Source organism: Onishia taeanensis (genome assembly GCF_013349955.1).
Classification (GTDB): domain Bacteria; phylum Pseudomonadota; class Gammaproteobacteria; order Pseudomonadales; family Halomonadaceae; genus Onishia; species Onishia taeanensis_B.
Genome location: NZ_JABVXC010000004.1, coordinates 59,036 through 172,497, shown reverse-complemented (window position 1 = coordinate 172,497; position 113,462 = coordinate 59,036). Strand labels below are relative to the sequence as shown.

General features: G+C 59.9%; 117 protein-coding genes and 1 pseudogene (1 of these 118 cut by a window edge). 62 read left to right on the top strand and 56 right to left on the bottom strand.

Annotation, left to right across the window (positions count from 1 at the left end):
- Nucleotides 1–289 carry the 3' portion of a phosphoribosyl-AMP cyclohydrolase gene (gene hisI, locus HUS66_RS07235; protein ID WP_175070242.1) on the top strand. The gene continues 152 nt to the left of window position 1, outside the view, so 289 of the gene's 441 nt are visible here — the last part of the coding sequence; the start codon falls outside the window, past its left edge; the stop codon is at nt 287–289.
- Nucleotides 290–294: 5 nt separating this feature from the next.
- Nucleotides 295–672: a membrane protein insertion efficiency factor YidD gene (gene yidD / locus HUS66_RS07230; protein WP_175070241.1), complete on the top strand. Its 378-nt coding sequence runs from the start codon at nt 295–297 to the stop codon at nt 670–672.
- Nucleotides 673–687: 15 nt separating this feature from the next.
- On the opposite strand, the gene HUS66_RS07225 is transcribed toward yidD, so the two are convergent.
- Nucleotides 688–1,110, bottom strand: a complete 423-nt coding sequence (locus HUS66_RS07225; protein ID WP_175070240.1) for a SufE family protein — start codon at nt 1,108–1,110, stop codon at nt 688–690.
- A 192-nt stretch (nt 1,111–1,302) separates the two neighbouring features.
- Nucleotides 1,303–2,502 carry a tyrosine-type recombinase/integrase gene (locus HUS66_RS07220; RefSeq protein ID WP_425340077.1) on the bottom strand — a complete coding sequence of 400 codons (1,200 nt, stop codon included), beginning with the start codon at nt 2,500–2,502 and terminating at the stop codon, nt 1,303–1,305.
- Nucleotides 2,503–2,883: 381 nt separating this feature from the next.
- On the opposite strand from HUS66_RS07220, the gene HUS66_RS07215 reads away from it, so the two are divergent.
- Nucleotides 2,884–3,849: a DNA-binding protein gene (locus HUS66_RS07215; RefSeq protein ID WP_175070239.1), complete on the top strand. Its 966-nt coding sequence runs from the start codon at nt 2,884–2,886 to the stop codon at nt 3,847–3,849.
- 189 nt (nt 3,850–4,038) lie between these two features.
- Here the strand turns inward: HUS66_RS07215 and nfuA are convergent, their stop codons facing one another.
- A complete protein-coding gene (nfuA, locus tag HUS66_RS07210) occupies nt 4,039–4,629 on the bottom strand; it encodes a Fe-S biogenesis protein NfuA (protein ID WP_175070238.1) in 591 nt (196 codons plus the stop codon).
- Nucleotides 4,630–4,847: 218 nt separating this feature from the next.
- Here nfuA and metH point away from each other — a divergent pair, with 218 nt between their 5' ends.
- The 4 genes from metH to HUS66_RS07190 all read left to right on the top strand — a co-directional run bounded on the left by metH (nt 4,848) and on the right by HUS66_RS07190 (nt 12,350).
- A complete protein-coding gene (metH, locus tag HUS66_RS07205) occupies nt 4,848–8,567 on the top strand; it encodes a methionine synthase (RefSeq protein WP_175070237.1) in 3,720 nt (1,239 codons plus the stop codon).
- Nucleotides 8,568–8,696: 129 nt separating this feature from the next.
- On the top strand, nt 8,697–10,016 hold the full coding sequence (locus tag HUS66_RS07200) for an MATE family efflux transporter (RefSeq protein WP_175070236.1): 1,320 nt from the start codon (nt 8,697–8,699) through the stop codon (nt 10,014–10,016).
- A 170-nt stretch (nt 10,017–10,186) separates the two neighbouring features.
- Nucleotides 10,187–11,839 carry a nitrite/sulfite reductase gene (locus HUS66_RS07195; protein ID WP_175070235.1) on the top strand — a complete coding sequence of 551 codons (1,653 nt, stop codon included), beginning with the start codon at nt 10,187–10,189 and terminating at the stop codon, nt 11,837–11,839.
- On the top strand, nt 11,832–12,350 hold the full coding sequence (locus HUS66_RS07190) for a DUF934 domain-containing protein (protein WP_175070234.1): 519 nt from the start codon (nt 11,832–11,834) through the stop codon (nt 12,348–12,350). Before HUS66_RS07195 ends, HUS66_RS07190 begins: the two co-directional genes overlap by 8 nt.
- A 112-nt stretch (nt 12,351–12,462) precedes the next feature.
- Here the strand turns inward: HUS66_RS07190 and smrA are convergent, their stop codons facing one another.
- The gene (gene smrA / locus HUS66_RS07185; protein ID WP_175070233.1) at nt 12,463–13,047 is read right to left on the bottom strand and encodes a DNA endonuclease SmrA; all 585 of its coding nucleotides are present in this window, start codon (nt 13,045–13,047) and stop codon (nt 12,463–12,465) included.
- A gap of 80 nt (nt 13,048–13,127) precedes the next feature.
- Between smrA and HUS66_RS07180 the strand changes: the two genes are divergently transcribed.
- From HUS66_RS07180 to pdxH, 7 genes are all read left to right on the top strand, one after another.
- The gene (locus tag HUS66_RS07180; RefSeq protein WP_254628732.1) at nt 13,128–13,574 is read left to right on the top strand and encodes a gamma-glutamylcyclotransferase family protein; all 447 of its coding nucleotides are present in this window, start codon (nt 13,128–13,130) and stop codon (nt 13,572–13,574) included.
- Nucleotides 13,575–13,739: 165 nt separating this feature from the next.
- Nucleotides 13,740–14,087, top strand: coding sequence for an arsenate reductase family protein (locus HUS66_RS07175; RefSeq protein ID WP_175070232.1), 348 nt, complete (start codon nt 13,740–13,742; stop codon nt 14,085–14,087).
- A 34-nt stretch (nt 14,088–14,121) separates the two neighbouring features.
- Entirely contained in the window at nt 14,122–14,742 is a 621-nt protein-coding gene (gene wrbA, locus HUS66_RS07170; RefSeq protein WP_175070231.1) for an NAD(P)H:quinone oxidoreductase, read from the top strand.
- A gap of 20 nt (nt 14,743–14,762) precedes the next feature.
- Complete coding sequence (locus tag HUS66_RS07165) at nt 14,763–15,161, top strand: DUF2069 domain-containing protein (RefSeq protein WP_340162748.1); 399 nt, start codon at nt 14,763–14,765, stop codon at nt 15,159–15,161.
- On the top strand, nt 15,158–15,934 hold the full coding sequence (locus HUS66_RS07160; RefSeq protein WP_175070229.1) for an AzlC family ABC transporter permease: 777 nt from the start codon (nt 15,158–15,160) through the stop codon (nt 15,932–15,934). The genes HUS66_RS07165 and HUS66_RS07160 overlap by 4 nt, the downstream gene beginning before the upstream one ends.
- Nucleotides 15,931–16,278: a branched-chain amino acid transporter permease gene (locus HUS66_RS07155; RefSeq protein WP_282848403.1), complete on the top strand. Its 348-nt coding sequence runs from the start codon at nt 15,931–15,933 to the stop codon at nt 16,276–16,278. Before HUS66_RS07160 ends, HUS66_RS07155 begins: the two co-directional genes overlap by 4 nt.
- A 91-nt stretch (nt 16,279–16,369) precedes the next feature.
- Nucleotides 16,370–17,011 carry a pyridoxamine 5'-phosphate oxidase gene (gene pdxH, locus HUS66_RS07150; protein ID WP_175070227.1) on the top strand — a complete coding sequence of 214 codons (642 nt, stop codon included), beginning with the start codon at nt 16,370–16,372 and terminating at the stop codon, nt 17,009–17,011.
- 123 nt (nt 17,012–17,134) lie between these two features.
- On the opposite strand, the gene HUS66_RS07145 is transcribed toward pdxH, so the two are convergent.
- The 4 genes from HUS66_RS07145 to HUS66_RS07130 form a co-directional block, all read right to left on the bottom strand.
- Nucleotides 17,135–18,013: a glycine betaine ABC transporter substrate-binding protein gene (locus HUS66_RS07145; protein ID WP_175070226.1), complete on the bottom strand. Its 879-nt coding sequence runs from the start codon at nt 18,011–18,013 to the stop codon at nt 17,135–17,137.
- A gap of 167 nt (nt 18,014–18,180) precedes the next feature.
- A complete protein-coding gene (locus tag HUS66_RS07140) occupies nt 18,181–19,020 on the bottom strand; it encodes an ABC transporter permease (RefSeq protein ID WP_175070225.1) in 840 nt (279 codons plus the stop codon).
- Between the two features lies 1 nt (nt 19,021).
- The gene (locus HUS66_RS07135) at nt 19,022–20,224 is read right to left on the bottom strand and encodes a quaternary amine ABC transporter ATP-binding protein (protein WP_175070224.1); all 1,203 of its coding nucleotides are present in this window, start codon (nt 20,222–20,224) and stop codon (nt 19,022–19,024) included.
- Between the two features lie 241 nt (nt 20,225–20,465).
- Nucleotides 20,466–23,231, bottom strand: coding sequence for a bifunctional acetate--CoA ligase family protein/GNAT family N-acetyltransferase (locus HUS66_RS07130; RefSeq protein ID WP_175070223.1), 2,766 nt, complete (start codon nt 23,229–23,231; stop codon nt 20,466–20,468).
- 106 nt (nt 23,232–23,337) lie between these two features.
- Here HUS66_RS07130 and HUS66_RS07125 point away from each other — a divergent pair, with 106 nt between their 5' ends.
- Both HUS66_RS07125 and HUS66_RS07120 read left to right on the top strand, forming a co-directional pair.
- Nucleotides 23,338–24,273 carry a histone deacetylase family protein gene (locus tag HUS66_RS07125; protein WP_175070222.1) on the top strand — a complete coding sequence of 312 codons (936 nt, stop codon included), beginning with the start codon at nt 23,338–23,340 and terminating at the stop codon, nt 24,271–24,273.
- A gap of 193 nt (nt 24,274–24,466) precedes the next feature.
- Nucleotides 24,467–25,099: a helix-turn-helix domain-containing protein gene (locus tag HUS66_RS07120; RefSeq protein WP_175070221.1), complete on the top strand. Its 633-nt coding sequence runs from the start codon at nt 24,467–24,469 to the stop codon at nt 25,097–25,099.
- 179 nt (nt 25,100–25,278) lie between these two features.
- On the opposite strand, the gene HUS66_RS07115 is transcribed toward HUS66_RS07120, so the two are convergent.
- Nucleotides 25,279–26,133: a formate dehydrogenase accessory sulfurtransferase FdhD gene (locus tag HUS66_RS07115; protein WP_175070220.1), complete on the bottom strand. Its 855-nt coding sequence runs from the start codon at nt 26,131–26,133 to the stop codon at nt 25,279–25,281.
- 231 nt (nt 26,134–26,364) lie between these two features.
- Here HUS66_RS07115 and HUS66_RS07110 point away from each other — a divergent pair, with 231 nt between their 5' ends.
- From HUS66_RS07110 to glp, 11 genes are all read left to right on the top strand, one after another.
- Complete coding sequence (locus tag HUS66_RS07110; protein ID WP_175070219.1) at nt 26,365–26,811, top strand: DUF3305 domain-containing protein; 447 nt, start codon at nt 26,365–26,367, stop codon at nt 26,809–26,811.
- The gene (locus tag HUS66_RS07105; RefSeq protein WP_175070218.1) at nt 26,808–27,485 is read left to right on the top strand and encodes a DUF3306 domain-containing protein; all 678 of its coding nucleotides are present in this window, start codon (nt 26,808–26,810) and stop codon (nt 27,483–27,485) included. The genes HUS66_RS07110 and HUS66_RS07105 overlap by 4 nt, the downstream gene beginning before the upstream one ends.
- A gap of 137 nt (nt 27,486–27,622) precedes the next feature.
- On the top strand, nt 27,623–29,428 hold the full coding sequence (locus HUS66_RS07100; protein ID WP_175070217.1) for a 4Fe-4S binding protein: 1,806 nt from the start codon (nt 27,623–27,625) through the stop codon (nt 29,426–29,428).
- A gap of 96 nt (nt 29,429–29,524) precedes the next feature.
- Nucleotides 29,525–30,241, top strand: coding sequence for a TorD/DmsD family molecular chaperone (locus HUS66_RS07095; RefSeq protein ID WP_175070216.1), 717 nt, complete (start codon nt 29,525–29,527; stop codon nt 30,239–30,241).
- Nucleotides 30,242–30,303: 62 nt separating this feature from the next.
- Nucleotides 30,304–30,504 carry a twin-arginine translocation signal domain-containing protein gene (locus HUS66_RS07090; RefSeq protein ID WP_175070215.1) on the top strand — a complete coding sequence of 67 codons (201 nt, stop codon included), beginning with the start codon at nt 30,304–30,306 and terminating at the stop codon, nt 30,502–30,504.
- 35 nt (nt 30,505–30,539) lie between these two features.
- Complete coding sequence (locus tag HUS66_RS07085; RefSeq protein ID WP_175070214.1) at nt 30,540–33,398, top strand: formate dehydrogenase subunit alpha; 2,859 nt, start codon at nt 30,540–30,542, stop codon at nt 33,396–33,398.
- 58 nt (nt 33,399–33,456) lie between these two features.
- On the top strand, nt 33,457–34,083 hold the full coding sequence (fdh3B, locus tag HUS66_RS07080) for a formate dehydrogenase FDH3 subunit beta (RefSeq protein ID WP_175070213.1): 627 nt from the start codon (nt 33,457–33,459) through the stop codon (nt 34,081–34,083).
- A gap of 9 nt (nt 34,084–34,092) precedes the next feature.
- Entirely contained in the window at nt 34,093–35,145 is a 1,053-nt protein-coding gene (locus tag HUS66_RS07075; protein ID WP_175070212.1) for a formate dehydrogenase subunit gamma, read from the top strand.
- A 117-nt stretch (nt 35,146–35,262) separates the two neighbouring features.
- On the top strand, nt 35,263–35,580 hold the full coding sequence (locus HUS66_RS07070; RefSeq protein WP_175070211.1) for a DUF1244 domain-containing protein: 318 nt from the start codon (nt 35,263–35,265) through the stop codon (nt 35,578–35,580).
- A complete protein-coding gene (gene moaB / locus HUS66_RS07065; RefSeq protein WP_175070210.1) occupies nt 35,577–36,107 on the top strand; it encodes a molybdenum cofactor biosynthesis protein B in 531 nt (176 codons plus the stop codon). The genes HUS66_RS07070 and moaB overlap by 4 nt, the downstream gene beginning before the upstream one ends.
- Before the next feature lie 238 nt (nt 36,108–36,345).
- Nucleotides 36,346–37,563, top strand: coding sequence for a gephyrin-like molybdotransferase Glp (gene glp, locus HUS66_RS07060; protein ID WP_175070209.1), 1,218 nt, complete (start codon nt 36,346–36,348; stop codon nt 37,561–37,563).
- On the opposite strand, the gene HUS66_RS07055 is transcribed toward glp, so the two are convergent.
- The 6 genes from HUS66_RS07055 to HUS66_RS07030 form a co-directional block, all read right to left on the bottom strand.
- A complete protein-coding gene (locus tag HUS66_RS07055) occupies nt 37,550–38,128 on the bottom strand; it encodes an ACP phosphodiesterase (protein ID WP_175070208.1) in 579 nt (192 codons plus the stop codon). The two genes, glp and HUS66_RS07055, sit on opposite strands and share 14 nt — an antisense overlap.
- Nucleotides 38,129–38,207: 79 nt before the next feature.
- Nucleotides 38,208–38,561, bottom strand: a complete 354-nt coding sequence (locus tag HUS66_RS07050; protein ID WP_175070207.1) for a TusE/DsrC/DsvC family sulfur relay protein — start codon at nt 38,559–38,561, stop codon at nt 38,208–38,210.
- A complete protein-coding gene (tusB, locus tag HUS66_RS07045; RefSeq protein WP_175070206.1) occupies nt 38,561–38,851 on the bottom strand; it encodes a sulfurtransferase complex subunit TusB in 291 nt (96 codons plus the stop codon). Before tusB ends, HUS66_RS07050 begins: the two co-directional genes overlap by 1 nt.
- Before the next feature lie 110 nt (nt 38,852–38,961).
- Nucleotides 38,962–39,357, bottom strand: coding sequence for a sulfurtransferase complex subunit TusC (gene tusC / locus HUS66_RS07040; protein WP_175070205.1), 396 nt, complete (start codon nt 39,355–39,357; stop codon nt 38,962–38,964).
- A gap of 68 nt (nt 39,358–39,425) precedes the next feature.
- A complete protein-coding gene (gene tusD, locus HUS66_RS07035) occupies nt 39,426–39,818 on the bottom strand; it encodes a sulfurtransferase complex subunit TusD (RefSeq protein ID WP_175070204.1) in 393 nt (130 codons plus the stop codon).
- A 224-nt stretch (nt 39,819–40,042) separates the two neighbouring features.
- The gene (locus tag HUS66_RS07030) at nt 40,043–40,711 is read right to left on the bottom strand and encodes a Bax inhibitor-1/YccA family protein (protein WP_112055362.1); all 669 of its coding nucleotides are present in this window, start codon (nt 40,709–40,711) and stop codon (nt 40,043–40,045) included.
- A gap of 299 nt (nt 40,712–41,010) precedes the next feature.
- Between HUS66_RS07030 and HUS66_RS07025 the strand changes: the two genes are divergently transcribed.
- Nucleotides 41,011–41,520 carry a carboxypeptidase-like regulatory domain-containing protein gene (locus HUS66_RS07025; RefSeq protein WP_254628731.1) on the top strand — a complete coding sequence of 170 codons (510 nt, stop codon included), beginning with the start codon at nt 41,011–41,013 and terminating at the stop codon, nt 41,518–41,520.
- A 114-nt stretch (nt 41,521–41,634) separates the two neighbouring features.
- Here the strand turns inward: HUS66_RS07025 and HUS66_RS07020 are convergent, their stop codons facing one another.
- From HUS66_RS07020 to HUS66_RS07000, 5 genes are all read right to left on the bottom strand, one after another.
- Nucleotides 41,635–42,618, bottom strand: a complete 984-nt coding sequence (locus tag HUS66_RS07020) for an MDR family oxidoreductase (protein WP_175070202.1) — start codon at nt 42,616–42,618, stop codon at nt 41,635–41,637.
- 75 nt (nt 42,619–42,693) lie between these two features.
- Nucleotides 42,694–43,335, bottom strand: a complete 642-nt coding sequence (locus HUS66_RS07015; protein WP_175070201.1) for a TetR/AcrR family transcriptional regulator — start codon at nt 43,333–43,335, stop codon at nt 42,694–42,696.
- A gap of 64 nt (nt 43,336–43,399) precedes the next feature.
- Nucleotides 43,400–46,546: an efflux RND transporter permease subunit gene (locus tag HUS66_RS07010; protein ID WP_175070200.1), complete on the bottom strand. Its 3,147-nt coding sequence runs from the start codon at nt 46,544–46,546 to the stop codon at nt 43,400–43,402.
- Nucleotides 46,543–47,928 (bottom strand): efflux RND transporter periplasmic adaptor subunit, encoded by a 1,386-nt coding sequence (locus HUS66_RS07005; RefSeq protein WP_175070199.1) that lies wholly within the window; start codon nt 47,926–47,928, stop codon nt 46,543–46,545. Before HUS66_RS07005 ends, HUS66_RS07010 begins: the two co-directional genes overlap by 4 nt.
- Nucleotides 47,929–48,083: 155 nt before the next feature.
- Nucleotides 48,084–48,884, bottom strand: a complete 801-nt coding sequence (locus HUS66_RS07000; protein WP_175070198.1) for a ZinT family metal-binding protein — start codon at nt 48,882–48,884, stop codon at nt 48,084–48,086.
- Nucleotides 48,885–49,124: 240 nt separating this feature from the next.
- Between HUS66_RS07000 and HUS66_RS06995 the strand changes: the two genes are divergently transcribed.
- A complete protein-coding gene (locus HUS66_RS06995) occupies nt 49,125–50,156 on the top strand; it encodes a zinc-dependent alcohol dehydrogenase family protein (RefSeq protein WP_175070197.1) in 1,032 nt (343 codons plus the stop codon).
- Between the two features lie 83 nt (nt 50,157–50,239).
- On the opposite strand, the gene HUS66_RS06990 is transcribed toward HUS66_RS06995, so the two are convergent.
- The 14 genes from HUS66_RS06990 to HUS66_RS06925 all read right to left on the bottom strand — a co-directional run bounded on the left by HUS66_RS06990 (nt 50,240) and on the right by HUS66_RS06925 (nt 64,411).
- Complete coding sequence (locus tag HUS66_RS06990) at nt 50,240–50,929, bottom strand: M15 family metallopeptidase (RefSeq protein ID WP_340162747.1); 690 nt, start codon at nt 50,927–50,929, stop codon at nt 50,240–50,242.
- Between the two features lie 84 nt (nt 50,930–51,013).
- The gene (locus tag HUS66_RS06985) at nt 51,014–52,291 is read right to left on the bottom strand and encodes a TRAP transporter large permease (protein WP_175070195.1); all 1,278 of its coding nucleotides are present in this window, start codon (nt 52,289–52,291) and stop codon (nt 51,014–51,016) included.
- Nucleotides 52,288–52,749, bottom strand: a complete 462-nt coding sequence (locus tag HUS66_RS06980; RefSeq protein WP_282848396.1) for a TRAP transporter small permease — start codon at nt 52,747–52,749, stop codon at nt 52,288–52,290. The genes HUS66_RS06985 and HUS66_RS06980 overlap by 4 nt, the downstream gene beginning before the upstream one ends.
- Before the next feature lie 121 nt (nt 52,750–52,870).
- Nucleotides 52,871–53,902, bottom strand: a complete 1,032-nt coding sequence (gene dctP / locus HUS66_RS06975) for a TRAP transporter substrate-binding protein DctP (protein WP_175070193.1) — start codon at nt 53,900–53,902, stop codon at nt 52,871–52,873.
- A 114-nt stretch (nt 53,903–54,016) separates the two neighbouring features.
- A complete protein-coding gene (locus tag HUS66_RS06970; RefSeq protein ID WP_175070192.1) occupies nt 54,017–54,943 on the bottom strand; it encodes a LysR family transcriptional regulator in 927 nt (308 codons plus the stop codon).
- A 379-nt stretch (nt 54,944–55,322) separates the two neighbouring features.
- The gene (locus HUS66_RS06965) at nt 55,323–56,519 is read right to left on the bottom strand and encodes a benzoate/H(+) symporter BenE family transporter (protein WP_175070191.1); all 1,197 of its coding nucleotides are present in this window, start codon (nt 56,517–56,519) and stop codon (nt 55,323–55,325) included.
- A 123-nt stretch (nt 56,520–56,642) separates the two neighbouring features.
- Nucleotides 56,643–57,902, bottom strand: a complete 1,260-nt coding sequence (locus HUS66_RS06960) for a benzoate/H(+) symporter BenE family transporter (protein ID WP_175070190.1) — start codon at nt 57,900–57,902, stop codon at nt 56,643–56,645.
- A 76-nt stretch (nt 57,903–57,978) separates the two neighbouring features.
- Nucleotides 57,979–58,809, bottom strand: coding sequence for a benzoate diol dehydrogenase BenD (gene benD, locus HUS66_RS06955; RefSeq protein WP_175070189.1), 831 nt, complete (start codon nt 58,807–58,809; stop codon nt 57,979–57,981).
- Complete coding sequence (gene benC / locus HUS66_RS06950) at nt 58,806–59,849, bottom strand: benzoate 1,2-dioxygenase electron transfer component BenC (protein WP_175070188.1); 1,044 nt, start codon at nt 59,847–59,849, stop codon at nt 58,806–58,808. Before benC ends, benD begins: the two co-directional genes overlap by 4 nt.
- A gap of 38 nt (nt 59,850–59,887) precedes the next feature.
- Nucleotides 59,888–60,376 carry a benzoate 1,2-dioxygenase small subunit gene (gene benB / locus HUS66_RS06945; protein ID WP_175070187.1) on the bottom strand — a complete coding sequence of 163 codons (489 nt, stop codon included), beginning with the start codon at nt 60,374–60,376 and terminating at the stop codon, nt 59,888–59,890.
- Between the two features lie 32 nt (nt 60,377–60,408).
- Nucleotides 60,409–61,788, bottom strand: a complete 1,380-nt coding sequence (locus HUS66_RS06940; RefSeq protein ID WP_175070186.1) for a Rieske 2Fe-2S domain-containing protein — start codon at nt 61,786–61,788, stop codon at nt 60,409–60,411.
- Nucleotides 61,789–61,916: 128 nt separating this feature from the next.
- Nucleotides 61,917–62,891 (bottom strand): catechol 1,2-dioxygenase, encoded by a 975-nt coding sequence (gene catA, locus HUS66_RS06935; RefSeq protein WP_175070185.1) that lies wholly within the window; start codon nt 62,889–62,891, stop codon nt 61,917–61,919.
- Nucleotides 62,892–62,959: 68 nt separating this feature from the next.
- Nucleotides 62,960–63,250, bottom strand: a complete 291-nt coding sequence (gene catC / locus HUS66_RS06930; protein WP_175070184.1) for a muconolactone Delta-isomerase — start codon at nt 63,248–63,250, stop codon at nt 62,960–62,962.
- 42 nt (nt 63,251–63,292) lie between these two features.
- The gene (locus HUS66_RS06925) at nt 63,293–64,411 is read right to left on the bottom strand and encodes a muconate/chloromuconate family cycloisomerase (protein WP_175070183.1); all 1,119 of its coding nucleotides are present in this window, start codon (nt 64,409–64,411) and stop codon (nt 63,293–63,295) included.
- A 104-nt stretch (nt 64,412–64,515) separates the two neighbouring features.
- Here HUS66_RS06925 and HUS66_RS06920 point away from each other — a divergent pair, with 104 nt between their 5' ends.
- Nucleotides 64,516–65,418, top strand: a complete 903-nt coding sequence (locus HUS66_RS06920) for a LysR family transcriptional regulator (protein ID WP_175070182.1) — start codon at nt 64,516–64,518, stop codon at nt 65,416–65,418.
- A gap of 384 nt (nt 65,419–65,802) precedes the next feature.
- Complete coding sequence (locus HUS66_RS17800; RefSeq protein ID WP_175070181.1) at nt 65,803–66,546, top strand: abortive infection family protein; 744 nt, start codon at nt 65,803–65,805, stop codon at nt 66,544–66,546.
- Here HUS66_RS17800 and HUS66_RS06910 read toward each other — a convergent pair.
- On the bottom strand, nt 66,518–67,414 hold the full coding sequence (locus HUS66_RS06910) for an FRG domain-containing protein (protein WP_175070180.1): 897 nt from the start codon (nt 67,412–67,414) through the stop codon (nt 66,518–66,520). The genes HUS66_RS17800 and HUS66_RS06910 overlap by 29 nt on opposite strands.
- A 320-nt stretch (nt 67,415–67,734) precedes the next feature.
- Between HUS66_RS06910 and HUS66_RS06905 the strand changes: the two genes are divergently transcribed.
- From HUS66_RS06905 to HUS66_RS06895, 3 genes are all read left to right on the top strand, one after another.
- Nucleotides 67,735–68,364, top strand: a complete 630-nt coding sequence (locus HUS66_RS06905; protein WP_175070179.1) for a recombinase family protein — start codon at nt 67,735–67,737, stop codon at nt 68,362–68,364.
- A 278-nt stretch (nt 68,365–68,642) separates the two neighbouring features.
- The gene (locus tag HUS66_RS06900) at nt 68,643–68,804 is read left to right on the top strand and encodes a hypothetical protein (RefSeq protein WP_175070178.1); all 162 of its coding nucleotides are present in this window, start codon (nt 68,643–68,645) and stop codon (nt 68,802–68,804) included.
- A gap of 398 nt (nt 68,805–69,202) precedes the next feature.
- Complete coding sequence (locus HUS66_RS06895; protein WP_217487943.1) at nt 69,203–69,556, top strand: Rha family transcriptional regulator; 354 nt, start codon at nt 69,203–69,205, stop codon at nt 69,554–69,556.
- Nucleotides 69,557–69,878: 322 nt separating this feature from the next.
- On the opposite strand, the gene HUS66_RS06890 is transcribed toward HUS66_RS06895, so the two are convergent.
- The 4 genes from HUS66_RS06890 to HUS66_RS06875 form a co-directional block, all read right to left on the bottom strand.
- A complete protein-coding gene (locus tag HUS66_RS06890; RefSeq protein ID WP_175070177.1) occupies nt 69,879–70,646 on the bottom strand; it encodes a hypothetical protein in 768 nt (255 codons plus the stop codon).
- A 507-nt stretch (nt 70,647–71,153) separates the two neighbouring features.
- Nucleotides 71,154–71,504, bottom strand: coding sequence for a hypothetical protein (locus HUS66_RS06885; protein ID WP_175070176.1), 351 nt, complete (start codon nt 71,502–71,504; stop codon nt 71,154–71,156).
- A 54-nt stretch (nt 71,505–71,558) separates the two neighbouring features.
- Nucleotides 71,559–71,846, bottom strand: coding sequence for a hypothetical protein (locus HUS66_RS06880; protein WP_175070175.1), 288 nt, complete (start codon nt 71,844–71,846; stop codon nt 71,559–71,561).
- Between the two features lie 74 nt (nt 71,847–71,920).
- Nucleotides 71,921–73,696, bottom strand: coding sequence for a site-specific integrase (locus tag HUS66_RS06875; RefSeq protein ID WP_175070174.1), 1,776 nt, complete (start codon nt 73,694–73,696; stop codon nt 71,921–71,923).
- Between the two features lie 287 nt (nt 73,697–73,983).
- Here HUS66_RS06875 and HUS66_RS06870 point away from each other — a divergent pair, with 287 nt between their 5' ends.
- From HUS66_RS06870 to merA, 7 genes are all read left to right on the top strand, one after another.
- On the top strand, nt 73,984–75,183 hold the full coding sequence (locus HUS66_RS06870) for a tyrosine-type recombinase/integrase (RefSeq protein ID WP_136254625.1): 1,200 nt from the start codon (nt 73,984–73,986) through the stop codon (nt 75,181–75,183).
- Nucleotides 75,184–75,451: 268 nt separating this feature from the next.
- Complete coding sequence (locus tag HUS66_RS17650) at nt 75,452–75,586, top strand: viroplasmin family protein (protein ID WP_181463086.1); 135 nt, start codon at nt 75,452–75,454, stop codon at nt 75,584–75,586.
- Nucleotides 75,546–76,094, top strand: a complete 549-nt coding sequence (locus tag HUS66_RS06865; RefSeq protein WP_205742481.1) for an RNase H family protein — start codon at nt 75,546–75,548, stop codon at nt 76,092–76,094. The genes HUS66_RS17650 and HUS66_RS06865 overlap by 41 nt, the downstream gene beginning before the upstream one ends.
- A gap of 19 nt (nt 76,095–76,113) precedes the next feature.
- The gene (locus HUS66_RS06860; RefSeq protein WP_205742482.1) at nt 76,114–76,215 is read left to right on the top strand and encodes a mercuric transporter MerT family protein; all 102 of its coding nucleotides are present in this window, start codon (nt 76,114–76,116) and stop codon (nt 76,213–76,215) included.
- Between the two features lie 12 nt (nt 76,216–76,227).
- Nucleotides 76,228–76,524, top strand: coding sequence for a mercury resistance system periplasmic binding protein MerP (gene merP, locus HUS66_RS06855; RefSeq protein WP_112055405.1), 297 nt, complete (start codon nt 76,228–76,230; stop codon nt 76,522–76,524).
- A gap of 132 nt (nt 76,525–76,656) precedes the next feature.
- Entirely contained in the window at nt 76,657–76,782 is a 126-nt protein-coding gene (locus tag HUS66_RS17790; protein ID WP_240724520.1) for a mercury resistance system transport protein MerF, read from the top strand.
- Nucleotides 76,783–76,867: 85 nt separating this feature from the next.
- Nucleotides 76,868–78,181 carry a mercury(II) reductase gene (gene merA, locus HUS66_RS06845; RefSeq protein ID WP_425340076.1) on the top strand — a complete coding sequence of 438 codons (1,314 nt, stop codon included), beginning with the start codon at nt 76,868–76,870 and terminating at the stop codon, nt 78,179–78,181.
- 200 nt (nt 78,182–78,381) lie between these two features.
- Here the strand turns inward: merA and HUS66_RS06840 are convergent, their stop codons facing one another.
- The 4 genes from HUS66_RS06840 to HUS66_RS06825 form a co-directional block, all read right to left on the bottom strand.
- A complete protein-coding gene (locus tag HUS66_RS06840; protein WP_240724521.1) occupies nt 78,382–79,398 on the bottom strand; it encodes a L,D-transpeptidase family protein in 1,017 nt (338 codons plus the stop codon).
- 74 nt (nt 79,399–79,472) lie between these two features.
- The gene (gene lnt, locus HUS66_RS06835) at nt 79,473–80,975 is read right to left on the bottom strand and encodes an apolipoprotein N-acyltransferase (RefSeq protein ID WP_240724522.1); all 1,503 of its coding nucleotides are present in this window, start codon (nt 80,973–80,975) and stop codon (nt 79,473–79,475) included.
- Nucleotides 80,976–80,979: 4 nt separating this feature from the next.
- Nucleotides 80,980–81,462 (bottom strand): signal peptidase II, encoded by a 483-nt coding sequence (gene lspA, locus HUS66_RS06830; RefSeq protein ID WP_240724858.1) that lies wholly within the window; start codon nt 81,460–81,462, stop codon nt 80,980–80,982.
- 17 nt (nt 81,463–81,479) lie between these two features.
- Complete coding sequence (locus HUS66_RS06825; protein WP_112056444.1) at nt 81,480–83,675, bottom strand: heavy metal translocating P-type ATPase; 2,196 nt, start codon at nt 83,673–83,675, stop codon at nt 81,480–81,482.
- An 89-nt stretch (nt 83,676–83,764) separates the two neighbouring features.
- On the opposite strand from HUS66_RS06825, the gene HUS66_RS06820 reads away from it, so the two are divergent.
- The gene (locus HUS66_RS06820) at nt 83,765–84,223 is read left to right on the top strand and encodes a MerR family transcriptional regulator (protein WP_112056442.1); all 459 of its coding nucleotides are present in this window, start codon (nt 83,765–83,767) and stop codon (nt 84,221–84,223) included.
- Between the two features lie 310 nt (nt 84,224–84,533).
- On the opposite strand, the gene HUS66_RS06815 is transcribed toward HUS66_RS06820, so the two are convergent.
- The 3 genes from HUS66_RS06815 to HUS66_RS06805 all read right to left on the bottom strand — a co-directional run bounded on the left by HUS66_RS06815 (nt 84,534) and on the right by HUS66_RS06805 (nt 87,459).
- Entirely contained in the window at nt 84,534–85,769 is a 1,236-nt protein-coding gene (locus HUS66_RS06815) for a M23 family metallopeptidase (RefSeq protein ID WP_136246711.1), read from the bottom strand.
- Nucleotides 85,766–86,404: a DsbA family protein gene (locus tag HUS66_RS06810; protein ID WP_240724523.1), complete on the bottom strand. Its 639-nt coding sequence runs from the start codon at nt 86,402–86,404 to the stop codon at nt 85,766–85,768. Before HUS66_RS06810 ends, HUS66_RS06815 begins: the two co-directional genes overlap by 4 nt.
- Nucleotides 86,405–86,544: 140 nt before the next feature.
- Nucleotides 86,545–87,459 (bottom strand): cation diffusion facilitator family transporter, encoded by a 915-nt coding sequence (locus HUS66_RS06805; RefSeq protein WP_136246712.1) that lies wholly within the window; start codon nt 87,457–87,459, stop codon nt 86,545–86,547.
- 598 nt (nt 87,460–88,057) lie between these two features.
- Between HUS66_RS06805 and HUS66_RS06800 the strand changes: the two genes are divergently transcribed.
- The 3 genes and pseudogenes from HUS66_RS06800 (at nt 88,058) to HUS66_RS06790 (ending at nt 91,085) form a co-directional block, all read left to right on the top strand.
- On the top strand, nt 88,058–88,345 hold the full coding sequence (locus tag HUS66_RS06800) for a metal-sensing transcriptional repressor (RefSeq protein WP_112056432.1): 288 nt from the start codon (nt 88,058–88,060) through the stop codon (nt 88,343–88,345).
- 34 nt (nt 88,346–88,379) lie between these two features.
- Nucleotides 88,380–89,753 (top strand): MFS transporter, encoded by a 1,374-nt coding sequence (locus HUS66_RS06795; protein WP_136255832.1) that lies wholly within the window; start codon nt 88,380–88,382, stop codon nt 89,751–89,753.
- A 29-nt stretch (nt 89,754–89,782) separates the two neighbouring features.
- Nucleotides 89,783–91,085, top strand: a pseudogene (locus HUS66_RS06790) (ISL3 family transposase).
- Between the two features lie 573 nt (nt 91,086–91,658).
- On the opposite strand, the gene HUS66_RS06785 reads toward HUS66_RS06790, so the two are convergent.
- On the bottom strand, nt 91,659–92,885 hold the full coding sequence (locus HUS66_RS06785) for an inovirus-type Gp2 protein (RefSeq protein ID WP_168709077.1): 1,227 nt from the start codon (nt 92,883–92,885) through the stop codon (nt 91,659–91,661).
- A gap of 356 nt (nt 92,886–93,241) precedes the next feature.
- Here HUS66_RS06785 and HUS66_RS06780 point away from each other — a divergent pair, with 356 nt between their 5' ends.
- Complete coding sequence (locus HUS66_RS06780; RefSeq protein WP_175070173.1) at nt 93,242–94,042, top strand: hypothetical protein; 801 nt, start codon at nt 93,242–93,244, stop codon at nt 94,040–94,042.
- Here HUS66_RS06780 and HUS66_RS06775 read toward each other — a convergent pair.
- The 5 genes from HUS66_RS06775 to HUS66_RS18080 all read right to left on the bottom strand — a co-directional run bounded on the left by HUS66_RS06775 (nt 94,039) and on the right by HUS66_RS18080 (nt 95,971).
- Nucleotides 94,039–94,272 (bottom strand): helix-turn-helix transcriptional regulator, encoded by a 234-nt coding sequence (locus HUS66_RS06775; protein WP_175070172.1) that lies wholly within the window; start codon nt 94,270–94,272, stop codon nt 94,039–94,041. The two genes, HUS66_RS06780 and HUS66_RS06775, sit on opposite strands and share 4 nt — an antisense overlap.
- Before the next feature lie 358 nt (nt 94,273–94,630).
- On the bottom strand, nt 94,631–95,092 hold the full coding sequence (locus tag HUS66_RS18085; protein WP_425340074.1) for a Mu transposase domain-containing protein: 462 nt from the start codon (nt 95,090–95,092) through the stop codon (nt 94,631–94,633).
- A 161-nt stretch (nt 95,093–95,253) separates the two neighbouring features.
- Nucleotides 95,254–95,382 carry a hypothetical protein gene (locus HUS66_RS17945; RefSeq protein WP_302675511.1) on the bottom strand — a complete coding sequence of 43 codons (129 nt, stop codon included), beginning with the start codon at nt 95,380–95,382 and terminating at the stop codon, nt 95,254–95,256.
- A 126-nt stretch (nt 95,383–95,508) separates the two neighbouring features.
- Nucleotides 95,509–95,673, bottom strand: coding sequence for a hypothetical protein (locus HUS66_RS06770; RefSeq protein WP_175070171.1), 165 nt, complete (start codon nt 95,671–95,673; stop codon nt 95,509–95,511).
- A gap of 214 nt (nt 95,674–95,887) precedes the next feature.
- On the bottom strand, nt 95,888–95,971 hold the full coding sequence (locus tag HUS66_RS18080) for a helix-turn-helix domain-containing protein (protein WP_425340075.1): 84 nt from the start codon (nt 95,969–95,971) through the stop codon (nt 95,888–95,890).
- Nucleotides 95,972–96,585: 614 nt separating this feature from the next.
- On the opposite strand from HUS66_RS18080, the gene HUS66_RS06760 reads away from it, so the two are divergent.
- The 6 genes from HUS66_RS06760 (at nt 96,586) to radC (ending at nt 102,885) form a co-directional block, all read left to right on the top strand.
- Complete coding sequence (locus tag HUS66_RS06760) at nt 96,586–98,223, top strand: hypothetical protein (RefSeq protein WP_175070170.1); 1,638 nt, start codon at nt 96,586–96,588, stop codon at nt 98,221–98,223.
- 1,481 nt (nt 98,224–99,704) lie between these two features.
- A complete protein-coding gene (locus HUS66_RS06755) occupies nt 99,705–100,673 on the top strand; it encodes a DUF932 domain-containing protein (protein WP_136255829.1) in 969 nt (322 codons plus the stop codon).
- Nucleotides 100,674–100,769: 96 nt separating this feature from the next.
- Nucleotides 100,770–100,955 carry a hypothetical protein gene (locus HUS66_RS06750; RefSeq protein ID WP_175070169.1) on the top strand — a complete coding sequence of 62 codons (186 nt, stop codon included), beginning with the start codon at nt 100,770–100,772 and terminating at the stop codon, nt 100,953–100,955.
- A gap of 11 nt (nt 100,956–100,966) precedes the next feature.
- On the top strand, nt 100,967–101,704 hold the full coding sequence (locus tag HUS66_RS06745) for an ERF family protein (RefSeq protein WP_112056413.1): 738 nt from the start codon (nt 100,967–100,969) through the stop codon (nt 101,702–101,704).
- 60 nt (nt 101,705–101,764) lie between these two features.
- A complete protein-coding gene (locus tag HUS66_RS06740; RefSeq protein ID WP_175070168.1) occupies nt 101,765–102,376 on the top strand; it encodes a lambda exonuclease family protein in 612 nt (203 codons plus the stop codon).
- Between the two features lie 11 nt (nt 102,377–102,387).
- The gene (gene radC / locus HUS66_RS06735; protein WP_175070167.1) at nt 102,388–102,885 is read left to right on the top strand and encodes a RadC family protein; all 498 of its coding nucleotides are present in this window, start codon (nt 102,388–102,390) and stop codon (nt 102,883–102,885) included.
- A 217-nt stretch (nt 102,886–103,102) separates the two neighbouring features.
- On the opposite strand, the gene HUS66_RS06730 is transcribed toward radC, so the two are convergent.
- The 4 genes from HUS66_RS06730 to HUS66_RS06720 form a co-directional block, all read right to left on the bottom strand.
- Nucleotides 103,103–103,543 (bottom strand): DUF411 domain-containing protein, encoded by a 441-nt coding sequence (locus HUS66_RS06730; protein ID WP_112056407.1) that lies wholly within the window; start codon nt 103,541–103,543, stop codon nt 103,103–103,105.
- Nucleotides 103,540–103,686: a hypothetical protein gene (locus HUS66_RS17780; protein WP_168709075.1), complete on the bottom strand. Its 147-nt coding sequence runs from the start codon at nt 103,684–103,686 to the stop codon at nt 103,540–103,542. Before HUS66_RS17780 ends, HUS66_RS06730 begins: the two co-directional genes overlap by 4 nt.
- A 67-nt stretch (nt 103,687–103,753) precedes the next feature.
- Nucleotides 103,754–103,954, bottom strand: a complete 201-nt coding sequence (locus tag HUS66_RS06725) for a hypothetical protein (RefSeq protein ID WP_217487942.1) — start codon at nt 103,952–103,954, stop codon at nt 103,754–103,756.
- Nucleotides 103,955–104,217: 263 nt separating this feature from the next.
- Nucleotides 104,218–104,811, bottom strand: a complete 594-nt coding sequence (locus HUS66_RS06720) for a Spy/CpxP family protein refolding chaperone (protein WP_254628729.1) — start codon at nt 104,809–104,811, stop codon at nt 104,218–104,220.
- A gap of 255 nt (nt 104,812–105,066) precedes the next feature.
- Between HUS66_RS06720 and HUS66_RS06715 the strand changes: the two genes are divergently transcribed.
- From HUS66_RS06715 to HUS66_RS06670, 10 genes are all read left to right on the top strand, one after another.
- Nucleotides 105,067–105,282: a multicopper oxidase domain-containing protein gene (locus HUS66_RS06715; RefSeq protein WP_258396695.1), complete on the top strand. Its 216-nt coding sequence runs from the start codon at nt 105,067–105,069 to the stop codon at nt 105,280–105,282.
- A gap of 9 nt (nt 105,283–105,291) precedes the next feature.
- Nucleotides 105,292–105,525: a hypothetical protein gene (locus tag HUS66_RS06710; RefSeq protein ID WP_175070164.1), complete on the top strand. Its 234-nt coding sequence runs from the start codon at nt 105,292–105,294 to the stop codon at nt 105,523–105,525.
- 106 nt (nt 105,526–105,631) lie between these two features.
- Complete coding sequence (locus HUS66_RS06705; RefSeq protein WP_112056401.1) at nt 105,632–106,045, top strand: hypothetical protein; 414 nt, start codon at nt 105,632–105,634, stop codon at nt 106,043–106,045.
- A gap of 573 nt (nt 106,046–106,618) precedes the next feature.
- Nucleotides 106,619–107,005: an HAD-IC family P-type ATPase gene (locus HUS66_RS06700; protein ID WP_425340073.1), complete on the top strand. Its 387-nt coding sequence runs from the start codon at nt 106,619–106,621 to the stop codon at nt 107,003–107,005.
- A gap of 403 nt (nt 107,006–107,408) precedes the next feature.
- Nucleotides 107,409–108,128 carry a c-type cytochrome gene (locus HUS66_RS06695; protein ID WP_254628728.1) on the top strand — a complete coding sequence of 240 codons (720 nt, stop codon included), beginning with the start codon at nt 107,409–107,411 and terminating at the stop codon, nt 108,126–108,128.
- 104 nt (nt 108,129–108,232) lie between these two features.
- The gene (locus HUS66_RS06690; RefSeq protein ID WP_240724526.1) at nt 108,233–108,673 is read left to right on the top strand and encodes a DUF411 domain-containing protein; all 441 of its coding nucleotides are present in this window, start codon (nt 108,233–108,235) and stop codon (nt 108,671–108,673) included.
- A 249-nt stretch (nt 108,674–108,922) separates the two neighbouring features.
- The gene (locus tag HUS66_RS06685; RefSeq protein WP_136246719.1) at nt 108,923–109,393 is read left to right on the top strand and encodes a cupredoxin domain-containing protein; all 471 of its coding nucleotides are present in this window, start codon (nt 108,923–108,925) and stop codon (nt 109,391–109,393) included.
- Nucleotides 109,394–109,397: 4 nt separating this feature from the next.
- The gene (locus tag HUS66_RS06680; RefSeq protein ID WP_136246720.1) at nt 109,398–110,063 is read left to right on the top strand and encodes a response regulator transcription factor; all 666 of its coding nucleotides are present in this window, start codon (nt 109,398–109,400) and stop codon (nt 110,061–110,063) included.
- A complete protein-coding gene (locus HUS66_RS06675; RefSeq protein WP_112056394.1) occupies nt 110,044–111,402 on the top strand; it encodes an ATP-binding protein in 1,359 nt (452 codons plus the stop codon). The genes HUS66_RS06680 and HUS66_RS06675 overlap by 20 nt, the downstream gene beginning before the upstream one ends.
- Before the next feature lie 56 nt (nt 111,403–111,458).
- Nucleotides 111,459–113,291, top strand: a complete 1,833-nt coding sequence (locus tag HUS66_RS06670; RefSeq protein WP_175070163.1) for a copper resistance system multicopper oxidase — start codon at nt 111,459–111,461, stop codon at nt 113,289–113,291.
- Nucleotides 113,292–113,462 lie beyond the last annotated feature (171 nt).

The following is a 113,462-nucleotide window of genomic DNA, read 5'->3' as shown; positions in this document are numbered from 1 at the left end:
GATGAACCGCCAATCACTGCAAGAGACCCTCACCACCGGCTGGGTCTGCTATTGGTCGCGCTCCCGCGGCAAGCTGTGGCGCAAGGGCGAGTCGTCGGGCCAGATGCAGATACTCAAGGCCGCGCACCTGGACTGCGATGGTGACACCCTGTTGCTCTCCGTCGATCAGACAGGGCCCGCCTGCCACACCGGCCGGCGCAGCTGCTTCTATGTTGCCCTCGATGATGATGGCGCACAGATCGAGGGCGACACCCTGATCGACCCCGACCAACTCTACGCTCGTTCCTGATAATCATGGCCAGTCGCTCAAACGGCTCGAACCCGCGCAATTCTTCCAGCTGCACTTCCAGCAAGCTGACGCGACTGACCAGCTTCCCCTTGATCGGTCTGATCAAGGTCTATCAATACGGCATCAGCCCCTTGATAGGCCCTCGCTGTCGCTTCTGGCCAAGCTGCTCACACTATGCGCTGGAGGCAATTCGTGAGCATGGCCCTGCTAAAGGGGGCTGGCTTGCCTTGAAGCGATTGAGCAAGTGCCACCCCTGGCATCCCGGCGGTATCGACTTGGTGCCTGAGGCCAAACCCGAACAGCCCCCATGCAAGCATGCGGGCTGTTCGGATAAGCCAGGGGCTGATGGTCACCGCGACGAAAGGACCTCCCCCCGCGACTAGCACGAGACTGACCTGTCAGGCGCCGGCTTCCGCCTTGGCCACCTGGTAGATGCGCTCGAGCATCGCATGCAGCCCATTGCTACGGGTCGGTGACAGATGCTTGTCCAGGCCAAGGTCTTCGAGAAAGCTTGGCGGCGTGGCAACAATCTCGGCAGGCGGACGATCGTTGAAGATCCGCATGAGCACGGCGATCAGGCCAGAGACGATGGCCGCATCGGAGGTGGCATCGAAGTGCAGCCGGTCGCCATCTCGCTGTGAACGCATCCAGACATTGGACTGACAGCCCTGAATCTTGAGCTCATCGGTCTTCCACTCGTCGGGAAAGGCCGGCAGTTGCTTGCCCATGTCGATGATGTATTGATAGCGATCCATCCAGTTATCGAACATCTCGAACTCTTCGATCAGTTCGGCCTGGCTTTCCTGAGCGGTGTCGGACATGGTCTCTCCATAAGATGCGTGGCTGCGGGAACGGCTGACGCCTCACCCCGTGAATACTGGGTGCCAGTATAACGGCTCGTCGCCCGGGGCGTCGTCCCCTGCCCGCCGCCTCTTCTGCCCCCAGCCACCCTTTCGGCCCCCGGCTGTCATGCCCTCACCGGCTCACTGCCCCCTTGCTCCTACTCGTCGAGGTCAATCGAGCCCATGGCCGCTCATCTGCTGCTGCCATTCCTCGGCTTCGGCGTGCAGGTAGCGGGCGGTGGTATCCAGCCGGGAGTGACGGGCGCTGCGGGCTAGGTAACGAAGCTCTACTCCGCCCTGGGCCTGATGCGTAATAGCGGTATGGCGAAGCCAGTGGGGCGTTGCCGCGCGCAGGGTACGCGCCAGAACCGCATTGCCAACATCTGGCTGATCGCCCGACGGCACGGCGTGCTGCTCGGCCGACGCACTCTGATCGCCCGCATCGCGACTATCTCCGTCCTCAAGCCTGACCGCCGCGGTATCGAACGCCTTCTTGATCAGTCGATAGAGCTGGTTATCCCCCAGGCCACGCTTTCCATCCAGCCCACGGAGTACCGGCGAGTCGTCATCGGACTCAGGAAACCTGTCCAGACCCAGCTGCTCACGCCAGTCACCGAGCAGGGCCATCATGTCCGGCGGCACTGGAATCGTCGCCAGCTTGCTACCCTTGCCAACCACTCGCCACCACCAGCGCCCTTCCCGACGCTGGAAATCTCCCATCCTGGCGGCGGCCATCTCGCCGATGCGCGGAGCCAAGAGATAGGCAAAGCCGAAGATCATCCGCCGTCGCTGCCATTCAAAACGCTCACGCGGGCTGGCTGTCTGAGCCAGCGGCTGATTGAGCCAACCCCAGAACCAATCCCATAAGGGGCGCTCCAGATAGCGCTCGATGCCCTCCTGGCGATTATCGAGACGCCGGCGCTTGCCCCGCATCAGGCGAAAGGGGTTATGGTCCACCCACCCCGCTTCAACCAGCCAGCTATAGAGCCCCTGCAGAATCACCAGGCTCTGGCGACGACTGGCCGCCGACAGCGGGCGACGGAAGGGGCGCCAGTCGTCGGCATGGCGGGGCCTGGGCGGCCCTATCCAGTGCGCGGCGGGCCTTGGGTCAGCAAGGAAAGCCTCGAAGTCGTCGAGACCGTCCCGTCGAAGCGATCCAAGCGTCAGGCCCTGACTGTCCAGCCATAACAGCAGTCGTTCCGCTTCCTTGCGATAGGCACGAAAGGTTTGGACGCTATCCCGATACTCCTCCAGCCAGGCGGCCACGGCTTCGACATCGCTATGAGCGCTGATCCGTACGCCATCGGCAAGCACCGCTGCCCTGCCCTCCAGGGAAACCGGCACCTCGCGCTGCAGCGCCACCTCTCCCACCTGCTGCGGCCATCGACTCTCTGTCACCTCGCGCTCCCTGTAATGGTTCCTGCACTGCCGCTGTGTCGCCCGATCAGTCGGTCATGTTGTAAAGATGCCGCCGAATCATGGCCTTCATGTCCGTCTCCAGCACCTAGATTGCTATTGTCGCCGTTACGCGGGCATATAATCAAGATAAGGCGCGTAATCATGAATTTATATCTCTAATGATAAATAATTTTACGTAATACGTATTACGTAAAATGCTTTATCCAATGCCTGGTTGCCGATAATATGGCTAAGATAGAAAAGGCCTTGGCCCGCCACCTCTCACAGAGCAATGGACACCCGGCGCCAGGCATACCGGCGATAAATCGATGTGTTGAACAGGAGAAAAGCGTCATGGCGCGAAGCGGCGTGCAGTACGAGGATGTGCAGCGGGCGATTCATACCCTGCTGAGCCGCGGAGACGCGCCTAGCGTGCAGCGCATCCGCGAGGTGCTGGGAACGGGCAGTTTCACCACTCTCAGCGAGCACCTGCGGCAATGGCGGGTCGAGCGCGAAGAGAACCGCGACCAACCGCCCGCCCAGGAATTACCCGAGGCCTTGCAGACTTTGACGCAAGAGCTGTGGCGCCAGGCGCAGGACACCGCCAGCGAGAGCCTGGCACTCTATCGTCAGGAGTCCGATCAGCGCGTTACTGATGCCCTTGAGGCCGCTCGTGAGAGTGAGCGGCGGGCAGAAGATGCCGGCCAGCGTGAGGCAGCGGTTGCCGATCACTTGGCCAACGCCCAGACCCGGCTTGAGGAACAGAGCGCCACCCTGGCGAGCTGCCAGGCCCAGCGCGACAGCCTTGCCGAGCGTGAAGCGAAAGCCCTGCAGCGGGTTCAGCAACTCGAGCAGGAGCTCACGCGACTCCAGGAGCGCAATGAGGCGCTGGCCGCTCAGCACCATGAAGAGTTGGCGGCGCGCGATGCCGAGCACCAGGCTCGGCTGCATCAGGAAGAGCAACGCAACGAAGCCGCCGAAGCACGACTGATGAGCCTGCTGGATGACGCCCGCCAGGAGCGCCATGCCGCCGATAAGCAGCATGGCGTTCGCCAGGCACAACTGGAGGCACGCAACGAAAATCTCGACAAGCAGCTGCAGGAGCAGCGCACACAGCTAGCCGATTCCCAGCAGCAGCATCGCGAGGCGCACTGGGAGCTTGAACAGCGCAAGGAACAGGACCGAGACAGGAAGCGGCAACAGGAACGTCTCGAGCATCGCCTGGAAGAAAAGGATGCGGAAATTGCAGCGCTAAAGAAGCGCCTGTTGGAGACCGAAGCGCGGCTGGCCAAGACGCCACTGCCGCCCTTCGTCTACTAAAGCGTTAAGGGCAAGTTGCCACAGGTAGGTTGAGAGAGACAGAAGGGCTGAAAGGTAACCAGGTAGGAAAGCAGCCGGATAGACAAGTCGCGCCCTAACGCAAAACGGGCGCTCTGGGGCGCCCGTTCTTTGCTGAAGCTTAATCACTCGGCGACGCTCAAGCACCGCCTTGCCACCCGCTTTGGCCAATTAGCGGTAGTAGGCCTGGCTGGTATCGGTGTGGTCGGTGATATCGCGGATACCGGTAAGCTCCGGGATGCGCTCGAGCAGGGTCTTCTCGACGCCATCCTTGAGTGTCAGGTCGACGGCCGAGCAACCCTGACAGCCGCCACCGAAGGCCAACACGGCCACGCTGTCCTCGGTCATCTGCATCAGCTTGATTTCACCGCCATGGGCGGCCAGCCCCGGATTGATCTCGCTGTAGAGCACGTAGTTGACGCGATCCTCGAGGGGGCTATCGGCGTTGACCTTGGGCATCTTGGCGTTGGGCGCTTTGATGGTCAGCTGCCCGCCCATGCGATCGGCGTTGAAGTCGACTACTGCCTCGTCAAGGAACGGCAGGCTGTTCTTGTCCAAGAAGACGGTGATCTTATCGAGCGCAAGTTTCTCGTCTGTCGGCTCTTCCTCGCCCGGGCGGCAGTAGGCCAGGCACGTCTCAGCGTAGGGCGTACCCGGCTGGGTGATGAAGATACGCACTGCGATACCTTCGACGTTCTGCTTCTCGAGCAGCTCGGCGAGATAATCCTGGGCACTGTCGGTAATCTGGATGCTCTGGCTCATGGGGAGATGGTCCTGATTCGAGAGGTCGAATTTGCTTATCATGTTAAGCAAAAGTGCGCGGCGAAACAATCCCGAGTGAATTACTCAGGCTTATGATACCCACCCGGCTTGGCGCTGCCCGTCGCCACCGCCTTTCTGATAAGCTATCGCGCAAAACCGAGACTCGACCCGCTCGACACAGTAGAAGAAGCGACTCACGCTGGAGACCGCCCCGAATCATGGCCGCTACCCCGACCCCCGTCACTGCCACCCTCGCCGAACGCCTTGCTTCCCGCATTCTGATCCTCGATGGCGGCATGGGCACCATGCTGCAGAATGCTGGACTCGATGAAGCCGACTTTCGCGGCGAGCGGTTCGCCGACTGGCCGTCGGACCTGAAAGGCAACAACGACATGCTGGCGCTGACCTGCCCGGACCTGGTGACGCGCATTCACCGCGACTATCTGGAAGCGGGCGCCGAAATCATCGAGTCCAACACCTTCAACAGCACTCGACTGTCTCAGGCCGACTACGGTATGGAAGCGCTGGTGCCTGAGCTCAACCGTGAATCGGCACGCCTCGCCCGCGAGGTCTGTGATGCGGTTGGCGCCGAGACCGCTATCCCACGCTATGTGGCCGGCGTCCTCGGCCCCACCTCGCGCACGGCTTCGTTATCACCGGACGTCAACGACCCGGCCAAGCGCAATGTCACCTTCGATGAGCTGCGCGAGAACTACTACGAGGCCGCCGAGGCGCTGATCCAGGGCGGCGCCGACCTGATCCTGATCGAGACCATCTTCGACACCCTCAATGCCAAGGCGGCGATCTACGCCCTCGAGGAGCTATTCGAGTCACTTGGCACACGCCTGCCGGTGATGATTTCCGGCACCATTACCGATGCTTCGGGTCGCACCCTGTCCGGCCAAACCACCGAAGCATTCTGGAACTCGGTGCGTCATGCCCAGCCGTTCTCCGTGGGCCTCAACTGCGCGCTGGGGGCCGAGGAGCTGCGCCCTTATCTGGAAGAGCTCTCGAACAAGGCCGACACCTTGGTCTCGGCACACCCCAACGCCGGCCTGCCCAATGAATTCGGCGAGTACGACCAGACCCCCGAAGAGATGGCGGCCATCGTCGCCGAGTTCGCGAGCAGCGGTTTGGTCAACATCATTGGCGGCTGCTGCGGCAGCACCCCCGAGCATATCAAGGCCATCGCCGATGCCGTAAAGGACATGGCGCCGCGCCAGGTGCCGGATCGACCGATCGCTTGCCGGCTGTCGGGCCTCGAGCCTTTCAACATCAGCGCCGACTCGCTGTTCGTCAATGTCGGCGAGCGGACCAACGTCACCGGCTCGGCGCGCTTCAAGCGTCTGATCAAGGAAGAGGACTACACCACCGCCCTCGAGGTCGCCCTGGAACAGGTCGAGAACGGCGCCCAGATCATCGACATCAACATGGACGAGGGCATGCTCGAGTCCGAGGAAGCCATGGTGCGCTTTCTCAACCTGATCGCTGGCGAGCCCGACATCTCGCGCGTACCGATCATGATCGACTCCTCGAAATGGGAGATCATCGAGGCCGGCCTCAAGTGTGTGCAGGGCAAGGCGGTGGTCAACTCCATCTCCATGAAAGAAGGCGAGGACGCCTTCCGGGAGCAGGCGACCCGCTGCATGCGCTACGGCGCCGCGGTGGTGGTGATGGCCTTCGACGAGCAGGGCCAGGCGGATACTTTCGCTCGCAAGACCGAGATCTGCGAGCGCGCCTATCGCTTGCTGGTCGACGAGATCGGCTTCCCGCCGGAAGACATCATCTTCGACCCCAACATCTTCGCCATCGCCACCGGCATCGAAGAGCACAACAACTACGGCGTGGACTTTATCCAGGCCACTCAGTGGATCCGCGAGCATCTGCCCCACGCGCTGGTCTCCGGCGGCGTGTCCAACGTTTCCTTCTCGTTTCGTGGCAATAACCCGGTGCGCGAGGCCATCCACTCGGTGTTCCTCTATCACGCCATTCGCGCCGGCCTCAGCATGGGCATCGTCAACGCCGGTCAGCTGGCGGTCTACGACGACCTGCCGGCAGAGCTTCGCGAGGCGGTCGAGGACGTGGTCAACAACCGCCGTGACGATTCCACCGAGCGTCTGCTCGATATCGCCGATAAGTTCAAAGGCGACGGCAGCGGTGCCGCCAAGAAGGAAGATCTCGAGTGGCGCAGCTGGGAGGTTGAAAAGCGCATCGAGCATGCGCTGGTCAAGGGCATCACCGCCTATATCGAGGACGACACCGAACTGGCCCGCCAGCGCGCCACCCGCCCCATCGAGGTCATCGAAGGCCCGCTGATGGACGGCATGAACGTGGTCGGCGACCTGTTCGGCGCCGGCAAGATGTTTCTGCCCCAGGTGGTCAAGTCGGCCCGGGTGATGAAGCAGGCGGTCGCCTACCTGATTCCCTATATCGAAGCCGAGAAGAGCGGCGAGACCCAGGCCAAGGGCAAGATCGTCATGGCCACGGTCAAGGGCGATGTCCACGACATCGGCAAGAACATCGTCGGCGTGGTCCTGCAGTGCAACAACTACGAGGTCATCGATCTGGGCGTGATGGTGCCGGCCGAGAAAATCCTGCAGACCGCCCGCGACGAGAACGCCGACATCATCGGCCTGTCCGGACTGATCACACCCTCGCTCGACGAAATGGTCCACGTGGCCAAGGAAATGCAGCGCCAGGGCTTCGATATTCCGTTGTTGATTGGCGGTGCCACCACCTCCAAGGCCCATACCGCGGTCAAGATCGAGCCACAGTACGAGCATCCGGTGGTCTACGTCACCGATGCCTCCCGAGCGGTCGGCGTGGCATCTAGGCTGCTGTCGCCGGAGCTCAAGCCGGCCTACACGGCCGAGTTGCGCGCCGAGTACCAGACCGTGCGGGAACGTAACGCCAAGCGCCGCCCCAAGGCCGCCGACCTGAGCTACGAGCAGGCCCGCAAGCGCCGCTTCAAGACCGACTGGGCCGCCCAGCCGCCTGCGGCGCCGAACTTCACCGGGCTCAAGGTGTTCGACGACTACGACCTCGAAGAACTGGTCGAGCGCATCGACTGGACGCCCTTCTTCATGAGTTGGCAGCTGGCCGGCAAGTATCCGAAGATCCTCGATGACAAGGTGGTTGGCGAGGCCGCCCGCAGCCTGTTCAAGGATGCCAAGGAGATGCTCGCCAAGCTACTCGACGAGGGCCATATCACCGCCCGTGGCGTCATCGGCATCTGGCCGGCCAACAGCGTCGAGGATGACGTGATCGAGGTCTACGCCGACGAGTCGCGTAGCGCGGTCATCGAGCGCCTACACCACATCCGCCAGCAGACCACCAAGAACCGCGATGGCATCTGCTATAGCCTGGCCGATTTCATTGCGCCTCGCTATGACGCCAAGGGTGAGGAAAGTGGCATTCCCGACTGGATCGGCGGTTTCGCGGTGACCACCGGGCATGGCGTTGACGAGCTGAGCAAACGCTACGAGGCGGCCGGCGACGACTACAACGCCATCATGGTGCAGGCCCTGACCGACCGTCTCGCCGAAGCTTTCGCCGAGCGCATGCATGAGCGTGTCCGCAAGGAATTCTGGGGCTATGTGCCCGAAGAGTCGCTCGATAACGAGTCACTGATTGCCGAGAAATATCAGGGCATTCGCCCGGCGCCCGGCTATCCGGCCTGTCCCGATCACACCGAGAAGACGACTCTGTTCAGGTTGCTCGACGCCGAGCAAAACAGCGGCCTGGCGCTGACCGAAAACTTCGCCATGTGGCCGGCCGCAGCGGTCTCCGGCTGGTACTTCGCCCATCCGCAGTCGAAGTATTTCTCCACCGGCAAGATCACCCGCGACCAGGTCGAGTCGCTGGCCCGCCGCAAGAACATGCCGCTTGGAGAGATGGAGCGCTGGCTGTCCCCGGTGCTTTCCTACGACCCGAGCTGATATCGGTGTTGAAGCTGCCCTGAGCCACCGAGCCCTTAGCTAGCTAGGATTCAGATGCTATCGACGCTTCTACGCTGCACGTCGGAGTCTGCCCTCAGGGCGGGCTCCATCACTTGACTGGAAGGCGGCATGCTGCCCGAATCCTCACGACGAAATACCATTCTCAAGCTTGCCCTGCCGATCATTGCCGGCATGCTATCGCAAAGTCTGCTCAACCTGATCGATGCCGCCCTGGTCGGTTCGCTGGGCGAAACGGCGCTGGCAGGCGTCGGCATCGGCGGCTATGCGATGTTCATGATCACCGCCCTGGTATTCGGGTTGTCCTCGGGCGTTCAGGCACAGACCGCCAGGCGCCACGGTGAGCAGGACTGGCATAAACGCACCGATGCCCTGCATGCCGGCCTGGCCATTGCCCTGTCGCTGGCCTTGCCGCTGACGGCGCTATGTCTGTGGCAGGCGCCGACATTGATCGGCCTGATCAATCCTGACACCGGCGTTCACGCCCAGGCCGTCGAGTACTTCCGCTGGCGAGTGGTCTCACTGGTTCCGATCGCTATGATCTTCTGCTTCAGGGGCTACTGGAATGGCGTTCAGCAGACCGGCATCTATCTGCGCATCATCCTGATCATGCATGTTGTGAATGTGCTGACGAGCATTGGGCTGATTTTTGGCTATGCAGGCCTGCCAACACTAGGTGCCGCCGGTGCCGGTGCGGGTACCAGCCTATCCTTGCTGTTCGGGCTGATCCTGTGGGCGGCATATACCTGTCGTCACGCCGGCCCCATCGGCGGCAGGTTCAATATCACTACCCTGCTGACGACGCTGCGACTGGCTGCACCGCACTCCTTTCAACAACTGTGGTTCGCCGCCGGCTACGCCGTGTTGTTCTGGATCCTTGGCCAGTTGAACACCGCAAGCGTAGCGGTGGGGCATGTGCTGGTGAATCTGTCACTGCTGCTGATTCTGCCAGGTGTCGGCCTCGGGGTGGCGGCGATGAGCCTGGTCGGACAGGCAATGGGCCAGCAATCGAACCAGGAGGCGCACCGCTGGGGCTGGGACGTGGTTCGCATCGCCTGGGTTGGCCTGACTCTACTGGCTTTGCCGATGCTGATATTCCCCGATATCGTGCTTGGTATCTTCCTGCATGACCCTGCTCTGGTAGCCCTCGGGCACCTGCCTTTACAGCTGACCGCGCTGATGATGGTCCTGGATGTCTGCGCGCTGGTGCTGGGCCAAGCCTTGCTCGGTGCGGGCGCCAATCGCACCGTGATGGCCATGACCCTGGCGACCCAATGGCTGATCTTCCTGCCTCTGGCCTGGTGGGTCGGGGTAGCGCTGGGGCATGGCCTGCTGGGCATCTGGTGGGTGCAGCTCGGCTACCGTTGCTTGAATTCGCTGGGCTTTGCCGTCATTTGGCAGCGAGGCCACTGGCAACGACTGGCCATCTAGGCTTTCTCCGATCACACTCGACCTCCTGACGTCGAGATGGATCGGCCCTAATAACTCTTTGATTAAAATCTATGAACATTTATTCTTTCATAGAATATAAGGTTAGGAGTATCGTCGCTCATAAACGGCATCACTCCTTCATCACGCCCTGACCAGCAGGACACGACTGAATGTATCGGTACGACAACTACGACCAGACCCTCGTCGATGAGCGGGTCACCCAGTTCCGTGACCAGATGAACCGCTACCTTGATGGCCGCCTGGGCGAAGAAGAATTCCGCCCACTGCGCCTGCAGAACGGTCTCTATATCCAGAAATACGCGCCGATGCTGCGTATTGCGATCCCCTACGGCATGCTGTCGAGCGATCAACTACGCCGTCTGGCCTCGATTGCCCGGCGTTACGATCGGGGATACGGTCACTTCAGTACCCGTCAGAACCTGCAGCTCAACTGGCCGGCCATCGAGACGGTGCCGGATATCCTTGGCGAATTGGCCGAGGTGCAGATGCATGCCATCCAGACCAGCGGCAACTGCATTCGTAACACCACCAGCGATCAGTTCGCCGGCATCGCCGCCGATGAAGTCGAGGACCCGCGCCCCTGGTGTGAGCTGATTCGCCAGTGGTCAACACTACACCCCGAATTCGCCTTCCTGCCGCGCAAGTTCAAGATCGCGGTGACCGGCGCCGCCGCCGATCGTGCAGCCATCCAGGTCCACGACATCGGGCTGCGCCTGTGGCGCGACGCCGAGGGCGAAGTGCGCGTCCGGGTGCTGGCCGGTGGCGGCCTGGGCCGAACGCCGATGATCGGCGACGTGGTACGCGACGACTTGCCCTGGAAGCACCTGCTTACCTACCTCGAAGCCTGCGTGCGCGTGTATAACCAGTTCGGGCGCCGCGACAACAAGTTCAAGGCCCGCATCAAGATTCTGGTCAAGGCGCTGGGCATCGAGGAATTCCGCCGGCGGGTCGACGCCGAGTGGGAACATCTCAAGGATGGCCCCCAGACTCTGACACCCGCTGCCGTGGAAGCCGCCAAAACCCACTTCCCGGAACCCGAGCGCCGTCCGGTCAGCGAAGCAGCCATCGCCGCCTATGAGCAAAAGCGTCAGGACGACCGCGCGCTTGCCCGCTTCGTGACCAATAACGTCACCGATCACAAGGTGGCCGGCTACAAGGCCGTCACCCTGTCACTCAAGCGTCGCGAGCTGGCCCCAGGCGACGTCACCTCGGATCAGATGGAGGCTGTGGCCGACCTTGCCGAGCGCTTCAGCTTCGGCGAGGTTCGCGTGACCCATGAGCAGAACCTGGTGCTTTCCGACGTCCCCGTGGATCAGTTGGAAGCCCTCTGGCAAGCTCTCGACGACTTGGGCATGGCCAACCCCACCGTGGGCACCCTCAACGATATCATCTGCTGCCCAGGTGGCGACTTCTGCGGCCTGGCCAATGCCGTATCGATCCCCATCGCTCAGGCCCTGCAAGAGCGTTTCGAGGACCTGGATTTCCTCTATGACCTGGGGCCGCTGGATCTCAACATCTCCGGGTGCATGAACGCCTGCGGCCACCACCATGTGGGCCACATCGGCATTCTGGGCGTCGACAAGAAAGGCGAGGAATACTACCAGGTCTCACTGGGCGGCAACTCGACCGATGACGCCTCCCTGGGCAAGATCCTCGGTCCGTCGTTCTATCGCGAAGACGTCCCCGATGTGATCGACAAGGTGCTCAAGGTCTACGTCGAGTCGCGCCACGATGACGAACGCTTCCTCGACACCTATCGCCGCATCGGGATCAAACCTTTCAAGGAGCGGGTCTATGCCTGATCAACAGCCGACAGTGGCCCGTACGCTGCTCAAAAAGGGTCAACCGGAAACCGACACCTGGGCGCTTTCTCGCGATACCGAAGCCCTGCCCGAGCAAAGGCCGGCCATCGTGCCACTGGCACTATGGCTCGATGCCAAAGAAGACAATGGCCTGGCGCCTTGGCTGCCTAGCGATACTGCGCTCGATAACGAACTCGCCAAGGAGCTTGCCGCTGCACCGCGCATTGCCATCGACTTCCCGGCCTTCACCGACGGCCGTGGTTACACTCTCGCGCGGATGTTGCGCGAACGCTTCGACTACCAAGGTGAGATTCGCGCCATTGGCGATGTACTGGTCGATCAGCTCTATTACATGAGCCGCTGTGGTTTCGATGCCCTGGCGCTGCGCGATGACCAGCTTCTTGAAGATGCTCAGCGTGCGCTGGGTGCCTTCAGCGTCAGCTATCAGCCTGGCGTCGATACCCAGGAGGCCCTCTTCGAGCGTCGTCTGCGGGAAGGCAATCACTCCTGAGCCGCCTCTGATCGACGGCTATGAACCACCAAGGGCCCGGCATAGCCGGGCCCTTGGCGTTTGTCGTTTCTCACTGCGTTTCAGCCACACAATACTACGGGCGCGCGCATCCTCAGCCGCGACGCTTTTGCTGACGTTCGCGATTGTTAGCCCGTGCTCGTTCGGACTTTTTCAGCATGATCAAGGTTGCGCCTAGCCCACCCTGCGATGCCGGGGCCGAGGCATAGGCCTGCACTTCCTCGAACTGAGCCAACCACTTGGCCAGATACGAGCGCAACACGTTGGCGGGGCTGTCATCCTCTCGCCCCCGACCATGCACTATCATCAGCGATCGCAGCCCATGGGCATGGGCGTCTCGGATAAAGCCGAACAGTTCGCGGCGACACTCGGTAAGCGGCCGGCGTTGCAGATGCAGGTGGGCCTCGGGCGGATAGCCTCCATGACGCAGGCGCTCGACCACCCCGAGCTGGATGCCGTCACGACGATATTCGAGGGGATCATGGGAGCCGACCACTTCCACAAAATCATCCGATAGGAAGTTGCCCTGGTCCTCTGCCTGCTGTGCCGCCAGACGTCGCGCCTGCTGTGCCTCGTTAGGTCCCTTGGGCCTCCGACTCACATCGGCTCGATCCTTGCCCTTGGCAAGCGGGAGCACATCTCCCATCTGACGGCGAAATTCGCGATCCATCATATTCATGGTGATAGCCTCCCGGCGCGACGGTGTGCTGACTGGCGTTCCAGAAGCATGCCATGCCAGGATGAGCGCGCGAACCCCCAATGACCTCAAAATCCACTACCAAGGCCACTTTCATGCGCATCCTTAGATACGCCATCGGCGCCTCGCTTGGCACCATGCTGGTCGTCGCCGCCTATCTATGGTGGGTGCTGTTGAGCCCATTCGGCTATGATCGTCCCGCCGACCTTCCCGCGATACCCAGCGGCGAATATCAGGTGTTCGTCTACGGCACCTTGACCTACGCTCCCGTTCGCTGGCTAGTTTACGGGCGCACGGGCAGCCCCGAGGCGGCCAGTCTGTCCGGCTTTCACCAGCGAGAACTGGATCTGGTAGAAGCCCCAGACCAGCGGGTCGATGGCATGGTACTGCATGTAGATGCTGATGAGTTGGCCGACCTGGATCGTTATGAACGCCTGGGCTATCGCTATAAGCGGGTGCGCGTTCAACTTGATAACGGGGTCAGCGCCTGGGTGTATCGACGCCTCTAGTTTTTCCCACTGAGCCCGACACTGCAATTTTATTCTAATCGAGTAAAGATAACGGTATAAAATAAAGAGTGGAAGACCACACAAGCTGCACGGTTGTGGGTGCCTTGGGGGCCGCCTACAATATCTGCCATCACTTGCGCACCCCCGTACAAGGACCCTGACGACGTGATCACCCTCTACCATAATCCCCGTTGCTCCAAATCCCGTCAGGCGCTGGCGCTGCTCGAGGAAACCGGTATCGAGCTGCATGTGCATCGCTATCTGGATGTGCCACTGGATGCCGAGCAGCTCGCTGCGCTGCTCGACCGCCTCGAGGGTAACCTCAAGGATCTCGTCAGGACCAACGAAGCTGAGTGGAAGGCTCAGGATATCGATATCGACGACCGCCAGGCCGTCATTGCCGCCATCGTAGCCTCACCGAAGCTGATGCAGCGCCCGATTGCCGACCGGGGCGACCACGCCATCATCGGTCGGCCGCCGGAAGCGGTACTGTCGCTGATCGACGCCGCATGATTCGCTCTTCCAATCATTGATACCTGGAGCCTAGATGAGCATCACCACGCCTTATGTGCTGATTCTGTTCTATTCCCGACAAGGCGCCACCAAAGCCATGGCTGAAGCCATGGCCGCCGGTGTCGAGTCGGAATCTGGCATCGCCGCTAGGCTACGCACCGTGCCGCCGGTTTCTGCGACCTGCGAGGCGGTGGACCCTGACATTCCCGCCGAAGGTGCCGTCTATGCCAGCCTCGATGACCTGAGACACTGTGCGGGCCTGGCCATCGGGAGCCCGACGCGCTTCGGCAATATGGCGGCTCCGCTCAAGCACTTCCTGGATGGCAGCAGCGAGCTATGGATGAATGGCGCTTTGATCGACAAGCCGGCCAGCGCTTTTACCTCTACCGCCAGCCTGCACGGAGGCCAGGAAACCACGCTGATGACCATGCTGGTGCCCCTGTTGCATCACGGCATGGTGCTCTCGGGCTTGCCCTACAGCGAGACCGAGCTTTTCACCACCACCACTGGCGGCACCCCCTACGGGGCCAGCCATCTGGCCGGACAGCGCAGCAATCGCTCTCTCGATGAGCACGAGCGAAATCTTTGCATGGCACAAGGGAAGCGTCTCGCCCGCCTGGCTCTGGCGCTTGCCCCCATGCGTGAGAGCACCTGATGAGACAACGGTTGGAACGCATGGAAGATCAACAAGGGCTCGACACCATGGTCGACAAGAGTCGCCGACTGGTCATCACCAGCTATCTGGCTCTGCTCGTCTTGCTCAGCTACGGTGGGCTGATCATGCATGATGTACAAACCGATGGCTGGGGCCCCTGGCTGGTGAGAGTGATACCGCTGTTGCTGTTCCTGCCGTCGATCCTGGTCAAGCGCGCCCGTGGCCACGCCTGGCTGTGCTTCGTCAGCCTGCTGTATTTCATGCAGGGCGTAATGTTCGCCACCCTGCCCGGCCAGACGGCGTTTGGCCTGCTGGTTGCGATGGCGTCGCTGGCACTATTCGTTGCCAGCCTGGGCTATGCACGCTTTCGTAGCCGCCAACTGCGCCATCAATCATCTGGCCACCCACAGCAGAAATGACGCCATTATCCAAGGCTGACACCACCAGCCACCTCGCCAACTGGCGCGCGGCGGCAGTGGCCACGCTACCGGTCATGTTCGGTTATCTACCGCTGGGAGCGGCCTTCGGCATCCTGGCAGTCGACGTCGGCATCCCCTGGTGGGCAGCGATGGCCATGTCGATCCTCATCTATGCCGGCGCCGGCCAATTCCTTGCGGTGGCGCTGCTCGCCAATCAGGCTGGCCTGATGGAAGTGGCAGTCGCCACCCTGATGCTCAACTCTCGCCACCTCTTCTATGGGCTGTCGCTGTTGCGCGCCTTCGCCGGCGCCGGATGGCGCAAACCCTACCTGGTCTTCTCGCTCACCGACGAAACCTATTCGCTGCTGACCTCGCAGGAAGGCCATGCCGGGCAGGACCACGCCCAGGCCTTCCGGCTCAGTGCGCTGAATCAGCTATGGTGGGTGCTAGGTAGCCTCGCGGGGGTGCTGATTGGCAGCCAACTGGCTTTCGACACCACCGGAATCGAGTTCGTACTGACCGCCTTGTTCATCGTACTGACCATCGAACAGGCGCGAAGACTGCGCCGGTGGCTACCTTTCATCGTCGCCACCTTTACCGCGCTGGGCGCCCTGGCATTGCTGCCCGAGCGTCATATGCTGCTGGGCGCCATCGGTGCCGCCAGCCTGATCCTATTACTTCAGTACCGGCTCGGATCAGCAAAGCAACGCACGGCAAAACGATGCATGGCAAAACGATGCATCGCAAAACAACAGCAGCGAGAGACATCGTGACCCAGAATTCCTTGCCTTTGCTCGGCTTTATCGCCGTATGCGCCCTAGCGACTTTCTTGACCCGGGCCCTGCCCTTCATCGCCTTCTCTCGTCAGGCAGAGCATCCGCTGGTCATCCACCTGGGGCGCTACCTGCCGCCAGCGGTGATGCTGATTCTGGTCATTTACGCAATGCGTGACTGGCGTCCCCTGTCGGCGGGAACCGCCAACCTATCCGCTAATGGCTGGCCGATGATACTGGCCGGGCTGATCGTGGCTGGCATGCAGCTTTGGCGTCGAAATGCCCTGCTATCGATTCTAGCCGGCACAGGAACCTACATGAGTCTGGTTCAGTGGGTGGGCTGACGATCATGCGTTGGTGAGGCGTGCACAAACAACGGTTGAGCCTTCGCCTTGCAACAGCGAAGATAAAGAAAATGCAGAGGGAAAGATTGCCATGACAAGGAACATTGCCGATATCCGGCGCGACTACGAGGGCGGCAGTCTCAATGAAGAGAATACGCCCGAGACACCTGAGCCACTCTTCGATGAATGGCTGACCCTGGCACTCGATAGCGAGGGAGACGACGGCAACGCCATGTCGCTTGCCACCGTCGATAGCCTGGGACGCCCCCATGCGCGTATCGTCCTGCTCAAGGGTTATGACGCGCGTGGCATGGTTTTCTATACCAATTACCAGAGCCACAAGGGCAGCGAGCTTGCTACCGTCCCCCATGCGGCACTGGTTTTTTGGTGGCCGTCGCTCAGCCGGCAGATTCGCGTCGAAGGCCGGGTAGAGCAGGTCTCGGAGTCTGAATCCGATCAGTACTTCGCCAGCCGACCGCGTGAGAGCCAACTCGGGGCTTGGGTGGCGACTCAAAGCGTGGAAATTCCCGATCGCCAGTGGATCGAGGATCGCCAGGCGCGGTTCGAACAGGCTTACGACGGCCAGGATATCCATCGCCCCGCACACTGGGGGGGGTATCGCCTTGTGCCAGAGATGATCGAATTCTGGCAGGGCCAGCCCAGCCGGTTGCATGATCGCATCCGCTACCAAGCGCGCGAAGGAGAATGGTTCAAGGTGCGCCTGGCGCCCTGAGACCGCCGGCCTTAGACTTCCGTTCGCCCTTCAACCACCCGCAGAGCAAATATCGGTCAGAAATGACAGCGCCCGGCCAAACTGGCCGGGCGCTGTGCTATCAGTGCTGCAAGCTCGCCAAGGTTACTCGGCGTCAGGCAGCCACTGCTGAACCACATCCTGGTTGTCGTCGACCCACTGCTTGGCATTCTCGTAGGGATCGCTACCTTCTTCCTGGTTCATGAGCATGACTTCGCCCATCTGCTCAGGGGTCCACTGGAAATTATCGAGGACAGCATAGGCCTCCGGCATATCGTCTTTCAGGCCCTTACGAGCGATGGTGTGAATCTGCTCGGCACCGCCGTAAACACCCTTCGGATCCTCGAGATACTTGAGATCCCAGCGAGCGAACATCCAGTGCGGCGTCCAGCTGGTGACGACGATCTCTTCCTTGTTCTGGATGGCGCTAGCCAATGCCGCCGTCATGGTCGCGCCACTACCGCTGCGCAGATCGGCATCGAGATCGTACTCGTCGATCACGTCTTCGGTCAGACTCATCAGGCCAGCACCCGGATCGATACCGACGATCTGGCCATCAATGGCGTCTGAGTTCTTATCAATATCAGTGATGGTGTCCATGTCGCTATAGGCCGGTACCACTAGCCCAAGCTTGGTGCCATCCAGGTTGGTACCCAGGTCTTCGACGTTGTCTTTGACGCGATCGAAATAGTCTGCATGAGTCGTGGGCAGCCAAGCCGCAACGATCGCATCCGCGTCACCATAGGACAGGGCCTGCCACATGGCAGCCGCTGAGAGCGATGACATTTCAACGTCATAGCCTTGGTCTTCCAACACGGCACGCACCACGTTGGTGGAAGCGACTTCGGAGGCCCACTCGACGTAGGCGAGGGTTACGGTACCCTTCTCTTGGGCCTGCACCTGACCAGCTGCGACGGCCGTGCCAGCCGCCATCATCATGGCGCCAAGGCGCACACCGCGTGACAGAGTCTTGATATCGAACATCCTTCACCTCTCTATTGCTTATTGGTGTTGAGCAGGACACCAGGATCACACCCCGATAGTCAACAAAGACCTGAGCTGAGCCTGAACGTCCTCATGATGCATATGACTTCGCATCATGCAGCCCATCACACCTCAATACCGACAGGTGTGATGGATCACGCAATACGTCACGACTTGCGTGTTTTACGGAAAGACTGGGTCAAACGATCCAGCAGCATGGCGAGAATCACGACCGCGATCCCCGCTTCAAAGCCATCGCCGGGACGCAGGCGCTGGATGGCACGCCATACCTCGTTACCCAAGCCATCGGCACCGATCATGGCCGCGATCACCACCATCGACAGCGCCAGCATGATGGTCTGGTTGATACCGGCCATCACGGTCGGCAAGGACAGCGGCAACTGAACCTTGAAGAGCTTTTGCGACGGCGTGGAGCCGAAGGCATCAGCCGCTTCAATCAAATCCTTAGGAACCTGACGGATACCCAGGGTGGTGAAGCGAATCGCCGGCGGCATCGAGAAAATCACTGTGGCAAAGATCGCCGACACAGAGCCGATGCCGAAGAACGGAATCGCCGGAATCAGATACACGAAGGCCGGCATGGTCTGCATGAAATCCAGCACTGGCATGATCACGCGGTAGAGACGCTCAGAAAGAGCGGCGGCAATACCCACGGGAATCGCGATCACCACTGCTACCAAGGTAGCAATAACCACCAGAGTTAGCGACTCGATCATCGGGTCCCACAGATCCAGATTCCAAATCAGGGCAAGACCCAAGATGGCGCCGATACCCAGACGGATACCCGCTGCGCGCCAGCACAGCAGCGCGATCAACCCCATCAGGCCCCACTCGGGGATCCACATCAACAGGTCGTTGAGACCGTTGATGCCTGTCTGGGTGACCGCGGAAATGCCGCGGGTAACGCCAGAATAGTTAGTTGTCAGGTAATTTAGACCGGATTCGATCCAGTCACCCAATTCGATACGGGGAATCTCAATCGCCATCTCAGTTGTCTCCTGCTTCTGCCAGTTCGGCCAGCACCGCACCCTTGACCACTACGCCGAGTAGGCGACGTTCCTCATCAACCACCGCGATGGGGAAGCTCTTGTCACTGAACATGGCAAAGAGGTTATGCAGTGGCTCGTCTGGGGCAACGCTACGGAAGTTCTGATGGATCAGGCTTTGGATGCTCTGCTGGCCTTCCTTGACGGCCTTGTCGGCACTGTCGGCATCGATGAGACCCACAAGCTTGCGATCACGACTGGTGACGTAGATGGAGTCCAGACCGTTCTCACTCATCTTGCGCAGGGCGGTACGCGGACCGTCATCTTCACGGGCGGTAGCGCGTACCGGGCGCATGGCATGGCGAGCGGTGAGGATGCGTGACATATCCACGCCCTCGATGAAGCGCTCGACGTATTCATCGGCTGGCGCAGTCAGAATCTGTTCCGGCGTGCCAATCTGCACGATCTCACCGTCCTTGAGCAGGATGATGCGATCACCGATGTTAAGGGCTTCATCGAGGTCGTGGGTAATGAAGACCGTGGTCTTCTTCATGCGGTGCTGAAGCTCAAGCAGCTCCTGCTGCATGTCCTTGCGGATCAGCGGATCGAGAGCGGAAAACGCCTCATCCATGAGCAATACGCTTGAATCGTTAGCCAGTGCACGCGCCAGACCAACACGCTGCTGCATGCCGCCGGACAATTGGCTAGGCAGCGCATCTTCCCAACCGTCTAGCCCAACCTGCTTCAATGCATTACGGGCGGTTTCAGTGCGCTCGGCCTTGTCGACGCCGCGAATTTCCAGGCCATATTCAGCGTTCTGCTGCACCGTGCGGTGGGGAAACAGCGCGAAATTCTGGAAAACCATGGAAAAGTGACGACGACGGCATTCCAGCAGCTCTTTGGTGCTGAGCGTCGGAATGTTCTCACCATCGATGATGATCTCGCCTTCGGTGGTATCTATCAGGCGATTGAGGCAGCGGATCAGGGTCGATTTACCCGAGCCAGAAAGCCCCATGATCACCAGGAGCTCACCTTCGTAGACATCGAAATCGATGTTGGACAAGCCCAGCGTCTGGCCAGTCTGCTCCAGGATTTCCGGGCGCTTTTGCCCTTGGTCACGCAGCTCGAGGGCCTTCTTAGGCTGGTTGCCAAAGACCTTACTGAGGCCGCGCACCTGTATCTTTACGGGTCGTGTTTCGCTCATCGGCTCTGCCTGTTGTTATGTCATGCCGGCACGCCCTGGCAGGCCACCTCTAGGGGCCCTTGTGACTATGCACGGTCCATGACTGTCGTGATTGAACTCGCAGGATCATACATACTTATAAATATCCCCTCAAATCAGAACAGCTGATGATTAATCAACGATGACATGGCACAACTTCGTTTCAGAACGCTCTCGAAGAAGGCTGACTAGCAGCCTGCTTGGCGCCTTTCTCAGGCACGGCTCAATCCGGTGGCGATGCCAGTCGGTGGCGCTGCCAGTCGGATTCGGGCTCGTTCAGCCTGAGGAGCGCATCGACCACTTGCTCTTCCATGTTGAAGCGCAGACGGAAGCCCAGTTGCTTCATCAGCGAGCGCATGGGCTGGTTGTCGATCATGATCTTGCCGAACATCTCGAGGGTTCCCAGCCCCTGGCAATAGCGGATCATCTTGGTCATCAGCAAGCGCCCGAGCCCATGGCCATGCAGGTCATCGCGAATGATCACCGAGAACTCGGTACGGATGTTGTCTGGGTCATTCCATACCCGCACCACCCCCAGCATTTCTGACTGCCCTTCTGCATCCAGCCGCACCGCAATAAACGCCATCTGGCGGTCATAATTGATATCGGCAAGCGTCGCCAGGTCGCGCTTGGTCAGGTCCGCTTTATGATGAAAGTAGCGAAACCGGATGCTCTCCTCGGACAGGTGCTTGTGGAAGCCGGTGATCAAAGGAGCATCTTCGGCCCGGATCGGGCGCACCTCCACGTCCATTCCATCCAGCTCGACCCGTTCACGAAGTTCTTCAGGATACGGCATGATGGCATGCCGAGCGGGTGTTCCTAGATCCAACGCAAAATCCACGGCAAGCAGGCCATCATGGTTGAGCAGCAGCGGATTGATTTCCATTCCCCTCAGCCGCGGCAGATCAGACGCCATCTGGGACAACTTCACCAGCAACTCGCAAATCGTCTCGACATCCTGCTCAGGCTGCCGGGAGTGCTCATCAATCAACTTGGCGGCGTGGGTGCGGCTCACCAGGTCGGCGGCGAGCGTCATGTTAAGAGGCGGAAAAGCCACATGACGATCAGCCAGCACATTGACCTTGTAGCCGCCGACACCAAAGACCACCAAGGGCCCGAACTCAGGGTCTCGGGTAATGCCCGCACACAGCTGCAGGGAATGCTTACCGCGTTGCATTGGCTGCAGGCAGTACTCGTGGACCAGCGAGTCGGGAAACTTCTCGCGGACCTTCTGCTCGAGCCGCATCATGCCGTTACTTACCTGCTCGGGTGTGGCGAGGTCCTGAAGCAGGCCCGCCGAGAGCTTGTGCGGGTGGCTGCGATAGCGATACGGCACGATGTTGTTATCGTGCACGATTTTCAGGGCCAGGGTGTCTCCTGAGTCGTGCTCGGCCTCAAGCAGATCACGCGCGACAGCGGCGCCTTCCTCCGGCGTGACGATATAACGACTCCTGGGAGTCTCAATGCCGTAGGCCGCCAGCACCTGAGCCGTTTCTGCATGGGTCAGGCAGTGACGCTGTTGCTCGAGAGCCTGATCGATCAGTTCGTGACAGTGCTGGCGAATGGCCGCACTGGTCGCAAAGGGAAGCGAGGGCGGCGTCTCCTGGAGCAGAGCCTGCACGCGACGATAGTTAACCATATGCATGAAGGCACCGACGGCCTTCTCTGGCGACATGTAGGTCGGGATACCGGCCAGGTTGCTCTCATGTCGTGCCGACAACGCCTGCTCTAGCCCCATCCAACTGGTCAGCAGGTTACGCTTGAAACGGCGCCGATTGGCGACCACCGCCTCGGCCGTGACCTTCGAGGGTGCTAGACGGGTTGGTGCATGCACCAACAGGACCGCATCCACGCCGGGGTCAGCGGCCACGACCTCCAGCACCTCGACGATCTGATCCGGCGAGGCACCCCCACCCAAATCCACCGGGTTGCGTCCCGGCAGCGTCATGTCCACATCGTCTCTTGCCAGCGCCGCGCGGGTGGTATCGCTGAAATCGGCCAGACGCCCGCCCTGGCTGATCAGGCGATCGATGGCCAGCATCGCCGGCCCCAATCCGTTAGAGACGATCGCCAGTCGGTCACCTCGTAATGGCCGCATGCGCGACAGCGTTTCCAAGGCATCGAAGAGCTCATCGGAGTTGTCGACGCGCACCACCCCTGCCCGCGCCAGGGCCGCATCGAAAATCACGTCACGATTGGCGACCCCCGGCGTCGGCGGCAGATTCGACAGCAGTGACTGCGGCGTGCGACCGCTCTTGATCGCCAGTACCAGCCTGTGCCGAGATGCCTCACGCAGGGCCGTCATCAGGTGCTGCGCATCCTGGGTGCGCTCCAGATGCAGCAGAATAGACTGGGCTGCCGTATGTTGATTGATATAGTCGAGCAGGTCCGGCAACAGCACGTCGACACTGTCACCCAGGGTCACCAGGTGCGAGAGACCGATACCCCGCCCTGCCGCCCAGTCGATGATGGCATTGCCGAGCATGCCCGACTGGCCAAGATAGGCGACGCGCCCGGCCTTGACCGGCTGGCCGGAATAGGAGGCATTGAGCCGCCGCCCGGGCACCAGGATGCCCATACACTCCGGGCCCAGCACGCGGATGCCCGAAGGCCTGGCGGCACTCAGCATTTGTTCACGGATGGAACCGCCATCATGACTGCGATCATCCAAATAGGAGCCGCCGGACAGCACCATCGCGGCGCGGACACCGGTTGTGCCAAGCTCGGCGATCAGATCAGGCACCGTGTCCACGGGCGCGCAGATCACCGCCAGTTCGGGCACCTCGGGCAGATCGGCAACGTGACTGAAACAGGGGACACCATGAACATTCTCGTATCCCTTGGTATTGACCGCCCACAGCTTGCCGGGAAAGTCGCCCTCCAGGAGGTTCTGAATCACCAGACCGCCCATTGAATAGGGCTTTTCCGAGGCGCCAATGATCACAAGACTCTGCGGCTCGAAGAAGTGACGAAGAAATCGCGTACCCAAGACCTGTCCTCCCGAGTGGGTGTAGCCTCCTTGTGTACGACTTATTGACACTGTCATGCAAGGAAGCAAGGCGATTAAGGTCGCATCAATAACCGCGGAGCCGTCGATGATCACCTCATATATCACCCATCCCCGATGCCATGATCACTTTATGGGGCCCGATCATCCCGAGAGCCCGCTGCGCCTCGATGCCATTCGCGCCCGGCTTGCCTTGAGCGGCGTGCTACAACAGACCATGCAATCGGAAGCGAAACCCGCTACCCCAGAACAGCTCGGGCGCGTCCATCCTCACCGTCACCTGTCCTCGCTCGAGCGTTGTGTACCCGAAGACGGCATCACCCTGCTCGATGGCGATACCTTGATGAATCCCGCGACCATGGACGCCGCTCGAGTGGCGGCCGGGGCCGTGGTACGAGGCGTGGATCAGGTCTACCGCAGCCAGGCCGACAATGTCTTCTGCGCCGTGCGCCCACCCGGCCACCATGCTGAAGCCACCGATGCGATGGGGTTCTGCTTTATCAACAACATCGCAGTGGGCGCCGCCCATGCCATCGCCAGGTATGGGGCCGAGCGGGTCGCTATCCTCGACTTCGACGTACACCAGTGCAACGGCACCGTGGACATCTTCAAGGACCACCCTAACGTGCTGGTCTGTTCAAGCTTTCAGTACCCTTTCTATCCGTGGCGCTATCTACGTAGTCAGTGGCACAACATCATCGACACGCCGCTGCCGCCAGGGACAGACGGCCCGGCCTTCAGGCGTGCCGTGGAAGACGACTGGCTGCCTGCCCTGCATGCCTTCAAGCCGGACATGGTGCTGGTGTCCGCTGGCTTTGATGCCCACCGAAGCGATCCCATGGCCGACCTATGCCTCGAGGCCGCCGATTTCCATTGGGTGACGCACTTGGCCATGGAGATCGCCGCCCTCTATGCCGACAACCGCCTGGTTTCTGTGCTTGAAGGCGGCTATGACATGGAGGCCCTTGGTCGCTGCGCCGAAGCTCACGTTAGCGCCCTGCTGGGCCTACCCTTCAAGGAGTGAGCGATAGGCATCCATGCCACTTTGTGTTTCCGCCCTTGGGGAAATATCGCCCCGTGCATGCAGCCGGCCGGGTGTATCGCCCGACACCGCCGAATGGTCGCCTACAGGCAATGATTCGGCGTAAAAACAGCCATCTGACCCAAGCGTGTTGTGTTAGCCTGATGGAAACTAAGTTTCCGATAGTGAAAAATCCATGAGCGCCAATAACGACCAGACCGCCGCCTTGCAGATTGCCTCAGGCCGCAAGGCCTTCGTCGAGCCACTACAGCTCGGGGAACGCCTCAAGGAAATCCGGCTATCCAACCACTGGACTCTGGAAGACGTCAGCAAGCGCACTGGCTTGGCACGTTCGACGCTGTCCAAGATTGAAAACGATCATATCTCTCCGACCTTCACCGCCGTGCAGAAACTGATCAACGGCCTCGATATCGACCTGCCCCAGTTACTAAAGCAGCCCAAGCCTCAGAGCCGCACCCTGGGGCGGCGCGACCTGACCCGCGCCGGCGAAGGCCAACAACACCCGACCCCCACCTACGAACATGAGCTACTGTCCTGGCAACTGGCGCAGAAGCACATGATTCCCTTCAAGACCATCGTGCGGGCCCGGACATTCAGTGAGTTCAGCGAATGGGTACGCCATGACGGCGAAGAATTTCTGATCGTGCTGGAAGGAACCATCCTGCTCTACACCGAGTTCTACGAGCCACTACGCCTGGAGCGCGGTGACAGCATCTATTTCGACAGCGACATGGGGCATGCCCTGGTGTCCATCAGCGACGATGACGCGGTTGTTCTCTCTGTATGCACCCGCGGCCAGACCAGCTGAGCCATCTGCATTCCGCGACATGCCCCCGGCACCTTTGCAGTTCACATCGAGTGCCATACGCCAGAAGACACGACACTCGCACAAGCAAACGCCCCGGCGCCTGATGCGCCGAGGCGTTGTACTGAGTACCCGAGTTCAGGGTGCCAGGCACGAGGCAATCACTTCATATCGATAATGGCTTACCTTTTTGATGTCTTGCGGTCCCCCGCTCGACGCAGCGGAATCGCGTCGTAGACCAGACGCTGCTCCGAGTGAACAGCCTGAAAATGCCGCCCCTTAGCACGCGCGATCAACATCACCCCGAAACGCTCGGCGAGTTCAACACCCTTTTGGGTCACCCCGGAGCGCGACACCAGAATGCCGATCCGCATCTGAGCAACCTTGAGAACCATCTCTGAGGTGAGTCGCCCCGTGGTATAGAAAATGTCGGCGGACATGGCGGCGCTGTCCTCGTCGAGCCATTGCCGGCCGGCCAAGGTATCAACGGCATTGTGACGCCCCACGTCTTCAACGAAATCCAGCACTTCGTCCTGACGGCAAAGCGCACAGCCATGCACCGCGCCGGCACTCTTGTAGGTTTCGTTGTAAGCGCCGAGATTCTCGAGCAATGCATAGAGTGTGGATTGAGCAAGCGTTGTGCTCGGCACAGGCGCCACGCCGGCAGCATCGAGCAGACGGCCGAAGACAGTGCCTTGGCCGCAGCCGGTCGTTACGGTGCGCTGGCCCAGGCGTTCTTCCAGATCGTCAGGCGCCCGACGACTGACCACGGCCGCTGCCTCGACGTCCCAGTCAACATGAACCGCTTCCAGGTCGCTGCGCGCCGGCACCAACCCCTGATTGCGAAGATATCCCACCACCAATGCCTCCGGGTCGGCGCCCAGCGTCATCAGGGTGACGATTTCTCGTTTGTTCAGATAGACGGTCAGTGCGCGCTCGGCAGAGATGGCCTGCCGACGCACGTCACCAAACTCGTCATGGATATCTATTTCTAGCGTCGCCGGAAGGCGGGCGTGACTAAGACGTATCGCACACATGCATCGCTCCTTGGCGACAAGCGCGGCAAGCCGCTAGGGCAGCACCGCGCAAATAACGAATCAGTTCAGCGTTAACTGCACCATATTGACCATCATTGCATTCGAGGCGCCTACTGTCTGTATCTGACCGCCGCCTTTGGCGACCTGAGATAAGGCGCCCCTGCATAGGCACAGCGTCTTCATAATTTCCAACATACGTTTTCAAGAAGTCCTGAAGTGAGTCGCCTCGCCATGAGCTCCCCTGACACGACCGCCCCCATCAGTCGCAAGCACCTAAGCTTTAGCCTCGTTCCCGAACAAAAGCGCATCAAAGGGTTCACCGCGACCCAGTGGCGTATTCATGACCTCGCACCGGGCAATACCGGCCCCCAGGTGCTGGCGTTGCAACTCTACATGACCGAACGTGCGGCCTACCGGTTCAACCTCGGCTCGCCTAGCCCGCGACTATTCGTGCGTGCCGGGTTCTCGGGACAAACTCCCGATCCCACCGCCTTGACGGCCAGTCAGGAAGTGGCGGCAGGCTGGATGGATGGCGAGCAGCAGGTACTCGAGGTAGCCATGCCGGTCGCCATCCAGCTGTGGCTGGAGGCCTATCTCGCCCATCATGGCGAAGCGCCTGTCGAAGGCCGCAAGAAAAAGCGCAAGGGCGCCGGGCGCGCTCAGGAGAACCAGGCATGACGCGTTTTTCTCGCTGGTCACAGCGCAAGCGTGGTCTTGAACCAACTGACGGGCAGACGTCAGAACGAGCCTTCACACCAGACAAGGAAGGGGCGGTTCACGATGGCGCAATCCACAAGGATAGCGTCAGCGACCATGAGTCGGCTGAGGACAGCCAGGCAACGCCGTCCCAGGAGGCCATCGAAGAGCTACCCGATCCGGCCACCCTACCCCCAGGCAGCGATCTCACCGCCTACCTGGCCCATGGCGTCAGCCGCGAGGTCCGCCGTCGTGCGCTGAAACGCATGTTTGCCGCAGACCACTATCACCATCGCGACGGACTCAACGACTACGATGACGATTATCGCCAGCTCAAGAGCCTCTCGCAGGAAGTCGCCGACCGGCTGCGGGAGTGGACGCGTCAACCCTCTGACAAGGTGGAAGATACCCAGCGTGAGCCGGAGCAAGCAGAGCACGACATCAGTGAGCCGGCTGAAACGACAGAGGCCAAGCGCGAAGACACGCCCGAGGCCGGTGACGGCTCACTGTCCGACGACCAGGCTCAAGCGGCCGATGAAGTGACAAGCGAGTCCACTCCCCGCCACGCCGAACAAGGGTCGCAAGAAGAGGCCCACGCCAAAGGCCACGGGACGAATGAGGCCAAGCCACCGTTGCCAGAGAAAGGCCGAACCTGACAGAGCGTCAAAAGAATAGCTGAATGCTATCGGATCGATAGCTATATTAGCGCTAAGTTTAGACCAATGAGGATTGGCGCTGACTGGGTTAACCGACGAAAATTAAGTAAAAATTTGCTCCTGACCGTTGAGGCTACATGAATCAGTGCATCGACCTGACCCCGCTGGATGCCGATCAGAACCTGGCAGCACGGGATACTGCGCACTCCCGTATCTCCTGGCCTGCCAACCTCACGCCTGAGAGCGTCACCTATTCAAGCGATGGTCACTTGATAATCATTGCCGACGAACTGACAGGTCGCCGAGCGGCCCGTGAGTTGAAGGGTCGTGGCCTTGCCTCGATCACGCTGCTGGTAACCGCACATGCGACCGACGCCAGCACCGCAGACCTCGAAGAGACACATGCACCGGCTGAGAACCTCGGAGAGGATGGTGAAGATAACGCCCAGCTTGAGAGGCTTCTAGAAGACACCGCATTTCTGTCGGTGCATCAGGCCCACCGCTGGCACCTCACCGGCTATCTCGGCAAGTTCACCCTCACTCTGCCCCACGATGACGGAGAGATCGACCTTGCCAAGGCGAGCCTTGGTCGCGCGCATTTCGATCTGGTGCTTGATCTGGGCACGCCTCCCACGCTCGCGCTGGAACTCCCCCCCCCCGGTTACAGCGCCACTCTCTGGGGCACAGAGGAGTGCCGGCAGGTCATCAATGACCTTCCTGAACAGGTCGGCGAATTCGCCAAGCCGCGTTATTTCCACATCGATCATGACATCTGTGCCCATGATAGTAGTGGCAAGACCGGCTGTACCCGCTGCCTTGAGGTCTGCCCCGCAGACGCCCTGTCACGCCAGTCGGGACGTATCGAGTCCTGGATCGAAATCGATCCGATGCGCTGCCATGGCGCCGGCAGTTGCACCAGCGCCTGCCCGACCGGGGCCATCCAGTATCGGCTGCCGCCTCCTGTTGACCAGCAAGCCTATGTCGAGCGTCTGCTCGACGCGTATCGCCTTGCGGGGGGACAGGCACCGGTGGTGCGCTTCGCCGAGGCCAGCTTCCTTTCGACTGAATCGCCGGCCCCGGCGGGCCATGTGCTGGATGTGCCTCTCGAGGAGCTTGGCGCAGCGGGACAGGATCATTGGCTGGCAGCCCTCGCCGCCGGAGCCGCCGAGGTCCGCATTCAACTGACCGACAGCCTGCCGCCAAGCCTGAGAACCCTGATCGACGATCAGTATCGTCAGGCCACCACCCTGCTCGAAGCGCTCGGCCATGACACTCGCCGCTTGTGCTTGATAGAACCTGGCGACAGCGAAAGCCGAGATGCCCTGCCCTCATTGGCAGCGCTCTCCCTACCCGATCGCACTGTGACGCCCGACCACGATACGCCCGGACAGGATGCGCCAAAGGCCGAGGCCAGTGAGCACGGCAAGCGCGCGCGTCTCAATGCCACTCTGGCCCACCTCGCCGCAGCAGGACAGCCCAGCGGGGAGCGCCATGCCATGCCGCAGGGCGCGCCCTTCGGTGATGTGGTCGTAGACAACGATGCCTGCACACTCTGCCTGGGTTGTGTCGCGGTATGCCCAACACCGGCTCTCGCCGGCGGGCGCACCTCCCCCGAGCTGAGTTTCCGTGAGGCAGACTGCGTGCAGTGCGGCCTCTGCGAAGAGACCTGCCCGGAAGATGCCATTCGCCTGATGCCGGGTTTCCTGGCAGCCCCAGAGCGTGAAGCACGCCAGATTCGCAAGCAGGAAGACGCATTCCCCTGCATTCGTTGCGGTAAGCCCTTCGCCAGTGCCAGCGCTATCGCCGCCATCAAGTCCAAGCTTGCCGATCATCCCTACTTTGCAGGTGACGCCATGGCTCGCCTGGAAATGTGTGAAGACTGTCGGGTCAAGGACGTCTGGCAGGGCCTGGCCAATGACCCCGAATCACAGCTGAAGATCTAGTTGAAGCACGATGTGGCGCCACTCTTGAAGATGACAATCTCAGTAACGCTCCAGAAGACGGTTTTGATGCGACGGTTTTGAAAACAAGGTAACGCCATGAACGATACCTCAGCGACGACCCGGCCTGATACGCAGGAAGGCGCGCATGAAGGCACTAAAGAAGACACAGACGCCCTGCGTGCCGACATCTATCGGCTATTGGCGAGACTGCTGCGTGAACCGCCTTCGGCGGAGCTTCTGACGTGGCTTTCAGCGCTCGACGCCGATGCCGATGGCAGCACCCTGGCTAAGCGCTGGACAGCATTGATCCAGTCTGCGGGAACACCAGGAATGCCTCAGGAAGCGCTCGTCAAGAAGCTCTCGGCGGCGCATTTTCGCCACCTAGTGGGCGTCGTCCAGGGAGAGATCACCCCTTATGCCTCCTGGTATCGGCAAGGCAACCTGATGGATGAGGCGTTGCTGGCACTGCGCCGAGATCTGCGCCGCCTCGGCATCAGCCGAGCGGAAGAGTGCCACGATCCCGAGGACCACCTCGCCGCCGTATGCGAGACCATGGCCATGCTCCTGGATGACGGCCAACAAGACGAAGCCGCCCCCTTCTTCATGGCTCACCTCGCTCCTTGGGCGTCGCGCTGCTTCGATGACCTAGCGGCGGTAGACACCCCTTTCTACGCGCATCTGGGAGCGTTAGGCAGCGCCTTCATGAGTGAGGAGCATCGTCATCAGACAGACGAGGTCGCTCGACAGCCAGTGAGAGTCATTACCCCGGATACATGTTCCGCTAATCCCACACCTGACATGACCGATAACTAAACAAGCAGAACTGCTTAATAACGATGCCGGGCAAAAAGATCCGGATCGCAGAGGAGTGAACCATGGCACAACATCACAACCCACAGCGTCGCCTCTTCCTGAAAACGGTCGGCACGGGCACCGCAGCGGCCGGCGCCATTTTCGCGATCGGACAACCCCCCCTGGTTCAGGCAAAGGCCACACCGTCGACTGCCCCTGACGCGCCTCGCGGCTATCGAGAGACCGACCACATCCGCCGTTATTACGCCACCTTGCGCGACTAACCCGGACTGCACTTTCGGCCAAGAGGATCGACACCATGCGATTGACGCGTACTTCCAACACCGCCAAGGCCGGCAATGGCCTGGGCATTTCCCGCCGGCAGTTTATGCAGCGCAGCGCCCTCGCCACGGGTGGCATCGCCAGCGCGGGCTTCATGGGCCATTCGATGGTCCGCTCGGCGGATGCCGCCGACAAGACACCGGTCCTTGATTCACCGGTGGAAACCAAACGCACCATCTGCTCACACTGCTCGGTCGGCTGTGGCGTCTATGCCGAGGTTCAGGAAGGCATCTGGACGCACCAGGAGCCGGCCTTCGATCACCCCATCAACCGCGGCGCCCACTGCGCCAAGGGCGCCTCGCTGCGTGAGCACGGCCATTCCACCCGTCGCCTCAAGTATCCAATGAAGCTGGTCGGTGGCGAATGGCAGCGACTCTCCTGGGACGACGCCATCGAAGAAATCGGCAACAAGGTCCTCGAGCTCAGCGAAGCCTACAGCCCAGATAGCATCTATTGGCTGGGCTCGGCCAAATTCAACAACGAACAAGCCTACTTGATGCGCAAGTTCGCCGCCCTGGCCGGCACCAACAATACCGACCACCAAGCGCGCATCTGTCACTCGACCACCGTTGCCGGGGTTGCCAACACCTGGGGCTACGGAGCGATGACCAACTCGCTGAACGACCTCCAGAACAGCAAGTCGATCCTGTTCATCGGCTCGAACCCAAGCGAAGCCCACCCGGTCGCCATGCAGCATATCCTGCTGGCCAAGGAGCGTAGCAAAGCACAGATCATCGTCGTCGACCCGCGCTTCACACGCACCGCCGCCAAGGCGAACAAATATGTGCGCCTGCGTCCCGGTTCCGATGTCGCCTTCATCTGGGGCCTTTTGTGGCACATCTTCGAGAACGGCTGGGAAGATAGCGAATACATCAACCAGCGCGTCTATGCCATGGAAGAAGTCCGCGCCGAAGTCGCGGCCTATTCACCTGACGTGGTCGAGAACATCACCGGTGTGCCCGAGGCGGCCATGTATGACACCGCCAAAACCATCGCCGATAACCGCCCCGGCTGCGTGGTCTGGTGCATGGGTGGCACCCAGCACACCACCGGCAATAACAATACGCGTGCCTACTGCATCCTCGAACTGGCACTCGGCAACATCGGCAAATCCGGTGGTGGGGCCAACATCTTCCGTGGCCACGACAACGTTCAGGGCGCCACCGACCTGGGCCTGATGTCACACTCGCTGCCGGGCTACTACGGCCTCGCTGAGGGCGCCTGGAAGCATTGGGCCGATGTCTGGGGCCTGGACTACGAGTGGCTCAAGAGTCGCTTCGATCAGTCCGACTACGCCGACGGCAAGCCGATGTACTCCAGCGGCATCACCGTCTCTCGCTGGATCGACGGCGTGCTCGAACAAGAAGACCAGATCTCCCAGCGCGCCAAGCTCAAGGCGATGTTCTACTGGGGCCATGCGGTCAACTCACAGACCCGCGGGCCGGAAATGCAGAAGGCCATGCAACAGCTCGAGATGATGGTCATCGTCGATCCCTACCCGACCGTGGCGGCCGTTATGAACGGACGCACCGACGGTGTCTACTTGCTGCCGGCCAGCACACAGTTCGAGACCTACGGAAGCGTGACCGCCACCAATCGCTCCATTCAGTGGCGCGATCGAGTCATCGAGCCGAGCTTCGAATCCAAGCCAGACCACGAGATCATGTACCTCTTGGCTCGCAAGCTGGGCTTTGCCGACGAGCTGTTCAAGAACATCGAAGTCAACGGCACCGAACCGCTGATCGAAGACATTACCCGCGAGTTCAACCGCGGCATGTGGACGGTGGGTTATACCGGCCAGAGCCCGGAGCGCCTCAAGCAGCATCAACAGAACTGGCATACCTTCAGCTTCAATGACCTGAAGGCCGAGGGTGGCCCCGCCGACGGCGACTACTACGGCATGCCCTGGCCCTGCTGGGGCACTGCCGAGATGCGCCATCCCGGTACGCCGATTCTCTACGACACCTCAAAGCCGGTCTCGCAGGGCGGTTTGACGTTCCGTGCGCGTTTCGGCATCGAGCGCGAAGGGGTCTCGCTGCTGGCCGACAACTCCTTCAGCCAGGATTCCGATCTCGATGATGGCTACCCGGAGTTCACCGCCGACATGCTCAAGGACCTGGGCTGGTGGGATGATCTGACACCTGCAGAGAAGCAAGCCGCCGAGGGCCAGAACTGGAAAACCGACCTGTCCGGTGGCATCCAGCGTGTGGCCATTGCCCATGAATGTGCGCCCTTCGGCAATGCCAAGGCACGCTGTAACGTCTGGACCTTCCCTGACCCCATTCCCAAACATCGCGAACCGCTCTATACCAGCCGGCGCGACCTGGTCACCGACTACCCGACCTGGGACGACGTCGCCTCTCACTACCGACTGCCGACGCTCTACAAGAGCATTCAGCAGAAAGATGTCACCGGCCGCTACCCGATCATTCTGACCTCGGGCCGCTTGGTGGAGTACGAGGGCGGTGGCGAAGAGACTCGCTCGATGTCCTGGCTGGCCGAGCTGCAGCAGGAGATGTTCGTCGAGATCAATCCGGCATTGGCCAATGATCTCGCGGTCAAGGACGGCGAGATGGTCTGGGTCGAAGGGGCCGAGGGCGGACGCGTCAAGGTCAAGGCCATGGTCACCCCGCGCGTCGCTCGAGAAGTGGTGTTTATGCCCTTCCACTTCGGCGGCATGTTCCAGGGCGAGAACCTGCATGACCGCTACCCGGAAGGCTCGGCACCCTATGTACTGGGTGAGGCCGCCAATACCGCGACGACCTATGGCTACGACAGCGTGACGCAGATGCAGGAAACCAAGTGCACCCTGTGCCGCATCGAGCGGGCCAGTTGAGTCCAGAATACCTATAAGAGATCCCCCCGGGACCGGACCCGGGGGTGAGGAGATAACCATGGCGACGATGAAATTCATGTGTGACGCAGAACGCTGCATCGAATGCAACGGCTGCGTGACCGCCTGCAAGAACGCCAACGAAGTGGAATGGGGTATCCAGCGTCGGCGTGTGGTGACGCTGAACGATGGCGAGCCCACCGAAGTCTCGATCTCGGTAGCCTGCATGCACTGCGACGATGCGCCCTGCATTGCGGTCTGCCCGACCGAAACCCTATTCAAACGCGACGATGGTATCGTGCTGCATGACAAGGATCTGTGCATCGGCTGCGGCTACTGCCTATACGCCTGTCCCTTCGGCGCTCCGCAGTTCCCAGGCACCGAGGCCTTCGGTGAGCGCGGCAAGATGGACAAGTGCACCTTCTGCGCCGGCGGCCCAGCCGATTCCAAGGAGGAGGAGTACGAGAAGTACGGTGCCAACCGCATTGATGAAGGCAAACTGCCGCTATGCGCCGAGATGTGCTCCACCAAGGCGCTGATCGCCGGTGATGCCCAGACAGTCGCAGACATCTTCCGTCAGCGGGTGGTTCAGCGTGGACACGAAGATGGTGCTTGGTCATCAACCCAGCGAGTCGGCCCGCAAACTTCGATGGATCACCTCGCCTTTGATGCGACCCGTCAGGAGTAAGGAGGCCCTATGCACACCCACAACGCATGCCTGGCCCTTGGCCGGCGGCTGACCCTGCTCCTGCTGCTGGTAACAAGCCTGTTGCTTGCCGGCCAGGCGTTGGCTCAGGGCGCCGATACCGAGGGCGAACTGGCCACCGCCGTGCCACCGGTCGATGCCGAGATTTGGCGACAGGTGAAGAGCGGCGAAAACTTCATCGACACGCGCCACGACTCCACCTACAACCTGGTCAACCCGAGCGGCGAGACCTGGCGGCAGATTCGCAACCGTTGGGTATCGCCCTTCGGCCTGATCGCCGTGGGCGGCATGGCCGCGCTGATCCTGGTGTTCTACTTGATCGTCGGTCGCAAGGATCTTCAGGAACCGCGCAGCGGTCGCAAGTTGCTACGTTGGTCGACCCTGGAGCGCGCCTTGCACTGGACAGTCGCGACACTGTTCGTCGTTCTGGCGCTGACCGGACTCAACCTGCTGTATGGCAAATTCGTGTTCAACCCCCTGTTTGGTGACGCCGTCTGGGCCGCCATGATGTCTGGTACCAAATTGCTGCATAACTACCTGGGACCGATATTCGGCATCCTTTTGATCGTCATCCTGGCCAAGTTCCTGAAAATGAACATTCCCAACAAGACTGACTGGGAGTGGTTCAAGAAGGGCGGTGGCATGATCGGCAAGGAGCACGTCGACGCCCACTTCGCCAACGGCGGTGAGAAAGCCTGGTTCTGGCTGCTGGCCACTGCCGGCGTTCTGGTGATCGCCAGTGGCCTGGTCATGGACTTCCCGAACTATGGGCAAAGCCGGGATACCATGCAGTGGGCCAACGTCATCCATTCCCTGGGCGCCCTGGCGCTGACGGCCGTTTCCCTTGGGCATATCTACATCGGCACCATCGGCACCGAAGGCGCCCTGGAAGGCATGACCACCGGCTACGTCGACGAAACCTGGGCCAAGGAGCACCACAACCTGTGGTACGAAGAGGTCAAGGATCAAGCGGTCACCCCCGACTCTTCGCCAGAAGCCAACCAGAACGGCCAAGCCACTCAGCCGCCCGGCACCCCCGGCTAGACAGGCCGACAGTGCCAGTCCCGCCACCAACGGACACCGCCCACCGGCGGTGTCTTTTGTTATGCTTGAGATATCACCGATCTAGCGCCCCGCGGCGCCCCAGCAGGAGTCATGACCATGCAACACCTCGACGACGCGACCCGCACCGAACTCGAAGCGGCCGCCTTTCGCCGCCTGCTCAAGCATCTGGATGACAACAAGGACGTGCAGAACATCGACCTGATGATTCTTGCCGATTTCTGCCGCAACTGCCTGTCCAAATGGCTGGTGACCGCCGCCAGCGAACAGGGTACCGAACTCGATTACGAAGCGGCCCGCGAGTATGTCTACGGCATGCCTTACAGCGAATGGAAAGCGCACTATCAGGCACCGGCCAGCCCCGAGCAACTGGCCGCTCTGGAAGCCCGCAACCAGGAAAAGAAGGACAAGGCATGAGCGAGCGTCGCCCCGGTTTCGAACCACTGCGTATCGCCGTACTGACCGTTTCCGATACCCGCAGCGAAGACAACGACCGCAGCGGCCAAGCATTGGTCGAGCGTCTGAGGGCGGCTGGCCATGAGCTGGTCGAAAAGCGCATCCTGCCGGACGACGTCTACGTGATTCGCGCCCAGGTCGCCGCTTGGATTGCCGCCCCCGACGTTCAGGTGGTGCTGACCACTGGTGGCACAGGCTTTACCGGCCGCGATTCGACGCCGGAGGCGGTCGGCGTGCTGTTGGATAAGCGCATCGAAGGGTTCGGTGAGCTATTCCGCCACCTGTCCTGGCAGGAAATCGGCAGCTCGACCATCCAGAGTCGCTGTCTCGGCGGGCTCGCCAATGCCACTGTAGTGTTCTGCCTGCCCGGCTCCACTGGCGCCTGTCGCACCGCCTGGGATGGCATTCTCAAGGAGCAGCTGGATGGCAGTCATAAGCCATGTAATTACGCCAACCTCGTGATTCCAGAACGGGGCACCCATGGTTAAAACACATATCCGACATAAGCCATGCAGCTATCTATCACCCCAGGCCAACCTCGTGATTCCAGAACGGGGCACCTATGGCTAAAACACATATCCGACATAAGCCATGCAGCTATCTATCACCCCAGGCCAACCTCGTGATTCCGGAACGGGGCACCTATGGCTAAAACACATATCCGACATAAGCCATGCAGCTATTTATCACCCCAGGCCAACCTAATGATTCCGGAGCGGGGCACCCATGGCTGACCCGACAAGTGAGTTACAGAGCGTCGAAGACGCGCTGGCCGCACTGCTCGAGGGCGTCGTGCCAGTGGCCAGTGAGCCACTGGCCTGCACGACAGCCGCCGGACGCGTGCTGGCGGATGACGTTGCGGCGCGCTTGGACGTACCGGCCTTCGATAACAGCGCCATGGATGGCTACGCCCTGCGCGCCATCGACGCAGGCCGTTGGCTGAAAGTCAGCCAACGGATTGCCGCCGGCTCCCAGGCCGCACCGCTGGAAGCGGGTACCTGCGCGCGCATTTTCACCGGCGGCGAACTGCCACCGGGAGCAGACTGTGTGGTGATGCAGGAGCGTGTTGAACGCGACGGCGACCAGGCCAAGATGCCAGGCGACATTCCGGCTGGCGATAACGTTCGCCGTCGCGGACGCGACGTCAGTACTGGCGCAATGCTGCTTGCCGCCGGTACGCGGCTCGAGGCCGCGGCTCTTGGCCAGCTGGCAGGTCAAGGTATTACCGAAGTCAGCGTGCGTCGCCGGCCGAGAATCGCCCTGCTGTCGACCGGTGACGAGATCATTGATCCGGGTGAGCCTCTGGCCCCCGGCCAGATCTACAACTCCAACCGCCCCATGCTGAAGCGGCTGATTGAGCGCTTCGGCGGCGAGGTGGTCATGGCCATGCGCGTCGCCGATGATTTCGCCACCACCTGCCAACTGCTAGGCAAAGCCGCCGAACAAGCCGATGTGGTAATCACCACCGGCGGTGTCAGCGTTGGGGAAGAAGACCACGTCAAAGCGGCCTTAGAAAGGTTGGGACAGCTCGATCTTTGGCGGCTAGCCATGCGCCCTGGGAAACCGCTGGCGCTAGGACGCCTGCCGAGTGTCAACGGCGAGGCCCGGCTGGTGGGCCTGCCCGGCAACCCGGTATCGAGCTTCGTGGGCGCCTGGATCTACCTGCGTCCGCTGCTTGGCGCCCTGCTGGGCTGTCCGGCCTTATCGGAGCTGCCCAGGCTCAGGGTGAAAGCCGACTTCACTACCCACACCAAAGCACGCCGACATTACATGCGCGTCGACCTGCGCTTCCTGCCCGAAGGAATCGTTGCCAGCGCCTTTGCCGATCAGAATTCGGCAGTGCTGTCTTCCTGCGTGACGGCCAAGGCGCTGGCCGTGATACCCGACCATTCGAGCGTGGTGCCGGGTGATGTCATTGATTGTTTGTGGCTCACGGAAGCCTGACGCCAGGCGCCTGAAGCGCGCTTGCCATGTCCGGCCAGAGTGAACGGAAGTCGGCCTCCAACTGCACATAATCGGCTTCCAGCCAGGGGCGCAATTCGGCCAGGCGATTGGGACCGCTCAGGCGCTGGCCGATCCCGGCGATGGCGCGACAGGTGAAGTCGAAATCCGCATAGCGAGTCAGCCAGTCCTGCTCGACCAGCGGCGGTACCATCGACGCCAGGCGCTCCGGGGCCGACTGGACCTTGAGCAGCCGGTAGCAGCGCTGAATCAGCGCCTGCTGGGCAGGGTCGCCGGCCAGCAGGCGTGCCAGGAAATGGTCCCAGACCAAGTCAAGCGCGATACCCGCGTATCGGCTACGCCCTTCGGGTGCCCTGCCCCGCGCGGCTCGCGTGCGGGGGTGGCCATCAACCAGACGATCGGTGCGGCGATGATGGCGAATGCCGTCGGCCACCGGCGCCGGCCAGGCGCTAAGGTCACTTCCCTTGACGCCATCGGCGATCAGATTGCCATACAAGAAGTCATCGCTACCGTGGTGGGAAAGCCAAGCATGGGCGAGAAAGTTCATGGCGGCGACCTCTTAACGCCCACGCGTGCCTGGGCTACCCCTTTGGCACCAGCCCGAAAGCGATGTATTACCGAAACCTTCACAGGCAGTTGGCTGGCTTGGGCAGCCCGGCAAGCCTCGCCCCGACCTTGGCGGGGCTATCCGGAAACAATCGCATCAGATGCAGTGACTTGCCCTTTTCAGCGCCTAGTGCCAGCCCGACGGCCTTGACCAGCGGGCGCATGGCCGGCGCCACCTCGTAGCGCTCATAGAAGTCACGCAGCACCTGGATCACCTCCCAGTGCTCAGCGGTGAGGATGCGCCCCTCCTCTGCCGCCAGCGCCTCGGCCACCGCTGGCGACCAGTCCGCCATATCGACAAGGAACCCTTCAGGATCCAAGGCAACCTCTTGGTCGAGCACTGGAAGATAACGGTATATTTCACTAGAGGCCATCAGAACCAGCTCACTGTCTTGTCGGCTTCTTCTGTCAGAGTCACGAAGCCTTCAACATCGACGATGTTCGCCTGCTCCGCGCAACGTTCGAGCAGACCACGGGCGGCAAGATCTTCTCGCAAGGCAAAGAGCCGCCCTGCCAAGCCGGTGAAAAGCGATGCCTGGGCAGGCAGAGCACCCAATACGCCATCTTCGATGAGCAACAGCCGATCATCGGGGCCCATCGCCGCCAGGGCGTCATCGACGGTTCCGGCAGTCGCAGGCGAGCGATTGAGAAGGTGCAAGATCATGCGAAAGGCGCTCCTTGTAGCGTTGCCCAGTGGTGGCTGTTTCGTACTGGAGGGGCAGTGGCTGGATCCAAATCCCACGGATATACCACCATACAGGCATGGCGTTGTAGTCAGAAATTCAGAACCAAGCGGTGTTGATCGAGCAGCTTGGGCAAGGCTGCGCCCTCCACTACCGATACCGGCAGCAGCAGGTCCTCGGTACTCAAGCCCCGGCTGATCAGGGCATGCGCATCGACCAGCAGGGTCTCAATATCGTACATGGCCAGCATGTCGATCACGCCATGGGTGCCCTTCTGCCCAAGCGCCCCTGCCTGCTGGCCGTCCAACAGCGCCAGCACGCCGTCACCTGAAAACAGTAGCGACACCCGCTGTCCGAAGGCGGCGGCCACCAGGGCTGTATCTAGGCCTTCCCGGAGCCAGCTGGAGCCGTGGGGCGAATGGCGCAGGATGACCAGCAGGTCACCCTCGGTAACGCGCTCACCTGTCGCAATCTCTGTCTCGTTCATGTCATCCCCATTCACCGCTTGCTGTTTCGTCAGCCATTATCTCAGGCTGGCTCATCGCTTGGCCTGATTCATGGTGAGAAGGTAATCAAGCGATCATGGCTAAGGCCCGCTTCCACTAGTTGGCCGAGCCCCGTCAACTCGAAGGGAGGTTCCAGGCTATGCCCAGCCTTGCCATGTCGTGCCGCTTCTCGTTCGTCGAGCAGGCCACGGCGCAGGCCGGCCGCAATGCAGACCAACAGCTCGGTGCCGTGCTCGTCATGCAGCATACGCCAGGCATCACCCAGATGAGGTTCATCTTGCGGCGGCGCCGCCAAGCGTGCGGCATTGTAGACGCCGTCGTGATAGAAGAACACCGTATCCAGGCGATGGCCTCTCTCGACCACTGCCCGGGCAAAGCGCAGCGCCGAATGAGATGCCTGTGAACTGTAGGGTCCCCCCTGAACCAGCAATGCGTAGCGCATGGTTTCCTCGCAGCACGGGGCACTTTAAAGGGTGAATATATAAAAATGTTCTAAACGGTCGATCTTGCTGACCAGATTATCAGGAATGCCTTACGCAAAACGACACGACTTGAGACACACCATGTCGGGAAACTTCGCTAAAAAGGCGCCTCCAGAAACGTCTCATCCAAAAACGACTTGGCCCCGCCGATCCGGCGGGGCCAAGATAACATTACCTGCCGAACTCAGTCGTTGCTCATGATGCCGAGAATCGACAGCAGACTGATGAACAGGTTGTAGATAGAGACGTACAGGGTAATGGTCGCGAGAATGTAGTTGGTCTCGCCACCGCGATGCACAATCTCACTGGTCTGGAACAGGATGGCCGCCGAGGAGAACAGCACGAAACCGGCAGACACCGCCAGCGACAGCGCGGGAATCTGGAAGAAGATACCGGCCACCATGGCCAGAATCAGCACGATTGCACCGGCCGTCAGGAAGTTGGCAAGGAAGCCGAAGTCCTTCTTGGTGATTAGCGCCACTGCCGACAGGCCCACGAAGGTCGCGCCCGTCATGGCAAGCGCGTTCATGATCAGGGCCGCACCATTGGGCAACGTCAGGTAGGCACTGAGAATCGGCCCCAGAGTGAAGCCCATGAAGCCGGTGAAGGCGAAGGTCGCCAGCAGGCCCATGGCCGAATTAGCGGTCTTGTGCACCAGGAACATCAGCCCGTAAGCGCCGATGAAAAAGACCAAGATGTTCATCTGCTGAACGCCCATGGCCACGGCAGCGCCAGCGGTCAGGGCAGAGAACAGCAGCGTCATGGCCAACAGCGCATAAGTGTTACGCAGCACCTTGTTGGCGCTGACGGCACTCTCCTGGCGTTGTGTTACATGAGTGTCTTGATAGGCCATCTGTCGATGCTCCCTTTGTTGATAATCATACCTTCGACCAAGGATGCCGCGTCAGAGTTCGCGACGCAAGAACTTAAGGTTGATTGGCGGCCCGGCATTCAACGCCCCCTGGCAAATCGCCAAGCGGTTATTTTTCAAGCCCCTTCGGTGCACGAACAACAGGCCCGCAGACGTCAAGCGCCCTGGCAGCCGGCCACTGACGCCATTCGACGACACCTCGTGACACCCGATATCGGTGGATATACTGGCGCCACAGAAACTCGGGAGAAAAGAACATGATGCGCTGGAGCTTGGTGATAATGCTTGCCCTGATGCTTGCGGGCTGCCAGATCGTCCCACAATGGCCTACAACGCCCAGTGGAGAACCCAGTATCGAGGAACTGCCCGCACCTGACGAATCTCGAAGGGATGGCCGCGTTCCCCGACAGGTACGTTTCCCCGAAGGGGAATATGCCGCCCTAGAAAAAACCGGCACTGCCAGCATTCGCGGTCGGCTCTATCAACGCGATGCGCGCGGAAACCTGGTCCCTGGGGCCGGCGAAACGGTTTCCATCGCGCCGGTTACCACCTATTCGGCAGAAGCCGCCGAGGTCGTGCTCTCTGGACGCGCCATCGCGCCGGCCGATCCGCGCGCACGGGAATACACGCACTATGCGCGCACCGATGGTGACGGCAATTTCGTGGCCAATGGTCTGCCGGCAGGGGAATATTACGTCGCCGGTCGGGTCAGCGCCCTGGACGGACGCCCCATCATCCACCAAGTCAGCGCACGAAACGGCCAGACGGCATCGGTCACACTCGAACGATAAAGCGAGGATGACCGATGCCGGGCTGAACGGCGCGGCACCTGCCGCGCACTGTAGCTGACGAGTTTGCTGGCAGGACTCGTCTCAGGGTTTTCAGCCCAGTTTCTCGAACCCGCCTTAGCGGTTCACATTCACCACGACACGACCGCGCACCTTACCTTCGATCAACTGCCCCGCCGTTTCGATGGCCTCGCCGAGACCGATCTGGTGGGCTATTTCATCAAGAATCGCCGTGTCCAGGGTCTCGGCCAACCGGGTCCAGGCGGCCAGACGATCCTCGCGGGGACGCATAACGCTGTCGATACCGGCAAGGGTCACGCCGCGAAGGATGAAAGGCGCGACGGTCGACGGAAAGTCCATGCCCTGCGCCAGGCCACAGGCCGCTACCACGCCGCCATAGCGAGTACCGGCACATACATTGGCAAGGGTATGACTGCCCGCCGAATCGATCGCGCCGGCCCAGCGCTCCTTGGCCAGGGGCTTGCCCTTCTCGGTCAGTTCGGCCCGATCGATGATCTGCGAGGCACCCAAGCGCTTGAGGTAGTCCGCTTCTTCCGGCCGGCCGGTGGAGGCCATGACCTCATAACCCAGCGCTGCCAACAGGGCGATCGAAAAGCTGCCCACACCACCATTGGCGCCAGTGACCAGTACCGGCCCAGATGCAGGCGTCAGCCCGTGGCGCTCGAGCGCCATCACCGAGAGCATGGCCGTATAGCCTGCCGTGCCAATCGCCATGGCCTGCTGGGTCGAAAAGGCTTCGGGCAATGGGATCAGCCAATCATCCTTGAGGCGCGTCTTCTGGGCGAGCCCGCCCCAGTGGCCCTCGCCAACGCCCCAGCCGTTGAGCAGCACACGATCACCCGGCGCGAAGCTTGCTGAATCGCTTGCTTCGACGGTCCCCGCCAGGTCGATTCCAGGCACCATGGGAAAGCGGCGCACCACTGGCCCCTTGCCGGTAATGGCCAGGGCATCCTTGTAGTTCAGGGTGCTGTATTCCACCCGCACGGTCACTTCACCTTCGGGTAACTGGGCGTCATCCAGCTCCGTTAGCTCGGCGCGGTAGCCGGCATCGTCCTTCTCGATCAGGATGGCCTTGAACATCGTTCCTCCTTTTAGACTGGTCGTCTAATCATGGATAAAAAACTCGACCCATGGATCGAGGTCCAGCGTCCGGCGTCAGTCGCGTCGGCGAGGTAATCCCGCCATGAAGGCGGCCAGAAACGTATCCAGCGGCGCCGCCGATTCCTTCAATTTGGCGCGCATCACGGCCCCTTCCCAGCCGATCCAGAAATAGTCCGCCAGGGCACCGCAATCGGCGCCGGGGGCCAGCTCACCGCTTGCGCGCGCCTCATCGAGACACTCTGCCAGTCGTTCCTGCCAGTCGCCGAGCACCTGCTCGAGGGCCGCTCGATAGCTGTCTGGCAATAGGCCGATCTCCTGGCCTAGGTTGCCTACCAGGCAGCCGCGCCGGAAGCCATGTCGGGCCATGCCCTGCTTGGCATCCTCGGCAAACGCCTCGATACGTGACAGCGGCGGCAAGGAGGCGTCACACAAGTGGCGATCGAGCTTGCGCGCAAAAAAGGCCGCATACTGCTCAAGCACGGCTCGCCCGAAGACCTCCTTGCTGGAGAAGTAATGATAGAAGGAGCCCTTGGGCACGCCGACTCGCTTGAGGATGCCGTCGATGCCGGCAGCCCTGAAGCCCTGCTCGGTGAGCACTTCCAGGCCGCTGCGAATCAACGCCTCCCGGGTGTCCGGGTTGTCTCGCCGCACCCTGGGCGGCCTGCCACGGCGGCGAATGGCGGTAGTGTCAGTCATAGCGGTTAATTTAGACCAGCCGTCTAGTTGCATCAAGCCCTTCACCAAGCCCGCAACAGGTGTCTCACTCGTTGGATGTTGACGAAGGCAGGCCGGAAGATGGCGGCGTTGCAGTAGCTCGCGAGGCGCGCCACTGCTCCAAATAGGAGAGCAGCGCCGGAATCACGGCCAGCACCAGCAGCGTCGAAAAGCCCAGGCCGAAGGCGATGGAGACCGCCATGGGAATCAAGAACTGCGCCTGGAGCGAGGTCTCGAAGAGCAGTGGCATCAAGCCGCCAATGGTGGTCAGCGACGTCAACAGCACCGCCCTGACCCGCTGCACTGCGGCTTCAACCAGCGCCGTATCGATATCCAGGCCCTTCTCCCGCTGCTGGCGGTAGAAACTCACCAGGATGATGGCGTTATTGACCACGATGCCGGATAGCCCAAAGAGCCCGAACAGCGAGAGGATCGTCAGCTTGATGCCCAGCGCCCAGTGGCCCAGCAGCGCCCCCACCAGCGCAAACGGGATGATCGCCATCACGATCAGCGGCAGGCTCCAGGAGGCAAAGACCCAGGCCAGCACCACGAACATCAGCGCCAGCCCCATGATCAAGCCGGTGCGCATATCGCCAAGGGTGTCGCGCTGATCCGCCGAGCGACCCTCGAAGCTGTAACGCAGGCGGTGCTCCTGAGCCAGCTGCGGCAGAACCCGGGCCTCTAGACTAGTTAGCACCTGGTCACTGGAAGTGACGGCCTGATTGAGGACAGCGGTCACCTCGACCGCCAACTGACCATCCGCATGCCGCAGTGCCTCGAATCCCTGTCGATAAGAGAGCTCCATCACCTGATCAAGCGGCACGAAGCGTCCATCCTCGAGACGAATCGGCAGACGCGACAAGGTGCTTAGCCGCTCGCGCTGTTCTCTGGGCAGCAGGACTATCACCTCAATTTCATCGGCCCCATGCTGATACTTCTGAACCAGGCGGCCGTCGAAGGCCGCACGCAATTGCCTGCCCAGCGATTCCGTGGTCAGCCCCAGCGCCTCGCCTTGGGGGCTCAAGGAGTAAACCAGCTGCTCTCGCCCCCAGGGCATGTCGTCATTGGTATTCAGCACTCCCGGAAGGTTGGAAAGTGCGGCGGCAAGCGTCGTCGCCGCCTGCTTGAGCACCATCGGGTCATCACCGCTCAGTCGGATATTGACGTCCTCTCCCGGTGGCCCCGCGCGCCGCTCGCTGATACTCAGGTTGTCGAGTCCCGGCGGTAGGTGAATACGCTTGCGCCAGGCGGTAATGAACTCGGCATTGCGAACCTCACGGGCATCCGGGGATACCAGTTCCAAGCGCATCGCACCGACCTGATCGCCGCTGCGACTGCCGCCGTCGTCATCGAGACTACTGCCATGCAGTGTCACGGCATGTACCACCAGCGGCACACCGAAGGCCTGCTCGGTCTCGTCCAGGGTGTCTTCCAGGTGGCCAAGGAAACGATCCACCCGTTCACGGTCGGTGCCAGAGACGAAGCTGGCATTGGCGTAGAGGATGCTGGATTCAGGCGTCGGGAAAAACTCGAAGCTGATCCGCCCACCCACCAACAGACCAATGGTGACAAGCATCACGGCAACGCCAGAGGCAATAGTGGCGGCGCGATGGCGCAGCGTGAAGATAGAAAAGGCTCGGAAAGGCCCCTCGCGGAAGCGCTCGAATCCCTTATCGAAGCGCTCGCGCAGCCGCGTGACCGGATGCGGACGACGGCCAACCGGCGCCGGCTGGAAGGCATGACGCAGATGCGCCGGCAACACGATGAAGCACTCGAGCAAGGACGCCACCAACACGCAGATCATCACCAAGGGGATATCGACGAGGATATTACCGATCACCCCGCCGACCACCAGCAGCGGCATAAAGGCCGCCACGGTGGTCAACGACGAGGCCAGCACCGGCCACACCATGCGTTTGGCCGCGCCTTCCGAAGCAAGATGCGAGGCTTCGCCGAGGCGGTAGTGGGCATCGGCATCCTCACCGACCACGATGGCATCATCGACGATCACCCCCAGCGCCATGATCAGTGCAAACAGCGAGATCATGTTGATCGACCCACCGATGCCCCACAGCACCGCCAGCGCCGCCAAAAAGGCGGTGGGAATCCCTACCGCCACCCAGAAGGCGACCCTTCCCGGCAAGAACAGATATAGCAGCACCATGACCAGCAACAGCCCGCCCAGGCCATTGCCGACCAGCAGCGAGATACGATCATCAATCAGCTGCCAACTCTCGTCATAGGCTTCGATGGTCACCGACGGCGGCAGCGTCGGGCGAGTATCGGCCAACCACTCCTCGAGCACCTGGGCGGCATCGAGGGAGTTACCGTCTTCGGCCCGCTGTAACAACAGCTCAACCGCCGGGGCCCCGGAGCGCGACAGCGTGGTCTGGCCGTCCTGAGGCTCCTGTCGCAGGGTGGCAATGTCGCCCAGGCGAAGCTGCGCCCGCTGATCGGCCACCACGGGCAGCTCGGCAAAGGCCTGGGGATCGCGGCGCTGTTCTATCGAGCGTAGCTCGCGGGTGCTGTCCTGTTGCCCCATCAGCCCCGCCGGCAGATCCCGCGATAGGCCCTGCACCCGGTCAGCGATCTGATCGAGGCTGAGCTGAAGCGTCATCAGCCGCTCGGCCGGCACCTCGATGCTGATCTGCTGTTCGGGCAGGCCGCTGATTTCCACTCGGTCTATACCGGCCTGCAACAGCTCATTTTCGAAGCGATGCGCTAGCCGGCGCAGTTCTGCGGGGGCCAGGTCCCCATGTATCAATAGCCTGGCAACCGGGTCGTAGCGGGCGACGCGAATCACCTGAGGTCGCTCGGCATCGGCGGGCAGATTAGTGAACTCATCGACCTGCTGGCGCACGTCATCCAGTGCGATGATGGAATCGGTGCCTTCGTTGAACTCCAGCGTCAGGCTCGACACACCCTGAGCGGAGGTGGAGGTCATGCGCTTGAGTCCCTCCACGCTTTTCAGGCGCTGCTCGAGTGGCACGGTAATGCCTTCTTCGACGTCTTCCGCCGAGGCACCGCTCCAGACTACCTGCACGCTGACCACATCCAGCGCAAAGGTCGGGAAAAACTGGATGTTCATGCGCAGTACTGCCAGAGACCCGCCCAGCAGCATCATCAGCATGATCAGATTGGCCGCCACCTTGTGGTGAACGAAGAAACCGATGATGCCGCGGCGACGACTCAAGGCGTCGACTCCTCGTCGCTGACCGCCGCCGACTTGCCGTCGTCAACCAGCAAACCGTCCACGGCGTTGGGCAGATGCGTCGTCACCACACGCTGTCCAGAGGCCAGCGCATCACTTTTCACTAGCAGCCAGCGCTCTCTCGAGCGCATCGCCGAGTCATCTTTTACCGTTTCATTCTTTGCAGCGTCATTCTGTTCGACTGCATCTGGGATCGTTTCACCCAGCACGGTCACGTTCAGCCGCTCGAGTCGGTCGTCATCATTCACCAGGTAGAGCGTATCGTTGCCGTAGAGGGTGCTGTATGGCACGGCCAGGCTGTTGGGCACCGGAGGCAATTCGAGGAGCACGGAAAGCATGTTGCCAGGTCGCACCAGACCGCCTTCGGCTGTGGTGGCGAGGGGTGTGGTTGTGCGGGTTGTGGTTACCAGAGTAGGTGAGAGAGTAGGTGCGAAAACAGGTGCGATGGACAGTATCGCCTCGGTGCCGGCCGGATCGCCCTCCCCGGCCAGCCGCTGCAAACGTAGCTCGATATCACGCTCGGGCACCCTGGCCCAAAGCGGCTGCCCCTCGCGCAGCGCGGTAAGAATGTCGTCCTGATAGCGGTTGGGGACTCGAGCCCGCAACTCGAGTCCGCTCAGCGGATAAAGGCTCAGCAAGGCCGCACCGCTGGCGACACGATCGCCGGGAGCGGCTTCAATGCGGGTAATCACGCCATCGAAGGGGGCCATAACACGGCTGCGCGCAGCATCTCGCTCGGCGACTTCGAGGCCTGCACGAGCACGCTCGAGCTGGGCCTGAAGTCGTTTGAGTCGGGTAGGATGCTCGTCGAGCAGGCGCTGACGATTGGCCACGGTCAGCCGCGCCTGGTCCTCACCGTCATGGGCATCATCGAGCTCAGACTGGGCAAGGAGGTTGCGCGAAGCCAGTGACTGGGCCCGCTCGAGACGACGCAGCGCGTTATCGAGTATCGCCTGCTCACGACGCAGGGCCTGCTGGTCGTTGGCATAGCCGATCTGTTCGCTCTCTATCTGCGCTTCGAGATCAGCGACCTCGGCCCGCGCCTGGGTGAGCGGTGGCTGCACATCCGCCTCGTCAAGCGCGACCAAGAGCTCGCCCTCGGCTACGCGCTGGCCATCATGTACCGGCCGCATCGACACGCGTGCTGCCAGAGGTGCGGTCACGGTAATCAAATCAGGCGCCACCACGCTGCCATACAACGGTACCACCGGCCGATGTGACGCCAATTCGACAGGCATCGACGTCACGCGCCAGCTCCGCTCCGCGGCGGTCACCTCAGTTGGAGCCGGCGCCGTCATCTTGAGATAGATGAATACCAGCCCACCCAAGGCCAGGATCAGCAAGGGAATGAGTCGCTTGAGCACAGGGCCCCCATCGAGCCGGCAATATCATCTGGTGATGATACAACCTATTGTGCCTTCCCGCGCTGGGACAAAAGTGCGCACCGGACAGGTGGTCGACCGGGCTCGATAGGCGCTGCAGCTGTCACAAGAACCTGGCGCAAAAGACAGGGGCCGTTTCAGTGCGACATCATTTCCTCAGCAACCTGCTGCCCACTCATGTCTGTCGGGTAGTAGGTCGGCCAGTTCATGACCTCGTCGAGCAAGGCCTGGCGGTCATCTCCCCAGTACAGGTGGAAGTGTCCGGCTTGGGTGGGAAAGATGCTGTGATCACTGAACTGGATAAAGTCGGGAAGCCCGGGATTGGCATTTGCCGCGTCATCTTCAAGCGCGAAGATATATCTCACCCCCCGATTGCCTGCCTTATAGGTCAAGATTTCAAAGCCATCATAGCCATAGGTGCCGGTTACCACGTCGTCGCCGTGATAGAAGCTCACCGCATCTCCTTGAATGACGATACGGTCGACCTCTGTTTGATAGCCCATCTCGTAGTATTTTTTATACGCCTGCGCTGTTTTCTCTTCTGCTCGCTCTGCCTTGTAAGCAAAGACCCGGTCAAGTGCCCCGCTTTGCAGGAAGGGGTAGACGGATTGCCAGTCCCCTTGCCAATCCGCAAGCGATCGATCTTTTATCTGGCTGTCCTGAAAATACCCGGCATAGATATCTGCGTCCTGGTCATGGCGGTGGCCATGTGCATGGCTATTTTCCTGCTCATGATCGTGGTCGTAGTCGTAGTCGTAGTCGTAGTCGTGGTCGTGGTCGTGGTCGTGGTGAGGCTGATGGCTGTGATCATGATGATCGTCGTGATGGTGTTCATGCCCGTCGTGGTCGTGCTGAGATGCTTGTGCACTCTGAAGCACTGCCAGCGTCAGCACACCGAAAGTGAAGGCACGGCTTGTGATTGCAGCTGGGAAACGCATCGTGGAACTCGCTGTGTCTGTTGAGTAGGAAAACGAATCGCCAACATTATGTTATAACGTAACATAAATCAATTACTATCCATCCGCTCCGGGCCATACCTGCCGTGGCAGCCTGGTACCGTCCTCAGGGACTTGCCTTGATGTGCGTCAAGGCGGCCATGAACGCCTCATACCATCCTAAGTAAGTGGTCGTTGGCGGCCGCTCATCGGCTGTTTCTTTTCATTTAAGGAGGATGCGTCATGAAGGCTCTGGTATTCCATGGTCCCGGCAAGCGTCGCTGGGAAGACAAGCCGCGCCCGACGCTAATCAATCCGACGGACGCTGTGGTACGCATCACCCATACCACTATCTGCGGCACCGATTTGCATATCTTGAAGGGCGATGTCCCTGCGGTCACGGAAGGTCGCATCTTGGGGCATGAAGGCGTAGGGGTGGTCGAAGAGGTCGGTGAAGGGGTGAGCAATATCCAGGTTGGCGACGAAGTGCTGATCTCCTGCATCACCTCCTGCGGGCGCTGCGACTATTGCAAGCGCGGTGTCTATTCCCACTGCCGCGACGGCGGCTGGATACTCGGCCACTTGATTGATGGCACCCAGGCTGAGTACGTGCGTATTCCACACGCAGATAACAGCCTCTATCCGCTACCCAAGGAGATGGATCGCGCGGCGGCGGTGATGCTCAGCGACATCCTGCCCACCGGGCACGAAATCGGCGCACTGAACGGCGAGGTCACGCTCGGCGACACCGTCGCCATCGTCGGCGCTGGCCCTATCGGCCTGGCAGCACTGATGACTTCACGGTTCTACTCTCCAGCGCGAATCATCATGATCGATCCCGATGAGAACCGGCTGGCGATGGCAAAGCAACTCGGCGCCACCGACATCATTGCCCAGGACCCAATCGAAGCCATTGAAAAGCTCACCGGGGGCGAAGGCGTAGATGTCGCCATGGAAGCGGTGGGGATTCCCGAGACGTTTGATATCTGCCAGCGCATCGTGCGTGCAGGCGGGCATATCGCCAATATCGGCGTGCATGGCAAGAGCGTCGACCTCAGGCTGCAAGATCTGTGGATCAAGAACATTACCCTGCGAACGGGTCTGGTCAACACCGACACCATTCCAGTACTGATGAGAGTCGTCGAGAGCGGCAGCGTCGAGCCCGCAGGGCTGGTGACTCATCGCTTCAAGCTCGACGAGATCGAAAAGGCCTACGATATCTTTGGCGAAGCGGCAAAAGAACAGGCTATCAAGATGCTGCTGACCGTCGAATGAACGCCTAGTGGCAGGGCGCAGGCGCGACGAATGTGGCGCTCGCGCCCACTCCTGTTGATGGAAAAAAGTGGGGAGTGCTCACCCTATAGCTGTTTACGCCACCGGTCCTCGACCGTCTCCAGCTCAGCCGGACCATAACGAGCGGCGGGTTGATCACTGTGATAGGCCCAGAGCTGGTCACCACAATCGTAATGCCACCACTCGCTTGGCAGATTGGTGAAGCCTTGGGCGGCCATCGCGTTATACAGCAAACGCCGATTGTCTCTGGCAACACACTGTCGCTCGGTCGGAGCCTCGAGCGCTTCCAACGACACGGTATGTGATTCGCTCACTGCCTCATCGAACAAGGTGCCCATATCGAGCAAGAGTCCATCAGCGTCGCATAGCGTGACATCCACCGCCCCACCGGTCAGGTGAGGGCTGGGGGCTTGCTGGCTACGACTAGGCACCGACACGAACTCGCGAGTACGTACCGTCAGTTCAGCCTCACTCAAGTCGCTGCAATGCGCTCGCAATGACTCAAAGAGCGTATCGAACAGATATTGCTGCACCCGCCAGGGGCGCCAGCCATCCAGCACCACCAGCCCCATACCGTCGGGAAGAGAGCGTGCCACCTTAAGCAGACGACGGTAGGTCGTCTCCCTGACGTAGCACTCATCGACAGAGCCGGGCACCCCTTGCTTGGCATATACCGGAAATACCTTGATAGGCAGCGGTGCCAGACCGAGAGGCACCAATGGCTCATCACTCTCATTGATGGGAATCTGGCTCACTTTGGACCAGTCAGGCTCACTCATGTGAGGAATAGGTGTAGCGAAGGACCTAGTTGCCCCTTCTTTCAATGTTGGCATCGTTCTTTACCCCAAGACCGTCGGTAACCAGAGCGTCAGCGACGGGAACACAATTAAAACCAGAAGCACCAGAATGGCCATGAGCACAAACGGCCAGATCGTTCGAAACAGCGACACGATTTCGAGTCGGCTCACGGCGGCAGCAACGTACACACAGGCCCCCATCGGCGGCGTAATCAAGGCGATGGTGATGTTGAGTGTAATGATGATACCCAGGTGCACCGGATCGATACCCGCCATCATGGCGACCGGGGAGAAGATCGGCGTCAACAGCATCAAAGCCGACACCTCTTCCATGAACATGCCGGTCACGAAGGTGATGCCGCTGAGCATCAACAGAATAACGATCGGGTCTGAAATGTAGGGCGTGAGCAACTCGACAAACTGAGTCGGCACCTGAGCATAAGACAGCAGCCAGCTTATCGTCGCCGATGCCGCCATGATCAAGAAGATAGCTGAGGTGAGCCGCGTAGTTTCGACAATCGCCTGCCAGAAATCTCGCAGCTTAAGATTACCCAGCACCATGCCGCATAGTGCCACATAGAGTGCAGTGAGCGCGCCAGACTCGGTCGGCGTGACAAACCCCATGACGATACCTGCCACGATGATGAAGGGCGCGACCAATGCCGGAAGAGCCCCCAATGCAGCCACCCCAAGCTCTCGTGCTGATGGCAAACCACCTTGCTTGGGCATGCCGTGTCGCCAGGCATACCAAGCGTTCATTCCCATGAAGGCGACACCCAGAATAAGCCCTGGGATCACACCCGCTAGGAACAGATCGCCGACAGAGGTATTGGTGAGGGAGGCGTAGAGAATCATGAAAATACTGGGTGGAATTATCGGCCCAATCAAGGAGCTACCAGCCGTCAAACCGGCCGCGAATGCGGTCGAATAGCCATCCTTTCGCATCGCTGGAACGAGCAATGAGCCGAGTGCCGAGGTGTCCGCAACAGCAGAACCATTCACGCCGGCAAAAAACACACTCGACACGACATTGACGTGCCCCATCCCTCCGCGGAAATGGCCAACCAGTAAGCGCGCCAGCCCCATTAGCCGGTCGGTCAGCCGACTGGCATTCATCAGATTACCCGCGAGGATAAATAACGGAATTGCCATCAGGGAAAATACGTTGATACCGCTGAAGAATTGCTGCGGCATCATGCGAGGTACCATGCTGAAATCAATGAACAGGAAGCCGACCAAAGCGGTCGTCAGCAAGGAAATAAAAAGCGGCAGTCCCAACAGCACATGGGCCAGGAAGACCCCCAACATGGTGAGTGTCATTCGACTTCCTCCGCGATTGTCTTGAGCGGTGCCGGGCCATAAAGCAGTGCCTGCCAGGCAAGCAAGGCAAAGCCAGCCGGGACGGACAACATAGGAATGGTGCGGCTAACCCCCAACCCCGAGCTGGTAAACATCGATACTGACATTGCATATTGGTAGCTAACCACAGCACCGCCAATGGCCAGCGTGATTGTCAGCAGCCATTGGTAGACGTTCAGAAGTCGGCATAACCCTGATGGAAGAAGACGCTCAATAAGCGCCACTCGCATGTGTCCACCTTCGATCCAGACGGCCCCCATTGCCAGTAACACACTGGCGATAATGAGGTACCGTGCAAGCTCGTCGGTCCATATCGGTGCGCCACCCGCGATATAACGCATGAAGACGCCGAAGAGAATGGCCAGTAAGTCGATCAGCAACAGACTACTGGCAAGCCACAGAGTGGCCTTCTGGCTCACCAGAAGGCTCCGAGAGCGTAGAGATAACATAGGAGTAAGAGCCCCAACTGGGCAGAGAATGTCTCCCTCTGCCCCGAGTGTGATGTCGAACTGCGCCGCTCATGAAGCGGCGCCACATGGCTTACTTGCGGAGATCACTCATACCGGCATCTTCAAGCGCCATATCGACCCACTCTTGTTCGATACCCTGCTCGGCGAGCCACTCTAAGTACGCTGGCTGACCCTGTTCCCGGAAGGCATTGAGCTCTTCATTCGTGGGGCGGATCACCTGCATGCCCTGCTCTTCTAGATAAGCGATACGCTCATCGACTTTGGCTTCATTTTGCTCGCGTGCCATGGTGTTGGCTTCGGCCACCGCCTCCATGAAGTTGGCTCGCATCTCCTCATCCCAACCATCGATCATGGCGCCATTACCTACCAAGAATTGATCGGAATACTGAATGTTCGCCAACGTCAGGTAATCCTGCACTTCGTATAGGCTGCCGAGGATGATATACATCGGCGGATTCATCTGACCGTCTGCGACACCGGTCTTGAGAGCCATATAGACTTCGGTCCAGGGGATCGGCGTACCGGACGCGCCGAAGGCCTCATAGAGCGCCACCTGGCTTGGGTCCATTGCGCGGAAACGCAGGCCGTCGAAGTCAGCCGGCGACGAGATCGGCTTTTTATCGTTGGTGAATGCCAGGAAGCCCCCCTCCTCGACCACGGCCAACAGCTCCGCGCCAGTGCGTTCGCGAAGCGCCGTTTCTACATTGCCCCAATACTCGCCTTCATCAAAGAAAGTACGCGCCGATGCAAAATCATCGAACAAGAAGGGAGTGGCGCTGACGAAAATCTCCGGCACTACCGGCGACATGCCCGCAAAAGAGGCAATGTTGAGACTCGGCGAGTTCATCACCTGCTCCATGCGCTCCTGCTCTTCACCCAGCATGCTATTGGGATAGAGCTTTATCTCGATTTCACCGTCAGTTTTCTCGGCGACCAGCTCTTTTAGATTGGCGGCAAAGGCATGAACGGCATTTTTGTCAGCGTCAGGCGCACCGTTATAGCTAAGATTGACCGTGGTGGCGGCTTGGGCACCAGTGGCGAGGGATGCCATCACACAGGCTGAAGCAAGAGTGGTAAGCGCAAATTTCCGAGACAGGTCCATATCGGACTCCTCAATGAAGTGTCTTGTATAGTTATGTGGTCGGCTCACCGATGTGGCCTTGTAGGTCAGGCTATGGGTACCTCTGTTGCCTTTGCAATAGACCGGGCGTTGTTCTCATGACAACAGACGCGGCGCATCGCTGTTAAAAAAGCGCATGCCGCGTTGCAAATGCTGGAGGCATGCTTCTGCCGATACCGTTAACGCACGGCCATGACGACTGACAATCTGCGCCGTAGCGCCGTTCAGAGCCGGGTGCGCCATTTCCAGAATACCGATCTCTTCATTATCAAGCGCATCGATGACAGTAAGCTGCGGCATGAAGGTGACACCGATCCCCGACACCACGAAATTCCTGAGCACTGCCACCGAATTGGTGTGCAGCCGCGCCCGCAAGGAGATGCGCTCCTGATGAGCGACGGCATTGACTAAATGGCGCATACCGAATGGATGGTTCATCAGGCCCAGCGGATATCCTTGAATGTCTTGCAGAAACACTTGCCGCTTCAATGCCATCAGCGGATGGCCAGCGGGAACGATCAAGTCGAGGGGATGCTTGGTTTCAACGTGGCATACCAGTTGTGCGTCAACGGGTGGGGCATAAAGCAACGCGAAATCCACATGCCCCTGGATGACCAGGTCTATGGCCTCGTCCATTCCCGCCATGGTGACGTCGAGTTCAATACCGGGGTAAGCCGTCATGAAGGACTCCAGCGGCTGGGAAACCAGGTCAGCGATGAAGCCCTCTCCCACCGCGATACCTACCTGCCCACTGACCAACCCCTGTAGCTGCTGAAGTTTCGATAGCACCACCTTTTCGGCAGACACTTGGCCTTGAAAGTGGTCAACCAGGAACTGACCTGACTCTGTCACCTGAACACCAGACGAGTGGCGATGGAGAAGCGCCACACCGAGGGACTCCTCAAGTGCTTTGATCTGACGGCTGACCACCGATACATCGATGTTCAGGTGATCGGCGGCTCGTCGGAATGACCCTCTTCTCACGACTTCACTTAGATACGCTAATGCGCGCTGATTCAACATGGGGAGTAAGGTTACCTAAGGTGTGAATTAACAATCGCGGATGGTTCATCTCATCCATTGTTTGCCACCTGGTTAGCGTGAGGGAGAGCCCGGCAAACCTGTCCGGTATACCCCAGAATCATGTGCTGACCAAATCAGCCGGACGGCTGGTGGTATTATTCGAAGATGCACGAAACGAGCGTCCTGCTGATAGTCCAGAGCTCGTAGTCCCGGCCGAGGAAGGTGTTGCGGCCACGTCCTTTACATGATCGCCCGTTAGGCTTCGAGCATTATGCAGGTGGGCAAGAAGCGATGACCGGCATACTGCTGATAAAGAGTCTCAAGCTAGCATCAGCATACCGGCACCCATTGGCTGCCCGGCCGACGCCGGTCGGGATACTTATCTTGCACTGTCGGACACTTGCGTCGACTTGCGCCCGGTAAAGCGCCGGTGCAGGAGGTTGTAGGCCAAAGCGCCCACTATTACCCCCCAAAAGGCCGACCCCAACCCCAGGAAGCTCATGCCGGACGCCGTGGCGATAAAAGTGATCACCGAGGCTTCCAGGTGATCCTTTTGGGAGGCGAAGGCATGGATGTTGCTGGTGATGGCACCGATCAGCGCTAGCCCCGCCAGCACTGCGACGAACTCGCCGGGCAACGAGGTGAACAGCGTCACGATGGTCCCGGCAAAGGTGCCACCGATCAAGTAGAAGATCCCATTGGCGACCCCGGCCACATAGCGCTTATCTGGATCCTCGTGGGCCTCCTTGCTGGTGCAAATGGCCGCGGTGATGGCTGCAATCACGGTGGTAATACCGCCAAAAAAGGCGGTGGCAAAGGAAATCAAACTGGTCACCGTGACGACCGGCTTGGCGGGCGTGTTGTAGCCAGCGCTTCGCATGATCGCCATGCCCGGCAGAAACTGCCCGGTCATGCTGACTAACACCAGCGGGATGGCCAGGCTAAGGATGGCATGCCAGCTCCATTCCGGGGCAATGAACTGCGGATCGGCTAGGCTAAGTGTCACCCCCTTCAGGCTGGCCCCTTCAAGCATCACCGCCAGGATTACCCCCACCACCAGCAGCACCACCAGGCTATAGCGCGGACTCAACCGCTTGAAGACGAGGTAGGCGAGGATCATCCCAATAGACAAGGCCGGTACCGACTCCAGCGACACGAAGACGCCCACGCCGAACTGGAACAGGATGCCCGCCATCATGGCGCTGGCTATGCCTGGCGGGACCAGCCGAATGATGCGATCGAAGGAGCCGGTGACGCCAATCACGAAGATCGCCGCTGCCGCCACCAGATAGGCGCCCACCGCCTCGCCTAACGAAAGGTCGGGAAACAGCGTGACCAGCAAGGCCGTGCCAGGTGCCGACCATGCGGTGACCACCGGGACCTTGAGCCACAGGCTGAGCAGAATGCCCGAGACCGCTGCGCCAAGCGAAATCGCCCAGACCCAGGATGTGATCATGGCGTTTGAGACGTCAGCGCTCTGAGCGGCCTGAAAGAAGATCATCAGTGGCCCAGAGTAAGACACTAGCACGGCGACGAAACCGGCAGTGATGGCGGATATCGACCAGTCCTTGAACATCACAACAATCCTCGACACGAGTAGCGATGCACCTTCGCGCAGCGCACAGCTGAAAACGCCCGCGCTGCCAAGCAATCGCGGGCCAAGGGGGAAGCGCCGACGTCCAGACGCCTGAACTATCGATCAGCCTACTTTTTTAGCTGAAAAACGCTTGCGCAGGGCCTCGCGTTCCAGCGAGAAGTCAAAGTCCTGGAACTCCACCAGCATCGAGATAAGCGCGCCCAGGATCAGCGCCCAGAACGACGCGCCGATGCCAAAGATCTTCAGGCCCGACACGGCGATCAGGAAGGAAAACATCGCCCCTACTTCATGCTTGCCGGAGAAGGTAATGTGCATCGCCGAGCTTATCACTCTAAGCAGCGCCAATCCGGCAATGATGGCGATAAAATAATTCGGCATCGCTTCGATCAGACTGAACACGAAACCATAGAAAGGGGCAGCGATCACGAAGATGATGCCAACGATTACCGCCGCCACCCAGCGCTTGTCGTGGGTACCTGCCTCAGGGGAGGAACAGATACCCGTCATTGGCGCGGCGATGCAGGTGCTGTGAAGATTGAAAAAGGCAGACACCATGGTGCCAATGCCTCCAACGAAGGTGATGGCGTTGGCCGGCACCTCCTTGAAGCCCATGCCCTTGACCAACCCCACGCCGGCGGGGGTCTCCATGCCCACTAGGATCAGCGCCAGCGGCAGGCCGTAGGCCAAAAAGGCGTCCATTGAGAAGGCCGGCGCGATGAACTCGGGCATGCGAAACGAAAACTCCACGCTTGAGAAGTCGGCACCGGAGAAGGCCATATAGATCACGCCCACCGCGAGCGTCACCACCAGCGGGGGGACTCGACGCAGGAAGCGCGCCGAGAAGAAAAAGGCCAGGATCATCACCATCGCCGGTAGCAACGCACTCTGCAGCGGCATCACCATGTTGGTGCCGAACTTGAGCAGCACCCCAGCCACCATCCCCATGACGATGGGCATGGGAATGAGCCGCATCACCAGGCTCATCCAGCCGGCCAAGGCGACTACCACCGAAATGGCGCCCGCCATCAGCGTCGCTCCCAGGGCCTCATTGAGCCCTACCACAGGAATGATGGCGGCGAACAGCAATGCCCCGGGAATGGAGTTGGCCATCGGCAGGGGCAGCCGATAGTAGGCCGGTAGCAGTAGACCGAACAGGCCGTTGATGAAGAGGTAGCTGATCACCCATAGCAGGGTGAAATCCTTGGGTAACCCGGCGGCGGTACCGGCACTGATATGGATGATGCCTGCGCTGAGGCCGAAAATGCCAGCGACCACGCCAGCGCTCAGGTTGTCGGCATTCAGGTCACGCAGGAAATCCCGCGGCGCCGACGCTAGGCCGACGCCTCTCTCGAGATGTTTCATGGTGTGCTCCAGGGGATTATTGTCGTTGTCGTCTTTGGTAGCTTCGGCAGACCTCGAATGCGTAGAGGTCCAGGGCTCAGCCCTGATCGCCGCCGCCGACCGGCAGTACGCTGCCGGTGATATAGCTCGCCTCGTCCGAGGCCAAGAACAGAATCGGGGCGGCCATCTCGTCGAGCGTGCCGTAGCGTTTCATCAGGCAGCTCTGCTTGGTCTGGTCGATATGCGCCTGAAACCAGGCCCGTTCCGTCTCGTTACTGGGCTCCGGGGTACCCCGGGAAATCTTGCGCGGCGGCGCCTCGGTCCCACCGATGCCGGCGGCCGCCACACGAATACCGTGCTCGGCGTACTCGAAGGCCAGAGACTCGGTCAGTGCATTGACGCCTCCCTTCGCCGCCGAATAGGGAATTCGATGGATACCCCGGGCCGCCACTGACGAGACGTTGACGATCACGCCGCCACCCTGCTCGACCAGGAGCGGCAACACGGCTCGGCAGCACCACAGTGTCGGCATCAGCGAGCGCTGGACTTCGGCGGCGATCTCGCTTTCGCTGAATTCGGTGAACGGCTTGAAGTTGATGGCCCCACCTACGTTGTTGATCAGGATATCGATACGACCGAAATGCTCGGCTGTCTTGGCCATGACGTCAGAGGCCCCGGCCCAGGTCTCCAGGTCGGCCAACACACTGATCGCCTCCACGCCCTGAGCACGCAGATCGTCCACGACCTCCTCCACCAGTTCCGAACGATCCACCAAGGCCAGGCGTGCTCCCTCCGCGCCGGCCCGCTCGGCCACTCGCCGCCCGATCCCCTGGGCAGCGCCGGTGATCACCATGACCTTGTCCTGGAAACGTAAGTTCTGAAAACGTGAGCCCTGAAAGCCTAAGCCGTCGATGCGTTGCGCGCTCATGCCACCTCTCCCGGTGCCTGATTGGGTGTGAACTTCTCGTAGTGGAAGCTCTGCGGCACGATGCCCTCCTTGTCGAAGTGCTTGAGCACGGCATCGACCATCGGCGGCGGCCCGCACAGATAGACGTCGATATCGCCGTCGTGCAGCACCTCAGCGTCCATGTGATGGGTGACATAGCCCTTGCGCGGATGCGTGCTGGCCTCGTCCACCACCACGGTGGAGTAGGTGAACGTCGGTAGCCTCTCGGCGAACGCGTCCAGCGCATCGACCTTGACCAAGTGGTCGTCCTTGTTGACGCCGTAGATCAGGTGCATCGGCTGGTCGCTGCCCTGCTCTTCTTCCCGTTTCTGAACCAGTTGCTCGAGCATGGAGAGGAAGGGCGCGAGGCCCGTACCGCCTGCTAGCATCAGCACCGGGCGCGTTATCTCGCGCAGATAGAAGCTGCCCAGTGGCCCAGTGAGAGAGAGACGATCGCCGACCTTGGCTTGCTGGGTCAGGTAGCCGCTCATCAGACCATTGGGGATGTTGCGGATCAGGAAGGTGGCGCGCGGCTCCCCTGGCTTCGAGCTGAAGGAGTAAGAGCGGTGCTGACCGCTGCCCGGCACATCGATATGGATGTACTGGCCCGGCAGAAAGGCCAGTTCGCCGCCCTCGTCCAGGTCGACCGCCAGCTCGATGCTGTCCTCGGAGAGTTGCTCGACTGCGGTCAGGGTGCCCTGGATCTTGCCCACCTGGGTCATGCATAGCGTAGAGGCCACCGGCACCTGTATGACGCAGTCCGACGATGGCACCATCTGGCAGGTCAGCACCTGGCCTTCGGCGGCCTCCTCGTCGGAGAGCGCATCATCGAGATACTCGTCGCCCAAATCGAACTCGCCCTGCTCGCAGTGGCCCTTGCAGGTACCACAGACGCCGTCGGAGCAGTCCATAGGCAGGTTGACCTTCTGGCGATAGGCCGCATCGAGGACCGTTTCCCCCTCCTTGCAGCCGATGAAACGCGTGACGCCGTCCTCGAAGTTGAGTGCAATGTTGTAGCTCATGGTCGAATCTCCTCCCGCACAGGATCAGCGTGACCCGATCAGACGTGATAAACGTCGATGACCTGATGGATGTAGTCGTTGTTGAGTTGCACGACTTTTCGGGTGATCAGCGGCGTCTCCCCCGACACATCCAGGGTGTAGAAGGCGCAGCCGAAGTAGCTGTCGGTCTTCTTGTAGCGGTGGCTCAGGGTGTGCCAGTTGAAGCGCAACTCCACCCTGTCGCCTTGCTCCTTGAGCACCTCGAGATTGGTGACTTGATGGGTAGTGCGGGGCTCGGGAGTGCTCGCCCCGCTGCGCTCGGTCTTGATCCGATAGACCCGGTCCTCCAACCCCTCACGGTTCGGGTAATAGATCAGCGAGATCTCGGCGTGCGGGTCCCGGGTCAACTGATCGTCGTCATCCCAGGCCGGCATCCAGAACTCGGCGTCCTGGTGATAGCACTCGAGCCAGGCGTCCCACTGGCGGTCGTCGAGCAGGCGCGCTTCGCGGTATAGGAACGCCTGGATGTCGTGATAGCTGATGCTCATGTCTGTTCTCCCCTTCTCTATAGGTGCCGGCCTTAGGCGTGCTGGGCGGCGGGCGCAGTGGGAATAAACCGGCTGCGTTCCTTGTCGATGGCGCGCAGCATCTCTTCGACCCAGTGCTGGTGATGCAGCACATAGAGCCCCTCGTCCTCCGGGGAGGCCCCGCTGAGCAGCGGCTTCATATCGATGGCTTGGGCGTTCTCATCGGCCCCTGTGATCCACTGCTTGGCGCCGCGAGAAAGATCGCTCCACTCGGCAAGCGAGCCGTTATAGCCGTCCTGGCAGGCGCGAAACTCCTCAAGGTCGTCCGGTGTCCCCATGCCCGAGACGTTGAAGAAGTCCTCGTACTGGCGAATGCGTACCCGTCGGCTCTCCGCGGGCTCGCCCTTGGGCGCGAAGCAGTAAATGGTGACCTCGGTCTTGTCCACGGAGAGCGGACGCAGCACACGGATCTGGGTGGAGAACTGATCCATCAGATAAACGTTGGGATAGAGACAGAGATTGCGGGTCTGGTTGACGATGGAGTCGGCCCGAGCCTCACCCAGCTCAGCTGCGATCTCATCCTTGCGACTGAAGATCGGGCGGACCTCGGGGTTGATCAGCCGGGTCCACAGCATCATGTGGCCATTCTCATAGGAGTAGAAGCCGCCCTGGCTCTTCGACCAACCGTCGGCGTCCACCGCCTTGGTGCCACCGGCGTCGTAGTTGCGACGCTCCATGGTCGAGGCATAGTTCCAGTGCACCGAACTCACGTGGTAACCGTCGGCCCCGTTCTCGGCCTGCAGCTTCCAGTTGCCGTTGTAGGTGTACGACGACGTCCCGCGCAGGATCTCCAGGCCTTCCGGCGCCTGGTCGACGATATTATCGATCACCTTGCGGGTTTCGCCGAGATAGTCCTCAAGCGGCATCACGTCGGCGCTCAGGCTGCCGAACAGGAAGCCCTTGTAGTTCTCGAAACGCGGCAGGTGCTTGAGGTCATGAGAGCCTTGCTGCTTGAACCCCTCCGGGTAGGCGCCGTTCTTCTCGTTCTTGGCCTTGAGCAGCTTGCCGTCGTTCTTGAAGGTCCAGCCGTGGAACGGGCAGGTAAAGGTGCCCTTGTTGCCCCGCTTGCGTCGGCAAAGAGTGGCGCCACGGTGGGCACAAGCATTGATCAGGCCATGCAGCTCGCCGGCCTTGTCGCGGGTGATCACCACCGGCTGGCGGCCCATGGTCACGGTGAAGTAGTCACCCGGCTCGGCAATCTGGCTCTCATGGGCCAGGAACAGCCAATTACCCTCGAAGATGTGCTTCATCTCCAGGTCGAAGAAGGTCGGGTCGGTGAACATGCTGCGGTGGCAGCGAAAGACGCCGTTGTCAGCGTCGTCGACGACGGCGCCGCGGACGCGTTGTTCGAGACGATCAAGCTGGGTAGTCATGACGGTGATCCTCGCTTGGCGATCATGTTATTGACGTTATTGGAGCGCAGGGCCCCAGCCGTGCCGCCGACAGGATCGTCAGCACGGGCACGTTCGATGCAGATAGGGAATGGTGTCGAGCCGTGCGATCAGACCCTGGCAGTAGCAGCCAGTTGGCTCGCCTGGTCCTGCTCGTCTTCCTTGGCCCGCGGACGCTTGTGGCGAACCTGTAGCTCGGGGGCGGCGGTCTTGGCCAGTGCGACGTCGAACACCACTTCAGCGAAGGGGCCGTCCAACTGACGGCTGGCAATCTCGGCCGCGTCTTCGCTGCGGCGGGCAGGAACCACCAGTTCCTCGCGGGTAGCAAAGGCGAAGTCGTCGAAGGTATAGGGGTCGCCGGCCAGATTGATCTGGGTCGTCAGGTGCTGATGCCCCGGCGCGGAGACGAAGTAATGGATATGCGCCGGACGCTCGCCATGCCGGCCCAGTGCCTTTAGCACCATATCGGTAGGGGCACCTTCCGGCACGCCGTAACCGGAGGGGATGATGCTGCGAGCCGTGTAGCGACCGTTGCTGTCGGTAAGGATGGTGCGACGCAGGTTGTATTCGCTCTGCGTCTGGTCGAAGAAGGAGTAGCCGCCCCTGGAGTTGGCATGCCATATCTCGACCTTGGCGCCAGCTACCGGGTTGCCCTCGACATCACGCACCTGGCCGGTCAGCCACATGGTCTCGCCATCCGTATCCTGACCATCGTCCATCCGTGCGAAGCCCTCGGCCTGCGGGGCGCCTGCCACATAGAGCGGCCCCTCGATGGTCCGCGGCGTGCCACCGGTGCGCTTGGCCTCGGCATCGATCGCGTCCTGGCGCATATCCAGATAGTGGTCGAAGCCCAGACCCGGCGACAGCAAGCCGAATTGCGTCTGGCTGCCCAAGGCGTTGAGCAGGTTGACGGCGGACCAGTACTCCTCCTCGCTGACATTGAAGTCATCGATCAGGCGGAACAGGTCCGAAAGCAGCCGATGCATGATCTGCTTGGTGCGCTCGTTGCCGCCGTCCTGGTCAAAGCCGGCGACGGTGGTCAGGAAGTCTTGAACCTCGGGGGTATCGAAAATCTTAACGGTCATGGTCGATTAGCCTCGTTTGTTATGGTTTTCCATTCCGCTCGCGGACGCTGGCGTGCGTTATCCGCGTTTCAGGCATCATCCTCGCGGATAGAGGACGGATGACGGCACAGCGGTTTGACGCTGATGTCCATATAGGGGAAGAGCGGCAGATTGCTGACCAGCTCCTGCAATTCGGCGTTGTCTTCAACGTCGAAGATGCTGACGTTCGAGTAGCTGCCGGCCATGCGCCACAGATGGCGCCACTTGCCTGCGCGCTGCAGTTCCTGGGAGTAAGCCTTCTCGGTCGCCTTGATCTCGGCGACCTGCTCGGCAGGCATGGACGGCGGCAGCTTGACGGTCATTTCCACCTGAAACAGCATGACGTTCTCCTTTTCAGTTCTTGCGTGCGTTACTTGCGTGCGTTACTTGCGTGCATAGTGTGCGAGCTTGTCTTCATCCAAGGTGACGCCGAGCCCAGGCCCTTGCGGGAGTTCGACCCCAAACGCGTGGTAGTGGAGTGGCTCAACGACAATGTCGTCCTTGAGCAACAGCGGACCGAACATCTCGGTGCCCCAGGCCATGTCGTCCTGGGTCGCCCAGGCATGCAGCGACGCTGCGGTGCCGATGGAGCCTTCCAGCATGGTGCCGCCGTAGAGGCCAATGCCGGCAGCCTTGGCTACATGGGCCAACTCCAGCACGCCATAGAGCCCGCCGGACTTCGCGATCTTCAGGGCAAAGGCACCACTGAAGCCGCCAGTCGCCAGCTCGAGCCCATCGCGGGCATCCTGAACGGCCTCGTCGGCCAGCATCGGTACATTGAAGCGTTGTGACAGCCGGATCAGCCCGGCATGCTCGCAGGCGGGAATGGCCTGCTCGATCAAATCGATACCGGCATTCTGGAGTGCCTGAATGCCGCGCACGGCAGTGGGCTCGTCCCAGGCCTGGTTGATATCGACCCTGATGCTTGCTCTGTCCCCCAGGGCTTCCTTGATCGCCGCCACATGACGCACATCCTGATCCACCGGGTTGGCACCGATCTTCAACTTGAAGTCGCAATGAAGGTGCTGCTCGAGACGCAGCAGAGCCTCGTCGATGTCCTTCTGGGTATCACCGCTGGCCAGGGTCCATAGCACCGGCAGATGCACCTGGCGGGCGCCGCCCAACAATTCGGCGACCGAGAGGCCAAGGCGCTTGCCCTGAGCGTCGAGTAATGCGGTTTCCAGTGCCGACTTGGCGATGGCGTTGCCTCGGGCATGCCGATTCAGCCGAGCACGGAGTGCTTGGATGTTGCTCGAGGGCTGGCCGACCAGCAGAGGCGCCAGATAGGTATCGATGTTGGTCTTGATGCTCTCGGGACTCTCGGGACCATAGGCCAGGCCACCGATGGTGGTGCCCTCACCGATCCCCTCGACACCATCGCTGTGATGCATCCGCACGATGACCAGGGTCTGGCAGGCCATCGTTGTCATGGAAAGCTTGTGCGGGCGAATGGTCGGCAGGTCGACCAGCAACGTCTCGATTGTGTTGATCACAGGGGGCATGGGGGCTCCGAGGTCCAGGAATCGGGTAATTGCAGGGCAGTTTGATTGCAGCCTGCAGACGGAACCAATATTGTTTAAGTCCCTTTCCATACCCTGGAGGTATCATGGAGTTGCGCCACCTGCGGTACTTCTGCGTAGTGGCCGAAGAGCTGAACATGACCCGGGCGGCCGTCAGGCTGAACATGGCCCAGCCCCCTTTAACCCGCCAGATCAATCAGTTAGAAGAAGAAATAGGTACTCGACTATTCGAGCGAAGTTCTCGGGGCCTGACCCTCACCCCGGCGGGCCAGTTCTTTCATGAGCATACTCTGCAGATACTGGAAAAAGTCGACACCACCATCGCTGGCACCCGGCGTATTGCCCGCAGCAAGCACCAGCTGTTCGGGATTGGCTTCGTGCCGTCGGTGTTCTACGGCCAGCTTCCATTGCTGGTGCGCGGGCTACGACAAAAGGAGGACCTGGAGCTGACACTGGCGGAGCTGACTACCGTGCAGCAGATTCAGGCATTGAAGGTGGGACGTATCGACCTTGGATTCGGCCGGTTGCGCATCGACGATCCCGATATAGAGCAGGAAGTATTGTTCGAAGAGCCGATGATGGCGGCACTGCCTAACGGCCACCCCCTGGAAGGCACCACGCCGACCATGGCGCAGCTAGCCGAATACCCACTGATCCTGTTTCCGGCCACGCCGCGCCCCAGCATGGCGGACAGCGTACTCGGCATGTTTCGCCGCCGCGGACTACGGGTAAGAGTCGCGCAGGAAGCCAATGAGATGCAGACAGCGCTGGGGCTCGTGGCCTCGGACCTGGGCATCACCCTGGTACCAGAACAGGTTCGCAGGCTTCAGCGGGACGGGATCAACTATGTCTATCTGGCCGAGAAACACATCACCATTCCCATCCTCTGCAGCCGGCGCAAAGGGGAAAAGCCAAATGAGATCATGCAGGCCGCCAACGCCATCCTCGCCGTGCTGGTCGAGAACCGTCGAAGTGGTCGCTATCCCTGATGTTGGTCTACCTCATACAACGGTCTAAAGGTTCCTGTATAACCTAATAGGTTCCCAATCGTTATACAGATCGATCCATATCGGCTTTCTCTAACGGCCAGGCACAAAAAAGCCACCCGTAGGTGGCTGATTTGTTTGATGCGGTGGCGGAGGGACAGGGATCGCCCTCATCAACCCGACAACCCATTAAAAATCAGTAGCTTGGCTGTGTTGATTCCTCCTCAATGTAGCGCTTTCCTGTAACAGAAGCAATGAGTTCGTACTTGGAGCTTGGCGGTAACCATCGCCCAGCGCTACTGTAGGTATTCGCGTAGAGCGAGAGGTCATAACGGTGCTTCTGGAAAAAAGCTAGACGTCGGATCAATGGGGTTGAAGGAACAGAACATGGATAGACAGCTTTTGCTGGAACATGCTGAATCGATGCAAAACATGATGGTGGCCCGTGCCACAGGTGGTGATGCTAGCGATTACGAATACTCTCAGATTCGAGCCGCTTTGCTAGATGACCCAAGCATAGCGCAGCTTGTTCCTCAAATGGTTAAGACATGCCGTTCACCAAGCCAGTTTTGGAGCTTCATCAAGAAAATCGAGCAGTATGAACCGAGAAGACAGTTCATTTGGAGCGAGTTTAGGCCCCTCCTCGACAAGCTGGAGCAAGTAGGCGCTCCATCTGACATGGCTATTACCGATACACTCGAAAACTTTGACTCGACCCATGTTCATATGGCATGGCAGAAGACGTTGTCTCGAAGAACATCGGACCCTGAGGGTGCTATCACAATGGCCAAGTCCCTAATTGAAAGTGTCTGCAAGCACATCATAGAAGAGGTGGATGGACAGGAGTACTCGGGCAGAAGCGATGACCTGCCAGCTTTATATCGTAAGGCATCACAAGCGCTGAACCTTGCTCCAGAACAACACATGGAGGAAACTTTCAAGCGTATTCTTGGAGGATGCTCTAACATAGTCACTGGTCTTGGTGAGCTTCGTAATAAAGTTGGAGATGCTCATGGCCAAGGGCCTCGGCCAGTTAAGCCGAGTCCTCGACATGCTGAATTTGCAGTCAACCTTGCGGGAACAATGGCTGCCTTTTTGATTGCTACACTCGAGGTAAGGAAAAGTCCCTAATTTCCTGATCTAAATCTTCCAGAAGCATGGTTTCGATTGAGTCTTTCGCAGCACCGTCGTGACCTGGAAAGAGTGTCGCTGTAGTCACTCCTAACATTTCTATCTGTCGCATCAGATTGTATGCTTCCGAAAGAGGAAGAAGATGCCTTTTTAGATAGCTCCGGGAATGTCTATGATTCAAAAGATCAAGATCGCCAAGATCAAAGCCTTTGATAAACGTAAAGCGCCCCTTCTGAGCGGCCAAGTTCTGGCTGGTGGAGCCTGGAGCATTTCTAATTCTAAAGGTTTCCTTGAATCCTGCTGCTTGCATTGTGTCAAGTTCTACAACGGCAAGCATCCACTCTGAAAGGTTTGCATCTTCTCTCTGTGAAAGCAGCCTTCTCCTTTCATGTATGGCCTGGGAAACAGAGAAGTAGCAAGCAACTAATGGTGAAGTTGTCCAGTCTAAAAGTCTTGTAGGAACCCCGTGGTGCTGTGCTTGTGCGAGAAAGTGAAATACAGCATTGTCATCTGACGGCCAAAGGCTTGGGTACTTAAATAAATCTACGACGCGCCCATGACTGTTTGTCCCTCTTGGCTCTAACAGAAAATCTCTTAGCTGGTCGCTATCTCCAGCCACTTTTATCCCAGCATCGTCGCAAGCATTTACAAATCTTGCTAAGTACGCAATTTCCTTAAATGCTCTTGAGTCATCACCGTAGATGGCATTCAGCTTGCGAGACCCTGTGGCCCTTGAAATTGATGGACTGAGAGTCCAGGACTGATGGCCTAGCCCCCTATAAATAATGCCCGCACTTTGGTTGTCAATAAAATGTTTCAGAAGTTTTGAGGCATTGTGATGCTCAATCTGAGGTATCTCATCCCACATCGTTTATTCCTTCTTATCTTGATGATTCATGTCCATTCCAGATCGAGCGTCTGACATGTCTAGGGTGCTTCGCAAAAATAAACCAAGGCACACAGGCGAACGATTAATCTACAAGCTGTGCGTCCCCGGCGTCCATCCTTCGGCTCGCGTCGGTTGCTGTCAGTGCGGTGCCGATCCGTGACCACTAGGGTGTACCTGAGCGAGCACGCCTCAAGGCGCCCTGTATCCGTGTTCACATCCATGGTTTGACAGCCCTAACGAGCACACCTATTGTGACCATACCCAAGCGAACACAGTGCTCGACAAGGGAGTGAACGACAATGGCTTACATTCGAGCCTACCTCCGCGCCTCCACCGATGACCAGAACGCCAGCCGTGCCCGTGAGGCGCTGACCAGCTTCACCAGCGAGAAGGGAGTGATGGTCGCTTCGTGGTACATCGAGAACGCCAGCGGCACCAAGGCCGACCGTACTGAGCTGGCTCGACTCATTGACGATGCCCACCCCGGCGATGTGCTGCTGGTCGAGCAGGTGGACCGACTGACGCGCCTGACGAAAGGCGATTGGGACAGGCTCAAGGGCGCCATCCAGAGCGCGGGTCTTCGGGTCGTCTCCCTGGACCTACCGACGAGCCACGCGGCGCTGACCGTGGGCAACGGTGACGACTTCACCGGGAGGATGCTCGATGCGGTGAACGCTATGCTCCTCGACATGCTGGCGGCTGTCGCTCGCAAGGACTACGAGGACAGGCGTAGGCGTCAGGCCCAGGGCATCGAGAAGGCCAAGCAGGATGGCCGCTACAAGGGCCGTCCGGTGAACGAGGAGCTACATCGGCGGGTCATGGAGCTTCGAGAGCAAGGCTTCAGTGTCCGCAAGACTGCCGACATCGTGGGCTGTGGTGTCAGCACCGTCCAACGTGCCATGAAGCGAGTCGAGAAGCCCGCTCAGTGAGGACATCGAGCAGCAGGACACCAAGGCAGGGCCAAGCGGTCCTGCTTTTTTGTGTCGGCTCGAAGTCATCCCCTGGTGCATCGGTTGTCACCGGGAGCCAATGAGCGCGGGCATCCTGAGAGAAGTCCAACCATCCTTGTTTGAACCAGACCCGTTATCGGATCAATCTCTTTATAATCAATATCTTACTCATTATTGGCATGGCCTGTAGCGTGCCCGTTGCTGGCGCTCATAGGCGGGCGCCAAGGACTACCACCAGACAGCAAGGAGCCGAAGCAATGCGTATTGAGTTCACACGCTGGGGTACGGAGCTGGCCATCATGGGACTGGTCGCAGGAGATGTCTTCCTGCGGGTGCCGATGGTCGGGCTGCTCGCCTGGAATCAATGCGGCCTGTCCCTGGATCGCTGGGCAGATGCCAAGCATGACCCGGTGATGTAAGTCCTGACGCTCAGCCATGGGGGATGGGTGCCGTCGTCGTTCATTCCCCCGGTGGGTGTCTTGAAGATCGACTTCCAGCCGCCACCATGCGCCCGCTCGGGGCGGGGTACGGGGAAGCGCGTTCTTTTATATACACTCAATACCGGCTCAGAGATGCGCCACAAAATGGCCGGGGGTAGCCTGTAGGAGTCCCATCGGAAGGAGTCCCATCGGAGTCCCGTTCCTCCAGCTCAGTGACGGACACACGGAGTCGAGGGCGAGACGGTAGGAGTCCCGTTCCTCTGGTTCAAGGACTGGCGCACGGAGTCAGAGGAACAGGGGTAGATCATGTTCCAGTGCGTCTACTATCCGCGCCACGGTGGTGATACCTCGGAGTGGCTCCCAGGAAGCGCCACCATGTGGCAAATCGACAGGGCCAACGCCTTGATGGTTTGCCAGATTTTGCGATAAAGCCCGCCACGACTTCCGCCACCATCGAGCCGACCATAAGCAGCCACGAGATCGCTGAGGTGGTCGAAGTACGGCATGACAGCGTGAAGCCCACCGTCGAACGCCTTGCCGCTAGGGACGTAATCGAATTCCCATCACTGGTGGAGATTCCCACGGCAACCAAGCCCACCACTGAATTCCGCATCGGCAAGCGCGACAACTATGTGATCGTCGCTCAGCTCTCCCCGGAGTTCACCGCTCGCTTGGTGGATCGCTGGCAAGAGCGGTGGGGATGGTCATGGTTGTTGTTTCCTCATTGGTGATTCCCCCTCGCCGAGCCTCCCCCTCATCGGCCCTCGAACCGGCCCAACGAAGGCCAGCCGATGAAGCACGCGAGGAAGAATCCCGATAAGAGGTTCGAGTGGATGGGCTAGTAGTTGGTCAGCGGGAGAGGCTGACGGAGTGATCTGAAGGCATGGCCGTCGTTGATGGCGGACACGGGTATGGTCACTGACACAAGCACGGGTGCTCTCTGTCGGCGTCATCGGTGGACCTTCGGTGAGCGGTGATCGTCATCCAAGATCACCCATTCGCTGTTCCCCAATACTGCGTCGTTTAGAGCAGTCCATTGGGCTGTTGATTTCCTCAGGCAGCCCCCATGATCCAGGCGTCAAGCCTCTCCTGGCGAGTCACGTCCGCATCATCGGACGACCATCCTTGATCTGACGCCTTCGCTGTCGTTGGTGTTGGTAGGGCCCGCTCCAAGAACGGAAGCGCTATCCCGCAAGCCTTCACATACTTCTGAGCTTGGCGATGGCCCACGTCGAGAAGTCCCTTGACGTTCCTCGTCGAGATGATCTCCAACTCCTGAAGGATGACATACAGGCTGATCTTGTTGAGTGGCAGGTTGCGCTCTTTCTGGCTGTGGTGGTCCAGATTCGCAATCCCCGCAATGACATCCGACGCAGGACATCCAATGTCACCTACGGCTCGCTCCTTCATGGCATCCTGCACAGTGTTCTCGATGCGCTTTTCCCGATTGCTTCGCTTGGGGATGTCGCTGATGTTGCTCTTGTCGAGGCGTTCGCCCTCTTGAGAATCGACGTAACCGGCTCGAATCTTTGCAGACCGCCCCCTGCCAAGCCGCCGCTTGAGGTTCGGCATTTCGTCAATCGGGTAAGTCTGGTCGATGGCGTCGTCCGTAGCCGGTGCTTCGCCCAACCCGAAAGCGGGGCCGAACGGCCACCGATCACGGGACAAGCTGTCCATGTGCCGAAGCTGTCTTTCGGTTTGCTCCTTGAGCGCCAGTCCTCGGGCCTTCATTTCTTCCCGGCCTGAGCGGCCATGTCTGACAACTGTCGTCACCTCGGAGCTGGTGGATGTGCTGGTCGTTGGAGCAGTGGCGTTATCCATGATCGTGTCTTCCTCATGAGTGGAACCACTCGACCAGCCGGGCCACACACCAGCCCATGGCCGCAGGACTTCCAACCGGGCACACGAAAAGCCCAGTCCTACGGTTGGCCGGTGAGTAGCTCCACTGATGAGCGGTTGGATAGATGGTGGTGTGTGGTGAAGCGTCCTCGCTGAACGCTGTGGGGAGCGGCAGCAGTGAGCGTCTGTAGCGAGTAGGAGATGCAGGTGGCGGCCTTCCCCAGTAGTGGGCCGTAACCGCGTTCTGCTAGATCGGGCTTCCCCGTAAGTGGGCGGTAATCACCCGGAGAGGGCCGGTTCTCCTATGGTGGGCTCGATCCCCCCCTCGTAAGTGAGGGGGAATCGTCATAGGCAGCGCCTTCTCCACGAGAGGGCCGTAATTGATTCGTCGCTGTGTGGCGCTGCGAGAGGTTCTAGTGTTAATCGGTAGGAATGCCCGCTGAGGAAGAGAAAAGCCTATGTGCGGGCGCATGTGGTGAAGGTCTGGGGCTATTTCGTGATGCCTTTGAAGAGCAGGGCTTGCTCGCTCTGCGTGTAGAGTTCTGCGTACGCCTCGTCTACATCCTCGCCTTCCAGATGCGGCAGGATTCTGGCCAACTCGGGAGCCTCGAAGAGGGTCTTCCGGGCCAGGCCATCAGCGACCATGGTCAACTTCGTCAACTTCCAGTGTGATGCTCGATGGCCGAACTTCTGGAGCCAGGCTCCCGCCAGCTTGGCGCGGGTGTCCTCATCCACCCATGCTCCCTGCTTGGCGTAGTAGCCGATTGTCCCGACAGTGACGTACGTGACGAGGTGCGCCATGTCCTGAAGGTTCATCGTGTTGCGCGTGAAGAGCCCCATGTTTTACCCCTTCCTGCTATAGGCCACAAAAAAACATCGCGATGAGCATCCAGGTTATATGTCGCCTACAGCCAGACCATCAGCCACTAGAGCTGCCCTCAAGTCTTCTTGGGCTTTACCTCTCTCTTCATTCCCACTCTTTGCAGTGATCATCATGTTATTTAGCAGCTCCATCTCCACTTTGAATGGGCGGTAAGCTCTGAGCTTTGCTGTCAGCTTTTGGTACTTCATGGTAGACCCGATGTCTTCCGAACCAATGCTGGAGTATCGGTTTGCCTCAACAAATAAGTCGGTGAGTTTTTTTAGAGTCATACCCAGCTTCAGGTCAGAGATGATCCCCATTGTGCCACTTCCCTTTGTTCGTGCATTCATTGCTACCCTAGCGATAATCGGGCCGCTGTTTCAAATAGAGCTTCTTATGTGTGCGAATGTAGGTGGCCCAGGTCAAGCCCTCGATACTCAAGGCGACAGATGGCGTCGTTCAGGGTCTCCAGTTCGTAGCCGGACCCGTACCGTGCTGACATGCCCGCTTCGGTGTGGCCTTGCAGGGCATCCATCACATACTTATCGACGCCCGAGTTCCGGCAAGCGTCCTCGAAGTTGTGGCGGAGCGAGTGAAAGGCGTTCTGCCCGTGCTTGATCTTGAGGGAGTCGAGCAACGCCCGGAATCGCTTGGAGTAGACGGACGAGTAATAGCCGTCATTCCCCATGGGCATGTCAGGGAACAGCCGTTGGGCCCCTTGCTGGCGCATCTTCTCGACATGCTCAAGGAAGCCCAGCCGCTTCAGTTCGGGGTGGATCGGCGTCTTGCGCCAGCTACTGGTGGTCTTCAGTGACTTGTCATCACCGTCGCCGTTGATGTCGATGAAGTCGATGTCGTTCTGGCGCTTCACATCCGAGACATAGAGTTGCAGGACTTCCCCCATCCTGGCCCCGGTGAACAGCGAAACCAGCGGCACCCAGAACATGCCCGAGTCCCGAGGCACCAGCGTACCGGGCTGGCGCCAGTGATGGAGCGACTTGCAGCCGGTGAAGACAGGGGCGTGGAAGATGGCTCTAAGTTCCTCCAGCGTGAAGGGATCGCGTTCTTCGCGGGCACGCTTCTTGATGGCCACCTTCAAGCCGTTCAGTGGGTTGGGCGGACACTCGTCATAGTGCTTGGCGGCCCAGTTCCAGAACGCGGCGGCGTATCCGATCAGCTTGTTCACGTTCTTGCCCGACATCGGCGCCATGCCCAGCTCATCGGCTCGCTCGGCGGCCTTATCAATAGCCAGTCCCTGGAGCGGCTTCTGCTTCGTCCAGTTGCTGGGGAGCTTCATCAAGACCGACTTGAAGGCACGACCATCGGCCTTCGCGTAGGCGTCCAGCGGCTTATCGCCGACGACGGTGATAAAGTTGTCTAGGGTGGTCCGGTGATCGTTGGTGGTCTTCGGCGCCCAGCTCAGGGACTTCTCGGCTATCCACTCCTTGGCCACGGCGGAGAGCAGTGGGCCTTGTCCATCGTCCGCGAGACTCTGGCGAGCCTCCGACGCTGGGGCGGTGGCCTGTGATGGCAGCGAGTCCACGGTGGGTGTCGGGACTATCTCGCCCTCATTGCGTGACTGCTGGTCCTTCCCGGCGCGGATGTAGGCGGCCTGTAGTGCACGGGCCAGTGAGCGCCAGCTTGGGGAGTCTGGCGACAGGGCAAGCTCCACCCCGTCCCATGACAGGATGTCCTCGGCCTCACCCATAAAGAAGGTGTCCACCCGGCCACGAGCATAGAGGTGCCGAGTATGGCTTACACTGTCCTCAAGCTCCTCCGCCGTCTCGTCAAAGTCCCAGCGCTCCCAGTCCGTTCCGGGCTCGCCGGGTTCCTCCTCGAAGTAGCCTTCCGTCCTGATCTCTTCATCTTCCTCCAACAATGATGCGTGATACCGGGAAGCAAGATGATCTATCTGTTCATTGGTGAGGGAGTCGAGGGGCTGGGCTTGGGCTGCCATCCAGCGGCGGTGATGATCGAACTGCTGATCCACTTCAACGGCTGCCTTGCGGACACGGCGTATCGCCTCCTGATAATCGGAGGTCTTGAGAGAGAAGGTCTCTTCAGCCTTGGGGTAGCTGGCCTGAATGTCTTGAGGGATGGCAGCTCGGTGGTAGTAGCGAGCGCCACGGCGATACAGGCGAGGATGTCCGGTAACTTTCACGGTCTTCATGACCTCCCAATGTAACAGTCCAATGGGGCGGCCATAAACAAAAACGCCCCGAGACCAGTAAGTTACTGAAATCTCAGGGCGTCGTAGTGTGGTGGCGGAGGGACAGTCCGCTTGATTAGGCTTCAGAAACATCCAATAAAATATAATTACTCATTGTTTTAGCTTTATTTTTTTTAATCTCTGTCCAGCAAGATCCAAAGCCGTACCGACATTTCCAGAGTCAAAGTATGGGCCGGAGTATGGGCTAGGGTATGGTACGCTAATCCTTCGACAACGAGGAGGCGGCCATGGGCAAGCTCACCACACGTGGAGTACAGAAACTGGTCAGGGAGGCCAAGCCCGGGTTGACCAACGATGGTGAGGGCCTGTACCTCAAGATCGGCAAGAAAGGGGGAGCAAGCTGGATCTATCGGTTCCGGCGCAATGGCAAACTTCGCGACATGGGCCTTGGTAGCTATTCGGACGTCAGCCTTGCTGAAGCGCGAGCTCGTGCCGGCAAGAACCGTAGCCTCATCAAGGAAGGCCTTGATCCCCTTGAGGCCAAGGTAGAAGAAGAGCAAGTAGACGAGGCCACGCCCACCTTCACCAGCTGTGCCGCCCGCTACATCATGTCCCACCGCCGCAGCTGGCGGAACGCCAAGCACGCGCGGCAATGGGTCAGCACGTTGAAGGCCTACGCTCGACCGGTCATCGGAAACAAGCCTGTCGATGAGGTCACCACCCAAGACGTCCTGAAAATCCTGTCACCGATCTGGACCAGCAAGACCGAAACGGCCAAGCGCGTGCAAGGCCGGATTGAGAACGTCCTCGACTACGCCGCGGCGCACAACTACCGAGATCCTGTGAACCCGGCCCGCTGGCGTGGGCACCTCGACAAGCTGCTGGCCAAACCATCTAGGGTCAAGCAGGTAAGCCACCATCCGGCTATGCCCTATGATGATGTTGCCGCCTTCATGGCCGAGCTTCAGGGCTATACCAGCGTTTCCTCCAGGGCCCTGCAGTTCCTGATCCTGACAGCTACGCGCACTTCAGAGGTCCTGCGCGCTGATTGGCTGGAGCTCGACCTCAACAATCAAACCTGGACGATCCCAGCCGACAGAATGAAGGCACGCCGCGAACACCGTGTGCCGCTGTCACGGCAAGCGGTGGAGCTGCTGGCCCAGCTACCGCGAGTGAAGGGCAACTCCTATGTCTTCCCCGGAGCGCGCTACGGACGCCCTCTCTCCAATATGGCCATGCTGCAGCTGATGCGAGGCATCGGCTATGGTCAGGGTGGCGAACGGGGCGACTACGTGCCCCACGGCTTCCGCTCGAGCTTTCGCGATTGGACCGGCGAAGTCACCAGTTATCCTCGTGACGTCGCAGAAATGGCGCTGGCCCACACCATCGAGAACAAGGTGGAAGCGGCCTATCGCCGTGGAGACCTCTTCAATAAGCGACGGGCCATGATGCAGAATTGGGCCGATTTCATCCTACCGCAGAGCTAGTAAGGACACTCTTGAAGTACTGAACACTCGGGCATGGCGCATGTTTTGCTGTGGCAAGGCAGCCTGCAGGCCCTACAGCAGTATTTCTTGTTATCAAAGCGTTACAACAGGTAGCACACTTCATCGAGCGCTACGCTGACGAGCTGCATTCAAGACACTTCGAATCGCCCAGAGAGCTTTAGGAAACTATGTTGACTGACCGAGCCCGGCTTGTAAGGGGCGGGCTCTTCTATTCCTGCATCAGAACATCACCGCCACGGAGCGCCGCATGACAGCAAAGAAAGCCCCCAAATTCTATGTCGTTTGGGTCGGCCGGCAGACCGGGATCTTCACCACACAAGAAGGCGACGACATCTGGCAGCGTGGCCTCGGCCCCTTCGGGCCGCACATCTCGGCGGAATAAGGCGTCAAAAAAGGACGATCATACTCACCCGGGAGAGACCTTCGACACGGAAATCTACTGCGATGGTGCTTGTGACCCCAATCTTGGTGATGCCGGCTCGGGCATGGCCATCTACCGCAAGGGCACCCTCGACCAGCTCTGGTATGGCCTCTACAACCCCAAGGGGACCAACAATACAGCCGAGTTAAACGCCTTTTTCCAAGCTCTACATATGGCCAAGGAGGAAATTGCGCAGGGATCGTCCGTGCGGATCCACTGCGACTCCATGTACACCACCAACGCCATCACGAAGTGGGCCGGCGAATGGCGGAAGCGCGGCTGGAAGAAAGCCAATGGAGAGGCGATAAAGAACCCGGAGATCATCCAGCCCACGCATGCGCTGTACGAAAGCCTCAAATCGTCGCTGACCATCGCCCACGTCAAAGGGGACGCAGGAGTTGAAGGCAACGAACTAGCCGACAGGATGGCAATGTACGGGGCCGACCAACAGGCCTACCACCGCTTGTAAGCCAGGCGAAACCTGCGCGATGCCAAAGGTTCGCACGACGTATAAAGCCATCTTCTGGATCGTCGCTGCCTTGGTGCTGATCGCGCTGCTGTTTCCTTACCTCCTGCCCCTGTTCTACTAAGAGGAGATCGCCATGAAACGACTCGCTGCCTGCATTGCGCTTTCCGCGACGCTCGCCACGTCGGCTTGGGCCGCCCCGCAGACCGTGACGTTGTCGGTGCCGGGCATGACCTGCGCCGCCTGCCCGATCACCGTCAAGGCCGCCCTCAACAAAGTGGACGGTGTCTCGCACGTCGATGTGAGCTACCCGGATCGTGAGGCGGTGGTCACCTTCGACGATTCACGAACGCACGTCGAAGCATTGACCGAAGCCACCACCAACGCCGGCTCCCCCTCATCCCCGACACCCTCGGAAGCGGATCGGGAGTGACCATGAAGAACCCCAAGCCCCTGCTGCGCGCAAGCGTGATTGGCACCGTCCTGCTGGCGCTGTGCTGCTTCACGCCCATCCTGGTGATCCTGCTGCACCGTTGGCCTGGCGGCACTGACCGGCTACCTGGACGTGGTACTGCTTCCTGCCCTGGCCTTCTTCATCGGCCTGACCCTCTATGCGCTATGGCGCGAGAAGCAATACGACGCCTGCTGTAACAACGCCTCTACCTATTCAAGGAATTCCCCTCATGAGTGATGACAAGAACCCGCACATCGCGGTGATCGGCAGCGGCGGCGCCGCCATGGCGGCGGTCCTGAAGGCCGCCTAACGCGGCGCCCGCATCACCCTGATAGAACGCGGCACCCTCGGCGGTACCTGCATCAACACCGGCTGTGTACCTTCCAAGATCATGATTCGCGCGGCCCATATCGCCAACTGGCGCACGGAAAGCCCCTTCGATGCCGGCCTGAGCAGCCAAGCGCCGGTGGTAGATCGGGCCAAGCTGCTCGAGCAGCAACAGCGGCGTGTCGAGGAACTGCGCGATGCCAAGTATGAAGGCATACTCCGCGACCACCCGGCCATCACGGTCCTGAAGGGGGAGGCGCGGTTCGTCGATGCCCATAGCCTGACGGTCACGCTGAATGAGGGCGGCGAGCAGACCGTCCGCTTCGATCGCGCCTTCATCGGCACCGGCGCCCGACCGGCAGCACCGCCGGTGCCGGGCTTGGCCGACACTCCCTACCTGACCTCCACCGGCGCGCTGGCACTGGATACCCTTCCCAAGCGGCTGATCGTGATCGGGGCCTCAGTGGTCGCCCTGGAACTGGCCCAGGCCTTCGCTCGGCTGGGCAGCCAGGTCACCGTGCTGGCCCGGAGCCGCCTGTTGTCCCAGGAAGACCCGGCGGTAGGGGATGCGGTGGAGGCGGCGTTTCGCCGCGAGGGTATCGAGGTGTTCAAGCAGACCCAGGCGAGCCGTGTGGATTACCTTGATAATCTATTCATTGTCGACACCAATGCCGGCACCTTGCAGGCGGATCATCTGCTGGTGGCCACCGGACGGACACCCAACACCGAGGCCCTGCATCTGGCGAGCCTCGGCGTGGAAACCGCGCGTGGGGCGACCCTGGTGGATGAGCAGTTGCAAACCACGGTACCGGGCCTCTACGCCGCCGGTGACTGCACCGATCAGCCGGAGTTCGTCTATGTCGCCGCCGCCGGGGGCAGCCGGGCTGCCGTCAACATGGCCGGGGGCGAAGCCACCCTGGAGCTGAGCGCCATGCCGGCGGTGATCTTCACCGACCCCCAGGTGGCCACCGTCGGCCTGACGGAAGCCGAGGCCATCGAGCAAGGCTTCAGCGTCGATACCCGCGAGCTGGACCTGGAAAACTTGCCCCGGGCACTGGTGAACTTCGACACCGGTGGCTTCATCAAGATGGTGGCCGAACGCGACTCGGGGCGATTGCTGGGCGTACAGGCGGTGGCGGGAGAAGCCGGTGAGCTGATCCAGACGGCGGTGATGGCGCTACGCGCACGCATGACCGTACACGACATCGCCAATGAGCTGTTTCCCTACCTGACCATGGTAGAAGGGCTCAAGCTCTGTGCTCAGACTTTCACCAAGGATGTGACGCAGTTGTCCTGCTGTGCCGGGTGAACGATAGCGTTGCCTACACGTCTGCGACCTTTACCACCGTACCATGGTAAGGCCAGTAAACTCTTTTCGGAGACTTCGCAGGTGCCGACATGAGTGACATGACCATAGGCAAAGTGGCCCTGCAGAGGACGATAGATCCTGTATCATCCACGCCTGAAGTCAGCGTCACGAGACTGACAGGACTCGCCGTGTCGTCGTCATCATGGCCTGCCCAGCGCGATTTCTGCGTAGATACCCTGGTAGTCAGTGTCATGCGTTCTATCCGGCTCCGGCTTGGGATTCAGGGCTACCATGCGACCGCTGGGGTCATCTAATAGGCCGCGAAGTTGTTCATAATCGAAGCTCCAGCCCTCGGCGTTGCGCTGGTTGAGACGTGTGATGGTCTCTACCAATGTGGACATGCTGTGCCCTTCTCCCTCCAAAGGCGGGAATGCCTGAACCAGCAGTTGCCCCTCGTACCAGCCGATCTTGATGGACTGGTTGACGATTCGGACCTGGGTGCCGGCGGGCACGCGGTCGAAGATCGACTCGATGTCCCCGGGGAACATGCGAATACAGCCACGACTGGCACGCATGCCGATTCCATCCGGTTGGTTGGTCCCATGGATCAAGTAGCCATCGAATCCAAGGATAATGGCATGGTCTCCCAGCGGATTGTCCGGGCCTGGGGGCACCACGCTGGGCGCCTCTTCACCGCGTGCCCTGGCTTCACGCTGAACCGACTCGGGTGGATACCAGGCGGGATTCTTGATGTTCATGGTGGTCTTGGTGACACCGAGGGGCGTACCGAAGCCCTCGCGACCGATGCCAATAGGATAGGTCTCGACACGCGGCGTCTCGTCGTCATCCACCTCGGGATAGTAATAAAGGCGCAGCTCGGCGATGTTGATGACGATCCCGTTGCGCTCGACATCGGGCAGGATGAAGCGTCCGGGAATGGTCACCTCGGTTCCCTCGCCGGGGATCCAGATGCTGGTGTCCGGATTGGCTCGCATGATCTCCCGGTACCCCAGGTTGTGTCGCCTGGCGATATCGAGCAGGGTATCCTCTCGATCATCCACCGTTATGCGGTAGGTGTCGCCGATCACATTGCCTTCCTCAGGCAGCGGATAGTGGCCGCGGGGCCATTCGCCCTCCTCTTCGGCCTGAGAAGCGCCGATGAGTGCCAGCCAACCGGCCAGCACCCCCACCACTGTGCGTTTTCGGAGCTGCCACAATGGAGCTTCTCTCGCTGTACCAGAGTGAGGTTTCGATAACGCCATAATTCTCTCCTTTTTTGACTGGACCATTATCATCCAGACCGACGTGTGTTAATTCGCCATCCATGCAGCACCAGTAAGGCGGCCAATAGCCAGATTGGCCAGCTACCGGTTCGGGTGAACGGCGTGTTTCCCACCATGGGCCGCACCTCGCCGCGAAGGCTCGTCGCCTGGAACTGTGGTGCGCGGGCTGTGACACTGCCCTGAGGATCGACGATGGCAGTCATCCCGTTGCTGGTGGCGCGAATCAGGTATCGGCCGTTCTCCAGCGCACGCAGACGGGCCATCTGCAAATGCTGCAGGGGGCCGATGGAGCGGCCGAACCAGGTGTCGTTGGAGACCGTCAGCAGTAGCTCGGCAGCGCGCGCCTGCTCGGCGACCCGGTCGGCATAGATGATCTCGTAGCAGATGGCGTTACCGATGGTGGTTCCGGCGGCGTGGATCGGCCCCTGAGCTTCGGGCCCGGGCGTCATGGTCGGCATGGGCAGGTCGAAGAAGGCGATGGTGCCGGCGAGCAGGCTCTCCAGCGGCAGGTACTCGCCGAAGGGTACCAGACGCGCCTTGCGGTAGTGGCCCTCGGCGTTACCCAGGCCGATCACGCTATTGTAGTAGTCGCCGCCGTCGCGCTGCAGGATGCCGGTGAGCAGGGCGGTGTCGGGGGCGAGGTTGGACTGCACCCGCTCCAGTATGGGCCGCGCCTCCTCCTCGAACATTGGCAGCGCCACCTCGGGCCAGACCATCAGGTCGATGCCGTCGGGCTGCTCCCCGGTCAACGCCGTGTAGATGTTGACCGCCTCGCGCTGGCCTTGGGCACTCCACTTGATGCTCTGGTCGAGGTTGCCTTGCAACAGCGCCACGCTGAGCGGCTCGCCGGCCGGGCTGGTCCACTGACCCGGCAAGGCTAACGGGGCCAGCCACAGGGCGGCGATAGGGGCAAGGGCCCACCAGCGTCGGCGCAGCAGCTCCACGCCCAGGGTGCCGGTCAGGGCGGTGATCAGCGACAGAAGATAGACGCCGCCCACCGGGGCCCAGGCCGCCAGCGGCGAGTCCACTTGGGACGTGCCCAGCAGCAGCCAGGGAAACCCGGTAAACAGCCAGGTGCGCAGCCACTCGCTGAGAACCCAGGTGCCGGCGAAGCTGAGGAAGGCCAGGCGTCGGCCCGTGACGCGGCGATAGAGCCAGAAGGGCACGGTATAGAACAGCGCCAGGCTGGCCACGAACAGACCGGTGAGGAAGAGCGCCAGGAGCGCCCCCGTATCCCCATAGCCGTGGATTGCGACGAAGACCCAGGAGGCACCGGAGCCGAACAGGCCCACGCCATAGCACCAGCCACGGAGCGCGGCTTGAGCGGGTGTCAGGGCATGGATGCCGACATAGACCAGGGCCACCGCCACAGGGCCCAGCCACCACAGCGTGAAGGGCGCGGCGCTGAGGGTGGTCAGCCCCCCGGCGGTCAGGGCCAGCAAACAGCCGAGGACCGGAGAGAGCCGTCCGACAGGCGTCATGTCCCGGACTGGCTGGTTCTGTGCATCCATGCCGTCACTCAGACAATCTGGGGGAGGGACGCTCACGCAAGGCCGCAATCGCAAAGGCGATGACACCCAGGAACAGGGCGATATCCGCCAGGTTGAAGGCGGGCCAGTGCCACTCTCGCCAGTAGATGTCCAGGTAGTCCACCACATACCCTCGCACCAGGCGGTCGATGCCATTACCCAGCGCGCCACCCAGCATCAAGCTGTACCCCAGCGCCTCCAGGCGGGGCCTGGGCCTGCACAACAGGAACGTCAGCACGATAGTCGCCAACCCTGCAAAGCACAGGAAGAGGTAGCGCTGCCAGCCACCTGAATCGGCGAGGAAGCTTAAGGCCGCCCCCGTGTTCCACCAGTGACCCCAGTTGAAGAATGGGGTCAGCGGGATGGTCTGGCCATACGGCATCAGCGCCTGCACCAGCCCCTTGATGACCTGGTCGGCCAGGCCGACCATAACGGCCAGTGCCAACCAGTAGCGGCTCTGCGGCGCCATCGCTATCCGTTTCGTTCTCATGACGTGGCTGCCTGGTAGCGCGGGCTTGCCGAGCCAGTCGTGGCATTGCCTGGCGAGAAGCGATAACCCAGCAACCGCATGGCGTTCAGGGTCACCAGCACGGTGGCGCCGGTATCCGCCATCACCGCGATCCACATGCCGGTGATGCCCAGCGCCGTGGTCACCAGGAAAATGGCCTTCAGGCCCAGCGCCAGGGCGACGTTGGTCTTGACGTTGCGCAGCGTGGCTCGGGACAGGGCGATCAGCTCGGCGATGCCGCCGACGCGGTTCTTGAGCAGCGCCGCATCCGCGGTTTCCAGTGCCACATCCGTGCCGCCGCCCATGGCGATGCCCACTTCTGCCGCGGCCAGCGCCGGCGCATCGTTGATGCCGTCGCCCACCTTGCCGACGGGGCCTCGGCCGGCGGCCTGCCAGTCACGAACGCGCTGGGCCTTGTCCTCGGGCATCAGCTCGCCATGTGCCTCGATGCCCAGGCTGTCACCGATGGCCGCGGCGGTACGCGCATTGTCACCGCTGAGCATCACTGCCTGCACGCCCAGGCGCGACAGCGCCGTCAGCCCCTCCCGGGCATCGTCACGCGGCTCATCGCGCACGGCGATCAGGCCCAGCGGATGCTCGCCTTCGACCAGCACGGCGAGACTCTTGCCGGCCCCCTCCAGCTCGGCGATCCGAGCGCTCAGGTCGTGATCGAGAGCGGCCTGCTCTGCCAGGTGGCGGGGGGTGATCAGGCTCAACTCACGCCCCTCGACCCGACCGGCGACCCCTCGGCCCGACAGGGCGCGGCTCTCACTCGCCAGTGGAAGGGAAAGGCCCAACTGCTCAGCGTGGGCGAGGATGGCCGTGGCTATGGGGTGGCTGGAGTCACGTTCCATCCCAGCCGCCAGCCTCAGGATCTCTTGCGTGCCTTGGCCAGTGGCCCAGTCCTCCACGTCGGTGACCTTGGGGGTGCCGGCGGTGAGGGTGCCGGTCTTGTCCAGCGCCACCGTCCGCAGCTTACCCAGCTGTTCGAGCACCGCGCCGCCCTTGATCAGCAGGCCCCGCCGGGCGCCCGCCGAGAGGCCGGCAGCGATCGCCGCGGGGGTTGAGATCACCAGAGCACAGGGACAGGCGATCAACAGCAGGGCCAGGGCGCGATAGATCGATTCCGACCAGGCCATGGTCGAGACCAGCGGCGGCACCACCGCCATCAGCAGGGCGAGCCCCACCACCGCCGGCATGTAGTAGCGAGCGAAGCGGTCGATGAAACGTGCCACCGGCGCCTTGGCGGCCTGGGCCTCCTCCACCAGGCGGATGACCCGTGCGATGGTGTTGTCCTCGGCGCCGCGGGTTACCTCCACCTCCAGGGCGGCATCGAGGTTGACCGTGCCGGCAAAGACGTCGTCCCCCGGCGCCCGCGTGCGGGGCACCGACTCCCCGTTGATCGGTGACTCATCCAGGTCGGATTCGCCGGTCAGAATACGTCCATCGCAGGGCACGCGGTCGCCCGGTCGCACCAGGACTCGCTGCCCAGGCGTGAGCGAGGCGGCCGAAACCTCACGGGTATCCCCATCCTCCATCAGCCTCGCCGTGGACGGCGTCAGGTCCGCCAGGGCCGAGATGCTGCGTCGCGCCCTCGACGCGGCCACCCCCTCCAGCAACTCGCCTACGGCGAACAGGAAGACCACCACTGCCGCTTCGGCGGCGGCATTGATGGCCAGGGCCCCCAAGGCGGCGATGCTCATCAGCATCTCGATGGTGAAGGGGTTGCGCATCTTCAGCGCACCCCAGGCGCCTTGTGCAATGGGCACCAACCCCACCAGGGTGGCCGCAACGAAGGGCCAGTTGCCTAGGCTAGGCCAGACCAGGCGGAGAACGAAGGCCAGAGCCAGCAGCCCCCCCGTGACGAGCACCAAGCGTCCCTTGGCGGTCTGCCACCAAGAGGCCGGAGCGGCATCCGCCTCATCTCCCTCATCATCGGTGGCAAGCTGGTAGCCGAGCTCGTTAAGGATCCGCTCGATCGCCTCATGAGAAGGCGTCGTATCCTGTTGAGGGTGAATCCTCACCGATCCGGTGACCGAACTGGCCGACACCTCCCCGATGCCCTCCAGGCGGCCCAGAGCGGCCTCTACCTTGCGCTCGCAGCCGCCGCAGTCCATGCCTTCCACCTGCAGTGTCAGCGTCGACGAGATAGTGCTTTGCGTTGGTTCGGTCATGGCGTTGCTTCTCCGAATGTCTTAATCTTATTTTGAAGCATAATCCCTGTAGCAACTACAGGTTCAAGTCATGCGAGAGGAGCATCAGGATGCCGGAGATTAGCCATGCCATCGGTATCGGCGAGCTGGCACGGCGCGCCGGCTGCAAGCCTGAAACGGTGCGCTATTATGAGCGCATCGGGCTGATGGGCGATGCATCGCGTACCGAGGGTGGGCAGCGGCGCTATGGCGAAGAAGCTGTCAGGCGGCTGACCTTCATTCGCCATGCCCGAGACTTTGGCTTCTCGGTGGATGCGGTGCGTGAGCTACTGGCGATGTCCGACCAGCCCGACATGCCCTGTCAGGAGGTCGATGCCGTTGCCAAGCATCACCTGGAGGAAGTGGAGTCGCGGCTGCAGCGGCTCTCGGCACTGCGTGACGAGCTCAAGCGGATGGTGAGCCAGTGCGCCGGCAGCAAGGTCGAGAGCTGTCGCATCATCGAGGTGCTGAGTGATCACCAGTTGTGTATCAGTGAGGCAGCCCACAAAGGCGCTCACGATTTGGGATAACCTCCTGTGCGTCCCAGCGTGCCCTAGTTGAGACATTCAGGAACAGCATGATCACCAACTTCATAGAGAAGCCCAGGGTCGCCTTGTTCTGGTGACCGCTGCGGTGGGCCTGGGGAATGATCTCGCGGCTAATGACATACATCATCGCGCCGGCGGCGGGGCTGCCTAAAAACCCCAGTGTGACTGGCGAGACACCGTCCATAACCCCTGCCCGTGTGAAGTGAGTGCCGCTGAGGCTGTAGCGTCACGCGACGCTAGGTACATTGTGCCCACCGAGGCGTGTTTCACAGCAAGTCCACCTAAAGGCTTGTCAGTTCACCATTGCGGCAAGACCGGAAGCAGCGGACGTTCCGATGGCTTTTTGCAGACGTGTCCGAGCCTCGAACAGTGCGCTGCGATACTCTTGGCGTGTGGGTGACTCACTCAGAATAATGCGCTGCCCTTCCTCGAGGGGATCTACGGGGCGGTCATCCACTCTCACTTCGTAGTGCAGGTTGGGCCCCGTGGCGAGTCCGGAAGCCCCTACCTCACCCAGTTTGTCGCCGGCCTTGATGGGGGCCCCGACCGCCAGGCTGGCAGCGAAACGGCTGAGATGCGTATAGCGACTGATGGTGCCCGTATCATGTTTTATCTCGACAACACGTCCATAACCTCCCCGGCGACCGATGAAGGAGACGCGCCCCGGCGCAGTGGCCATGACCGGGGTGCCGCGAGGCGCGGCAAGATCGATACCGTCATGACGTCGGACCCCGCCGTACACGGGATGGCGCCGGTTGCCGAAGGGGGATGTCAGGCGTGCGCCGAGAATCGGGAACTGCAAGGTGTCTTGGAGGCTACCGTCCTTGAAGAGCATCACGCTGGCTCTCTGGTCCGCCGGCCATACTAGCTCCAGCCGCTCCGCCTGGTCAGCCAACCCCATATAGGTCAGACGGGGAGGCCCGACTCGAGTGCCATCCTCACGGCGATCTTCTTCCCACAGTAACTGCAGGCGCTCGCCACCCGAGATATCTCGGCGTGTGTCCATGAGTCCGCCCAGCAGCATGTCAAGCTCTGCAGCGAAACGCCTGGGTACCCCCTCAGCCGCCAAGGCGGCATAGAGTGACGTCTTGACGTCTACTTCACGACCCAGGGTCAGGGTGTCGAGGCGAGGCTGGACAATGCGCGTCGACGGACGCTCACCCAGGGTGACGACGTACTGAATACCCGAGTCACGCTCGATGGCCACCGACACCGGCTGTCCCGTCGCCAGAGAGGTGAAAGTGATACGATCTCCGGGCCGCAATCGTCTCGGGTCGAACCTCTCCGCCAGCGAGGTCGCCGCTTGGGTGCGCGTCTCGGTATTCACGCCAAGCTGTTGCAGCAGTGCGTCCAGGGTATCCCCTGGTTCCACGGTGAGCTTTTGAGCGACGCGACCCACCTTCGCGATAGCTTGTGCCCTGTCCGATGCCGGCTTGGCAGGTGATAATCCGGCACGCTCTTGCCCACGGGCTTCGGCCAACACGGGGCTCAGGACCATCAGTCCCACTAGCAACCAGCGTCGTGTCATGATGCATCCTCTTCGCCGGAGACCTCGGCTACCTCACGGTTAACGGCGTCGACCAGCTCCTGCATGCCGAAGGGGTCCAACAGCTCGCCATTGACGAAGAAGGTCGGCGTCTTGCTGATCTGGTTGGCCTCGACGTCAGCCTTGTCCTGGTCGTAGACCGCCTGTGCCTCTGGTGAATTGAGCTGCTCTTCGGCTGCGGTTCTGTCCAGCCCGGCCTCGCTGGCGATCTCCATGATCGCTTCCTCATCGACACTGCCATGAGCCGCCCACTGGCTCTGGCGAGCCAGCAGCGCCTCCAGCACCGGTTGGAAGGCATCCTGACGCCTGGCGACCTCCAGCACGCGAATGGCGGTTTCGGATACGTCTCCATGGAAGGGGGTGTAGCGCACCACCAGCCGCACCTTCTCGGGGTACTCTTCCAGGATGCGTTTGGTCAGCGGGTAGAAGGCGCGGCAGGCCTCACAGGCCGGGTCGAAGAACTCCACGATCGTCACAGGTGCCTCTTCCGGCCCCAGGACCGGCGAGTGTGCACGCACCAGCGAATTCTCGGCCTGTGCCCCCTCTCGGCTGGCCGTCTCGGCGCCCATGCCCAACAGCGAGGGCCTCGACACGATCACAATGATGGCCGTCAGCATCAACGCTCCGACCAGGATAAAAGTCGCTTTTTTGTACATTCTTTCTCTCAATTTCAAAGAGTTGGGTTTAAAGCAAGCTCAGGATGCTGCTGAGTGGAGCTCAGCCGCTGATGGGTGCCTGAGCAAGCAAATATGGCGTGTTACTCATGCCCAAAAAGGTTGGCATCCTGATGAGCGTGATCAATATGCTCAAATTCCAAACTGGAGTGGCCAATGCCAAAGCGCGCTTTCAGCTGAGCTTTGATATTTACCTTGATCGCCTCGAGCTGGCGCCATCCGGCTTCCGTGATAACCACGTGGCAGTCAAGCGCGGCGGTGTTCTCCTGCATTTGCCATAGGTGAACATGATGCACATCCTCAACCCCTTGGACGTCACGCAGGGCTTCAATGACTGATTGACCATCGATATCGGGTGGCGAGCCCAACATCAGTGTCCGGACAGGGCCGCCTATCTCAGTAAAGGCGAGATAAAGAATATAGAGCGCAATGCCGATCGTAATCGCGGGGTCTACCCAGCGCATGTCATACAGCAGAATCAGTGAGCCCCCGATGATCACGGCGATGGACGCAAAGGCATCCGACAGGTTGTGCAGGAAGAGGGCGCGGATATTGACGCTATGTTTTTGCATCGACCAGGTGAGCAAGGCCGTTAGCGCATCGACAAGAAGAGCGACAATACCGATGATTACGACTATCCAGCCCTTAATCTCTGGCGGGTCGATCATGCGCATGGCGCCTTCATAAATTAGATAAATGCCAACGATAATGAGGGTGGTGTAGTTGATCAGCGCTGCGACAACCTCGATTCGGCCATAGCCAAACGTCATCTGTGAGTCTGGCGGTCGTCTCGCGATCTTGCGGGCAGCAAACGCAATGACAAGCGCAGCCATGTCGGAAAAATTATGCAGCGCATCCGCGATCAGCGAGAGGCTTCCCGCCAGGATACCCCCAACGATCTGGGCAATGGTTAATATCCCGTTGGCCCAGATGGCGATGCTCACCCGACGATCACCAGAGGTGGGATCAATGTGGGGATGATCGTGATGATGTCCCATGCGTTATCCTTGTGGTGTCACGTGATGACCCAGCAATATAAAACCTATAGCGACTCAAGCTTCAAGCCCGAACTCTGTTGAAGAGTGAGCTGGGATTAGGCGTGTGGAACTTTGCATAGTGGGCGCTGCACCAAATTGGCTACCATGTTTCATGCCCCCAGAAGGAGCCCATTGTGATACCCAAGCCTTACTCGCACGCCTGGCTGATGAGCTTGGCTTTACTGCTGATGGTGGTAACGTCAGTCCTCGCCGAGCCACAGCTGCCTGACTTCACGGAACTAATCGACGCATGCGCGTGGCCATGCGCTTCCGGGAGCCCCCCCCTGGAGCCTGTGCTCGACCGCCGCCGAATCGACCGGCCCATGAGCGCGTATCTCGCCAATGCCGGACATGACCAGCCCCTGCACGATAAGCAGCAGGAGGGTCAGGTGACCGAGGCGATGACACAGGCGGTTGAGGAGCATACGGGCAGACCAGTTCGGGGGCGAAGACCGATAGTGAGGCGCGATCTGGCCGAGTCCCCTGGGGCATTGGCACGATAGCGTCTTTGAGCTTAATCCCCCCCCAGAGGGATAGGAATACCAACAAAGAGCTGCGCATGACATCGCATACCCACCAGTCGCATCCCGACATCATCAAGCGTTTGAGTCGCGCCCGGGGACATCTGCAGAGCGTGGCCCAGATGATCAAGGACGGGCGGCCTTGCCTGGACATCGCCCAGCAGCTGCATGCAGTGGAGAAGGCGATCCAGCAGGCCAAGCGAACCCTCGTGCACGACCATATCGACCACTGCCTGGAAGCAGCGATCGGCCCCCACGACAGGGGCCGGAATCAAGACCAGCGCGCACAACTTGAAGACTTCAAGGCGATCGTTCGCTACCTGTAACCGATAACCGACAGCCACGCCTCGAGGAGGACCCGTGCTCCACGTGCTGAGTCACCGTCGTTACCGCCATTTATTCATGGCCCAGGTCACCGCCCTCGTCGGCACCGGGCTGACAACTGTCGCCCTGGCGCTGCTGGCCCATGACCTGGCGGCCGGGAAAGCGGGGATCGTGTTAGGCACGGCCCTGGCGATCAAGATGGTGGCCTATGTGGGCATCGCGCCGCTGGTCGGGGCCTATGCCTCGCGTCTGCCGCGCCGCACTCTGCTGGTCAGCCTGGACCTGCTACGGACATCCGTGGTCTGCGCGCTGCCCTTCGTCACCGAGGTCTGGCAGATCTATGTGCTGATCTTCCTGCTCAATGCCGCCTCTGCTGGCTTCACCCCGGTCTTCCAGGCGACGCTCCCGGATCTCCTCGAGGACGAGGGACAGTACACCCGGGCATTATCGCTGTCGCGGCTCGCCTATGACCTCGAGAACCTGCTCAGCCCCATGGCGGCCGCGGCGCTGCTGATGGTGATGAGCTTCGATGTGCTGTTCCTGCTCAACGGCCTGGCCTTCTTGGTCTCGGCCGGTCTGGTGGTCTCGGTGGTGTTGCCGTCGCCCCAGGCGGCGGAGGACGAGGCACCGAGCGTGTGGCGTAAGGTCTCTCACGGCATGAGGATCTACCTGAAGACGCCTCGGCTGCGCGGGCTGCTGGGCCTGAACATGGTGGTGTCGGCCGCCGGCGCCATGCAGATCGTCAATACCGTGGTCTACGTCCGCTCTACCCTGGGACTGGGCGAGCAGGCGGTGGCCATGGCCTTCGCGGCGGTGGGGGGCGGTTCGATGCTGGTGGCCCTGCTGCTGCCGAAGGTGCTGGATCGCGTGCGCGAACGCCCGATCATGCTCGCGGGCGCCGCGCTGATGACGGTGAGCTTGTTCCTCGGCCTGTTCGCGCCCGGCTTCGCCGGCCTGATGGGGCTGTGGTTCCTGCTGGGCGCCGGCGCCTCGCTGGTCATGACGCCCACTGGGCGCCTGCTCAAGCAGTCGTGCCACTCCGAGGACCGTCCGGCGCTGTTCGCCGCCCAGTTCTCGCTGTCGCATGCCTGCTGGCTGGTGGCCTATCCGCTGGCCGGCTGGGTTGGGGCCGAGGTGGGGCTGATCGAGACCTTCGCCCTGCTGGGGGCGATTGCGCTGCTGTCGACGGCGCTCGCGACCCGTGTCTGGCCGGCACGGGACCCGCTGGTCCTCGAGCATGACCACGACCCGGTGGCGCATACCTATCTGCACTATCACGACGAGCACCACCAACATGAGCATGAGGGATGGGAGGGGCCGGAACCGCATCGCCATCCCCACCATCATTCGAGAGGCCGGCATCGGCACACCTTTGTGATCGACGGCCATCACACGAGATGGCCGTCGTGACATGACAAAGAGGCTCAAGGAACGTTTGCATGAGCATTCTGCCTGACAACGTCCTTCACTCACCGGAATACCGCATCCTGGGCACAAAGATGGAAGAGCATGACCTCCACTTTCAGGTTGAAGCTCCGGTCCCTGTGGCCTGCGAGGAGTGCCGCGTAGAGGGAGAGTTCGTCAGGTTTGGCAAGCGCGATGTGGCTTACCGAGACCTGCCCATCCACGGAAAGCGGGTCACCCTCTGGGTAGTCCGTCGCCGCCACACCTGCCGGGCGTGTGGAAGGACGTTCCGGCCAGCTCTACCGGAAATGGTAGACGATCACCGCATGACGCGGAGGCTTTACAGCCACGTCGAGAAGGAGGCCTTCAACCACCCCTACGCCTATGTAGCCGATACCACCGGCCTCGACGAGAAGACTGTTCGCGAGATCTTCAAGAAGAAGGCTGAGTTCCTGGCTGCCTGGCACCGCTTTGAGACACCTCACTGCCTGGGCATCGATGAGCTTTACCTGAACCGCCGCTACCGCTGCATCCTGACCAACCTGGAAGAGCGCACCCTGTTGGACCTGTTGCCCGGTCGTCAGCAGGACGCGGTGACGAAGCGGCTCATGAGCATGACCGAGCGCGACAAGGTCGAGATCGTCAGCATGGATATGTGGAAGCCCTACCTCCGTGCCGTCCAGGCGGTGCTGCCACAGGCCCGCATCGTGGTCGATAAGTTCCATGTGGTGCGTATGGCCAACGAGGCCTTGGAGAAGGTCCGCAAGGGGCTCAGGAAGGAGCTGACGGCCAACCAGCGACGGACGCTCAAGGGTGATAGGAAGATCCTGCTGAAGCGGGCTCACGATGTCTCAGACCGCGAACGGCTCATCATGGAGACCTGGACGGGGGGCCTTCCCTCAGCTGCTGGCAGCCTACGAGCACAAGGAACAGTTCTACCACATCTGGGACTGTGCCACCCGGCGAGATGCTGAGCAGGCACTAGCTGCCTGGATTGACGACATCCCGCAGGGGCAGAAGGAGGTCTGGAAGGATCTTGTCAGCGCCGTCAGCTCATGGCGTGAGGAGATGCTGACCTACTTCGAGACCGACATCCCGATCACCAACGCCTTCACGGAGTCGATCAACCGGCTGGCCAAGGACAAGAACCGCGATGGCCGGGGCTACTCATTCGAGGTGATGCAGGCGCGGATGCTCTACACCACCAAGCACAAGAAGAAGGCGCCACAGATAAAGGAATCCCCTTTCCTGGGCAAGGCCACCATGACCTACAGCATGGGTCTCCCCGAGCCCGAGAAGAACTACGGCGTCGATCTATCAACCTTCTGGGAGAGTTAATGGTCGAAGGAGCAGGAGGCTCCATCTACCACTTAATCCGGATACCCAGAATTCTTTGATGCTGTTCAGCCGCGCCAGCAGCAAGTTGCCATCCCCGCCTCCCCGCTGAGCTAAAGGAATACCGCAAAGAACTGGAGTATTTCAGGCAGGTTGAGCAGCTAGACCGTTTGGAGCACCAGAAAACCTTGGGTACCGCACCGCTTGGTGCAGTTGATGAAAAGCGGACAACCTTTATTGGCGTTGACAGCGCCCGCTCCTGCAGGCGCAGCGCCATGATCTGCCGGGCATAAATGTGCAGGGGAGAGCGCTGGTGACTCAATGGGCTCCACAAAACCGGAACGCCAAAGGGAAAGCAGCCCGATGCTTCTGAGGAATGCGTCTTCGATTGTCGCCAGAAATAGGCAGTTCAGTGCCACATCGGCTCTGCGCCCAGTGTGACTGATGCGCTGCTGGTACTGAGATGATCGCCTTAGAGGTGAACCGCTGGGAGGGGAGTCGAGGTGGGAATTTTTAACTGCCTGACTCTACATCAGCTTGAACGGTTCAATGTCATAAATTGATGTGTGATGGTTCTCACACCTTGGAGAGATAACGTCGTGGCCGTCCGCGCCTGACCATCTGCTCCTTGTTCGTGCACGACAGCTGGACAAAGGTTTTCTTGGAGGGTAACAGGGCACTCATATAGTAATCGCTCTTGACAATGTAATCGATCACGACTCCCTTCAGAGCATCGATTTTGTCTTTTCCATGGTAGTTGATCGTCCCTATCCCCAGTTTTTTGTAGCGATGCTTGATTCGATTGCAGTTAAAGTATCTGCCTTCCCCACCCGTCACTTCGCTGTACCAATACTGCCCCACCATCTTGGCATAGTTAATATCCTGTCGATTGCCGGAACCCTTCATGATGACAACAAGATGGTAATGAAAGCCAGCCAAGACCCCGTATTCCAGCTTGCCAAAGACCGCCATCACATTGGGAGCAACTTTTCCTGACTTAAGGCTATCACTCATTAACGTCCATTCTTTCTTCACCATCTTCATGTCTTTCATAAAGTCTTCCGATTCAATAAACTTTCCTTTTCTATATCCCAAATCCACTCTAAGCACCAGTAGACGGGACCGCTGTGCAAAGCATCTATCGATAATTGCAGTTGCCGCCTTCTTTCTGTCTTTAGCCGCTCGATCAGCACGCCGTGAAAAGTCCTGGATAATCGGCCTGCTGGCCTCATCCTTGATCTCCTCCATGATCTTATTCATGACATTGACGGTCCTAGAGACTCCTCCTGCTAACACGCCATACTCCACCATTGCCCTCAATTCATACTCCCACCTCCTTGTGACCTTGTGATAAATACCGACGTAAGGATTCTTATCGACAACGCGCAGCTGTGCGCATCTCTCATCACAGCCCTTTTTCACGACTTTCAGGAATTCTTTGCCATGTAAGGATTGGAAGAGCTTCAGCTTCCCATTCTTTTTCTCCACCACCTCGAAGTGATCTTCTCGAGAGTCAAATATCCCTTTTATGACCGCTTCTGCACGACGCAGGTGTGCAATAAACTTTTTATCGGATTCTGAAAGCAGCTCTTCTTGGTCATCAGACACCTCCTCCTCGAAGAATAACTCCTCATCATTCATATCCCATTGTTGTAAGTTCTCACCTCTTGCCAGTCGCTCCTCGCCCTCCCACCACGGCACATCATTATCGCTAGGAGACTGATTCGTCCCCCAGTCCCAATCAATATTCCAGTCTTCGTCAAAAGGATGCGAATTCTCACCCGGAGATTCCTCATATTCCATACAGCACTCCATCATCGACTACACGGCTAAAAGTATCAATCTGGATATAAGACACATACTCTTTACTCAACGCTCACTATTTAAAATCCATGTACTGATATGGCTCCAGCACTGCTACAACATGACAACCCACCCTAGCACAACCCTTCGGTATAACATATAAAGCAAAAGTAAAACTAACCACCCACTTTCAACATTGCAGGCGCAGCAAGGGTTAAAACAAAAGATAATAGCCTTCGCTTATTCAGAAAATAACGTTAAAAAATCAAAATAAATCAAACGTCGAACCTAAAGCCCTGGAACTTATAGCAAGTTTATGGCATAATTTTAGAATTATTATTCAAAGGAAATCCGCAATGAGCAATAATCCCTTACCTGCCACTACCTCCATATCAGAAAAGAAAGAAGGAGAATACAATCAGCACCTCACAAACAAAAACCTCATCATCCCTGACCATTACCACCAGATCTCCTCCATCCCGCTTGAAGACTATATTGAGAGGCTGAAAAGAACGCTTTGCGAAACCTATTTTCATATATCGCAAAAACCTCCAAGCATTGGCTCATCTCCATCGAAAAAAAATGAAGAAGAATTAGCAAACGTGCTCTTCCACCAAGAATACGCTTCAGCTAAAAGGAAAATACTTTCTGGCACGCCAGCTAGCGACTACCAAGAAACCTTAGAGCTTGATCTTTGTGAAAAAATCGATGATAAAATATCTATGTTTTTCTCAACTTCATTCATTTGGTTAGTTTGTTCCGACCTCCTAGCCCAAGAAGGCTTACGCGATCAATCATGGGCAGCGCTGGTTGAATTCGCATCTCTAGAGACAAGACTTGAAGACGCATGCATAGCTGAAGAAAAACGCTGGGAAAAGCTCCTTCAGCAAGAGTATGGAAGATTGGCCAACCAGAATCTAAGGCACTTGAAATATCGTCTCATAGACCTCCTGTATGAGAATTGCCCAGATAATGGATGGCCGTCAGTAAAAGTTGCCGCATACAAACTGCATGAAAAAGTACTCCAATTCCACGAGCAGAGCGATCAGCGGTCAGTAATAAAGCTGAATGAAAGTGATATTCAACGAATGATCACCAACTGGATGAACAAGAACAAAGAAGTCAACGATATCTTCAAGAAATTGAAAAAACTCTAGGCAATATCAGGATCACTCTTGGATTCCCCTTGGTTTGCAAGCAACCACCTGTCGACATCCGGCTCAGACCAGCCTTTAGATCTAGCACCAAGAGAAATCTGCACAGGGAATGTTGGGTCATATTGTGGCATCCGAGGATTAATTTTTGCATAAATTGAAGATCGACTAATGCCTATCTTTTCTACCAACTGCGCCATTCTCAGGATCTTCAGTTTTCTATCGTTGCTCATCTTCAAGTCCTCTATATCAATCAACCGACAATACGAATTGTATCGGAACCAGTTAGATAATCGAGCCGACTTGCCACCTATTCAAAAACAGGGCTCAAACACTGGATATATATCTAGAAGCCCACCATCCAGGGCGATTCCAAGCATTTTTATGCCATATTTTTCAATCACTTAATGAGGGCCGTGTGTTAATGACTACCTAATGCAAAAAATTACTGACCCTGGTCCCCTCCGCTGGTGTTATGCCTACAGGCGCATCTGCCTGGTCAGACAGATGCGAATGCGGTGCGCATACAAGCAGGAATCGGTGGTCGGCGTGCCTTGGGCAGCTGGCCGACCACTTTGCTTTCAAGCGACATCAGAACCTGGTCACCTCCGACAGGGAAATCTGGCCCTTATCCTCTGGCGACCTGCTCGGGATGGTGGATGCCATCGAGCTTGATGAGCCAAGCCTTACGCTTGTCCCACAGTCGGTAACTGCAGCCGCGAAAAGTGATGACGTGACTGTGGTGCAGCAGCCAGTCGAGGATGATAGATCCAAGGTAGCCACTTTCCCGCTTGGCTCCAGAGCCCCCGTAGTAGCCACCTTGGGCGGCCGATAGCTGACAATGCACTGCAGATGGTACGGCAGGAACCGCACCACAGGGCGCCAGCTCAACTCGGAGTGGCGGGCTAACTCCTGGCCGACATGTTGAACCCGCATGTCACCGTCGGTCACGCTGACTAAAACCGGCTCGCCTATCAGACGGCAGGGCACGCAGTAGAGGTTTGTGGCGACCTCAACGGTGGCATCGCGCTGGAAGCAACTGCCGAGTTCCACGTCTGCTCGAAGGGCGGATTGTCGTTCGGCGGTTGCAGGCTGGCCCTTTCAGCTGCGAAGCGAACCGCCGGCAGCTCACCGGTGGCGTATTGCATCCGCTGGTCGGCAATCTCACGCATCCACCAAATCAGGTAGGCCTCCAGCCCCCCTGTTGACCCCGATTAGAAATGTCCGGCCGCGATAGCGTTGCGCTGCACGTAGCCAGCGCCGCGCTCGTCCTTGCCCTTGGTACGGGCTCGATACTGAGCGCAGTGCACCGGCCGGAAGCCCCAGTAGCGGGCAAAGACCACACGCTAATCGTTGAAGGCCACCTAGAGGCTGGCGGCATTGTGGTGGTCGACAGTGCCCAGGCGTTATCCAGCAGTACCTGCTCTGGCACCCTACGGAGCCAATGAGCCCCTCTTCCATGCTGGTGGTCACACCAACTGACGCTCGTGACGGAAGGAGTAGGCATAGTGTCGGCGGGGGTATCCGAGGGTAGTGACGAACAGGTAGATCTTGATCGCTTCTTTGCCGATGGTGATCTGGCGGCTGCCGAAATCGATCTGAAGCTGCTCGCGAGGTGGAGTCTCGAATCTCACCGTCGCCTTGTCTTCGGCGACCAGCGCCTGGCAATAGGATTCGCAGGCGCGTACCAGCGTCCGCAGACTGACGGTTAAGACCGTGTTCTAGCTGCAGGACTTGCAGCACCACGGCGGCAATGCCGATGAGCTGCAGGAGGCGGTACTGCAGACAGTGATCCAGAACATCAAGTGAATATGTGCGCTGCAGGCTGGCCTAGGGCGCCCATCCACCCTAGCGCAGGTAGCGCTTGACGGTGTTCTTGCTGACACCGAGTTCGTCGGCGATTTGCCTAACGCCCCAGCTACGGGTTTTCAGGCACAGATCGGGTTGGCTCCTTGAAAATTACTCATACAAAAATGGTTACCATGTATGTCCAGAAGCATCCAAAAGCATCTTTTATTATCTAACGACATACAAACCCAAAGTTAAAAAAAATCATTATTCACTCCATTTTCAACCTGCTAAATTTGGCAACATCAGTAATGAAGGAGAGTCAAAATGTAGGAGCTTGCAGAAGACGATACAGGTGGGGAACAACCCCTTAACGAAGCCAATCCTGCTCCAGGCTAATGACCTTCTGGCTTCACCGGCGCTATTCACCATCCACTGGGTGGGTGAAAAACCAGGACGGCGGGCTTCTCATACGCCACAACACCCTTAATACATATAAATACAACAACTTTTGGCGGAATGAGGACGATAAAATATAGCATTTACAGCTTGGATTAATGGAAGGTATCGAATCAAAAAACGCCGCACTGGCTACAGCCTCAAGCGGAAAATAAAACTCAACTTACAGGAACATTTATATACCAAATACGCTACACCCTGATAGTAGCCGAGCGCACAGATAGCGCTACAAACAACATGCGAAGTCAAGTAAAAAACATGAACATCATGCCCTAAGAGAAAACTAAGGAACCAGCTTAATGTACGATAACCCATATCCCCTCAACCAATCCTCAACAGGGAGCGGTACATATCTTCCCAATCCATACACTAACTCCCAGATAAACTATCAGGATATCTCTTCCGCAAGCACCGGTCGATACAACTCGAGCCAGCAACTGCCCTTTTCCCGGGCGGGACGGCCACCCAAGCCCTGCAAGGCCAACCTCATCCGGCAGATCCTTCACCAAGACTATCGCCTTGTAGCTGATCCTAACGGCGTATATTTCCTTGTACCGAACTTCGGCGGTCCCGTACTGATGTTGGAAGCGGAGATGATTGCACCGATCATCAAGCACATAGCAGCGAGCCATAACAACCGCGACGTTTCGGACCAAAATGTCCGGGACGCGCTGGAGATCATTCGGGGGGACTACCCGGATTTTGCGGAAATCGGTAATGGCCGAACCTGGCTAGACAATTACGGTAATCGATATATCGCACTGAATGGAAAAGTGATGATGCTCCCTCCGAAACAGGAGAACATGATTCAGCCAGAGCTAGCCTATCCTTACTGGCATCCCGCCAATTGTCGCCCCTTTCACACGGTGTATATCCAGGGTCCCAGTGCGATGGCCCCCTCAGGCGTGCGTATCATTGAGTCGTATGTGCCGATTCCGAAAGATCGAGACCTGCTGATCTATACGTTCATGGTGCTTTGCATGATGCCAGAACGTCAGCAGCTGGTTCTGGAACTCACAGGAGAGCTTAAATCTGGAATGGCACAACTACAAGACGTCATCAAGCGCACGCTAGATCCGGTAATCAAGGAGAATGCGATTCGTGATACACCCTCAAAGGTCAAGGACGTAGATCAAAAAGCCTGGCGGCATCATGTGCTCAACCTGGACAATGTCGAAGACGGGCTCAGTTCGGCGGTACAGCGACGTATGTTTGAGTTGCTCTGCAAAAGCAGGCTGGAATGGAAAGCTATTGGTTGCCATGAGATTACATCGAGTCTCGCTGTGCGGCGTGCTTTTTTGCTGAGCAGCCTAGAACCGGTCATCACACAACCTGAATTAGTAGAACTCACCTTGAGTCTGGAAATGCCATCACCCTCAACAGATCAGACGGGCAAGGCATCTTCCCAATGGCATACGCAGGAGAGCTTACCAGGCGAAGATCAGAGTCGCGTCTTCAATGCACTGCTTGGCATGCTCGGAAAGGCACATGCCAATATCGGCCAAGTGAGCTTGGATCGGAGAGTACCGGACGGCTGGCACGATTTCTGTCGTATCGGAATGATTGTCTCCGACACACTGACCGGCAGTGCAGAGGCCTTTTGGTCGCAATACGAGGCATATCGCAATGAGCGGCTCTGCGAGATGACTGAAGAGGAGCCGATTGCCAAGGCAGTTGTTGAATACCTGAGGATTAACGCCATCACGGAAGCCGTCGAAAATCCGGCGGGGGTCTGGCTGGCCATCTTGGGCCAGTTCCGGCCGACCTGTGTGTCGGACAGCCAATGGCCACGTGAGGCGCGCGGCCTTGGCGCAGCCTTCAAGCGTGCCGCCCCACTGCTGGATGCCCAGGGGATTACCTGCTGTAGCAACGGTAAACGTGGCTCGAAACGCCATTGGGTGATCGGTCCAAAAGGGCTCGCCATGCAGCATTTCTGACCAATCGGCATTCATCGCGTGTCGAGACTTAGGCGGTTACCTGCCAGTTTGGAGGGGGATTTTGGACCCGACCGGCTTTCTAGGTCGGAAGCCTACCCTGTATGCCTTTCAGGGTAGGCATGGGGCTCGTGGCCGTGAAGCTTGGTAGGCCGGCTCAGGCTCATGATGTTGGAGGCCTGCGGGCTCATGCGCAGTGGCCGGGCGACCAGCCAGTTGGATCTTCCCGGCGACCAGGTGGAGAATCAGAATCTCCACTTGGTCGCCTTCAATCGGCAATGTGCCGTCATCTAAGTAGCGCGTCATCACCGCCCAGCGTTTCCGACGACTACCCTACCCCCTCGCCAGGACTCGGTTCAGTGGAACGTGCCCAAGCTAAACTCCCGAGGGCGGGCCAGATGCCCAGCCCACCTGTCCATCAGCCAGATCCGCCAGGCAATGCTCGCTGAACACCGCACAGCGTCGATCCCTGGCCAACCCACGGCGATTGAGCCCCATACCAAAGGTTCCTGATGACGACCTCCTCAGAGTAAGACAGGAGAATCGATTGGTTACTGATTTCAGTCCGGACCGTTAGAAGCGGCGCGGCCAGCAGCCAGTCCTGGCGCTTGGCCTTGCGGATTCAGGTCTGGATAAGGTCGATATAGAGACCTCGCTGCTGGGCGACCTAGACAATCGAGATATCGTGCTATAGGCAATCTGCCACGATCCAGAACTTGAGATCCGGATGTGCCTTCACTGGACATATACAGAACGTCCACGACAAGACGACGTTCGCTGCTGCAAATCTCGTCTGTTGCCCACTCCTGAGGCTGTTTTTTCGAAAAACTTGGTGCCTAACGTCGTAACGTCGTGCTCAAAAACACCCGCCTCATCATCGTGTGGGTCAGCCGCGATGACTGCTGCCCGGCCTCACACTCCTGACAAGCACGTCTGGAAGGAACTCTGGCACGCTGCCGACAGGCCCATCGGAAATGGCGCTAGAACTAAAGTAGCAGAGCTGCATGTAAAGGTTCTGTTCCATTTTTTTTGAAATCTATATCACTCCTGTGAGCCAAACCTCTTCCGGGCTTCTACCGCCGTCACAGGAGACATGAAATGCCCCCACCCTGCTTACGCTGCGAGTCGCAGCGCGTCATCAACCTCGAGAGCGCCCGCAAACTCGGGATCGCGGCCGGCGCAATGGCCGGTACGCTCCAGGGCGCCTATGGGTCGCTCTACTCTCCCGGAAACCTGCTCTCTTCCAGACAATTTCCGCTCACCCGAGCCGCTGCCGCTGTCGTCGCCGGCGCATCAGGTGGCATCGCTGGAGCTGCGGCTGGCGATCGCCTAGTTGTAAACCTGTTCCCTCCCGGAGAAGGCATCCCCTGGCTCTGTCTGGGTTGTGGCCACGCGTTCCGTGAGTTGGCCTGACCCGGCACGACTCATCCTCTTATCCCATCAGCCGGCACTCAGCCGGCTTTTTTTCGTTCAGGAGATTTCTCATGGCACATCAAATCGAACACATGGCCTACGTCGGTAACACCCCCTGGCATGGCCTGGGCCAGCAGCTGTCGCGTCACCAGCCGCTGGAAGTCTGGCGGCAGCAAGCCGGCATGGATTGGCACATCGATGAATCTCCAGTGCGCTTCATTGCAGATGGCGCGGGCCACCTGGGGAGCATCCATTCCTTTCCGGAACAAAAGGTGCTCTACCGTTCCGATACCAAAGATCCGCTGTCGGTCGTCTCCCAACGCTACAAGGTGGTGCAGCCGGAAGAGGTGCTGGAGTTCTACCGCGATCTGACGGAATACGCGGGCTATGAGCTCGAGACCGCCGGGGTGCTCAAAGGCGGTCGCAAGTTCTGGGCGTTGGCCAAGAGTGGCCTGGGCGGGGCATTGAAGGGCCAGGACCAGGTCAACGACTACTTGCTGTTGGCTACGTCCTGCGATGGGTCGCTGGCCACCGTCGCTATGCCGACCTCGGTGCGGGTGGTATGCAACAACACCCTGTCCATTGCCGTGGACGGTATGTCGCAAGGGGTGAAAGTACCGCACAGCACCGAGTTCCGTCCTCAGCTGGTCAAGCAGCAGTTGGGGATATCTGTCTCACAGTGGGACGACTTCATGTATCGCCTGAAAACGCTGGCCGAGCGCAAGGTCAGCCAGGAGGAAGCGAGAGCCTACTTCCAGGCGGTGATCTGCAACGCCGAGGCGCCGCTGGAAGATCCCTCTAAATTGCCCAACGTCCGTGCCCTCAATCGCGTCCATAAGCTTTTCCAGGGTGAGGGGCGCGGCTCGCGGCTGTGCACGGCGCAAAGCACCGCCTGGGGGCTGCTAAACGCGGTCACCGAGTACGTGGACCATGAGAAGCGCGCCCGTGGTAATGATTACCGCATGGATTCCGCCTGGTTTGGCCAGGGAGCCAATCTCAAGGACAAGGCCCTGGAGTCGGCGCTTGCGCTGGTGGGCTGATTTCCCAGTAGCGACATCCCCACTCAGTCTTTCCCTCATCACGGCATAGCGCCCGGCCCCTTCAAAGGCCGGGCGTTACTGTTTCTGGAGATGCCAATGCAACCGCCCATGACGTTCGAAATGTGCCGTGTCCTGACCCAGCTGACGCGTCAGTTGCTGGAGGCCGGCGAACACGCAACAGAGACCCACGTGCTAGCCAAGGGCCGCGTCTATCGCGTGGCCCTGACCCTTGAGCCGGTGCCTATCGAACAACTCCCTGACGTCATCCAACGCTATCGCTAACGGAGGCCATTATGGCAACCCCTATTCATCCCAAAACCGTCAACAAAGCACCGGTTACGCAAGCCATCCCGGACAGCACGGCGATCATCCAGGTGATCGAGCGGGCCGCCCTCAACCCTGAGGTCGATATCGACAAGATGGAGCGCCTGCTGCAGATGCAGGAGCGCGTGCTGGATCGCCAGGCGCTGATGGCCTATAGCGCTGCCATGGCGGCCATGCAGACCGAACTGCCCAGCATCGCCGAGCGCGGGAAAACCAACAACGGCCACTACGCCACTCTGGAAGACATCGTCGATACCGTGCGCCCGATCATGAAGACACACGGCTTCGCGGTGAGCTTTCGCATTCAGACACAGGAGCGCGGGATTCAGGTCACCGGTGTGCTCATGCATCAGGACGGCCATCGGGAAGAGACCAGCATGCTGCTGCCGGCCGATACCAGCGGCAGCAAGAACGCCGTCCAGGCATTCGGCTCGTCCACTAGCTACGGCAAGCGCTACGTGCTGTGTGCTCTGCTCAACATCACAACCCGCGGCCAGGACGACAACGGTCAGACCGCTGACCCGGTCAAGCTGGTCACCCCCTTCCAGGCCGGGCAGATCCGGCAGCTGATTGCCGCCTGTCCCCCGACGACTCAGGAATGGTTCGTCGGTAGGTACAGCGACGCCGAGCAGGTGCCACGTAGCGACTTCGACAAGCTGCGTGCCTCCCTACAGAAGCGGGCACAACCCAACCACCAACATCACTGACCGGCTGGCGAGGGGCTTCCCCTCGCTGGCTTATGCCGTGTCATCGAGAAGGAGAACGTCATGCAGATCCTGACACTGGAACAGGGCACGCCCGAGTGGCATGCCGCCCGTCTGGGCATCATCACCATGTCCGAACTGAAGACTCTGCTGGTCAAGGGCAAGGGGCCGGGAGGCTTCGGTGCCGGTGCGATGAGCTACATGCACCAGCTGATCGGTGAGCGCATCACCGGCGAGCCCTCCGATACCTTCCAAGGCAATGCTCATACACTGCGCGGCCACGAGCTGGAGCCGGTGGCCCGCGATCTTTATCACGAATCCGCTGGGCTGCCACGCCTGGAGCAGGTCGGCATCATCTTGAACCACGGAGTCGGCTATTCGCCGGATTGCCTGGTGGATGGCAACGGCCTCGTCGAGATAAAAACCAAGCTGCCCAAGTATCAGATCGAGCTGCTGTTAGCAGACGAGCTGCCCCAGGAGCACGTCGCACAATGTCAGGGTGGCTTATGGGTCAGTGAGCGGGAGTGGATCGACTTCGTCAGCTACTGGCCGGGCATGCCGCTGTTCGTGAAGCGGGCCTACCGGGACGAGGCGATGATCCGCACCATCGCCAAGCGGGTCGAGGCATTCTACGAGGAGCTGGAGCGCCGCATGGACATGGTCATGGCGGCCTGAGGAGCAACATCATGAACCACCGCAAGCTGAGTGCCGGCGAGACTGCCGGCACCTATCGCATCACCGACACGGTGACCGAGGCGGAGCTCTTGAGCATCGCCAAAGCCTTCGCTCGCCGACGGCTGGCCAAGGGACGCAAGATTACCAAGCCCGGGCTGGCATTCGAGCACCTGCAGGTGCTGTTGCAAGAGTATGAGCACGAAGTATTCAGTGCCCTATTCCTCGACTGCCAGCATCGGGTGATCTGCTTCGAGGAGCTTTTCCGCGGCACCATCGATTCGGCGAGCGTCTACCCCCGTGAGGTCGTCAAGCAAGCCCTAGCCTGCAATGCTGCTGCGGTGATCCTGGTTCACAACCACCCCTCTGGCGATCCCGAGCCCAGCGATGCAGACCGACGCATCACGCAGCGGCTCACAGAAGCCTTGGGCCTGGTGGAAATCCGCATCATCGATCACATCGTGGTTGGGACAGAAGGATGCTCATCCTTTGCAGAGCTTGGATACCTCTGAACGTCAACGAAAACACAACGCCGGCGCTGCCTTCAGGGGCGGCGCCGGCTTGTAAGGGGTCGCTTTCATTTTTTGGCGCTTCGTCATTGGATGTGAAACTCGACCCATACTGGCTGGCAACGTCGGCCATGCCTGGCGCATAACAAATAGTCGTTTGAAAGATGAATATGGTCCGGGTGCTCGTGCATCCGGACCGTCGATGCATCGACTCAAGCAGTCACAATGTCACGAAGGGTTGTGCCTCACCGTCACGGAACTGGTAGATATCCCACTCTTCCTGCTTGAGCCCTGGCATACCCGGGGTGCCGATGGGCATACCCGCCAAGCCCATACCGTCTGTGTCGGGTTGCTCCTCGAAGAGCCGCTCCACTGCCTCGAAGGGCACGTGACCCTCAATGACATACTCGCCCATCTCGATGGTGTGACAGGAACCCAGTCCGTAGGGAAGTCCGGCTCGCTCCTTAACCTGACCGATTGGTACGTCGTCTACGATGGCAACCCTGACGCCAAGCGCCTCAAGCTGGCGGGCATACTCGTCGCAGCAGCCACACTGGGGGTTCTTATAAAGGATAGCCTGGCCCGGCAAACCGGCTTGGGCGGTGCCGGTGCCAAGTGACAAGGCGGCAGAGAAGAACAGCGAAGGGACGAGGCGGTTCACGAGCGATTCTCCTGAGAATGACGGAACGTGATCACATATTTGGCATAGGCGGCGGTGCCGAGGCCCAGAAACAGCATGAAGGCCAAAGGCATCAGCCAGCCCATCAAGCCCATAAGGGCGAAGCATTCGTTGCTCAACATCATGTTGTGACTCCTAACGATAATATATTACTGCCGACATGCTGGGGACATCGTGTGACCAGGGTGGGCGTCAGGATCTTGGAGGTTTGAGCGGGGACGGGGCGATGAATTCGACCGCGGCCTGGATGCCGATGCCGATGCCGATGCCGATGCCGATGCCGATGCCGGCCAGGGTATTCTGATAGTAGGTAATGACGAGGGTTACTGTCGAAATGGCTGCACAGACGCCACACTCGGGATCGGCGTTATTGAGCACCTTGACCTGGGCCACGTCGCAGCCGTCGGCATGGCCGTCTGGGCCGCCAGGCTGGACACCAACAGCAGCACAGCTAACAACAGCGCTAGCAAGCTTCCTCATAGGGTGAGATGCGGTTGTCTGGCCTGACCGGTCATGGCGATTTCCTCGTTATCGCGAGGCCATTCTGCGCTAGGCGGGCGAGTAACCATATCTATCCAGCACAACCCGGAGCGATATCAAGAAACGCTCCACGCCTGGCGGAGTGCACAGAGGAATTGGGGAGCGTTAGGGGAGCGTTACTGCGCTGCGTTGCCCCGCCGCATCCGCTCTCGCTGCTCGTCTGTCAGCAGGTCCTGCATCTGGTTACGCATGCGTACCTCGTCTGCCATCATCTCGCCGTGCAGATCAGCCATCTGACCATGGAGTGTCTTTACCTCCTCTGAATCCGGACGATCAGCCTGCATAAGCAGCAGCATCTCCTCGCGCAGGTTCATCATCTCACCCATCCGCTCAAAGTAGGCGGAACGATGTGCCTTGCGCATTTCGCGCAGGGTGCTCAGCTGCTCGTCGTCGAGCATTGCTGCCGCGCCGCCCATGGCTCCCATACCGCCCATCAGGGGACAGGGCATCATGCCACCTTGGCCACCGCCCATCATCATGCCGGGGCCCATGCCACCTTGGCCACCGCCCATCATCATGCCGGGGCCCATGCCACCTTGGCCACCGCCCATCATCATGCCGGGGCCCATGCCACCTTGGCCGCCGCCCATCATCATGCCGCCAGCTCCCTGGGTGCCTTGATGCATCCCGTGAGCAGAAGCGGCACCGCTGGTGGCGATGCCCAGACCAGAGGCCAGCGCAATGGCGATTACTTGCTTATAGTTGATCATGGTCTTTCTCCTATTTTTGATGATCGCAGTGACGACGACTTCTTTGGTTGGGCAAGGGGCATGAACTACCGTTATGAACTTACAACCTATGTGCACCCCCCAAGTCAAGGTGTTCAGTGAGACAGTGAGCGGCAACGGTTTCAGCTTCGTTTCAGGTTGATGCGAAGAAATGGACCCTTCCACTGACGCCAACGGAGGTATCCACATACGCAAGACATTACTGGCGATCGCACTCGGCTAGTCGGCCACCGCAGCGTGGCCGGCGGCACTAAAGGTGGTAGTGACCAGAGTAGTCAGGCCACGGCCCAGGTGGACCGCACCATCAGCTTCGAGACCGGTGACATGTGGTTCAAGCCCGGCGAACGGGTATCTGCCCTGATCACCGCCGATGCCGAGGGCAGCTGGGCCTTCCACTGTCACCTGCTCTATCACATGGATGCCGGCATGTTCCGGGTCGTCAAAGTCGCGTAAGGAATGTTCATGAAGTCCAAGACTGTCGTTATCGGTACCGGTTCTACCCTCGCCATACTGGTGGCCGCTGGCGCTCAGGCCAGCGATGGCTACGATGCCCCGGCGAACTGGCCATCGCCGATGGCCGAACACTCACGGGGCTCGATACTCGTCGATCGCTTGGAATATGCTACCCCCGACAAGGTCGAGGATGCCCTATACTCCAGCCTTCACTCGACACTCTGCATGGCATGGTATGGCTAGATAAAAATGACGGCTAGGTCATATCAAATCAATTTTGTGTATTTTCAGTGCCGTTTCAGCTTTCCCCTCCATGCTAGTTCTTGCCAAACAGCCAAGGAGGTCAATCATGAAACGTTATGCCACTATTCTCGGTGCTACCATGCTAGGTCTATTTTCAATGACGACCTTTGCCGTCACCGGTAATCAGACGTCAGAGCTATTGATGTTGAACGAGGGAGAGAGTGATAGCCAGATCATATCTTCCAACCCCAAACGCTATAGAATTCAAGTAATCGATGAGAGCATCGTACAGCTCAGTAGCGAGCACCTGGCCAGCGACTCTAGTGCTAGCGTCAATATCCAGGGAAGTCTATACGACGAAGAAGGGCGCCTCGTCTCCAAGGACTCAGATCAACGAGGTCACTTCCTGATTACCAAACGAGTAGCGCCCGGAACCTATATTCTGGAAGTGGAAGGGAATGCGATGGGAAGCCCTGATGAAGTTTCCAAGCGCTATAACCTGCACTTGGACTTCGAATAAAACTAGCCAATTAGTTCGTCACCGACTAGGCCGATCGTTGCTGGCCTAGTCATTGCCGGATGTCTCTTCAACGCTAGCTGCGTTGAAGAGACACACCCCACCCCTGATAGCACACTTTGGCTGCTACCAAAATAGCACCAGACCAGATCTTGGGGAGAAAGGTCACCCCCTCACTGCTCGACACACCGCGACCTCACTTGCCTATTCAGCCTAGATTCAGAAAAGTCGCCCATACTAACCACTTTCATGAAACACGGGGAAAGTGCACGCACAAAATCAAACCCTCTATTGCTAAAATATGACCTTTAACGGCCACGGCTTGACCTTGGGGTAACACTAAGGCATTCAAGCCAGAAGAGTAGTTATTGATCACAATCTTTCTTCGGCCCCAAGTCGCCGCCTGCTCGATAAGGCAAACGATCTATAGCAAGCCGGTCAGCAATAGAGTTACTGACATGACGTCACGCCGAGACAACCATTGTCACGAAGAAGCCTCGACACTGGCGCCGACCCGATCAAGAACACTACAGCCGAAGCTATCCACGCCCTGATGAGGAAGGCATCCGCATCGTCATGCTCACCGGTGACAGCCAGACCACGGCCCAGGCCGTAGCGAAGGAGCTGGGAATCGACGAGATCATCGCCGGGGTGCTGCCGGAGCAGGTCAAGGCACTGCAGGCCGAGGGGCGCTTCGTCGCCATGGCCGGCGACGGCATCAACGACGCGCCGGCACTCGCCCAGGCCCAAATCGGCATCGCCATGGGCACCGGCACCGACGTGGCCATGGCGAGCGCCGGCGTCACCCTGGTCAAGGGCGACCTGAAGGGCATCGTTCTCGCTCGCCGCCTTAGACGCGCCTCCATGCGCAATATCAAGCAGAATCAGATCTTGCCTTCGGCTACAACAGCCTGGGCGTACCCATCGCCGCCGAGGTGCTCTACCCCGCCGTCGGCCTGCTGATGTCTCCGACCATTGCCTCCGTGACAATGTCATTCAGCTCGTTCTCCGTGGTGGGCAATGCCCTGCGTTTACACGAACCGAAGATTAAACCATGAGAGTAGGCAAGCCTCCCATGACCGTTGACAAACACTGACGAATGGATACGGCGGTCGACCTGCGGGGCCTGTAGGATGAGACGGTAAGCAACGTCGCCGAAAAAGCCTACTTTGCAACAAGCGTTTCACCTCCAGCCACCTGTAGATGCAATGAAAGGCTGGTAGGAGATCGGCCCGGGCGCTCAAAAAGCCGGGAGACAACCATTCCAGACCCGATACCCATATATAGGACTATGTTAAAGATGTTCAAACTTGCGTTAGGTGGAATCATTACCCTACTCCTCCTTGCCGTCGGAGGAATGGCGGTCATGCATAGCGGAATGTACAACGTCGCAGCAACGGACGAGCACCTTCCGCTTGTCAAGTCAGTCCTGCATTCTACCATGCACGCCTCGGTAGAGGCCGGGGCCGAAGAGATAGAAGCTCCCGACCTAAGCAGTGACAGCATGGTTCAAGCCGGGGCCAAAGCCTATGATGGCCTCTGTGCGGCCTGCCACCTCAAGCCCAGCCTCGAGAGCACGGTACTTCGTGCCGGTCTCAATCCCATGCCACCGACATTCTCGGATTCCACTCATCAAGATCCTGCGCAGCAGTTTTGGGTCATCAAGAACGGCATCAAGATGACTGGCATGCCAGCCTGGGGCGTGACCCACGACGACCAGGAGTTATGGGAGATCGTGGCCTTCCTGCAGCGGTTGCCCGAACTCTCGCCGCAGGATTACCAGGACCTGGTCCGTCCTGACAGCCCGATGGCCGATCAAGCGAAGCATGATGGCCACGACCACGACCATGGTGACACCAGCGCTATGGCTCGCTCAGCAAACGATTCTCACGAGCCGGCAGATGACGGCCACGACCATACCCTGGGAGACATGACCGCCATGAGCGAGCACAAGTCGGCTTCCTCAGGCTCCGCCTCGGCAGACGCAGAACCCGCAGCAAAACTCCAGCTGGCCGACTCGCGCCAGGATGCCTCGTCCTCGCCACAATCCACTAACGACCACTATGCGGACGGCCACACGCATTGAGGCCCTCTGGTTCCTCCTCCCCGCCTGCCAGGTCGACTGTGCCTAGGTTTCGGCATTGCCACCCTCATCAAATATCTGTTTACCTCCGACAAGGGAGATCGCTCATGAAACTCACCATGCCTCACCTGCTGCTGGCGACCGGTCTGCTGCTGGGCGCCACCACCGCTCATGCTGCCCTGCCGGACGAGGCCACACTCTACAAGAATCCCCAGTGCGGCTGCTGCGATGGTTATGCCCGCCACCTGCAACGAACGGGTATCGACGTCACCATCGTCGATGACAAGGACTTGAGCGCGATCAAGAAGGCGGCAGGCGTCCCCTTCGGCCTCGGCGCCTGCCACACCATCATCATGGACGACTATGTGATCGAGGGGCATGTCCCCCTGGCAGCAGTAGAAGCGCTCTTCGAACAACAACCCGACACCAATGGCATCGGGCTCGCCGGCATGCCGAGTGGCACGCCAGGCATGCCGGGGCCGCAGACGGAGCCCTATGAGGTCTACCAGTTCCGGGACCACCAGGAGTCGCCCTTCATGACTCTATAGCGAGACCCGCCTGATGCCCCGCCGGACACCTATCGAGAGACAGCCGGCGGGCGTCCGGCATCCTCCGTCCAGGAACGGAGTGACCTCGCTCTAGTCCCTGGCGTTCCTGTGTGGAGAAGATGCCTCGCCGCTTGGAAGATGAGGCCGGATAATCACTGGTTCATGGCTGAGACCCTTTCGGCATTCAGCCCAAATTCAGCTTGATGACTTATAAACGGACCTGTCGACTAACCCCATGGAGCTATCCATATGCGCAAGACAATCCTAGCAACGACCCTGATCCTCGCCTCTACCGCGGTCCTGGCCAGCGGCGAACATGGCAGTGAGAATCCCGCTCAGGTGGACCGCACCATCAGCTTCGAGGCCGGTGACATGTGGTTCACGCCCGGCGAACTCGCTATCGCACCAGGGAAGACGGTGAAGTTCGAGATCACCAACACCGGCAACCTCGAGCACGAGTTCGTGATCGGCGACGCCGCCGCTCAGGAGCAACACCGCGAAATGATGCGCGAGATGGCATCGGGCGGCGGCCACGACATGTCCGGTGGACATGGTGACGGCGGGCACGGCGGCGGCATGCCCTCCGTGACCATCGCCCCGGGTGAGACCGCGACACTGGTGTGGACCGCCCCGCAGGACACCGATAAGGTCGAATTCGCCTGCAATATTCCGGGCCACTACGAGTCAGGCATGAATGGAGAGATCAACTTCCAGGGATGAAAGCATGAAGCTGTTGCTCGTCGAGGACGATGACCTGCTGGCCGAGAGTCTGGCAGAGACCCTGCAGGACGACGGCTACAGCGTCGATACGGCCACACGCATGCGTGTGGCCGACGCGTTGATGGCCACGGAAGACTATGCCCTCGCCATCCTCGATATCGGCCTGCCCGACGGTTCTGGCCTGGACCTGCTGCAACGCTGGCGGGAACATGGTCATCGCTTGCCCATCCTGGCGCTGACTGCACGGGACACCTGGGAAGACAAGGTAGTGGGGTTGCGGCGCGGAGCCGACGATTACATGACCAAGCCCTTTCACGAGGCCGAGCTGCTGGCTCGATTGCATGCCCTACTGAGGCGACAGGCCGGGGGGCTGACCCAGTGCTTGACCGTCAATGGGGTGCAACTGGATGAGCAGACCCAGGCAGTCAGCACCGATGGCGCGACCTGGCAGTCCCTGACCGCCACCGAATTTCGGCTACTGCGCTACCTGATGCATCACCCGGATCACGTGCACTCCAAGGTGCGGCTGCTCGACCAGCTCTACACCCTGGATCAGGATGCCCCCGCCCCGAACCTGGTCGAGGTCTATATCGGCCGGCTGCGCCGCCGGCTTGGCAATCACATCATCCAGACGCGTCGCGGCCAGGGCTATGTCTTTGCTTCGCGTTGATCGTCGTAGCCTGCGCTTTCGCCTATCCCTATGGCTGGGTGGCGTGGCCCTGATCGCCGTCGCCATCACCTGGCTGCTGCATGGCATCCTGCTGCGCGACCTAGCTCGCGACTTCCTCGGTGATCGCCTGCGCCAGGAAGCGCACTACACGCTGCAACGGTTGCGTCAGGAACAATCCCAGGTGAAACCCTGGCTGGACTCCGCCAGCCTGACCTCGCAGATGTTTCATCATCTCTATGTGCTGCGGCTGGATGGCACGGTCAGCACCTCCCACCCCGGCTGGCTGACCAACCTTTCCCCCTACCTGGAGGGCGAAGACGATACCCTGCTCGAGGTGCAGTGGCAGGGCCGCCACCTGCTGCTCTATCGTGAGGTCTTTACCCTGGAAGACGGCGCCGCCGGCACCTTGTTGATCGGCGAGGACTTCGCCGAGGTGGAAGCCGGCCTGGCCACCCTGCACTGGTGGGTCGGTGGCATCGCGGGCCTGGTACTGCTCCTGCTGATTACGCTCAACCTGGTCGCCGTGAATGCAGGACTGTCACCCCTGGTTCGGCTTCAGCGGCAACTCGATGAACTGCGTGCGGGGTATCGCGAGCGCCTGCAGTTGGACACGCCATCAGAACTCGATGGCCTGGTCGGTCAGCTCAACCGCTTCATGGACGAGCAGGACAAGCGACTCAAGCGCTCGCGGGACGCCGTCGCCAACCTCTCTCATGCACTAAAGACGCCCCTGGCGGCCGTCACGCAGGTGCTAAGAGGCTCTCGCCCCATCGATGGCGATCGCCGCCTGAAGCTATTGACCCGCCTGGAGGACATGCAGGCTCAGCTTGACGCGGAGCTGCGTCGTTCACGCATCGCCGGCCCCTATGCCGGCCAGCTCACCCGCGTCCGGAAGGAGGCCGAGCAACTGATCGAGATGTTCGCCACCCTGCACCCCGACAAGCGCTTTCACCTTGATGGACTGCAGGATGGTCGGGCCACGGTCAGCGTCGAGCGCCAGGACTTCACCGAGATGCTGGGGATCGTCCTCGACAATGCCGGGAAATGGGCGCAGCGCGACGTTCACTGTCGCCTGAGCGTGACGACGACGCTGACGCTGGTCATCGAGGATGACGGTCCCGGCGTGGCAAGGGCGGATCTCGCCCAACTGGGCCGACGCGGGCTCCGCCTCGACGAAGGGCGCCCGGGTCATGGCCTGGGGCTCTCGATCCTTCGGCAGCTGGTCGAGCAGTATGAGGGGCGCGTGACCTTCGCCGCGGCGGTCGCGGGGGGCCTGGCCGTCACCATCGTGCTGCCAACCGCCACAGCACGCGTAAATTCCTCCAGCGACTCAGGCTAGATTCAGTTTACCCCGGCATGATCGATTCCTCTCACCTCATCGCAAAGGAATCGTCCATGGTCGCCGCGAAGCAATCCAGGCTTCCCCTATCACGCCGCCAGCTGCTCAAGAGTGGTGCCGCCCTGGGTCTCGGTACCGCCGCCCTGAGCCTGCGCCCAGCCTGGGCCAATCCCTGGGGCCAGGCCGCTGGCTATCCTCAGGGCGTCGAAACCGGGCCCGACCTGGCTCTGGCGATACGCCGTGACACCTTGCCCATCGCCGGCAAGACCGCCAGCCCGATCAGCATTAACGGCACCAGCCCCGGCCCGCTGATCCGCCTCAAGGAAGGCCAGGATGCCGTGCTTCGAGTCACCAATCTGCTCGAGGAACCGACCTCCATTCATTGGCACGGGATGATCCTGCCTCCCGGCATGGACGGCGTACCCGGCGTAAGCTTCGCCGGCATCGCACCCGGCGAGACCTTCACCTACCGTTTCCCGGTTCGCCAGAACGGCACCTACTGGTATCACAGCCACTCGGGGCTGCAGGAACAGCTCGGTCATGCCGGCCCCCTGGTCATCGATGCCGCCGAGCGTGAGCCCTTTCGGTATGACCGCGAGCATGTGCTACTGCTGACCGACTGGACCTTCGAGGATCCGGCCAGTCTCTTTCGCAACCTGAAGCTCGGCGAGGGCTACTACAACTTCCAGGAGCGCACCGTCGCCGACTTCTTCGCCGACGTGGAGCAGCATGGCTTAGCCGATACCGCGACCCAACGCGCCATGTGGGCCCAGATGCGCATGAGCTCACGGGATATCGCCGACGTTACCGGTAGCACCTATACCTACCTGCTCAACGGCCACGCCCCGAGCGATAACTGGACCGCCCTGTTCAGGCCCGGCGAGACGCTGCGACTGCGCATCATCAACGGTTCGGCGATGAGCTACTTCGACATGCGCATCCCAGGCCTAAAGATGACGGTGGTGGCCGCCGATGGCCAACCGGTACAGCCCGTCCCGGTCGACGAGTTCCGCATCGGCGTGGCGGAAACCTATGATGTCCTGGTCACGCCAAAGGATGACAGCGCCTATTCGTTATTCGCCGAATCCATGGACCGCAGCGGCTTCGCGCTGGGCACCCTGGCGCCGCGCCTGGGCATGACCGCCGCCGTCCCGGCGCGGCGCCAGATCGCCGACCGTGGCATGGAGGCCATGGGCGCTCATGGCGACATGGACATGGCCGGCATGAAGGGCATGGATCATTCCAATATGCAGAGCTCGGGCCCGTCCGGAATGCAGGGCATGGACCATTCCAACATGCAGAACTCGGGCCCGTCCGGCATGCAGGGCATGGACCATTCCAACATGCAGAACTCGGGCCCGTCCGGCATGCAGGACATGGCTTCCCACGAGGCCGGTGCGATACTCCCCGTGGGTGCCGCACAACCCGGCTCTCGCTATGATCAGGCCGGTGTCGGCATCGACCCGAGCGAACGCCGCGTGCTGGTCTATCGCGACCTCAAGGCCTTCACACCCTGGCCGGACCGGCGTCCTCCCGGTCGTGAACTGGAGCTGCACCTGACCGGCAACATGGAACGCTACATGTGGTCCTTCGACGGCAAGAAGTTCAGCGAAGTGACCGGCCCCATCCACTTCGAGAAGGATGAGCGGCTGCGCCTGATCCTGGTCAACGACACCATGATGGAACACCCCATTCACCTGCACGGCATGTGGATGGAGCTGGAGAACGGCGCCAGCGAGCTGATTCCCCGCAAGCACACCCTGAACGTCAAGCCCGGCGAACGGGTATCTGCCCTGATCACCGCCGATGCCGAGGGCAGCTGGGCCTTCCACTGTCACCTGCTCTATCACATGGATGCCGGCATGTTCCGGGTCGTCAAAGTCGCGTAAGGAATGTTCATGAAGTCCAAGACTGTCGTTATCGGTACCGGTTCTACCCTCGCCATACTGGTGGCCGCTGGCGCTCAGGCCAGCGATGGCTACGATGCCCCGGCGAACTGGCCATCGCCGATGGCCGAACACTCACGGGGCTCGATACTCGTCGATCGCTTGGAATATGCT

Excerpts from the sequence above, each read along its gene's own strand:
- HUS66_RS06745 (WP_112056413.1), top strand. The coding sequence starts at position 100,967 with ATGGCAACCCCTATTCATCCCAAAACCGTCAACAAAGCACCGGTTACG.
- HUS66_RS07000 (WP_175070198.1), bottom strand. The coding sequence starts at position 48,884 with ATGCGTTTCCCAGCTGCAATCACAAGCCGTGCCTTCACTTTCGGTGTG.
- HUS66_RS06690 (WP_240724526.1), top strand. The coding sequence starts at position 108,233 with ATGAAACTCACCATGCCTCACCTGCTGCTGGCGACCGGTCTGCTGCTG.
- HUS66_RS17780 (WP_168709075.1), bottom strand. The coding sequence starts at position 103,686 with ATGATGTTGAGCAACGAATGCTTCGCCCTTATGGGCTTGATGGGCTGG.
- HUS66_RS06700 (WP_425340073.1), top strand. The coding sequence starts at position 106,619 with ATGCTCACCGGTGACAGCCAGACCACGGCCCAGGCCGTAGCGAAGGAG.
- radC (WP_175070167.1), top strand. The coding sequence starts at position 102,388 with ATGAACCACCGCAAGCTGAGTGCCGGCGAGACTGCCGGCACCTATCGC.
- HUS66_RS06925 (WP_175070183.1), bottom strand. The coding sequence starts at position 64,411 with ATGCCCCCTGTGATCAACACAATCGAGACGTTGCTGGTCGACCTGCCG.
- catA (WP_175070185.1), bottom strand. The coding sequence starts at position 62,891 with ATGACCGTTAAGATTTTCGATACCCCCGAGGTTCAAGACTTCCTGACC.
- HUS66_RS06825 (WP_112056444.1), bottom strand. The coding sequence starts at position 83,675 with ATGACCGAACCAACGCAAAGCACTATCTCGTCGACGCTGACACTGCAG.
- HUS66_RS06685 (WP_136246719.1), top strand. The coding sequence starts at position 108,923 with ATGCGCAAGACAATCCTAGCAACGACCCTGATCCTCGCCTCTACCGCG.
- HUS66_RS07160 (WP_175070229.1), top strand. The coding sequence starts at position 15,158 with ATGACGCCATTATCCAAGGCTGACACCACCAGCCACCTCGCCAACTGG.
- HUS66_RS06760 (WP_175070170.1), top strand. The coding sequence starts at position 96,586 with ATGTACGATAACCCATATCCCCTCAACCAATCCTCAACAGGGAGCGGT.
- HUS66_RS06860 (WP_205742482.1), top strand. The coding sequence starts at position 76,114 with ATGCCAAAGGTTCGCACGACGTATAAAGCCATCTTCTGGATCGTCGCT.
- HUS66_RS06780 (WP_175070173.1), top strand. The coding sequence starts at position 93,242 with ATGAGCAATAATCCCTTACCTGCCACTACCTCCATATCAGAAAAGAAA.
- HUS66_RS06890 (WP_175070177.1), bottom strand. The coding sequence starts at position 70,646 with ATGGATAACGCCACTGCTCCAACGACCAGCACATCCACCAGCTCCGAG.
- HUS66_RS06940 (WP_175070186.1), bottom strand. The coding sequence starts at position 61,788 with ATGACTACCCAGCTTGATCGTCTCGAACAACGCGTCCGCGGCGCCGTC.
- HUS66_RS07025 (WP_254628731.1), top strand. The coding sequence starts at position 41,011 with ATGCTTGCCCTGATGCTTGCGGGCTGCCAGATCGTCCCACAATGGCCT.
- HUS66_RS07070 (WP_175070211.1), top strand. The coding sequence starts at position 35,263 with ATGCAACACCTCGACGACGCGACCCGCACCGAACTCGAAGCGGCCGCC.
- HUS66_RS07075 (WP_175070212.1), top strand. The coding sequence starts at position 34,093 with ATGCACACCCACAACGCATGCCTGGCCCTTGGCCGGCGGCTGACCCTG.
- HUS66_RS07050 (WP_175070207.1), bottom strand. The coding sequence starts at position 38,561 with ATGGCCTCTAGTGAAATATACCGTTATCTTCCAGTGCTCGACCAAGAG.
- fdh3B (WP_175070213.1), top strand. The coding sequence starts at position 33,457 with ATGGCGACGATGAAATTCATGTGTGACGCAGAACGCTGCATCGAATGC.
- HUS66_RS07195 (WP_175070235.1), top strand. The coding sequence starts at position 10,187 with ATGTATCGGTACGACAACTACGACCAGACCCTCGTCGATGAGCGGGTC.
- HUS66_RS06775 (WP_175070172.1), bottom strand. The coding sequence starts at position 94,272 with ATGAGCAACGATAGAAAACTGAAGATCCTGAGAATGGCGCAGTTGGTA.
- HUS66_RS07090 (WP_175070215.1), top strand. The coding sequence starts at position 30,304 with ATGGCACAACATCACAACCCACAGCGTCGCCTCTTCCTGAAAACGGTC.
- nfuA (WP_175070238.1), bottom strand. The coding sequence starts at position 4,629 with ATGAGCCAGAGCATCCAGATTACCGACAGTGCCCAGGATTATCTCGCC.
- benC (WP_175070188.1), bottom strand. The coding sequence starts at position 59,849 with ATGAGCTACAACATTGCACTCAACTTCGAGGACGGCGTCACGCGTTTC.
- HUS66_RS07145 (WP_175070226.1), bottom strand. The coding sequence starts at position 18,013 with ATGTTCGATATCAAGACTCTGTCACGCGGTGTGCGCCTTGGCGCCATG.
- HUS66_RS07200 (WP_175070236.1), top strand. The coding sequence starts at position 8,697 with ATGCTGCCCGAATCCTCACGACGAAATACCATTCTCAAGCTTGCCCTG.
- HUS66_RS06670 (WP_175070163.1), top strand. The coding sequence starts at position 111,459 with ATGGTCGCCGCGAAGCAATCCAGGCTTCCCCTATCACGCCGCCAGCTG.
- HUS66_RS06675 (WP_112056394.1), top strand. The coding sequence starts at position 110,044 with ATGTCTTTGCTTCGCGTTGATCGTCGTAGCCTGCGCTTTCGCCTATCC.
- HUS66_RS06805 (WP_136246712.1), bottom strand. The coding sequence starts at position 87,459 with ATGGGACATCATCACGATCATCCCCACATTGATCCCACCTCTGGTGAT.
- HUS66_RS06750 (WP_175070169.1), top strand. The coding sequence starts at position 100,770 with ATGCAACCGCCCATGACGTTCGAAATGTGCCGTGTCCTGACCCAGCTG.
- HUS66_RS06820 (WP_112056442.1), top strand. The coding sequence starts at position 83,765 with ATGCCGGAGATTAGCCATGCCATCGGTATCGGCGAGCTGGCACGGCGC.
- tusD (WP_175070204.1), bottom strand. The coding sequence starts at position 39,818 with ATGCGCTACGCATTGCTGGTTCAGGGGGGACCCTACAGTTCACAGGCA.
- HUS66_RS06680 (WP_136246720.1), top strand. The coding sequence starts at position 109,398 with ATGAAGCTGTTGCTCGTCGAGGACGATGACCTGCTGGCCGAGAGTCTG.
- HUS66_RS07140 (WP_175070225.1), bottom strand. The coding sequence starts at position 19,020 with ATGGCGATTGAGATTCCCCGTATCGAATTGGGTGACTGGATCGAATCC.
- dctP (WP_175070193.1), bottom strand. The coding sequence starts at position 53,902 with ATGGACCTGTCTCGGAAATTTGCGCTTACCACTCTTGCTTCAGCCTGT.
- HUS66_RS06960 (WP_175070190.1), bottom strand. The coding sequence starts at position 57,902 with ATGAAACATCTCGAGAGAGGCGTCGGCCTAGCGTCGGCGCCGCGGGAT.
- HUS66_RS06720 (WP_254628729.1), bottom strand. The coding sequence starts at position 104,811 with ATGATCAACTATAAGCAAGTAATCGCCATTGCGCTGGCCTCTGGTCTG.
- HUS66_RS07015 (WP_175070201.1), bottom strand. The coding sequence starts at position 43,335 with ATGACTGACACTACCGCCATTCGCCGCCGTGGCAGGCCGCCCAGGGTG.
- HUS66_RS06880 (WP_175070175.1), bottom strand. The coding sequence starts at position 71,846 with ATGGGGATCATCTCTGACCTGAAGCTGGGTATGACTCTAAAAAAACTC.
- HUS66_RS06755 (WP_136255829.1), top strand. The coding sequence starts at position 99,705 with ATGGCACATCAAATCGAACACATGGCCTACGTCGGTAACACCCCCTGG.
- smrA (WP_175070233.1), bottom strand. The coding sequence starts at position 13,047 with ATGAATATGATGGATCGCGAATTTCGCCGTCAGATGGGAGATGTGCTC.
- HUS66_RS06885 (WP_175070176.1), bottom strand. The coding sequence starts at position 71,504 with ATGGGGCTCTTCACGCGCAACACGATGAACCTTCAGGACATGGCGCAC.
- HUS66_RS06800 (WP_112056432.1), top strand. The coding sequence starts at position 88,058 with ATGACATCGCATACCCACCAGTCGCATCCCGACATCATCAAGCGTTTG.
- HUS66_RS06710 (WP_175070164.1), top strand. The coding sequence starts at position 105,292 with ATGAAGTCCAAGACTGTCGTTATCGGTACCGGTTCTACCCTCGCCATA.
- lspA (WP_240724858.1), bottom strand. The coding sequence starts at position 81,462 with ATGGCGCCGCAGAGCCGCTACTGGTTGGCACTGGCCGTTATGGTCGGC.
- merP (WP_112055405.1), top strand. The coding sequence starts at position 76,228 with ATGAAACGACTCGCTGCCTGCATTGCGCTTTCCGCGACGCTCGCCACG.
- HUS66_RS06815 (WP_136246711.1), bottom strand. The coding sequence starts at position 85,769 with ATGACACGACGCTGGTTGCTAGTGGGACTGATGGTCCTGAGCCCCGTG.
- yidD (WP_175070241.1), top strand. The coding sequence starts at position 295 with ATGGCCAGTCGCTCAAACGGCTCGAACCCGCGCAATTCTTCCAGCTGC.
- metH (WP_175070237.1), top strand. The coding sequence starts at position 4,848 with ATGGCCGCTACCCCGACCCCCGTCACTGCCACCCTCGCCGAACGCCTT.
- HUS66_RS07180 (WP_254628732.1), top strand. The coding sequence starts at position 13,128 with ATGACCTCAAAATCCACTACCAAGGCCACTTTCATGCGCATCCTTAGA.
- HUS66_RS06705 (WP_112056401.1), top strand. The coding sequence starts at position 105,632 with ATGAAACGTTATGCCACTATTCTCGGTGCTACCATGCTAGGTCTATTT.
- HUS66_RS06695 (WP_254628728.1), top strand. The coding sequence starts at position 107,409 with ATGCATAGCGGAATGTACAACGTCGCAGCAACGGACGAGCACCTTCCG.
- tusB (WP_175070206.1), bottom strand. The coding sequence starts at position 38,851 with ATGATCTTGCACCTTCTCAATCGCTCGCCTGCGACTGCCGGAACCGTC.
- HUS66_RS06900 (WP_175070178.1), top strand. The coding sequence starts at position 68,643 with ATGCGTATTGAGTTCACACGCTGGGGTACGGAGCTGGCCATCATGGGA.
- HUS66_RS07105 (WP_175070218.1), top strand. The coding sequence starts at position 26,808 with ATGACGCGTTTTTCTCGCTGGTCACAGCGCAAGCGTGGTCTTGAACCA.
- glp (WP_175070209.1), top strand. The coding sequence starts at position 36,346 with ATGGCTGACCCGACAAGTGAGTTACAGAGCGTCGAAGACGCGCTGGCC.
- benD (WP_175070189.1), bottom strand. The coding sequence starts at position 58,809 with ATGAGCGCGCAACGCATCGACGGCTTAGGCTTTCAGGGCTCACGTTTT.
- benB (WP_175070187.1), bottom strand. The coding sequence starts at position 60,376 with ATGAGCATCAGCTATCACGACATCCAGGCGTTCCTATACCGCGAAGCG.
- HUS66_RS07135 (WP_175070224.1), bottom strand. The coding sequence starts at position 20,224 with ATGAGCGAAACACGACCCGTAAAGATACAGGTGCGCGGCCTCAGTAAG.
- HUS66_RS07120 (WP_175070221.1), top strand. The coding sequence starts at position 24,467 with ATGAGCGCCAATAACGACCAGACCGCCGCCTTGCAGATTGCCTCAGGC.
- moaB (WP_175070210.1), top strand. The coding sequence starts at position 35,577 with ATGAGCGAGCGTCGCCCCGGTTTCGAACCACTGCGTATCGCCGTACTG.
- tusC (WP_175070205.1), bottom strand. The coding sequence starts at position 39,357 with ATGAACGAGACAGAGATTGCGACAGGTGAGCGCGTTACCGAGGGTGAC.
- HUS66_RS06995 (WP_175070197.1), top strand. The coding sequence starts at position 49,125 with ATGAAGGCTCTGGTATTCCATGGTCCCGGCAAGCGTCGCTGGGAAGAC.
- HUS66_RS06740 (WP_175070168.1), top strand. The coding sequence starts at position 101,765 with ATGCAGATCCTGACACTGGAACAGGGCACGCCCGAGTGGCATGCCGCC.
- HUS66_RS07125 (WP_175070222.1), top strand. The coding sequence starts at position 23,338 with ATGATCACCTCATATATCACCCATCCCCGATGCCATGATCACTTTATG.
- HUS66_RS06970 (WP_175070192.1), bottom strand. The coding sequence starts at position 54,943 with ATGTTGAATCAGCGCGCATTAGCGTATCTAAGTGAAGTCGTGAGAAGA.
- HUS66_RS06920 (WP_175070182.1), top strand. The coding sequence starts at position 64,516 with ATGGAGTTGCGCCACCTGCGGTACTTCTGCGTAGTGGCCGAAGAGCTG.
- HUS66_RS06905 (WP_175070179.1), top strand. The coding sequence starts at position 67,735 with ATGGCTTACATTCGAGCCTACCTCCGCGCCTCCACCGATGACCAGAAC.
- HUS66_RS06785 (WP_168709077.1), bottom strand. The coding sequence starts at position 92,885 with ATGGAATATGAGGAATCTCCGGGTGAGAATTCGCATCCTTTTGACGAA.
- HUS66_RS17800 (WP_175070181.1), top strand. The coding sequence starts at position 65,803 with ATGGATAGACAGCTTTTGCTGGAACATGCTGAATCGATGCAAAACATG.
- HUS66_RS06985 (WP_175070195.1), bottom strand. The coding sequence starts at position 52,291 with ATGACACTCACCATGTTGGGGGTCTTCCTGGCCCATGTGCTGTTGGGA.
- HUS66_RS07020 (WP_175070202.1), bottom strand. The coding sequence starts at position 42,618 with ATGTTCAAGGCCATCCTGATCGAGAAGGACGATGCCGGCTACCGCGCC.
- catC (WP_175070184.1), bottom strand. The coding sequence starts at position 63,250 with ATGCTGTTTCAGGTGGAAATGACCGTCAAGCTGCCGCCGTCCATGCCT.
- HUS66_RS06810 (WP_240724523.1), bottom strand. The coding sequence starts at position 86,404 with ATGCTGACGGCCATCATTGTGATCGTGTCGAGGCCCTCGCTGTTGGGC.
- HUS66_RS06965 (WP_175070191.1), bottom strand. The coding sequence starts at position 56,519 with ATGTTCAAGGACTGGTCGATATCCGCCATCACTGCCGGTTTCGTCGCC.
- HUS66_RS06870 (WP_136254625.1), top strand. The coding sequence starts at position 73,984 with ATGGGCAAGCTCACCACACGTGGAGTACAGAAACTGGTCAGGGAGGCC.
- HUS66_RS06875 (WP_175070174.1), bottom strand. The coding sequence starts at position 73,696 with ATGAAGACCGTGAAAGTTACCGGACATCCTCGCCTGTATCGCCGTGGC.
- HUS66_RS07190 (WP_175070234.1), top strand. The coding sequence starts at position 11,832 with ATGCCTGATCAACAGCCGACAGTGGCCCGTACGCTGCTCAAAAAGGGT.
- lnt (WP_240724522.1), bottom strand. The coding sequence starts at position 80,975 with ATGGATGCACAGAACCAGCCAGTCCGGGACATGACGCCTGTCGGACGG.
- HUS66_RS07055 (WP_175070208.1), bottom strand. The coding sequence starts at position 38,128 with ATGAACTTTCTCGCCCATGCTTGGCTTTCCCACCACGGTAGCGATGAC.
- wrbA (WP_175070231.1), top strand. The coding sequence starts at position 14,122 with ATGAGCATCACCACGCCTTATGTGCTGATTCTGTTCTATTCCCGACAA.
- HUS66_RS06910 (WP_175070180.1), bottom strand. The coding sequence starts at position 67,414 with ATGTGGGATGAGATACCTCAGATTGAGCATCACAATGCCTCAAAACTT.
- HUS66_RS07100 (WP_175070217.1), top strand. The coding sequence starts at position 27,623 with ATGAATCAGTGCATCGACCTGACCCCGCTGGATGCCGATCAGAACCTG.
- HUS66_RS17650 (WP_181463086.1), top strand. The coding sequence starts at position 75,452 with ATGACAGCAAAGAAAGCCCCCAAATTCTATGTCGTTTGGGTCGGCCGG.
- HUS66_RS07115 (WP_175070220.1), bottom strand. The coding sequence starts at position 26,133 with ATGTGTGCGATACGTCTTAGTCACGCCCGCCTTCCGGCGACGCTAGAA.
- HUS66_RS07030 (WP_112055362.1), bottom strand. The coding sequence starts at position 40,711 with ATGGCCTATCAAGACACTCATGTAACACAACGCCAGGAGAGTGCCGTC.
- HUS66_RS07110 (WP_175070219.1), top strand. The coding sequence starts at position 26,365 with ATGAGCTCCCCTGACACGACCGCCCCCATCAGTCGCAAGCACCTAAGC.
- HUS66_RS07225 (WP_175070240.1), bottom strand. The coding sequence starts at position 1,110 with ATGTCCGACACCGCTCAGGAAAGCCAGGCCGAACTGATCGAAGAGTTC.
- HUS66_RS07085 (WP_175070214.1), top strand. The coding sequence starts at position 30,540 with ATGCGATTGACGCGTACTTCCAACACCGCCAAGGCCGGCAATGGCCTG.
- HUS66_RS07095 (WP_175070216.1), top strand. The coding sequence starts at position 29,525 with ATGAACGATACCTCAGCGACGACCCGGCCTGATACGCAGGAAGGCGCG.
- HUS66_RS07215 (WP_175070239.1), top strand. The coding sequence starts at position 2,884 with ATGGCGCGAAGCGGCGTGCAGTACGAGGATGTGCAGCGGGCGATTCAT.
- pdxH (WP_175070227.1), top strand. The coding sequence starts at position 16,370 with ATGACAAGGAACATTGCCGATATCCGGCGCGACTACGAGGGCGGCAGT.
- HUS66_RS07165 (WP_340162748.1), top strand. The coding sequence starts at position 14,763 with ATGGAAGATCAACAAGGGCTCGACACCATGGTCGACAAGAGTCGCCGA.